This window comes from Amycolatopsis sp. NPDC051128, from assembly GCF_040682715.1.
Lineage (GTDB): Bacteria > Actinomycetota > Actinomycetes > Mycobacteriales > Pseudonocardiaceae > Amycolatopsis.
Window position 1 is genome coordinate 233,100 of sequence record NZ_JBFBBN010000001.1, and the last position, 115,343, is coordinate 348,442.

Consider the following 115,343-nt stretch of genomic DNA (forward strand, 5'->3'; position numbering starts at 1 on the left):
CGCCACCGGCCAATCCACCGCATCGACCGCATCCGACCGGGAACGCAACCAGCAGATCCGGGCGTGGGCCAACGCCAACGGCTACGAGGTATCCGAACGAGGACGCCTCTCCTCCGAGGTCATCACCGCCTACGAACAAGCCCAGATCACCGACGCCGAACAGCCCGCGAAGACTCCGCGCAAGCGCGGCCCGCGCAAGAAGGTCGCCGCCGCCCGGAAGTAGCCCACGATGACGGTCGATCACTGGGGAGAGATCACCGCAGTCATTCCGTCGGCGACGAGGGTGAGGGGCACTTCATCCTCGTCGCCGGCTTCTCCCCCGACCCGCCGGATCTCGACGTCCGGATACCAGCTTGGTCAAGACACTGTTGACCGGCTCGCGTCCTCTTCGACGCTCGTAACCAACTCCTACAGCAAGGACTCGGTCGAAAACGCGGTGAAGAGAGCAGTCTGCGTCGGACGCGCCGGACAGGTCACTCTCGCCGACGCCCAGGACGCGATGCTCAGCGACTGGACCACCGCCAAGACGGTCCTCGGCATCGGCTGAACATCCCCGCAGCCTGACGAGGGAGGCCGGTGGCGTCGTCACCGGGCCCCGAGGCAGGCATGAACCACGACTTCGAGCCGATCATGGGTTCGATAGCACGGTATCGTCTCGCCGGGAGACGGTGCGGCCGCAGGGGAACCGCGCTCACCCCGCCCCACCCAGGGTCACGCGAGTGCAGCGCTAGGGGAAGATGACCACGACTGGCCCGATGAGTCCGTTCCGGCCGGGCGGAACGTCGCGGCCACTGTCGAGCGCGACGTCGCCCGGGCCGCCCTCATGATGAGCCGCGCGAAGCGGTAACTTTCCCGCGCGACGATAGTCCGCTGAGAACTAAACACCGCTTGGACGAGGCATGGAGCACCAATGCGCCGCAGTGAGCACCTCATGATCAAAACCTGGCCGCGGCTCTACCGGCGCGCCGGCGCCGGGATGCTCGCGGCCGCGGTGCTGGCGACGACCGCGGCCTGCAACCTCGGCCACGCCGCACCCGGCGCTGGCTCTGCCTCGGCGACCACATCGGCAACCAGCGGCCTGGGGGCCGCGACGGCGGACGCGCCAGTACCTGCACCGGGAACCTGCAAGCTGGGCAGCCACAACGGGCAGCCCCTCCCGGACTCGAAGTGCACGCCCGGCACGACGAATCCGGCGGTGAGCCAGGCCAGCATCGCCGACACGATCTGCAGGTCCGGCTGGACCTCCATGATCCGGCCACCGACATCGGTGACCGGCAAGCTCAAGAAACAGCTCGACACCGCCTACGGCCTACCGACCACCACCGACGGCGAGTTGGACCACCTCGTGAGCCTGGAGCTCGGCGGCGCTCCCAGCGACCCGGCCAACCTCTGGGTCGAACCCGGCAAGATCCCCAACCCGAAAGACGCCGTGGAAAACAAACTCCACAGCGCCGTCTGCACCGGCCTGATCCCCCTCGCCACCGCCCAGAAAGCGATCGCGGGCAACTGGACCACCGCCTTCGACGACGCCGGGCTCCGAGTCGCTGGCGGCAAGGTCTGCCTGCGGGACGAACCGGCCAAATGCGCCACCAGCCGCCGCGGCGACGAGGACGGCAACTGACACGCCGATGAACCAGGTGGAGTCAGCGAGCCCAGGTCGGCGACGCGTCAGTTGAGCCAGTCCCTCTGGCGCTGCCAGATCGGCGCATCGCCCCGCAGGCCATCATCTTCAACGGCACGGCGGGCCCGGCCGGTTGCCGGCGCCGGACCGGTCGTGCTCCACCACGAGCTTGCCGTGGGTCGCGGTGCAGCGCTCGGCCCACCTGGTAGAGATCCTGGACATCGCCACCGGAACGGTCCTGCACCGCATCGGAACTGAGGACGAGACCACCGCCGTACCGGGCCGACCACACCTCGACTGAGATTCCGCCGACAGATCCACCACGGACGATCACAGCTACCGCACCCGAACGTCCGCCAATGTCGAGGTGCGGCTGACCCGACGAATCCGGGGATCCACCAAAGACTCGTGGTGTCGGACTTGGAGCGCCGGAAGGTGGCGGGTAGCGGTCAACCGGTGCTCCGATAGAGTCCGCTGTGGTGTGCGTACTCAACCACCTCGAATCGTTCGGCGCGCTCTTCGATCATGTCTCCACAACCCCGAGGTGACTCCGTGATCGAACGTATGATGCGAGCACGACTCGTTTGACATGCACGGTCTGGCTAGCGAGGGCCGGTGTGACGCGGTCGATGCCGGTCGCGTCAGCAATCTGCTGAAGGGTGAAACCGAGCGCGGCGCGCGCGTCCCGGACCCCGCTCAGCCACAGTGGGCTGCGCCGGGTCGCGCTGCTCAAGCGACTGGCTACCTTCGCGTTTCTGCGTCATCTGCTCGCCGAGGACTGACCACGCCCAGCCCACTGCCCGCGGGCGGTACAGCGTCAGCGGCAGGAACCCGGGCCCGGATTCGTTCGCCGCGACCAGGACCCCGAGTTCTGGGTGCGCCCTGGCCTCGACAAGGCCAAGTTGGATGAGGGAGTCCGCGGCGAGGCGGGCTCCCGGGACCGGGGAGGGACCCAGATGAGCCACGGCCAAGTGTCGCTGCAATTCGACATCGACGACGACGGCATCCGCAGCGTGCTCCGGGCATCCGGAGACTGGAAGAACCGCTTCGCCGCGGCCGAGTGCGACGGCCGACGCGAGCTGGCGCGTCAATTGCAGCGCCAGGTTCAGCAGCGTCTGGCCGATGTCGTGCGTGTCTTGGTCTTCAGCGGTGACCTATCCGCGGTGCCCGATCTCTGACCGCCGGCGAGAACGTTGATCGCGGCTGCCCGATCGCCACGCCACGTCGTCGTCCGCCGCGTCGAAGCCGTCGTCCGTCTCGTTGGCTCTGTCGTCCGGCGCGGTGGGCAGTGGGGTTGGGGTCGCGGCGCGGGTGCGGGCCGCGACCCGCGCATCGGCGGCCGTCGCAGCGGCGGTCCCGCGCCGGCGTGCAGTCTGCAGCTTCGAGTGGCCGTCGTTGCGGACCCCGGCGGGGCGCGTGCCGCAGCAGGGTCGAACACGGGGGCTCCGTCGACAGCCCGCGACCAACCGGCCGTCGCGCGGCGCAGGCCTCGCGCCGGTCGCGTGTAGCCCATACGCCAGGTCGGCTCAGTCGCCAGCTCCGCCTGGCTACCAGCCGAGCCGCGGCGGCGGCGGAACATCGCGCGTCCGGCGTGGACACCCCGAGGTAGTCCACGCCACCTGGCGCGCGCGGCAGGAGTGGCGCCCGGTGAAATCCGCCAACGGTGCAGGGCCCACGGTCGAGCGAGTAAGGCCCTGCTCCAAGGGAGCGTTCTGGACGCATTCGGGCGAGTCGGCGTCACCTTCGCTGAGCCAGGACAAGAGCCGTCCTGTCCCGGAAATCCTTGCACCGACCTGCCTCCTCTGACCTGCGTGGATTCAGTTCTGTTGAGAAGACCTCTGTCTATCGGTCTCAGTGAATGTGGCACCCGCGGAAGGCGCCGCCGGTGTCGGGTGGGTTGTCTGATCAGGTTTCGGACGCGGAGGTCATCCTCGGCTTCGGCGCGGGTGGCAATGTCGTAGTGGCTCTCCATCGATCGGTTCCGGCCGACCACGAGCGGCTACCGCCTCGCCGCCGCCGTCGGCGGCCGTGCTGACGGACGGCTTCGCGGCCGCGGCGCCGTGGCGGCGGACGAGGCGGTGGTGTCGGCGCTGGGCTAGGCGGATCTCCGTGAGCGGGCAGACGTTGACGGGGCCCGGGTTCTGGATCCAGCTGGAGGAGTCGTTGCGCGTCCGGATCCGTCGGTGAGGCTGAGGACACCCAGCTGCCCCAAAGTGGCGCCGAACGTGTGCGACCGAGCGCGTGACTGACCACGCCGTGACACAGATCTAACTCAGCTGGAAAATCGCGAACCCCGGCGACGCGAGCGGGTCGTTTCCAGCAGCGCGGCGCACCCGCCACGGCGCCGCGGCCGATCTTCTTCGTGCAGCGCGGCGCTCTGGTGTCGTCTACATGACGAGCACGAGCTTTCCGTGAACGCCACCGTTGACGATTCGCCGGTAGGCGTCGACCACGCGGTCGAGCCGGAAGCGTTCGTCGACGAGGGGCCGGATCGTGCCGGCCTCCACGAGCTTCACCACCTCGTCGAGCTCGCCGGGTTGCGGGTCGTTGCTGAACGGCAAGACTTGCTTGTCGAACTGCCCGCGGGCCTGGATGCCCAGCATGCTGCGCACCGGCCTCGCTGGGTCCATGGCCAGGGGCACCAACCGACCGCGCCGACGCAGCAGCGAGCGGACTGCCGAGAGCTGCGTGCCCACCAAGTCGAGCACGACGTCGAAGCCCTCCGAGCGACGCAGCTCGGACAGGTCGTGGCGCCTGTGGTCGAGCGCCTCATCCGCGCCGAGTCGCCGTACCCATTCCAGGCTCGCGGCACCGGCCAGGGCGGTCACGTGGGCGCCCCAGGCATGCCCGAGCTGCACGGCGATGCTGCCGACGCCCCCACTGCCGCCCGCGTCACCACCCTGCACCTCGACCAGGACTGGCCCTGGGCACAACACCTCGCCACCGCCTTCACCCGACTCCGCGCAGCCCCCTGGCCCGGCTGAAACCCGCCCCCTGTCCCAACGACCAAGGCCCCTCGGAACCCGCCCGCTGACGCGACAGCCGGCCACACCCCTGCCCACACCACGATTTCCCAGCCAAAACCCCGCTACAACAGGAACACCCACCGAACCCCACAGCCTCATGCAAGATCGAGGCTAACAGTCGACCCACGGCCCCCAGTCCGAGGACGCAGTCCATGTCTTGCACCACCAGCCGTTGTAAGTGCCCCAGACCACGATCGTTATCCAGGATGACGTCCAAGTGGCGCCGACGCTACTCCTGGCCACCCCACCCAGGTTGCGCCAATTACTCCACGTGTTGCTTCCCGGCGCCAGCTCGTAGCTATCGTAGACTGCCGAGTCGGTACCCACGACAAACCACTGGCGATGGCCGTCCGGCCACAAGACCGGGGTTGGCTGGTATTCACAAAGGTATTGACCCGGGTGGTTTCCGTCAGGGTCGATGGGGCAGGCGGATTCAACCGAAGCGGCTGAAGCAGCAGGGGCGACAAAGAGAGCCATCCCGAGCGCCGCGATGGCTATCAGGGCTTGCAGTACTGTTCGCATTTTTACCATGACACGTCCTGATGTTGTTGTGTTCGTTTGCTTGCGAGCGGGGACTACAGGCTGTCTGCGTCGACCTCCTCGCTGTGGTATCCGGCGGGGCGGTCCCCGATGACCACCTCGGCCTAGTTCCACTCCTGGCCCGCTTCCCTCTAACGGCCCGGGTAGGCGACTGTCAGACGCTCTGACGGTGGGTGGTGTCCCCGGCCCCTGTCTAGTCCGGTGAGGTTGTTCTGTGTCGATCGCTGGACTCCGAACATCATTGCCCGAACAATGGTCAGTGGGCGGGAGGGGAAGGCGTATGCCGAGGCGGGAGCGTCCGCTGGATCCGGACGGCGACGCGTTGTCGCAGTTCGCGCGAGGTCTGCGCGGGTTGCGGGAGAAGGCCGGCAGTCCGACGTACCGCGAGCTGGCGCGCCGCGCCCACTATGCGGCGGGCACGTTGTCCGACGCCGCGGGCGGCCGCAAGCTGCCGACACTCGCAGTGACACTCGCCTACGTACAGGCGTGCTGCGGGGACGTCGCAGAATGGGAAAAGGCCTGGCACGCCCTCGCCGCCGAACTGGCCGCCGAAACCACTCGGCCCGACGAGTGGGAATCGGTGGACGACGCACCGTATATCGGCTTGTGGGCTTTCCGGGTTGAGGACGCCTACCGATTCTTCGGCCGGGAACGAGTGCTCGACGAACTGGACAGTAAACTGACCCGTCTTCGGTTTATCGCGGTGTTCGGGCCGTCAGGGGTCGGCAAGTCGTCGCTGTTGCGGGCCGGTTTCGTGCCTCGCCGAGCGGATTCCGCGGTGGTGTTGTTCAGCCCGGGTGCACGGCCGTTCGAAGAATGCGCGCTTCAGCTCGCTCCGCTGCTCGGGAATGCGGCGGCTCAAATCCGGGATGCGCTGACGTCGGCGCCGGACAACTTGCGGTTGCTGCTCCGCCAGGCCGGACCCGACCGGGCCACGGTCGTGGTCGACCAGTTCGAGGAACTGTTCACCTTGTGCACCGACCCCGCAGAACGCACCGCCTTCCTCGACGCGCTGCTCACGGCTTCCGGCGTCGCGGAGGTCGTCATCGGCGTCCGCGCGGACTTCTACCCGCGGTGTGCCGAGCACCGCGGGCTGGCTGATGCCGTCTCCGAGAGCCAGCTGCTGCTGGGACCGATGACCGCCACCGAACTGCGGGACGCGATCGTCAAGCCCGCGACCCAGGCCGGGCTCAGCGTCGAAGGCGCCCTGGTAACCGAGCTGGTCGCCGAGGCCCACACCGAGCCCGGGGCGCTCCCGCTGCTGTCTCACGCGCTGCTGGAAACGTGGCGCAGACGCCGCGGAACAACGCTCGCCTTGTCGGGCTACCACGCCACCGGCGGTATCCGGGGCGCACTGGCCAAGACCGCCGAAGCCGAATACTCGTCGCTCGGCGAAGGCGAGCAGGCCATCGCGCAACAGCTCTTCCTCCGGCTGATCGAGCTCGGCGAGGACACCGGCGCCACCAAACGCCGGATCCGGCGCGACGAACTCGACCGCGATGATCCCCGCGTCGACGCCGTCCTCGACCGGCTGGCCGCGTCCCGGCTCATCACCCTGGACGCGGGCACCGTCGAACTGACCCACGAAGCACTGATCCACGCGTGGCCCCGGCTCTCCGAGTGGCTGAGCGAGAACCGCACCGGCCTTCGGGTCCACCGGCAGCTCACCGACGCGGCCAGGGCCTGGGAATCAATGGGCCGGGATGCCGGAACCCTCTACCGCGGCCTTCGGCTGCATGTCGCGCGGGACTGGGCGGCCGGCGACACTCTTCTGCTCAGCGAATCCGAGCGAGAGTTCCTCCGGGTCAGCGTCGCGGCGGAGGCGGCCGAGCAGGCGGCGGCGCGGCGGCGCACCCGCCGGCTGAAGCAGCTGGTGGCATTGCTGACCGCCTTGCTGCTCGTGGCGACCACCGCCACCGCCTATGCCGTCTACGCCCAGAACACCGCGACCAGTGAACGCAACATCGCGATTTCCCAGAAGGTCGCCAATCAGAGCGACGGACTACGCGGCGTCAACCCCGCGCTCGCCGCCCAGCTGAGCTTGGCCGCCTACAACTTGGCTTCCACCACCGAGGCCCGCGGCAGCCTGCTGAGCACCTTCGCCGCTCCCTACGCCACACAACTCACCAGTCACACCGACGGGGTCAACTGGGTGGCCTACCGGCCGGACGGGCACGTCGTGGCGACCGCGAGCGACGACCACACGGCCCGCCTGTGGGACGTCACAGACCCCCACCACCCCCGTGAGCTGGCCACCCTCCCCACGCAGGCAGAGGTGTACTCGGCAGGGTTCAGTCCGGCCGGGACCATGCTGGCTGTTGCCGGCGGCGACAACGCCACGCGGCTATGGGATGTCACCGACCCGGCACACCCGCTCGAGCTCGGTACGCTCACCGGCCACACCGACCGGGTCTACTCGGCGGTGTTCCGGCGCGACGGGCACACCGTGGCCACCGCAGGAGAAGATCACACGGTTCGGTTGTGGGACGTCACCGATCCACGACACCCGCGCCTGCTGAACACGCTGACCAGCCATACCCAACGGGTCTACCAGGCCGTATTCACCCCGGACGGGAACACCCTGGCCACCGCAAGCGGAGACAACACGACGCGGCTGTGGGATGTCACCGACCCGGTACACCCGCTCGAGCTCGGTACGCTCACCGGCCACACCGACCGGGTACGGTCGGTTGCGATCAGTCCCGACGGACACACCGTCGCGACCGCCGGCTACGACGGCACGACACGCCTGTGGGCCATCACCGATCCACGGCACCCACACCAGCTCGCCGCCTTGACCGGGCACACCGGCAAAGTCGCCTCGGCCGCGTTCAGTCCCGACGGACGCACCCTGGCCACCGCCGGCGAGGATCGCGCACTCCGGCTGTGGGACGTCACAGATCCGCAGCACCCGGCCCAGCCCACTGTTTTCCCCGGCCACACCGAACGGATCTGGTGCGCCGTGTTCAGCCCGGATGGGCGCACCGTGACCACCGCGGCCTGGGACCGCACCGTCCGGCTGTGGGACCTCGCCGATCCGAGCCACCCAGGACCGCCGACCGCTCTGTCCGGCCATGACGGCCCCGTCCATTCAGTGGCGTTCAGCCCGGATCGGCGGACCGCGGCAACCGCGAGCGGGGACGGCACCGCACGGCTGTGGGACCTCTCCGACGCGCAACATCCGCGCACGCTCGCCGCGCTGTCGCCTCGCGACCCGGTTACGCCGTCGGGCCACACCATGGCGGTGATGTCGGTGGCGTTCAGCCCGGATGGCCAGACGCTGGCGACCGCGCACGACGACTACACCGCGCGGCTGTGGGACATCGCCGATCTGGCACATCCCAGGGAACGGGCGACCCTCACCGGCCACACCGACACCGCCTACTCGGTGGCGTTCAGCCCGGACGGACACCTCCTCGCCGTTGCCGGCGCCGACCGCACCGTGCTGCTCTGGGACGTCACCACCCCTTCCCGTCCCCGCGAGATCACTGCGAATGTCGCCCACCTCGGGCCGGTCTATTCGCTGGCGTTCAGCCCGGACGGGCGCACCCTGGCCACGGCCAGCTGGGACAGCACCGTGGCCCTGTGGGACGTCGCCGCCCCCTCGCGCATCCACAAGGTCGCCACGCTCACCGGTCACAACGGTCCTGTGTGGTCGGTGGCGTTCAGCCCCGATCGGCGCACCCTGGGTACCGCAGGCGATGACCGCACCGCGCGGCTGTGGGACATCACCAACCTGCAGCACCCTCAGGAGCTGGCCACCCTCACCGGCCACACCGGCCACCTCTACGCGATCGCATTCAGCCCCGACGGGCAGACCGCGGCCACCGCCAGTGACGACCGCACCGCACGCCTGTGGTCCGTCGGGGAGCGTTCGCACCCCCGGGAAATCGCCGCGCTCACCGGCCACACCAACCGCGTCTGGTCCGTCGCGTTCAGCCCCGACGGACACACCGCCGCGACCGGCAGCGACGACAACATTGTCCAGCTCCGCGAAACCGACATCGCCCGCATCACGGCCCGCATCTGCGCGACCGTCGACCCCGTCCTGTCCCAAGCCGACTGGAACCGGTACCTCCCCGGCCTGGACTACCGACCACCCTGCCCGCGTTAGGGTCACTTTCCGTGCAGGGTGCTGATCACCAACCCGCGGACGGCGCGTAGAAGAATTCGCCGCGGATCAGGCACTGCGGCCGACCAAAGACTTTGCCGGAACCCTGCCCCACGGCAAACCAACTGCACCGGCAGCGCCAGCCCGGAAGTGGAGCCAGGCGGCCCAGGACTTCACTGCGGCGCCGGTCGCCCGCATCAAGCTCAACCACCGTGTGCCGCTGGGCTTCCACGGGAACTGGGTATCAGCCGCGGACCTCGACGCCGCCATCAAGCAATCCTGACGAAACGGACAGGGCAATGAAGTGACAGGAACGCCCACCCACCGGCGCCTCCTTTACAGAGTGGCCCTCGTCCGGTCACTGCACGGCCAGCGGCGGCGGCCCTGCGGGCTCATCGGATCGGGTGGTCGACCTCGTCGCGCGCACCGAGAAGCACCGCGGTGACCAGGTCATCGAGTTCGACCGGACCACCCGCCCGCGGCGGTTGGCTTCCGGCTGGGCGAGCGAGATCAGTGCCGCCGGGCAGCGGTTTCGGGCTGCGGCTGCGGTTGCCGGCCGCCGACACCCGCTGACTCAGGTCGTGCCGGCCCAGTACATCGGGTTGCTACGCTCGTCGGCTCCGCTCTCCGTCCTGACCGGTGTGAAGGACCGGGCAGTTGCCATGAGGAGGAGAACCAGCAAGGCCGGGGCGGCGTAGGCGAGGCGGAACTGTCCGGCGGAGCCGAGGACTCCGCTGACGGCTCCGCCCGCGATGACGCCGAAGTAGTTGAAGAGGTTCAGGCGGGCGAGGATCGCTTCGGCGGCGTCCGGCTGGAGGCGGCCCGCGGAGGCGAGGCACAACGGTGCGAACGCCGAGACGCCCAACCCGGTCAGGCCCGCGGCCGCGGCGGCGATCGGCCAGGTGGGCGCGAACGCGAGGCCCGCTGCCGCGGCGGCGGTGAGGACGGTGGCCCAGCAGACCACCGCGACCGGTCCGATCCGGCGGACCAGGCGATCGGCGCCGGCCCGCCCGAGCACCGTGCCCGCCTGGTAGGCGGCATAGGCCAGTGGAGCCGCGGCCAGTGACGCGGCCAGCGTCTCGTGGAGATAGGCGGCCGACCAGGTCGACACGCTGGAATCGATGACGTAGGCAACCAGCAGGACAATGCCGAAAGGGACCAGTCTGACCCAGATCCTCGTGCCCACCGCGGCGGATGCCCGGCCGGGCGTGGTGCCGGGCAGCCGGTGCGAGCGGATGCCCAGCGCCAGTACGACGACGACCGCGGCCTGGATCACCAGGGTGTCCGCGACGGGCCAGTTCAGCCGGCTGGTGCCGGCGGTCAGGAGTGCCGCGGCGACGCCGGCGCAGCTCCACACCGCGTAGAACGACGCGAAGATGCTGTGTCCGTAATGGCGCTCGACCGCCGCCGCCCGCGTGTTGGCGGAGACGTCGATGCCGCCGACCGACAGTCCGAAAAGGACGTACGCCGCGACGAGGACGGTCGTGTCCGGAGCCCAGGCGATGCCGAGCAGTGCGGCCGCCACGGCCAGGACGCAGCTCCGCATCGCGGCGACCGGCCCGAGGCGGCGGACGGCGGCCATGCCCAGCAAACTGCCCGCGCCGGCGGCGAGCGCGACGGCGAGGAGGATCGCGGTGGTGGCCAGGGCGGGCAGGCCGAAACGCTCTTCGACGGCCGGGATCGTGGTCGACACCGCCGCCACCGCGGTGCCCTGGGCCGCGAAGACGAGGGCGGTGACCCGGCGGGCTCCGGCCTTGTTCGGCGCTGGATCTTGACCGGGCAGAGTCATGGCGCGTCCTCGTTCTCGTGGTGCTGCAGGGGACTGAGCGGCAACCGTAAGAAGAGGGCCGGCGAGCGGGATGCCGGCGCTGTCGAAACTGACGGTGGTCCTGGCCATGGGGGAGCTCCCTGAGAAGGTGAGGTGCGGTGACGCACCCGGGCGGCGGGCTCGGGGCACGACTCCACCTTCGGTCAGGATTTCCGGGAGTGGCAGAGCAGGTTCCTGCCGGGGAAAGAACGTGCCCCCGCTCCGGTCAGGCGTTCTGCCAGCCGGTGCAGTACCAGTTGGGCGTCTTCTGGCAGACGCGGAAGATGGTGACCGGGTTGGCCGAAGTGCCCGGGGTCTTGGCGCTGCAGCCGGAGCTGCTGCCGTTGGGGTCGTACACGCCGCCACCGCCGCCGCTGCGGGTCCGCCACTCCGTGCGGAAGCCGTAGCCTTCGCTGAAGGTGTCGCAGGCGTACACGCGGGTGTGGCTGTTGGTCACGCCGCCGTAGCCGCAGCGGATCGCCCCTTGGTAGCTGCAGAAGTAGACCTCGGCGATGGCCGGGATGTCATCCGATCGGCCCAGCGCCGGCGGGGGTGTCCCGTGAGTGATCTACTGTGGACGGTGTGCTTCCTGGCCGTCCTCGGGCGCCTGGGTGAGGTCGCGGACAGCCATGATCGTGGCCACTCCCGCGCAAGCCAGCGTGACCCACGCTGCCGCCTCCGGCGCCATCCGGAACCGGCTGAGGATCCGGAAGAAACCCGCGAACGCGAAGCACGTGGTGACGCCGCCGGCGAGGAACCCGCAGACCGCGGCGACGGAGCTGGCCACCCCGAAGCCACCACGGGCTTCCTTGGCGACGGTGCGCAGCGAGGAACCGCAGACCATGGCCGTCCCGAGCACTTCCCCGAAGGCGATGATCCCGGTCAGCTTGAACAGGGTGGACGTGCCCGGGTCTTCGTACAGGGCGTTGAACGCCCAGAAGTCACCGAAAACCGCCCCGTAGACGGCGATGAGGCCGAGCCACGTGAGGACCCCGAAGGCCTTGTTCCAGTACTTCGACGGCGGCTTCTGCCCCGGCAGTCTTCCGTCCGGTCCCCGCCTGGTCCGGATGACGGCCATGACGTCGCCGGTGCGGATGCGGCCGCCGACCCCGGTGCCCTTGACCGTGGTCAGGTCGACGCCGAACTTCGCGGCCGTTTCCCGCACCCGGGGAGTGGCGTTCGGCTCCGCCTGGCGGTCGAGCAGGCGGAGCTGCCCGTCCTCCGGGGGCGCGGTCGCCGGGGCGGGGACGGCAGGCGTGCCGGTGTTCGCGGCGTTGCGGGCGAAGGGTGCCTCGTTGGCGGTGTCGCTGACGGCCTGGCCGGGCCCGGGCAGACCCTGTTCCCGCAGGCGCAGGGCCAGCTCCGGGAAGATGTCGGCCAAGGTCAGCCATGCGGGCTTGCCGGGCACACCGCGGCGCAGGACGTCGGCGAGAGCGCCGGTGAACGACGTCGGCGCGAGCGGGTCGTCGGCGGCCGGCGGGTGGTGGGAATCGCTGTTGCCGGTGGCGGCCGTGAGGATGTGCGTGCCCGCCACCCTCGCGCCGCCGGCGAACGTGGGGGCGCCGAGCGTGGTGGGGATGGCGCGCCCGGCCCCGCAGCAGTCGAGGATGGCGACCTTGACCCGTGCGGGGCTGGCGTTGAACGCGTCGCGCACCAGGTCGAACCGCAGCCCGGTCTCCTTCGGTGCGTCGGGCAGCGTGGTGGTGACGGTGAGGACGAGTTCGCCGTTCGCCGTGAGCTCGCCGTGGCCCACGTAGTACAGCAGCAGTGTGCCCGTGGTCCGCCGGGCGATGTCCCGGAGCCGGACCGCCAGCTCACCGGCCGACGCGGGATCGGCGATCGTCTCGATCCGCTCGGCCGGCCAGTCGCACATCGCCGGGTCCGTCAGCAACCGCCGCATGAGGGCCAGGCTGTTGGCGGCCGAGACCAGCCGGCCCGGTCCGGGATCCTGGTAGCCGGGATCCCGGTAGGCGGAGATCCCGACGACCACGGCGGACGACCGGCTGTGGTCAGGCCGCGTCCGGTCCGCGGCCACGATCTGGGTTCCCGTCGTCGCCTTCGACCGTCTCGCCGGGGCGCAGCAGCTCGGCGAGGAAGCGGCGGTTGTCCTCGGTCAGCCGCCCGACCTCCACCTCGACCTCTTCGACTTCGCCTCCCGTGCGGCCACGCCGGGTGATCTTGAGCCTGAGGTCGGGGCGCTCGGCCCGGCTCAGCCACTTGCCCAGCGACGCGGCCAGCACCGTGCCCGCCCCGCCGGCGCCCAGGACGACGGTGATCCAGTCCGGCGCGCCGAGGCTGGTGCCGCCCGGCGTGCCGGAGGTCCACCGCACCCGGCCCCGCAGCGCGCGCTCGTTGTCCAGCCAGTCCCACAACAGCGGGTACCCCTCGGCCGCGCCGTTCCCGCTCAGCCGCAGCTCAGCCTCCACCCCGCCCCCCTCGTCCGGTCGCCGCGACGCTCATCGTTTCAGGAATCGCCCTTTCTGTGAAGCGCGTGGCGCCGGCGTTCAGCTTCCGTGGAAGACCTGGCCGACGCGGAGGAGTCACGATCGCTGTTCAAGTACGCGGCGTGCCAGCTGATCGAGCGGCCGCCCCTGGGGTGGGTGGAGAAGAACGATCAGGACCTCGTCGAGCTGTTCCGGCTACTCGACGAGATCAATAGGGGCCGGCGCGTCATGACCTCGCCGTCGTTGCTGCGGTGCTACCCCGGCGCACCTAGCACCGGCAACCTGATGGACCCGATCCTGCGCCACCCCTACGACGCGCGGCTTTGGGATCTGTTGGCCACCACCCAGCTCGACTACGACGAGCTGGGCACCGCCGCCAGCATCGGCCGAAGTACCGTCCGCCGGCGCCTGGAGGAGTACCACGAGGCCATCCTCGACTTCGAGTCCTTTCTGGTCTACGAGCGGTCCACCTCCACCAACGAAGTCACCGCGGCGAAGCCCTTTGCGGCGGTGGAACGAGGATCCACGCCGGTTCGACGCGCCGTGGGGACTTTCGCCCGTGCCCACAGTGTCTTCTTCACCGCTGTCGAGCTCGCGGGACTCGTCGAGCGTCACCGCGCGCGTCAGCGTCGCCCGCGTCGCGGGCGACGCTGATCGAGGCCGCACGCCCAGAATCCGGCTGCGGAGCGCCACGCGTCAACGACCCCGCGTAGGTTGCTCAGCACTACCGGGCTGGGCGGAGGGCGTGAATGATGCGGTTCAAGCGACGAACCCTGATGCAGATCGCCGACCTGATCTGCGGGAACTTCCCGGCCGAGACGTCGTACTTCCGGTACCGGAGCAGTTCGTTCCTCACCGAGTTCTTCGCCGATGCCGACACCGACTACGAGCACGACGGCTCCACCCGGCAGCGGTGGGTGGCCGACACGCTGGAGAAGATCCTCGACGAGCCGCACACCGGCGCCGGCACCGTGCCCGCCAGCTTCGCGCGGGTGATCCAGGTGCTGATGGATCCCGCCGACGCCTTCAACGACGACAAGGACCGCTCAGGCGCGTTGCAGATGCTCAACGCCGCGCTGGCCCGCGAAGGCTTCGAGGCCTACTACGCCCCGGACCGGCGCTGCTACCTGCGCCATATCGCGACCAACACCACGACGGCCTTCGACCTCAACCCGCACCGGCCGTTCTCGGCGGCGGAAGTCGAACGTCGCGCGCAGCTGGCCGCCTACCTCGACACGGCCAGCGAAGACGACCTGATCGAGGAGATCCTGCTGCCGCTGTATCGCCAGCTCGGCTTCCACCGCGTCACCGCGGCCGGGCACAAGGACAAGGCACTCGAGTACGGCAAGGACGTCTGGATGAAGTTCACCCTGCCCACCCAGCACGTCCTGTACTTCGGGCTCCAGGCGAAGAAAGGCAAGCTGGACGCCGCCGGCGCCACCCGGACCAGCAACGCCAACATCGCCGAGATCTACAACCAGGTGCTCATGATGCTCGGCCACGAGATCTTCGACCCCGAGATCGGCAAGCGGGTCCTGGTCGACCACGCCTTCATCGTCGCCGGCGGCGAGATCACCAAGCAGGCCCGCGCCTGGCTCGGCAACAAGCTTGACGCCACGCAACGACGGTCGATCATCTTCATGGACCGCAACGACATCCTCGACCTGTTCGTCGTGACCAACCTCCCGTTGCCGGCTGCCGCGCTGCCGAAGACCGCCACGGCTCCGTGGCCGGACGAACCGCCGTTCTAGCCGAAGCTCGGGCTCACCCGGGCGGCTCGCAGCAGGTGCGGCATGATTGCTGCGCCCGAGACACGCTCGGGTATCTGGGTGGGTACCCGACCCGGCTGGCGTCGCGTTCGCAGTCGCCAGCCGGAGCCACCTGCGGCGACGCCAGCGGCGGTGAACCCGCCCGCAGAATCCGGCGCCGTCGCGGTGCCCCGGCGCGCGGTCGGCTGATCAGCCGACCGCACAGTACGACGCGGCGGCTACCTGGTCGCCGCACGTGCGGGCAGCCCGAGGAACAGGCTGCCCGCACAGCTCGCCGCGCTTCCTACGGCAGGTCGCCCACGGTGGTGGTCGGCGCCGGCGTCGCGCGGCCGACGATGCTGACCGGCCCGGCCGTCACGTCGGCGTTCAGCACCTTCAGCCCGACCACGACGCCGCCGAGCACGGTCACCACGACGACCACGATGATGACCAGCGCGCGGCCGGTGTTCGACCAGCTCGCCACGATCTGACCGAGCAGCCCGAACATGTCGCCGCGTCCCGGCTCACCGCCCCGGGATCCCGGGTTTCGGCGGGTGCTCACTTCAGCGCCACGCCGGGGTTGCGGCGCACCAGGTCTCGGAGCAGAACCTTGGCGATCGCGATCTGCTGGTGGCGGTGCCCCCACGCGGACAGCTCGGCGTCGCTCTCCACGCCGAAGGCCAGCAGCATGGCCCGGAGCTGGTCGAAGGTGGGCAACGTCTGCCCCTTGAGCAGCCGCCCGAGTGTGGAGCGGGACATCGCTGCCTTGACCGGATTCGGAACCCGGTGCTGCATCCGCCAGAGCAGGTCTCCGGGGCCGATGTCCCAGCGCAGCATCAAAATCCGCAGGTCCCACGCCAGGCTGGCGAGCATCTCGTCGGGGATCGTGGTGCCGCGCGGCGGCTCCGGGTTCTCCGCCACGAATACCGTCTTCGCGGCGGAGAACCAGATCTTGTGGACCTCCACGCTCGTGGCGCGGCCGCCGATCGCCGCGATCGACCGCGCGATCTTCAGGCTCGGCAGCGTGGTGCCGCTGAGCGCGTTCGACACCGCGCCGACCGAGTAGTCGCATGTCGCAGAAATCTGCTCCAGCGGCATGTCGCCGACGATCTCGCGCAACCACTGCTTGAGCTTGCCGATCTCCGGAACGCCGTCCGGAGGCAGGCTGGACTTGCGCCGCCCGGTGCGCGGGCGCGGCGGCGGCGCGCTCCTGCGCGTGGTTTTCACCATGGGGTTCTCCCGTCAGGCCTTGGATCACTTCGGCTACGCAGAGTGTTCGACCGAGGGGTGTCAGGCCCTCGAGCCGAACTCCCTGCGTAGCCCGGACTTGCCCAGGTTGGACCTGCGGATAGACGGAAGGCAACCCGCGCTACGTGCTTGCGAAGCGGCGTCGCCGAACCGAAATTTTTCGGCCATTTGGTCACCCTCCGCGTTTTCAGCGAACTGCTCAGTTGTGTCCGAAGGGGTCGCCGTTTCCACTGGTGGCCGAACTCGTTTTCGCGTTTTCGTCAAATTTCCCGGGACGAGGGTCGATCCGCCGATAGTCGTCTGGACCGCGAAGGTGAACCTCCCGTCAGGCCGACGAACCAGTGAGGACTCCGCGCGGCGCGAGGGGTGACCGTGTGCCAGCGGCCCCTCACCTCTGTGCCGCGGGTGCGTGATCGAGCTTGACTCGATCACGCACCTCCGGCGGCCGTCGCGATCGCGATGTTCATCCCCAGCCCGCAGGTTCTCGCGGTGTCGGCCGGGATCGGGCTGGTGCTGGGTGGGACGAACGCGCTGTCGCGGTCGTTGTTCAGCCAGATGATCCCGGCGGGCCAGGACACGCAGTGCTTCAACCTGATGCTGACCGTGCTCGTCGTCGAGACGGGGGCCGTCGGGCCCATCGTTCACCAACCGCTGCTGGTCCCGGTGCGCGCGCGGCGAACGCGAGGGCGTGGAGAGACCTCGCCGAAGAACGCCGGATTCGCCGGCAAGTGGGGCGATCAGGGCGTCCCAGTGGCCGTCGGGGTCGCGGCGGCGTCGGTCCTGCTGGTGTCCTTCGGCCCAGTACCGCAGGGGGTGGCGGCTGGTGGGCCAGATGGCGTCGGCGTCGTCGAAGGGATCGTGGTCTTCGCCTTCGCGGAGGCGGCGGATGATCTCGGTGTAGACGGTGTTCTCGGTGAACGGGTCGGCGGCGATGGCCTGCCAATGGGCTGAGGCCAGAACGCTGGCGATGGTGATGATGTCCGGATAGCACACCGCGTGAGCTGCGGGATCGCCGAGCGAAACCCGGGTCACACCAGGTCGGAGGCGGTGCAGGCGTCGCCATTGGCGCCGGCCAAGGAGGTCGTAGCCGTGCGCGCGGTCCCAGGCGTCGACGGCGACGTGCACGACGTAGCCGGTGACGTGGTCGCCGTGGCGCCGCAGCAGCCGATGGTGGCGACGCTGCGCCGCGACGACCTCCGGCAGGACGCTGATGTCGACCGAACCGGGGGTGCCGATCACCGCGGTGCTGCCGGGACTGAGCGAGCCGAGCCAGATGCCGTGGCGCAGACAGACGTGCTGATGCGGTCGCGGGTGGATCCGGACCGGGCCACCGGGATGGCGGTAGGTGCAGCGCGGGCAGGCCTGCAGCACCTGGTTGGGCACGAACCGGGCCTGCGGCGACTCGAGTTCCGGCAGCGCCTGGACCAGCTCGGCGACGTCGCGTCCGGTGAACGTGGCGAGGGCCGCAGCGGAGACGCCGTCGTCGCGGCCGGCGGTAACGGCGAGGTCGTCGGGGTGGAGGTGGTTGACCGCGGCGAGCCGGCGCAGGAACGACTCGAGGGTCTCCCGGTCGACCGGGGCCAGCGGGATCGGCAGGCGCCGCAGCGGTCCGCCGATGGCGTCGGTCACGCGGTCGCAGTCCGGGCGCGCGAGCACCTCTGCTTCGCCGCGGCCGCGGAGCCGGTTTCGGCGGCGTGGTCGAGCAGGATGGCCTCGAGGTGGGTTTTGGTGATCTTTTCGGTGCCGTCGAGGATGGCGTCGATGGCGGCGCCGCGGATGAGGTGGGAGAGGCTGCCGATCATGCCGTGGGTGCGTTGGTAGAGGTATTCGCCGTGGCGGGCCAGCGTGCCGGGGCGGTGCTGGTGCAGCCGCAGCGCCTGCTCGAGCGTGGCAACCAGTGCCCGCCAGGTCTCGCGTTGCGCCGGGGTGCCGTAGGCGAAGGACTTGGTGGGGATGGTGACGAACCGGGAGGCGATCTGTTCGCCGCGGGTGCCGGTGAACAGGTTCGCCCGGGCGAGGTTGATTCCGGCGTAGACGAACGTCGCAGGGATGCGTTCGGAGAAGTATTTGAGCTGGTCGGAGACCTCGGCGCCGACGCGGGTGGCCAGGTTGAGGTTGTGGATCTAGTCGACGAGCACGAGGTCGCAGTGGACGTCGCAGAGCACCGCGCAGACGGCGTTGGTGATGTCGGCGAGGTTGTGCCGGGCGGTGAAGGGCAGGCCGAGGAAGCGGGCGAACTCGACCGCGACCATCCGCGGCGTGGCCGCGGGTGGGACGGTGATGTAGACGACCGGGATCCGGTGCCCGCCGCCGGTGGGGTAGCGGAGCGCGACGTTGAGCTCGTGGGCGCGGCCGAGCTGGCCTACAACAGCTGTAGGGTCCCAAATTCTCCAGGAGGGTCTGCGCGCCGCGACCCCAGCATGACCCGCCAACGGCTGAAGATCCGGTAGGCCAGGCCGGCCATAGCGGCAGGGTCGAGTCATCGTTGTCCGGGCGCGAGGATGTTCCAGCGCTGGTTGGTCTGGCCGGGGCCGTAGTCGTCCCAGAGCTGGATGGGGGTGTGCGGGCAGCACAGCTGTTCGGCTTTGGCATCGAGCAGCCGGTGGAATGCCACGCTTTCGATGGTGTAGATGGTGAAACCGGGGTCGTGCCAGCGGATGTACCAGAGCTGGTTGGTTTGGCCGGGCCCGTAACAGTCCCACAGTTGGATGGGCGTGCCGTTGACTCCGCCCCACTCGGCGGTGGCGTCCAGGCAGCGGCTGCTCTCCAGGTTGACGATCTGGTACAGCTCGCCGACACCGTCGTAACCCTGATGGCGGATGGACCAGCGCTGGTTGCGGTAACTGTCGTCGTAGCAGGTCCACAGCTGCACCGGAGTGCCGTTGTCATGGATGTGTTCAGCTGCGGCGTCCAGGCAGCGGTGGTCGTTGGGATACCAGGTGACGATCGTGTTGCCGGCATAGGGTGTGGCCGATGCCGGCACGCAAACCAGCAGTGCGCTCGTCACAGCCGTGATCACCGATACCAGAGTCGCCAAGCCTTTTCTCATCGAACATGCTCCCCTCTCGTGCGGTCCTTCTGCGCTACTGATGTCGGCTGGATCTGCCGGCGGTGGGCGCCTGCCGAAGTCCCAGGTGTTGTCCGCCCACGTTGTTCTAGGAGTGAGCTGTCCGGCTACCAGCTCGGACACATTCGGCTGAAGAATTCGACAATGCCCAGCTCATGACGTGATGCTGGAGGGGTGTCCGACACCGTCGGACACCCCTCCAGCGAAGCCGAGGAGCCCACGTGGACGGGACAACCGACCCTCGCATCGACTTCGCCCGCCGGTTGCGGGCACTGCAGGAGACGATCGGCCTTTCACTACGACGGCTGGAGGTAGAGAGTGAACGAACGCCGCGCCGTCGTGGCGAGGGCACGATCCGGCTCAAACGCAGCACCATCGCGGGAATGACTAACCTGGAGCGTCCGGTCCGTCCGCAACTGCCGAATTTCGAGGTCTTCGTCGACACATGTTTACGGGTAGCGGCGGAAAAGGATATTTCGCTACCGCCAGAACTGGGTGACCGCGAAGCCTGGAACCAGGCCTATCGCGACCTCGGCGAGTACGTGGACCGATATCCACGCAAATCGATGACCCCACATCTCAACGGCGGCTCTCCTGCAGTCGAAGACGCCCCGCACCCGGCACCAGCGAACGCGAAACCTCTGCTGACCCGAAGACGCGTGCTGCTGGCAACCCCCGTCACACTCGTCGTGGCCGCGGCGGTCCTCAGTCCCTGGTGGCTGCGCGAGCAGCAGCCCTCGACACCCGACGACTCTTCCGACGACGGTGTCTACAGCCCCCTCGGACGTCTCCTCAGCGGTCCACTCGCCAAAGACGACCCCGTCTGGTCGGTCGCGGTCGGAGCGCTGAAGAGTGAGGCTCTCGCGATCGTCGGCCGGGCCGACGGCACCCTGCAACTGTGGAGCCCGGTCACGGGTAGGGCTCGCAGCAAGCCGCTCGCCGGCCACGACCAGCCGGTGTACTCGATCGCCCTCAACGGCGCCGTCGCGGTGACCGGCAGCGTCGACGGCACTCTGAGGCGCTGGGACCTCACCACCGACTCACCCACGAGCGTCCGGCTGGGCGACAAGCTGGACGCCGGAGTCAACAGCGTGGCGCTCGGCACGGTGGACGGCAGGCCGGTGGCGGTGTCCGCGGGCGACGACCGAACAGTCCGGGTCTGGCAGCTAACCACCCCCGAACTCACCGGCACGATCCTCGGCGAGAAACTCGACTCCGAGGTCAAGAGCATCGCCGTCGGGACCATCAACGGCGCGACGGTCGCCGTGTCCGGGAGCGCCGACGGCAGCATCCGTCTCTGGGACGTGACCGGCCGGTCCCCCGCCCGGCTGCTCGGTGCTCACCAGAGCACCGTCGGCACGGTCGCGATCGGCGCCACGCGAAACAGAGTCCTCGCCGTGACCGGCAGCGAGGACGGCTACATCCGACGTTGGGACCTGACCGCGACCCATCCCACCGGTACCGTCTTCGGCGACCGGATCTACAGCGCGGTCAAGACCGTTGCGATCGGCACAGTGAAGGGCACCACCGTGGCCATCGCGGGCAGTGACGACACCTCCATCCGACTCTGGGATCTGGCCACTGGCCACACCTACGGAAATGGTCTCACCGGCCCCAAGAAAGGAGCGGAGTCCATCGCGATCGGCAACGTGGGCGACGTCAGCGGCCGTGCTGTCGTCGTCTCCGGCCACTGGGACGGCACCATCTGGACCTGGAACCTATAAGCCCAGCCAGCCCCCGCCGCAAGCCATCCTGCTGTACCTATCTACTTGCCCCTGAAAAAGTGAGGGGCCTGGTCGGTGTGTTCAGCGCTGACTGGGCCGGTCTCATGGGAGTATTGGCTGCACCTGTTGCGCTGCAAGGGATACGTTGATGTTGCGGACTCGGAATGAGCAGCCGTCGTTGTGGGAGTCGGTGCTGCCGGAGGTGTGCTTACGGCTCCCGGCGGAGCTGGCGCGGGTGGACGAGTGGCTGGATGATGAGCGGTTCTTCGCCCCGTTCGTGCCGTACTTCAGTGCACGCAAGGGCCGCCCGAGCGTGCCGTTGGAGACCTACCTGCGGCTGATGTTCCTCAAGCACCGCTACCAGCTGGGCTATGAATCGCTGTGTGCGGAAGTGTCCGACTCGATCTCCTGGCGGCGGTTCTGCCGCCTGAACATCGATGATCCGCTGCCGCACCCGACGACTCTGATGAAGATCACCACTCAGTGCGGTGAGGCCGCGGTCGAGGCCCTGAACGAGGCAGTGCTGGCCAAAGCCAGCGCGGCGAAGCTGGTGAAGACGGGAAAAGTCCGCGCCGACACCACCGTGGTGCCGGCCAACGTCAACTACCCCACTGACACCGGGCTGCTGGCCCACGCGGCGAGCAGGATCGCGGGGTTGGTGCGGCGGATCAAGTCGGCTGGTGGCGCTACCCGGACCCGGTTCCGGGATCGCTCCCGTGCCGCGGGACGTCGGGTACGGGCCATCGCCTCGAAGCTTCGGCTGCGAGGCGCACAGGCCCGTGAGGAGGCCCAGGCCACCGTCCGGCGGATCACGGGCGAGCTGGCCGGCCTGGCCACACGCACCGCCCACGAGGCCGAGGCGGTGCTGCGCAACGCCCGCCGGGCGCTGCGCAAGGCCACAGGCCGCACCAAGGGGTGCCTGCGCCGCGCGATCGACGAACTGGCCATCTCTCTCGAGCGCACCGGGCGCATCGCGGCCCAGACCAGGATGCGGCTGGCGGGAGACATGCCCGACTCGGCCACCCGGCTGATCAGCCTGCACGACCCGGACGCCCGCCCGATCGCCAAGGGACGCTTGGGTAAACCGGTGGAGTTCGGCTACAAGGCCCAAGTCCTGGACAACGAGGACGGCGTGATACTCGACTACACCGTCGAGGAGGGCAACCCGGCCGACGCACCCCAGCTCGCGCCCGCGGTGCAACGCGTGCGGCGCCGCACCGGCGGCACACCCCGCGCGGTGACCGCCGATCGCGGCTACGGCCACGCCTCCGTCGAGAACGAACTGCACGACCTCGGCGTGAAAACCGTTGCCATCCCTCGCAAAGGCAAGCCCGGACCCGTCCGGCAACAACACGAACGCAAGCCGTCGTTCCGCAAGCTGGTCAAGTGGCGCACCGGCTGCGAAGGCCGCATCAGCCACCTCAAACACCGCTACGGATGGGACCGCACCCGCCTGGACGGCCGCGACCGCACCGCCATCTGGTGCGGCCACGGCATCCTCGCCCACAACCTCGTCAAAATCACCGCCCTGGCAGCAGCCCCCACCATCTAATCGGCGCCCCCACAAGGATGACCCGGCTCCGGACCAGGCACGAATCGGCGCCGAGGCCTCAAACCAGACTCACTTTTTCAGGGGCAAGTAGCTAGAACCTTTGGGTACCGCGCCGGTTTCGAAACGGTCGAGAAGGCCGGTGCCCCCGGCCCCGGGAATCGCGAAGCCGGGACTCACCGACTACGAGTGACGGAGGCGCGGCGCATCCTCCTGGCAACCGCGCAGTCCACGCACGCCGGAGCATGTTCGCCCGCCCCAACCCCGGCACCAAAGGCAGCTCGAGTCCGCCAGGCAATAGTCCGGAGTTACCGGTTTCGGGGGCTATCGCGCAATGGTTGCATGCTGACCCGCGGCAAGGTCAGGGTGGATGGGTCGCAATTGACCACAGTCAGGCTGGGGCCATTGACACGGGCCTCCACCAGAAGAAGGGTGTTGCTGGGTAGGTTTTGCAGTGTGGTTGGTTCGACGGTGTATTCGCGGACCCGCTCGGTGGTGGTACCTGTGCTCCGCTCGGTAGAGGAGCCAATGGTTACGGTTTCCGTCCACGACCACTGCCACCCCTGTTTGATAGAAACGCTCTCACCGGCCGCAGCGGAGTAGGACTTGTTGTCGCTGCCGCCGACGGTTCTCGTCTGCTGGCTGACGACAAATTTGTGTTCGTATCCGATGTACTCCGCGGCTACGGTGGCGTCTTCGTGATTACGGAGTCTCATGAACCCGACCGGTCCACGGTCAAGCATCTGACGCGCCGCGTCTTGCAGGCGGCGGAATATGAGGACCAGCCGGATGTCATGCTGGGCGCACTGATCCGACAGCCGGGTCAGGTGCTTGGCGGCCAATCCGTCTGCGCCGGCGATGACGAGTACGCGAATCTCGTCTGGCTGCTCGGTGATGCGGCGGATCAACCGCTGCAGGATCAGGTCGTGGAGCAGCTCTCCGGCCGCGTTGCCACCGTGGTCCTGGACCGCGATGACGTCGAGATTCCCTGCCTTGGGACGCCTGCCACGACCGCCCAGCTCTCGTAGCGGGTGCAGGTGCGCGTCCAACCGCCACAGGTCGGGAAGGATTCGGCGGCGGATCTCGTCGGCGAACAACTCATCGGCGATGGTGGTCCGCTCGGCCAGGGTCAGCTCGGGTGTCGGGCCCGGTTTTTCCATGAGAACTTGTACTGCGGCGGACAGACGGGTCACGGTCACATGGTCGTGCAGCGCTCTGCAGATCTCGGACAGGATCTGCTTGTCCGCCAATCGGTCAATTCGGGTCGGACCCGTTACGTCCGCGCGCATCGCCTCCACGAGCACTTCCACCAGGTCAGGGCCGCGGAGCCCGGCCAGGAGGTCACTGTCGGCCAAGTCCCGGGGGAACACCTGCGTCGTGCAAGGAATGGCTCGTCTGGAGGCCACCTCGACGAGTCCCTCACTGACGTCGGCCTGGGATAGGTCCACCACCGTGAGCGACTCGTGCGTGGCCAGCATGGAGGCACCGAATACCACCAGAAGCCGTTGCCATTCCGGGGTATCCCCGCCGATCAGGTCGAACCGGGTCGTGTGCGGCGGCGGCACTGTACCCCACTCGGCGACGTCCATCAGACGTCGTGCCTCGGAGTCTTCGAACTTCTTCCTTCGCTGCCGCCAAGCGGCCGTAGCCCGCTCGTGCGACCGCTGGAGACGCATGGGGTCGGCCCAGCGCCTGACGAGCAGGAAGTGCAGCAGTAACGGACCAGCCGTCACACAGAAAAACGCTGCACTGATCACTCCCGAAGGGAACACGTAAAAGTGCAACTGGCTGGTGAGGATCAAGAAGAAGCAGCCGGTGAAAAGCAGCGCCGCCGCTATCCGCCGGGGCAGTCGCGCTCGAGCCCTGTCGGCAGCCATTGCCGCCCGCGGTGAAACCGGACGGGGCTTGGGGTCGGGTTTGTGATAGGGCCGGAACAACTGGCGGCTGTCCCGGAAGGTCCACCCCAACCTCTCGCCGGGCAAGAACAGCAGATCAAGAGGTGATGAAGCGGTGATTCTACCAGATTCTTCGACCACGGTGACGCTCTCCTCCGGCCCGGTTGCGTGCCACTGACCGACGATCACACCGTGCACAGGCGCGTGACCGATGTGACCTGTACCATGTCCCTGCATGCCATGTCGAGGGCGGTGGATGCTTATGCACGGCAACGATATGTGTACGCGCGTGATCGTTTCCGTCCCGAGGACGGCAGCCAGACTGCGCGGGCTGGCATGATCGCAATCAAGGGGAGCTATCCGTCGCATGTGCTGGGCGAACTCGTCGCATGCCGAATCGACGAGTTGCAGCGCCCGCCAATCAGCGACGGCGAAGTGGCGGCGGATCTCGCACGCCGACAGCGCCTAGCGACTCTGATCGCGCTCTACCACGCAGGAACAGCCAGGCCAGGACCAGCACCGACGTTCGCGTTGGGGTGGCAGCGGCGCCACACCGACGGGCCTATCGATCTGTACGCGGGTGGGAATGCCTTGAGCGTCACGCGCCCGGACGGTCAGGCGGTCCTTACTGTGCCGGTCGGCGGCCGGGGCAGGCGGCTACCGGTGGGTGGTCTCGCCGCGGAGCTGCGGTCCACACCATGTTGGACGCGAATCGACGGCATCACTGACGGCCTGGTGGTCGAGGCAACTGCGACGCAGCAGCCGGACCGCCTGCATCCGTCATTGGAGGATTGTCTTCTGCGAGCGTGGCATGAGCCGTTCGCGTGGCTGCTGATGGCCGAGCCCATCCCACCCGATGTGGTCGCGACCGAAGCGGCCAGGATCGGCGAGCTGCAACGCGACGCGAGTACGCGCGGCTCACCTGGGTACGCCGTGCGGACTGCCCGGCTAGCCCATCGGCACCAGGAGCTTCATCAGGCTCAGTCAACCGGGCTATGGCACGTGTGGCTGATAGCTGGTGGGACCAGTCCAGCAGCGGCAGTCAGTGTGGCCGGGCTGCTCGCTGCGTCCGCCGATCTCAGCAGCCTGCCTTACGTGCTGGCGCCCACCGCTACCACCGGCGCACTGGACGAGATCCTCGACGCGAGGCTCGACGGTCCCGACCGGGCGTCGCCGTTCGCGGCGAGCTCAGCGCTGGTCGCGTCGTTGGGCCGGGGACCCAATGAGGAGATTCCCGGAGTCCGGCTCACCCTGCGGCCGCCGTTCGACGTCACCACCGAACCCGCCAGCGGCGCCCCAGGGCTGCGACTCGGGCGGCTGCTGGATCGCAACCGCGCCGAAGTCGACGACGTACACATTCCGCGTGACAGCCTCAACCGGCACATGCTGGTGGCCGGCGCCACCGGGTCCGGCAAGTCGCACACCCTTCGAGGCCTGCTGGAGCAGGCCTCCCAGGTGGGATTGCCATGGCTGGTCATCGAACCCGCGAAAGCCGAGTACCGGCTGATGGCCAGCCGACTCGGCCCCGGCTCAGTACTGGCCATCCGGCCCGGCGATCCCGACGCGATCCCGGCCGGCCTCAACCCCCTGGAACCGGCCGCCGGGTTCCCGCTGCAAACCCACGTCGACTTGGTCCGAGCCCTGTTCACCGGCGCGTTCCAGTCCGAGGAACCGTTCCCGCAGGTGCTGTCCGCCGCTCTGACCCGCTGCTACGACGACCTCGGCTGGGACCTGGCACTGGGGGAACCGAAAAACCCGGCCCTCACCCCCCGATACCCCACACTGACCGACCTGCAGCGCACAGCCGAACGCGTCGTCGCCGACATCGGATACGGCAGGGAAGTCACCGACAACGTCCTCGGCTTCATCCGAGTGCGGCTGGCCAGCCTCCGTCTCGGTACCACTGGCCGATTCTTCGAGGGCGGGCACCCAGTCGACTTCGCCGCGCTGCTGCAGCACAACGTCATCGTCGAAATCGAAGACGTCGGAGACGACCGCGACAAAGCATTCCTGATGGGGACCATGCTGATCAGGCTGATCGAGCACCTGCGCGTCCAGCAGCACCCCACGACCGGGCTGCGACACCTCACTGTCGTCGAAGAAGCCCACCGGCTGCTGCGACGCGCGGAACAACCCGGCCCCGCCGCTCAGGCCGTAGAACTGTTCGCCGGCCTGCTCGCCGAGATCCGCGCCTACGGCGAAGGACTCATCATCGCCGAACAGATCCCCAGCAAGCTGGTCCCCGACGTCATCAAGAACACCGCCGTCAAGATCGTCCACCGGCTGCCCGCCCTCGACGACCGCGACACCGTCGGCGCCACCATGAACCTCACCGAGCCCCAGTCCCGATACCTGGTCACCCTCCAGCCCGGCACCGGCGCGCTGTTCACCGACGGCATGGACTTCCCCCTGCTGGTACAGATACCGGACACCACCGCGCTCGAAGCCACCACAGCGGCAATCATCGCGGTCCCGACCACCGTGGTGGCGCGGCGTAGCACCACTTGCGGCCTCGATTGCGTCGACACGCCCTGCACTCTGCGCCAGGTGCGTGCCGCCCAGCGCATGCCCGAAACCGAACCCTGGCTACCCGCCTGGGCCGAGTTGTCCGTACTCGCCCACCTCACCGGCCAGCCCACGCCCTACCCACGCCAGCCCGCTCTCGACGTCCTCACACGACTACCCACCCGGCTGCGCGACTGTGCCATCTCCCACGCTGTCGACACCGCCGTGGCGACCCGATCGACCGCTATCGCCACCACACACAGCCCCGCACAACTCGCCGCCCATATCGCCAACACCATGCGCGCCTACCTGACAGGGCAACGGGTGTGCGCTGATGAAGAACCCGAATGGCTGGCCACGCCCTTCCGCTGGAACCTCGTCCATCACGAACTCGAAAAACTGTGCCACACCACCCCCGCCGCCGACCGGCACCCGCGCAGCAAAGAGTGGGCACAGACCTACCGACGCCCGATCCCAGGCGACACCGCCGACCAACAACGACAGACCGTGCGCGCCTGGTTCAACGACGACCTACGCGACACCGCGACGTGCGACGCCATTGCTTGGGGCCTTCAGACCCCAGCCTCCATCGAGACGGTGGTCGGCAGCCGACGCAACGCCCCCGACTGGCCTGACCGGCTCACCGAAACCTTCCAGACCTTCACCGAATGCAACTGGGCCCACCAATACCTGAAACCTGCCGACATCCCTGCCGATGGCAATCGCTGATGTCTAGTGAAAGTTTTGTACCCGACTTCGAAAAACTTGCCGAGGTCGCCAGCACAGCCGCCGAAGCGACAGGCGAGGTGACCAAGGCTGATACTGAAGTAGTCGGCAACGCCGTCGAGTCAGCCTCCCGAGAACCCGAAAACGCACACTCTGAAGCTCCCCCTGAGCACGCCGACAAGGTAGCCCAGCTAGGCAGGCAACTGGACATCCCCCAAATCGACGCCAGCACCATGCCCTCTGACACCACCCTCGGCACACAATCCCCCGCAGACCAGACCAACGAGCCCACAGACACGCAACCGCCTGACAACAGCCCCAACGATCACACCGCCGAACTATTCGAAAACCCCGCCGATGTCGCCAGCACAGTCGCCGAAACGACTGGCGAGGCGACCAAGACTGATACTGAAGTGGCCGGCAACGCCGTCGAGTCAGCCTCCCGAGAACCCGAAAACGCACACTCTGAAACTCCCCCTGAGCACGCCGACAAGGCGGCCCAGCTAGGCAGGCAACTGGACATCCCCCAAATCGACGCCAGCACCAAGCCCTCTGACACCACCCTCGGCACACAATCCCCCGCAGACCAGACCAACGAGCCCACAGACACGCAACCGCCTGACAACAGCCCCAACGATCACACCGCCGAACTAACCGACGCTCACAGCGACAGCCCCTCAGATCCAGCCACCGAAACGGTTGAAGTCGCGGACAGGTCACGCGCACCAGCGAAGGAAGACACGGATCCTGCCGCCGCGAAAGCTGTAGAGAAAGATAGATACAAACAGGGAATTTCGCTCGATGAGTTGGATCACGCCGCGGCCGACGAGCCGTTCACCAACAAACACGGCGACTGCTATCCGCCGGAGGCCGCTGACCTCGCCGAGCGCCTCCCGAAACGCGTCGTGCCGGATACCCAGATGCGAACTGTTGCGGTGGCGCGCTGGAACGGTCATGTCTTGCCGAACATCACCTCGGGCTACGATGCGTTGGCCAGCGACGCCGAGCGGCTACTCCGCGACCACGACTGCACGCCGAGTCAGGCCAGGTACCTCAAGTCCCACGCTGAGATCAAAGTCGCCGAACTGATGCTGCGCCGCGCGGACATGACCGACGTCGAGGTCGCAATCAACAACACGCCTTGCGGCATCGAAAAGCAGCAAGAGTACGAAGCCACCTGCGACAAGCTCCTCGCGCGAATCTTTCCTGATGACGGAGACCGCAGTTTGACGGTCTACGGCACCTACCAGGACAATCAACCGTACGAGAAGCGCTACGGAAGGGCCCAGCCATGACCCTCGCCCTCGACCTAGACAGGGCTCGCCGTGACAAGACTGCGACCCTCGCCCTCCTGCGCTCCGTACCAGACTGTCTCGAACTGCTGCGTTCGGGCTTCCATCACCACAGCGAGACGCACGCCCCCATCCCCACCTGTTGGGCGTTGTGGACCCGCGCCATCGACGACGGCCCCTGCCTCATGGTCGGCATTCACCGGGACAAGGGCACGCTGACCTGGTGGGCGGATGGAGGCAACGAAGAGTTCGTTCCCGCCAGCACGCAGCTCCGCGGCGACGTAGTCGAGTACTGGTTCGCCAGTGGAACGCTCGGCTACACCGAAGGCGAAGAACTCCCAGTGGAGTACGTCTATGCAGCACTCGGTGAATTCGTCGCCACCGGCCAACGCCCCAAGATCATCCAGTGGATACCCGCCGCGGACGTGCTCGACCTGCGCGACGTGTCGTCAACGTCTCGTGACCCGATTATCCAGGCATGGGAGGACGCGCTGCCGCCGGAAGGAACCTGACCACCAGGGGCCTGGGCGCACGACAATGGCCGTGTACCCGAGGTCCACGGAGCCAGATTCACGATGATGGAGACGATAGCCAGTTACCTGCTGAAACGCGCCATGACCGGCTGGTCCCGCTCAGCGAACCCGATTAGCCCCAGTTTCCTCTCCTACGCCGGAGTCGGCCTGCAGGCTGCGAACGTCGGTGACGTTCCCGGAGGCGCCTCCGCATGCTGGACGAGCGACCAGCCGGGGGCGGGTGCTACACGCGGATCAGCTCGCTCAGCTCGGACTGGAGGTTTCCGACCTGCCTTGCAACGCGCCCGGGTACTCCTGCTGACTGCCAACCGTGGACGTGAGCGCCCTGCGCTGCGGGCCCGGTCAACCGGAGAGTGAGTTCGACCTGTTGCGGTTGACTTCGCCATCATGAGACCTAGAATCGAACACCTGTTCCCCTGATGGCAGTGTGGCAGTGGCTATCAGCGGGAAGTGAACACGCTGTCTTCCCCACGGCGACCCGAGCGCGACAGGGTGGTACACCAGTGGGAACCCGGCACACAGCCGACCGGTCAACGGTCAGACGCGAACCGTCTCTCCAATTCAACAACCCGAGCGTGCCGTGGTCCGAGGTCGAGCGGATCGCCTCCGGGCGCGCGCCCGTCCTCGGCCACGGCAGCGACTCTCCAGCCTGGTCACGCAAGCGCGAGGGCTACACCGGCGCCCCGGCGGACTTGCGTGATCGTCGCAGCCGCGACGACGGCGGGGACCGGGTTCGCGCGCCGTATGCGGAGCTGCACGTCCACTCCAACTTCAGCTTCCTCGACGGCGCAAGCCACCCCGAGACCCTCGTCGAGGAGGCCGCGCGGCTGGAGCTCGACGCGCTGGTGCTGACCGACCACGACGGCATGTACGGCGCAGTTCGGTTCAACGACGCCGCCCGCGAGCTCGGCGTACGGGTGGGGTTCGGCGCCGAGCTCTCGCTCGACCTGCCTGCTCCGCAGGCTGGCGAGCCGGATCCGGCCGGGTCGCACCTGCTGGTCCTGGCGCGGCAGCAGGAGGGCTACCACCGCCTCTGCCGGGTCATCTCCCACGCCCAGATCGCCGGCGGCGAGAAAGGCCGACCCGTCTACGACCTGGAGGAGGTGGTCGACGAACTGGCCGGGCACGTCGTGGTCCTCACCGGCTGCCGCAAAGGCCCGGTCCGCCGTGCACTCGCCGAGCATGGCCCGGCCGCCGCGCGGGCCGAGCTGGAGCGGCTGGTCGACTGGTTCGGGCACTCCCACGTCGCCGTCGAGCTGATCAACCACCGCCGGCCCCTCGACGACGCGGCCAACGACCTGCTCGACGAGCTGGCCCGTGCGTTGCGGTTGCCGACGGTCGTGTCGAACAACGTCCACTACGCACGCCCGGAAGACGCGCCCGTCGCCGACGCTGTCGCCGCGGTCCGCGCTCGCCGGTCGGCTGAGGAGCTGGAGGGGTGGCGACCCCCGTCGGGGCAGACATTCCTGCGGTCCGGGATAGAGCAACGACGCCGCTTCGAGCGCCGCTACCCCGGCGCGGTCGGCCGGGCCGCGGTGCTCGGGGTGGAGGTGGCGTTCGACCTGCAGCTCGTGGCGCCGGATCTGCCGCCGTTCCCCGTACCAGCCGGGCACGACGAGATGTCGTTCCTGGCCGAGCTGACCTGGGCCGGCGCCGCCACCCGCTACGGCACCCGCACCGAGTCGCCGCAGGCGTACGCCCAGCTCGAGCACGAACTCGACGTGATCAAGCAGCTGGGCTTCCCCGGCTACTTCCTCGTCGTGTGGGACATCGTCCGGTTCTGCAAGGAGAACAACATCCTCTGCCAAGGCCGCGGGTCGGCGGCGAACTCGGCGGTCTGCTACGCGCTGGGGATCTGCCACGCGGACCCGGTGAGGTGGAACCTGCTGTTCGAGCGGTTCCTCGCGCCGGAGCGGGACGGGCCGCCGGACATTGACATCGACATCGAGTCCGGTCGCCGCGAGGAGGCCATCCAGTACGTCTACGACAAGCACGGCCGGTTCCACGCCGCGCAGGTCGCCAACGTCATCACCTACCGGGCGCCGTCGGCGGTGCGGGACGCGGCCAAGGCGCTCGGACACTCGCCAGGCCAGCAGGACGCCTACAGTAAACTGGTCGATCGGTGGGGTGGCGTCGCCGCGACGAAACAGCAGAGCTCCGGTGAGATCCCTGCCGATGTGCTCGAGCTGGCCGGCCGGATCGAGGACTTTCCGCGCCACCTCGGCATCCACTCCGGCGGCATGGTCATCTCCAAGCAGCCGGTGTCGGAGATCGTGCCGGTCGAGTGGGCGACCATGGCCGATCGGTCGATCTTGCAGTGGGACAAGGACGACTGCGCCACCGTCGGGCTGGTCAAGTTCGACCTGCTCGGCCTCGGCATGCTCTCGGCCCTGCACTACATGATCGACCTCGTCGCCGAGCACCACGACACCGTCGTGGACATCGGCAAGCTGGACCTGGCTGACCCCAAGGTCTACGACATGCTCTGCGAAGCCGACGCGGTCGGCGTGTTCCAGGTCGAGTCGCGCGCGCAGCTGGCGACGTTGCCGCGGTTGCGGCCGCGGAAGTTCTACGACCTGGTCGTCGAAGTCGCGCTGATCCGGCCCGGCCCGATCCAGGGCGGCTCGGTGCACCCCTACATCCGGCGCCGCCGCGGCGAGGAGGGAGTGGCAGCACGCCCACCCGCTGCTCGCCGGCAGCCTGGACCGCACCCTCGGCGTGCCCTTGTTCCAGGAGCAGGTGATGCAGATGGCCGTCGACGTCGCCAGCTTCAGCCCGGCCGAGGCCGATCAGCTGCGCCGCGCCATGGGCGCCAAGCACTCCAGCGCCAAGATGAAGGCGCTGATGGCGCGGTTCTTCGCCGGGTGCGAAGCCAACGGCCTCGACCGCGAGCTCGCCACCCGGATCTTCGAGCAGATCCACGCCTTCTCCGGGTACGGCTTCCCCGAAGCGCACTCGATGTCCTTCGCGCTGCTGGTGTACGCGTCGGCGTGGTTCAAGCGCTACTACCCGGCGGCGTTCTGCGCCGGGCTGCTGCGCGCCCAGCCGATGGGCTTCTACAGCCCGCAGTCCCTGGTCGCCGACGCCCGCCGCCACGGCGTCCACGTCCGCGAACCGGACATCAACACCAGCCTCGCCAACGCCACCCTCGAACCCGACCCCGAAGGCACCGGCGGCGTCGCGCTCCGGCTCGGCCTCGCAGGCATCCGCCACCTCGGCGACACGGTGGCCGAGGCGATCGTCGCCGAACGCGACGCGAACGGCCCCTACACGAGCATCGGCGACCTGACCGGCCGCGTCCAGCTGAAGAAGGACGCCGCCGAAGCCCTAGCCACCGCCGGGGCGTTCAGCAGGTTCGGCGGCGACCGGCGCCAGGACCTCTGGGCCGCCGGCACCGCCGCGGCAACCCGCGCCGGGCACCTCCCCGGCCTCGCCCCGGGCCTCGACGCACCCGCCCTGCCGGGCATGACACGGCTGGAGGTGACCGCCGCCGACCTGTGGTCCACCGGCGTCTCCCCAGACAGCCACCCCGTGCAGTACCTGCGCGAGCTGCTCACCGCGCGCGGGGCGATCACCGTCGCCGAGCTCATGCGAGCCGAGGCGGCACGCGGGTGTGGGTCGGCGGCGCGGTCACCCACCGGCAGCGCCCGGCCACCGCCGGCGGGATCACCTTCCTCAACCTCGAAGACGAGACCGGCATGGCCAACGTCCTCGTCTCGCCCGGGCTGTGGCAACGTCACCGGATCGTCGCCCGCGCCAGCACCGCCCTGCTCATTCGCGGCCAGGTTCAGGCGGCCGAAGGCATCGTCACCCTCGTCGCTGACCGGCTCGAGGCGCTTGACCTGTCGATGGCGACCGCGCCCTCGCGCGACTTCCGGTGACGGCCAGCCAGCCCGCCGTCGGTGTAGGGTCTCACGACTGATGTCGTAATCTCACGGACGATGTCGTACGGATGTCGTATGCGGCATCGCGGTGAGATTAGCGTCCGTTCTCAGCGGGGTCTTGCAGGCTTGAGAGCGGCCCGGGCTGCGCAGCGGATGGGCCAACGCTTATCGGTGGGTCGAAATCCGAGACATGCCATGGTCAGTTGTCGACTGGGGGTGCCGATTGCGACTCGATGTGTCCGTCTGCGGTGAGTCCGAATCGGGCCAGTCGATACGCGTCTTCGCTTCTACCCAGTTCAACTATGGCGGCGATCAGTCGACCATCCGCACCGGGAAGACCGTTGTCAACGAGCATGTGCAGAGTTGGGAGCATCCTTTTCGAATTGCCCCTTGACGGCCAAGATATCAACCAGTTTGTAAGCTGCGTTGATATCGTCGCTCTTGGCGCGCCGCTCCAGCTCGCTCACGTCAGAGGTACCAAAGATCTGGCTGATGAGGGCTTCTTGCGTGATCGGCGATTCGTGGGTGAGTTGTTGGCGGAGCCGGCGGCTGCCTTCGAGCCCCTTCAGCATGCGGGCCTCGCTGGCAGCGGACGGAATGTCGTAGTTGATTTTCGCTCGCGCTTGGTCGAGTCCCGCTTCGATCACGAGCAACCGGGATCCCATAACCGGATCGGTTTCAGCAAGTGTGCGGAAGATCGAGACTGCTTCGTCGAAGTTTCCCTGGTCGAAGAGCAGCCAGCCCAGCCGTTCTGCGAGGTAGCCGTCGCGCGGGGCGGCACGGCGCAGCAGTGGAATTGCATACATGTAGCGCATCCTTGTGTCTGCTGCGTGGCCGAGGCGTTCCAGATCACCGTGGTTGCTGAGGTGGGCGAGGCAGGCCTCCCAGAAGGTGGCCGGCGGGCAATGCTGAGCGCGCTCGGGCTCGGCGTGTTGCAAAAGGTAGGAGGCCAGCCGGTACCCGGCGGTAACACCCATCGTCATGCCATCGGCAACTGGAGCGAGCGGGGCGACGGCACCCAGCAGCAGGCGGCTGGTATACGCCATCGCTTGTTCGAACCAGTCGGTCGGGGCTTGGGCTCTTTCGACATCCGTGCAGTAGCCAGGCGCGGCCTCCTGCAGCAGGCGCGACGGCAAGGGCGAGTGCGTGCCCAGTCGCGCCGCGTCGACAGCGACGGTCAGCACTGCTCGGGTGTATGTGTCGGCGCTGTTCCACCGCTCGACCAGTTGGGGGCCACCGGCCAGAACTTGCGTGACGCCGGCATCAGGTGTGTCCTTGGCAACGCGGATGCGTGCGTCCTCGCCGGCGAGGTCCTTAGCCCGCTCTAGCTCAGCGCCGCTGAACGTGTCCGAGACATCGATGACGTGAGCAAGGCTGAGCAGTTGTCGATCGTTGGCATACAAGTCTGGCTGACCGGGGTTAGGTTGGGTGATGCGATCACCGTATTCGCGCCGCAACAGGGTGGCTACCAGCACCGTTCCCGCATTGATCAGGTCGCGGACTGTGCCTGCTGGTAGGCCGGTGGGGGCGATCGAGGTAGTACTGCAGCTCGTCGAGCCACAGGATGGTGCGCTGCGTCGGCGCCGCGGCGAACGCGCGGATCGCATCGGCGTTGGCCGGGTGCAGCAACCACCACTGGGGCAGCTCCTCGCGGACGGCTTCGAACAACATCCGGGACTTGCCGACCGACGAGCTGCCAACTAGAAGTACGAAGCCCCCGGGTCCGCCGGCAGCATTGATCGCAGTACACAGGTCTGGGTCCCTATCGCGCGGCACATACACGGGCATCTCACCGGCAGCGTCGTCGACGTGGATCGCGGTATGGACTCCGAGCAGCCGTGGCCGTGCCTGACGCACCCGTACCGCCCCGGCTGGGTGGCGCATATGAGCGGCAGCGACTCGTTCCCATGCATCCAGCCACGGTTGCCGCGCCTGCTCGGTGGCCAGGCCGCACACGCTCAGGAATATGATCGCCGTGTCTTTCGAGGGCATCGACTTGCCATTCAGCAGGTCACTCAGTGAGGTGATCTCACCAAGATCGGGCCAGCTTGGGTGGGATGGTGCCGGATCCGTGTGGCGGCAGGGGGATCTGGTGTGAAGACGGGCGTGGAGTCCCTGGTAGAAGAACGCTCGCCAAAGTGATCTTCACCCGAAGGACTCCACGTGATCGCCTATCGTGCCATGCTCGACGTGCCGCGCGCACTTGCCCACTACCTCAGCCGGCTGCTGAACGCTGAGCGTCGCGAGCGGGGCACCCGACGCCGCAGCCGCGCGTTGACCTGCTTCCGCCAAGCCGTGTTCGGGTTGCGCTGGTTCCGGGAGGACCGGGACGTGGCGGCGCTGGCGCGGGATTGCGGCATCTCCCGAGCGACCGGTTACCGCTACCTGGACGAGGTCATCGAAGTGCTCGCCGCCCAAGCCCCGGACCTGCACGAAGCGTTGCAGCGCGCCAACGACGACGGTCTGACCCACCTCGTCCTGGACGGCAAGCTGTTCTCCGCCGACAGGCTCGGGGAGAAGACCACCAGCGTCAAAGGCGAGCAGATCGACGCCTGGTACTCCGGCAAGCACCGCAAACAGGGCGGAAACGTCCAGGTACTGACCGAACCCGACGGATTCCCACTCTGGTGCTCCGAGGTCGAGCCAGGCTCGACCCACGACATCACCGCAGCCCGAGAGCATGTACTCGGCGCCCTGTACTGGGCCTACTCCCACCTCGACCTGCCCACCCTGGCCGACGGCGGCTACGCCGGCACCGGGATCGGCGTGCACACCCCGGTCAAACAACCCGCCGGCAACCAGGTACTGGATGCCGACAACCGCACCTACAACGCCCTGCTCCGCGGACTGCGCTGCCTCGGCGAACGCGCCTTCGCGCTCCTCCTCGGCCGCTGGCGAGCACTCCGCCACATCACCACCAGCCCCCGCAAGATCGGCACCATCGTCAACGCCGCACTCGTACTCACCCACTTCGAACACGGCCGACTGAACTGAAAGTTGCTGAGATCACTTCAGTGTTGAACGTGGCAATGTCGGCTGGCGCCCGGTGCGCAAGGACAGCTTCTTTGCCGCCGCAGTCAACTGCGCATACGAGCGACGGCCACGCAGCGCGTTGAAGCCTTCGGCCAGGTCGGCCAAGCTGCTGATCTCTGCCGGGTCGATGCTCATCACGTCGGCTCCTGCCTGTCCGGTGGCCATCCGCCGGACCTACCGGACAACCGTAGAAGGCCCCACCACCCTGGCGTCAGCCAGGTTGATCCAACGCTCGGTGGCAGGGACGGTCCAGCCGATTACTCCGGATGCATCCGAACCGCTGACCGGACCCCCACACAGGTTGATTCGCTCGACTGGTCCGTCAGGAGATCCGGCCGGCTCCTCCGGCCTCAAGTAATCACCGGGAGAAGACCATGAACGCTCGCCTCCGCGAGAAGAAGCCCAAGCTGCGCAAACTTACCCTCGCCGCGGTCGCCGGACTCGCATCCGGCGCTGCCCGGGCGGCCATCGGTTGGCTACTTGAACACTTCATGACCGGCCAGTAACCCCTGCGCCGATCCTCGTCCAAGCGTCCGCTCTGGGCCGGCGGCCCGGCTCGTCAGCCCAGGCGGCCTTCCTCACCAAGGACAGACCCAGCGCGAAGAAGATCGCCGTGACCTGTGGCACCAGCAGCAAGCACATCCGCAACGTCTTGAATGGCCACCCTCCACAGACTCATAGTCCCGCTCACCAACAGCCAAAGCTCAGACGAGCTCGCCAAGCCCTGGCTGAAGAAATGACACAGTCCTGAGACTGATCTTGGGTGACATCATCGTGAGACAACGGAGAATCCGCAGGTCGAACAAGATCGACATGTCACGCGCGGCGAGACCCTACAGTCGGCCGCTGTAGGGTCCCAAATTCGATGGCACTTTCCCAAAGATCTTGGCAGCGAGATCGCACTCGTGCCACAAAATTGGGATGATCATTCCTTGACACCGTTGGCCGTTCGAGTGGGACTCCGCGACGCGCCGTGGCTGCACGAGCAGTACGTGCGCGGCGGCCGCAGCTCGGAAGACCTTGGCGCCGAGCTGGGCGGTCGCTAACGACAAGGTCGTGCTGGACGACGACGATACCCGGCAAGCAGCCTCCGCCTCCGCATGTCGCGGTTGGAGTTGATGCAGCCTTGTGCGGACAGCTGACTTTAGGCGTTGTTGGTGCGCTGAGCGGACGAGTCCGGCGGTTCAAGACCGAGAGCTACTGCTTCATCGTGGCGGCCGAGACGGGCCAGATGCTGGCAAAGACTCGCCAGCTCGCTTCGATAACGCGCTTCATATTCCTGTGGATCTTTTTCGCTGCAGGCTCTCCACATCGACAGCGATTCACGTCTGGCTACGAGTGCCCCTTCGATGTCATCGAGATCCCGTCGATAGATCGCAAGCTCCTTCAAACGGTCGGCAAGGGCAGCGCGATACGGTTCCGGCTCTTTGTCGGCCAGCCGACGGTAGATCGCGACGGCCTCATCAACGACCTCCAGCGCGTCCCGATACCGCCCCACCCTCCGCATGCAAGCTCCGAAGTTGCTTAGACAGTCGGCAAGGGCGGTGCGATACGCTTCAGGCTCGACGTCGACCAGCCGACGGTAGATCGCGACGGCCTCATCAACGACCTCCAGCGCGTCCCGATACCGCCCCACCCCCTCCAGGCTGAGCCCGAGGTTGTTCAGAGAATTGGCAAGGTCGGGACGGTACCGTTCAGGCTCGATGTCGACCACCGTGCGGAAGATCGTAACGGCCTCATCGCCAGCTTTCACGGCTTCCCGACACCGCGCCATTGCCCGCAGACAAGCCCCATGGATACTCAGAGAGCTAGCAAGATCGGGACGGTACCGCTCAGGCTCGATGTCGACCAGTCGACGACGGATCGTCACGCTCTCATCAGTGGCCTGCAAAGCTTCCCGATACCGCCCCGCCTCCCGCAGATAGGCCCCAAGATTGTTCAGAGAGCTGGCAAGATCGGAGCGATGCCGTTCGGGCTCGACGTCAATCAGCCGACGGTAGATCGTGACGGCCTCTTCAGTGATCTCAACGGCTTCCCGATGCCGCCCCACCGCCCGCAGGCGACTCCCGAGGTTGACCAGACAGTCGGCAAGGTCGGAGCGGTATTGATCAGGCTCTTTGTCGGCCAGCCGACGGTAGATCGCGACGGCCTCATTACTGGCCTCCAGGGCTTCCCAATATCGCCCTACGTCATCCAGGTTCAACCCAAGGTTGTTCAGGGAGGTGGCGAACGGAGGCCGATACCGTTCAGGCTCTTTGTCGGCCAGCCGACGGTAGATCGCGACGGCCTCGTTACTGCCCCCCAGGGCTTCCCGATACCGCCGCGCCGCCCGCAAGCAAGCCCCCAGGCTGCTCAGCGAGCTGGCGAGCAGAGGGAGATACGGTTCAGGCTCGATGTCGACCAGCCGACGGCGGATCGCGACGGCCTCGCCAATGGCGTCCAGGGCTTCTCGATACCGCCCCACCTCCCACAGGTCGGTCCCGAGTATGTACAGAGACTTAGCGAGGCCAGGACGATACTGATCTGGCTCTTTCTCGACCTGTTCGCGGCGGTGGGTGACGAGTAGCTGGCCAAAGGCAATACGCAGGTGGGGAAACGTTGCCGGCGGGGTGAGCGCGAGGAGCCGTTCGCAGGCGCGGATGTCATCGACGACGTCGGTACTGATCAAATTGGCCAAAGCTCTATCAAGCAGGTGGCCGGTGACGCCGGTGGCCAGGATTATGGCAAGTGCTTCAGGGAGCTGGTTGATTTTGTGGGCGAGCAGGATGGTGAGCTGTTCGAGTGCATCATCGTAAGTGGTGGAGGCACGGGCTAGCACCGGCGCCGCGGTAAGAGCATCCTGATCACGCAGCAGCTGCGGGCGGCGGCTAAGGGTGTCAAGGACCAGGCGATCGGCGATGAGGTGAGGAACCAGGTCTGGCCGGTGGTCAGGCCCTAGGGGGTAACGTCGGTGCACCCAGCCGGCAACGGCGACACGGGACTCCTGCGCAGAGTCGTGAGCGAACTGAGGTAGCCGACGCAGGAGCGTCGCTGCCTCCTCAACATCAGCGGCAGGAGACAGCAGCAGCACCGTCAGGGCCTCGGCGAGGGTATCCACGTCACACCCCACAGGCAGCCGCGACAGGTCAGCGGCCCAGCCGCGTTGCTCCAGCGCGACCAGCTCGGTGAACAGCCCGGACGGCGGCTCGGTGCGGGTATTGATCCGCCCCAGCACCGCCAGCAGCGCACGCGCATGCAGCACCAGCGGCGTATCATCGTCCGACCCAACCGGACGATCCGACAAGTCCGGCGGAGAGACCTGCAGCGCGCGGGCGTAGGCCCGAACGGCCTCCCCATACCAGCGCTGCCGGTCACCGGCCTCACCAACGGGTTCCAGCGTCTCGATCCGCCTCAGATGCGGCAAAACCGTGTCGGACAGCACCGGCACTGCCGCAGCCGTACGGGCAAGCAACACCACACGGACCAGATCGGGGTGGCGTATCGCTCCACCGAGCAGAGCTTCCAGTACGGAAACGGAAACACGGTCGGCGTCGTCGACGATCACCAGCGTCGGGTCGTCGGCAGCGACGATCCGCTCGACGAGCCCCGCTCCATCACCCTGCAGGCGACCGGCCGCCCAGTCCTTGCCGAGCAGGAACTCCGCCACCGCCAAAGCCAGACGACTCTTGCCCACCCCAGCTGAGCCAACCACCACCCTCGCCACCTCAGCCCGCGGATCACGGTGTTCACACCACGCCACAAGCCGGTCATGAACGGCGCTCCGGCCCCACAACGGAGTCGGACTGAACGGAGCGGTCAGCCAATGCACCACACCCCGCGCTCCAGATACCCCGTCGCCCTGTCCGGTAGCCGTCTGGTCGGTCGAAAAGATGGGTGCGGGTGAGCGCAGAGGCCCCAGCATCGCGTCGCGCGCATCCCGCAGATCTTGCCGCTCACGCCCTGCTTGCCACACTGACAAGCCGACCTGGACCGCCACGAGCACGACCAAGGCCACGGTCAACGCCCACGAGAATTCGCCGGTGGCCAAATCGGTTACCACTCCGACTCCGGCGGCGATGACCACCGACACGAAGCCGTGCCACCATCGCGCTCCGCGCAACCGACTCATACACCACCTGTCGCTGGGCGGTCCGCTTGCGTAACACAACCACAGGAACTGACACCTCCAACAAGAAATGACACGTACACTGAGACTGGTCATGGTGGCATCGGGTTGAGACAGCCGAGGAACCACAGGCTATTCATCATCAACATGTCACGGTCAATGAGAACCTACAGTCGGCGGCCCACACTCCGGCGCCCGCGGCGAATTCGGTGACCTGGTACCCATCCGCCCTGCTGCCGGCAGCTCTGTGCAGTGCCTACGCGGGGAGTACCTGGCCCACTACGGCATGACCCGCACCTACAGCCATCGCTACCGGCTGCACGGCACACTTTGCTTGTGGACCCGGTTCGAGCGTGACCGTTGACCACGATGAAGGGCGGCGGGCACAGCCCCGGCACCGACAGCGGGCTACCAGTCCGCCCCGCAGGTACGCACATGAGGTGTCTGAACCGTAGGCACGACTTGCCGCGCGCGGGCAGACCATCAGCTACGACCACTCGGTGGCCCGCCACGGGCTCGTGCAGTCGGTCGCAGGACGTCGCAGCCTTAAGGGGCGCTTCCTTCCGGACTGGGAGGCGTCTCGTCAGGTGGCAGTGCGTCGTGAGCAGTCGGGTCAGAGGAGCGCACCTCTCGGATCGCCTCGTCGAGCCAAGCCGCAGTGCTTCGGAGCGCCTCGTTGAGCTTTGCGTCGCTGGTGAGGGTGGCGTCGCCGGTGAAGTTCGCCCCGCCAAACGGGGCGTAGTCTCTGAAGGTCGCCCCAACTGACCCGGGGTCGCGGGTGAAGGCCGCCCCGAAGAACCCGGCGTAGCTGTCGAAGGTCGCCCCGCCGAACTCGGCGTGGCCGGCGAAGGTCGCGTCGCCGAACCTGGCGTAGCGAGTGAAGGTCGGCGCCCACTTGCGCGTGTCTTCTCCGGCCGCGTACTTCCAGCCTCGCCATTCCGAAGGCACCTTTACGGCAATGACCAGTCGATTCCAGATCTGCACAAGGTCTCGGGAGCACGCTGGGCACGCCCACATCAACCCCGGCGTAGGGAAAAGGAACCACGCCAAGGAACATCCGGAGGGATCATGGGGATGAGATTTCGTACCGCACTGGGAGGAATCCCGCTCTTGTTGTTCGTGAGCCTGCTGCTGGCGCCGGCGCAGGCCACCGCAGCCGTTCCCGAGCACCACCAGCGGGTGGCCACCGCAAAGGCCGCCGCCATCCAGTGTTTCGCAGACGCAGACGACCCGGATGTCCTGACATCCACCAGCAGGAGCATCCACGCTGTCGGCCGGGTGACCGGGTGCACGTCGCGGCCGGACAGCTGCCGGCTGAGAGTCGACCTCGAACAGTACAACGGCGCTCTCGGTTACTGGACGACGGTCGCACACAAGGACAGCGGCTGGAAGGCGGGATGCAGGCGCGCCTGGTGGGGCGGTTACCCGTTTGTGGACACCGTCTACCACTGCACACATGACAACGACACACGGTGGGGCTACCGCACGGTCATCTACTTCGACATCGAGGACGACGGGGACATCGCTTCGGATCGTGCCCAGAGCATCAACAACAAGCTGTTCAGGTGCTTCTGAGCTGAGCGGTGGGCCAGAGCTTTCGAGCCTGGCCCACCGGCTTTCGTCAACGAAGCGGCCGCACCACGGGGATCCCGGTCGGCGGACGCGGCCAACCCGAGTGACCGACTCGGCGCGGTCAGCATTCCCCCAGTGTTTTGGCGAGCTGTTCGAGTTCGGTGGCTTTTGCGTCGTTGCCTAGTTGGATGAACAGTGCTCGTGCTTCGTTGAATGCTTCTCGCGCGGCTTTCCGGTCGACGCCGGAGTACGCATGGCCCAGGCTGGTCAGTGCTGCAGCATGAAAGGAGTGCCAGCCGCGGGACTGCCACAGGGCAACGGACTCTTCGAGGAGAGGGATGGCCGCGGCGGCATGGCCGGCCGCCAGTTCGATCTCTCCGAGGGTTTCGAGAGCTTCGGCCTGGTGGTGTGTCATCTTGTACTCGCGGCTGAGTCTCAGTGCGGTTTCCGCCGTTGTTCTCGCGTCAGGGTGGCCCCGTCGGGCGTGCAAGCCGGCGAGTGCGAGCAGGGTCAACACCTCGGTATAGGTGTCGCGGTACCGGCGGGAGATGGCCAGAGACTCTTTGAGCATGAGCTCGCTGGTATCGAAGTCACCTCGGTCCCGATGGGCGATTCCGGAGAACTGCAAAGCGGTCGCGACGCACCGGTCGTTGCCCAGGAGCCGGGCTCTCGCCAGAGCGCTGGTCGCGTGCCGGATACCGGCGTCGAGGTCACCGTGGTCGAAGTGGGCCACGGCGAGGGCCAGATGAGCACGCACCTCCCCTCCGAGGTGGCCTGATCGTTCGCCGAGGGCCAACGCGTCGGTCGCAGCCCGAACGGCTGACTCGTGGGCGCCGGTGGCGATCAGCGCCCAGGCACTCATGACCAGGGCGTCGGACTCTCCCGGTTCATGTCGCAGTTCAGTGAACATGTCGAGGAGCCGAGTCGCCTGGGTACGCAGCCCGGCCATGGCGTTGCCGTCATGATCGTTGCTGATCCACGTATTCACGTCCACCAGCCCGCGAAGCATGACGGCCTCGCCGAGCAGGTTGCCGGTCCGGCGGCAGAGTGCCATAACGTCGGTGTTGACGTTGACCCAGTCGGCGTACATGCCACGCAGGTCGAAGTACTTCTCCAGGCAACCAGCCAGGTCGAAAGCCAGATCGTCCAGGCCGAGGGCGCAGGCCTGCCGTATCGCCGACAGCATGGCCACGCGCTCCGCGTCGAACCAGTTTTCGGGATATCGCACGGGAGCCACGCGCGGAACCGCCGGTCGTGGCGTAGGACCGCTGATGGACGCGTAACAGGGTCCGGGAATTCGGGCGGCCATCCGCTCCGCGAGCACGAGCCAGCCACCCAGACCTCTGACCAGCGCCCGCGCGCGGTCCTCCTCCCTTTCCTCCGTGTGGGCACGCTCCAAGGCGAAAAGGCGAACGAGGTCGTGGCAGCGATAACGGTACTGGCCGACCGGATCGGTTTCGGAGATGGTGAGGAGTTGAGCATCCACCAGTGCCTCAGCGTATTCGGTCGCCTCGTCCATCGGGCATTCGAGCACTGTCGCCGCCAGCCAGGGTGGGAAGTCGGGTGTCTTGAAGAGTCCGTACATGCGAAGCAGGCGTCGCGGCTGCTCCGCGAGCCCCCGGTAGCTCAGGGCGATAGAAGCTCGCACGGCAAGATCACCAACGGTCAACCGGTCCAGGCGCCGGCGTTCGTCGCCGAGTATCGTGGCGAGATGCGCGAGCTGCCACGCCGGCCTGGCCGCCAGCCGTGCTCCCGCGATCCGGACTGCCAGCGGCAGGCAGCCACACAGTCGCACAATTTCGGCGGCTTCGTCGGTCTGCGCGTCGACACGTTCGCCGTCGGTGACCTTGGCGAGCAACTGGACCGCCTCCGGCACGGCGAACATCTCCAGGTTGATTTGCCGCGCCCCTTCAAGCCCTGTCAGTCGCACGCGGCTGGTGACCAGGACCGCGCAGGTGGGGACACCCGGCAGCAGAGGGCGGACTTGAGCCTCAGACGCCGCGTCGTCCAGCACGACAAGGACCCGGCGCCCTGCGAGCATTGTTCGGAAAAGCTCGCCGCGTTCGACCGGATGAGCGGGGATCACTCGGTCCGGCACGCCGAGCGCACGCAGGAACCTCGCCAGCACATCACCGGGCTCCAGCGGGGACTCCTGAGCCCCACGGAGGTTGATCCACAGTTGCCCATCGGGAAACGATGCCGTGATCAGGTGTGCGGCGTGCAGCGCGAGCGCGGTCTTGCCGACTCCACCCATACCCGTGATGGCGGCGATGGTCAGCGCCGTAGCGGGTGAACCGGCGGTCAGCTGCTCACGGAGGGCTGCCATCTCGGCCGGCCTCCCGGTAAAGTCGGGTACGTCGGGCGGCAGCAGGCCGGGGGCTGACCACGCCCGAGTCCAGGTCGCCGGGGTGTCCGTCGCTTCCGTTCGCTCGGGTGGGTCCGGTTCGGGCGGGGCGAGCACGGGGCTGTCTTCGAGAATCCACAGGTGCAGCCGGCGCAGTGCGGGGCCTGGATCCGAGCCCAGTTCCTCGGCCAGCAACATTCTCGTGCGGTCGTAGTGTTCCAACGCATGGGCCGCGCGGCCACACCGGTACAGCGCGAGCATGAATTGACCGGCCAGGCGCTCATTCATGGGATCGGCAGCAGCACGGGTGGCAAGTCTGGGCAGGATCTCGGCGTGCTGGCCACAGCGCAGACGTGCGTCATCCAGGTCCAGTTCCGCGGATTCCCGCTCCCGGAGCAACGTATCGCGCACGGTGTTGAACCAGGGGCTGTCGACGGTGGCGAACGGCTCTCCACGCCACAACGCCAGCGCCTTGGCGTACAGATCCACCGCGGCATGAGCCTCACTGGCAGAACGCGCCTGCGCCATCAGATGACGGAAGCGATGCAGGTCGACGGCGCCGGGGTCGACCAGTACCCGGTAGCCGGCGGACTGTCGCTGGATACGTACCGCAGCGGTGTCGGACTCGAGAGCGCCGCGCAGCCGGGAGAGATAGCTGTACAACGTGGAGTTCGCGCGTGACGGAGGCCGTTCTCCCCACACCCGATCGACCAGTTGCGCGACCGGTACCAAGCGTTCGGCGTCGACCAGCAACACGGCCAATACCTGCCGCTGCCGAGAGTGACCAAGATCGATTGACCGGTTCCCGGCGCGCGCCTCGATGGAACCGAGCAGGCCGAACTCCATCACAGCCCCCCTACGGCCGATTCAAGGTTTCCCCAAGGTCTTCTCTGCTCAGTTTGCCCAGCGATTCTCCACCACGCCACAGACAGATGGGAGTAATTCCCGGTGGGAAACGCAGAGCGAAATCCGGCTTCACGCGTTTGGTCGAACTCCCCGCGGCACCGCCGACGCCGGTCCAAGGTTTACCCACGGGCAGGCGTGGACGGTGATAGCCGGGTCAGTCCCGGCTGACCGTCACCATGCCGAACTGGGAGGTCACGTTGTCGACAAGACCGAGATTCACGTTTTTCACGGTGATGGCGCCGGTCCTGGTCGCCGCCACGCTGTGGGGTCCCGGGACGCAGGCGGTCGCCGAGCCCACCGCCGAGCCCGAGACAGCCGCGGCGCTACGGGAAGCGAAGAGCACGGGCACACCGGTCATCCTGCCGTCAAGGACCACCGAGACATCTGTCACGGCGGTAACCCCGCAGGGCCGGCTCTCCACCGAGATCACCACCGGACCGGCGCGGGTCCGCGACGGGAACGGCACGTGGAAGGACATCGATACGCGGCTGATCGAATCAGGCGGGTCGCTCCGGCCTATCGCGGCGACCGCGGACGTCCGGTTCTCCACCGGCGGTAGCGGCCCATTCGCGCAGCTGAGCCGGCCGGACGGAAAGTCACTGGCGTTGAGCTGGCCGGCACCGCTGCCTCGGCCGGTGATCGACGGTAACAAGGTTGTCTACCGTGGCGTGGTGGCATCCACCGGTGATCTGGTCGCCACCGCCCTGCCTACCGGTCTGCGGTTCGACGTCGTGCTGCGGGCCCGGCCTACCCGTTCGGTCGAGTTGAGGATCGCCGTCGTAGCAAAGGGTCTGGCTCTCCGGGCAGGCGGTGGCCGAATCCGGGCGACCGACGGCAGCACACTGGTCGCCACTTCGTCCGCGCCTGCCATGTGGGACGCGCACCGCGACGCCGGGACGGCTGACTCCACCTCCGCAATCCGCTCCCGCCGCACCGGCGACATCACGGGGAACATCGAGAACAGCGGCGAGAACACGGTGCTGGTGCTCAAGCCGGCCATGTCGTTCCTCAACGATCCGGCAACCGTGTACCCGGTCACGGTTGACCCGTCGGTGGTCCTGCCGCTGGCTGGTGACACCGACGTCAACAGCGCCTTCGACGGCAACAACGTCAGTGGCGAGTACTTGAAGGCCGGCACCGAGTCCGACGGGGAGAAGGCTCGTGCCTACCTGAAGTTCGACACCCGTGGCCTGCAGGCCCCGACCAAGGCCGAGCTGAGGCTCACCAACATCGACGCTCCTCGATGTGGTCCGGCGGTCGGTGCGGGCATCCAGGTTCGTCGCGTCACCGACTTCTGGGCCCCGGACACACAGACCTGGACACCCCAGCCGGCGAACACGACGGAGGACGCGGCGCTGAGCACCGAAGGATCACTTTTCGGCAGCTGCGGCAGTGAGCGGATGACCTGGGACATCACGGCGATCGTGGCCAAGTGGGCCGCGGGCACCGCGGGTAACCACGGCCTGGTTCTGCAGTCCCCGACGGAAACGGCGACGGCCAACTATCGGGTGTTCACCTCTGCCGAGAACACCGAGGGACTGGGGGACCCACCCACCCTCACCGTGACCACCGATATCCCGTTCACCCCCGGTGAAGGCGACGATCCCGCCGATCCCGGTCCCGCGCCCGCCGACCTGTGGCCAGGTCGTGTCGAGCCCGAAACCGGGGTGGGGGTAACCACTGGCACGGACCTCCGTGAGGACGGGTTGATCACCACTCGCAGCCACAGTGCCGGGCAACGCATCGACGTGACCCAGCCGAACGAGAACGTGCTCGGCCCGAATTGGCGCCTCGAACCACTGGGCGGAATGCTCGGAGACCGGTTGAAGGATTTCAGTGCCAATGGATACGTCCAGATCAACCTCACCAGCGGCACCGACTCCAACCGTTACCTCGCGGACCCGGCCACCCCAGGCCGCTTCGTCGCGGAAGACGGCAGCACCGTGGTGAAGAACCCCGACGGCACGTTCACCGAACACAGCAGCGCCGAGACCGGCACCACACGTACATGGACCGCGGCGGGCGACGACTACCTCGTCAGCGGCGTCCGTGATGCCGACGGTGGCACGACCGTCGTCACCTATGACGCCCAGGGCCGGGTGCGCGTCATCGCGTCCCCGACTGTCCCGCAGGACGCGTGTGTGCCGCCCGGCTCGCCGGCATGCGGTACCGCTACCTTCAACTACGCGACGACCACCACCGCGACGCGCACCCAGTTCGGTGATGTGGCCGGCCAGCTCAAGGACATCAGCTACGACCCAGCCGGCGACCCGGCCCCTACCACGGTTGTCGGGTACGCCTACGACGCCGCTGCCCGCCTGCGCCAGGTCAAGGACCTCCGGCAGGTCGACGGTGAACCGATCTCGACGAGTTCCTACTCCTATGACGCGGCAGGTAACATCACCCAGCTCACGACACCGGCGGACGGGACCTGGAACCTGACCTACTCAGCGCCGGGAAGAATGACGGGCGCCTCCAAGGCAGCGACGCTCATGGCGCTGCCGGCACACTGCAAGTACGCCTCCCAGTACCTGTGGGGAACCGACGGCTGCTGGGCGGGTCCCGTCCCGATGGAGTACGGCGGACCGAAACTACAGCCGCGGTGGAAGCGAACCCCTGGCAACAAGGCAGTCGTCGGCGTCAACAACGACAACTGCACGTCACCCACCGGAAGCCGGCCGAGCGGGTTCGACTTCAGGGTCGCGTGCGACATGCACGACTACGGCTACGGAATCATCTATCTGAAGACCAGAGAATGGGACAAGTCGAAGAAGTCCGCTGTGGACTCGGTGTTCTACACGACACTGCGCGACTACACCTGCAACGCGTACTCCAACGCATACATCCCGCGAGTCACCTGGACTCGTCGATCACTGTGCCGTGATTGGGCATGGAAATATTACCAGGGGGTCAAGTACGGCGGCGGCCACAGCATGCTCTACAAGGACCAGTACTGACCATATGCCGTGAACCGCCATCGAGTCCGCCGGATCCGGATCCGGCGGACTCACTCGTACGTAACGAGAAGTTTCTTCCGGACGACACGAGAACACCTCAACCGTCCGACCGCACCTGAGCCGACCACTCCAGCCGGTCGAGGACCATTCGGACGTCCGGCCGCCGGGCTGTTCGGCGAGCAGGAACGCCGCGGCGTCGTTGACGGCGACGGGCAGGACCTCGATGACCGCGGCCCCGTACAGCCGACCGTCGGCGAGCGCGGCGGTGTACTCGGTGGTGCGGCTGGTGAGCACGACTGTCAGACCTGCGGCGTCGCGGTCGATCGTCTGCAAAGGCCTGGCCCTGGATGGCTGGTGCCATCTCGTCCAGGCCGTCGAGCAACAGCGCGACCCGTCCGGTGCGGATCAGTGTCTTGGCGGTGTGAGGTCCGCCGTGTGCAGCCGCGGACAGGCCGGGTTAGTCGCGGCTCAGGGCTGCCACTGCCCAGTCCTCCAGCGAGGCGGCCTTTGGGTTCCAGCCGCCAAGGGTCAGCCATACCGGTACTGGCTCCTCGGAGCTGGGCGGCCGGTGGTGGAGGACGTCGATCAGTAGCAGCAGGATCGCCGCGGTCTTGCCCGCTCCCGGTTCGCCGAGCACCACGATCCGCCCTCTTGTGCTGTCGAGCCGGTTGTAGAGCTGCTGGCGGAGTTCGGTGACGACTCCGGTCGTGAGCAGCCAGCCCGTCGATGCGCCCAGCACGAGTGCGCCGGACACGACGGGTGGGTCGTATTGCAGTTCTGCTGCTGGCACAGCCACGTCGTTGCCCGCCCATGCCCAGCGCACCGATGCCGGTGACGGGGCGGTGACCCGCCGGTCGTGGGCCCGGCGCCGCCAGTTGCCGTCTTCGCTGGGGCGCGGTGGCTAACTGAGCAGCCTGCGTCAGCGCGGTCGACGCGGATGAATGGTGCTGACGTTGCGCAGTGCCGCGCACTCGCCGCGTAGTCTGCGAGCCTCGATGCTGAGCCGCTGGATCTCCGCGGTGGCCAGTGCGAGGTGTTCGCTCAGCTCGCGATTGCGCTGCCGTAGTCGCGCGTTCTGCTGCGCCAGACGGTCCGCACCGCGGACGGCAGCGCCATCAGCGGGGCGGAGGTCGTGGTGCGTTGTCGACGAGTCCTTCATCTGCGCGACGATCGCTGGGAAATGGCGGCGGAAGGTGGTGTTGGACAGACCGACCCGCTGCGCGAGCGCGAGGACGGTCGGCGCTCGGGTGGTCTCGGCGTCGGTGTGCAAGGCGGCCAGCGCGGCGCGGACATCCTCGACGGTGGGCAGGCCGGTGTGGCGCGTCATGAGGTCTCCGATGTGTGTCGTGCGAGGTATGCGGTGATGCGGTCGCGGCGCTCGGCCAGGCGGTGCCATAGCAGCGGCGGCACCGAGCTCGGTCGCTGCAGTTCGTGCGTCAGGTGTTCGGCCTCGCGTCGCAGCGCGGCAACGTTGGTCCTGGTGAGCGCGACGTTGGGGCAGTCGAGGGGGCGGCATGCAGACAGTTCGGGCGCCGCCGGCCGCGCCCGGTCGGCCAGGCACAATGCGGTGTTGGGGTTGAACACGCAGGTGACGTACTCCCCGGGATAGATCGCGGGGTCGTCGCGGTGCAGGATCCGCCGCAGGCGCGCCGGGTCGGTCACGACTGTCCCGACGAACGCCGAGGCGAGCCTGTCGAGGCGGCGCCCGGCCTCGGCGGCGGCCGGGCCAGCCAGGTCCGGGTGGTCGTGATCAGTGGCCAGATTCACCAGTACCTCACCGCGGGCGAGGGCCTGCTCGGCTTCGACCTCGGCGCGGAAACCGGAGTCAGAGGTGCCGGCGTAGCCCTCGAACATGTGGATGCTCAGGTGCCGGTACTGGATGGCACCGGCGATTGAGCCGCCCGGTCGCCGGGCGATGAACCAGGCCAGCGTGCGGCGGAACTGACCGGTGCGCAGCCGCACCGGCCGACCGTCGATCTCCGGGATGGCATCGCCGCGGTCGTGGGCCTGGCAGTAGCGGTTGACCCAGGCGACGAAGTCCCGCATCTGTTGGTTGGTGGTGGCGCCGCTCGGAACCTTCCCGCTCGCGGCACGCGCCTCGGGCGTGTGCGGCGCCGTGGTGACGTCGAGCGTGGCGAAGAGCAGGTCGTCGGACCGGCCGGGCTGCAGCTGCTCGAGGACCTCGACAGCGCGGGCCGCCGGTTCACCGACGATCCAGGTCGCGGGCGTGCCGCGCGGGTCGCGCTCGCCCTTGAAGGCCACACTCTGCACGCTCCACCGATACGCCATCCCGTCGGCGGTGCGATGCACACGCAGGCATCCCCGGCGCAGGTGCTTAATTACTGGTGGAGGGCACTTATTCCGACCGTGCGCTATTCCCCGCCGGAGACGAGGACCTGGCGGGCGCTGTCACCGCGGTCGTGGATGGCCCGCGCGAGTTCCTTCGCAAACGGCGCGCTTGGCTCGTATGACCCCGCTACGATGTGTCGAGCTTCTGATAGTCCTGGCAGAGGGCGAGGGGTGTGGACGCCAACGAGAGACGCGACAGCGCGAAGGACGTCGATCGGGCTGCTCCAGATACAGTTGAGCAGCAGGTGGACGCCGATGGCGGGTCGCAGGTCGATCAGGCTGGCAGGGACGTGCACATCCATGCTGCCGTGGATGGGCAGCCGATGGACGCTCCGAATGGCCGCGTTGAGGCTCGCCAGGTAGTCAACGCCTTTCGCGGCGAGGCCACGAACGTCGTCGAGGCAGGGACGATCTATGGCAACGTGACGTTCGGTTCCGGGTCTGGACTGGGCAGCGTGGGTGAGGGCAGTGCGGTGCCGGTACCGGCGCACCGTGTCGTGGCTCGTCCTGAGCTTTCCGGGCGTGTGATAAGGGCGCTGACCGATGAGAGCCAGGACGACATGCTCGCCGTGACGGGTTTGTGTGGCGCCGGGGGCTTCGGTAAGACCACGCTGGCGGCCGTGGTGGCAGGCGATCGTCATGTCCGGGACTGGTTTCGCGACGAGGTGTGGTGGGTGACGCTCGGCGAGCATGTTCGCGACATCGAGTTGGCAAGCAAGGTCAACGATCTGACGGCGAGGGTGTCGGGTGTCCGTACTGACTATCGGGATCCTGAACAAGCGGGTCAGCACCTGGGCGCGGTCCTGGAGGGAAGGCGTTGCTTGCTGATCGTCGATGACGTGTGGAACGAGGCGCAGTTGGCGCCATTCAACATTGGCGGGCTGTCGTGTCGGCGGTTGGTGACGACGCGAATATCCAGCGTGCTTCCCCAGAATGCGGTGTCGGTCATCGTCGATATCATGTCTCCTGGGCAGGCCCGCGCGGTTCTGAGCGAGGGCCTCGCGTCGACGGGCGGTGTTGATTGGCAACCGTTGTGGGCCCTGACCGGGGGGTGGCCGGTGCTTCTGGCCTTGGCCAACCGACAGGTGCAGACATACGCGCGACGGGGCCTGAAAGTCGCTGCCGCAGTGCAGCGTGTAGCAGAGCGGCTGGCCGCCAAAGGGCCTGCAGCGCTGGACCCCAAAAACCCTGCGCAGCGGCGTCTCGCGGTGACGGCGACCGTCGAGGTCAGCCTGGACCTGCTCGCCGAGCCCGATCCTTCGCGGCGGACCCGGTTTCTGGAACTGGCGGTGTTCACCGAGAAGAACATCATTTTCCAGCAGACGCTGGAAATCTACTGGGCCTACACAGGAGGCCTCGACGCTGACGAGGTCGAACAACTCTGCCTTGACCTGGCCGACATGTCCTTGGTGCAGGGGTACCAGCATGGGCAACGCCCGATGCTGTGGCTGCACGACGTCATGCGCGAGTACATCCGATTCCACACCGACGCCGACCTCGCTCGCTACCACCAGGACTTTCTGAAGTCCTACCGCCGACAGTTGGGCATAGCGGGCAGTGAATAAGGCACACTGGTGGGAACTGGCCAAGGACGAGCCGTACCTCTGGGATCAGCTCGCTTTCCACCTGTCTCGCGCCGGACTGACAGACGAGCTCAAGGATGTGATCTGCGACTTCCGCTGGATTACGGCGGCACTGCGCCACCGCGGCCCTGCGGTAGTGGAGAGCAACCTCGAATACGCCACCGACGCAATTGCCAGGTCACTACGCCAGGCCATCACGCAGAACGCCCACCTGCTCGGACCGCTTGCGCCAGACAACGCCATGTCCGTCACACTGCTATCCCGTCTGCGCAACTACCCCGAACTCGCCGACTACGTCACCACCGCCACAAAGACAATTCCACGGCCTTACTTAGCCCCGGCTAGCGCGTTCCCCGACTTTCCCCACCCAGCCGCGCTACGCGTCCTCGCCGGCCATCCCGTGGCGATCAGCCCCGACGGCACCACCCTGGCCATCTGGCGCGGTCGCACAGTACGACTTTGGAACCTCGATGGCTCTGTCCGCGCCGAGATCGAACTGCACACCGACCAAGTCCAGGTGCTGGCCGTTGGCCCAGGTGGAGCGCGGGTGGCAGCGGCGGGCGGGGACTTGGTGCGGGTGTGGAACGCTGACGGCACGCTGGAGACCGAGTTCGTCAACGGCATGGTTCTCGGGATGGCGATCGGCCCAGACGGCAGGCTCGTCCTCCGTTACTTCGAAAGCGGCGGGTGGCTGAACGACGGCGGGTCTAGCAGGGACAGTCAGCTCCGTAATCGTGACGGCACCCTTCAGGCATTCCTGCGCGATCACAACGGCGCGGTGGGCGGGTTGGCGGTGAGCCCAGACGGAACTTGGTTCGCCACCAGCGATGGCGACATGACGCAGCACGACGCCAAGGTCCGGTTGTGGAACGCGGACGGCTCGCCGCGCGCCCTGCTCAGCGGCCACTCCCGCCCGATCCGATGCGTCGCCATAAGCCGCGACGGCTCCCGGGTCGCGGCTGGCGCCGACGATGGAACCGTCCGGCTATGGCGTGCCGACGGCTCGCCGCGTGGAACTCTCGCCTGTCACACGATCCCGCTGCGGGCGGTGGGATTCGGCCCGGACCGCGACTGGCTCGCCGTTGGGGCTGAGGACGGCGCGGTCTCCGTCTGGGGCGCAGACGGCTCAAGACGCGGCGTCCGCACAGGCCACACGGCTGCGGTCGACCAGATCGCGATCAGCCCCGATGGCGTTTGGCTCACGGCAGCTGCCGAGGACGGCACAATCCGGTCATGGGCCATCGACAGCGTCCCCGCCCCCGCGCCCGCCGATCACCAAGGGCCGTTCAGAGACTTGGTGGTCGCCGAGAGCGGACAGTTTGCCGCCGTCAGCGCGGACAAGGCAGTGCAGCTCTGGGAAGCGGACGGCACACCGCGCGCCCGTCTGAGCGCGCCCGCCGACCGCGTCAACAGTCTGGCGATCAGCGCAGACGGGACATGGCTCGCCACTGGCGACCGGAATGGAACGCTTCGCCTATGGGACGCCGACGGTGGCCAGCACGCCACGATCGTGGGCTTCCCGGGAGCGTGCCGGGGTATGGCGATCAGCCCCGACGGAGCCTGGATCGCCACAACCGGCGGCGCGAGCGTCCTCACACTCGACGCCGGAGGCAAGGTGCGATTGTGGAACGCCGATGGGACACCCCGCGGCGCGCTCACAGCGGCACACGAGCCCTTGTCGCTGGTGATCAGCCCGACGGGAGCCTGGATCGCCGCACTCGGACGCTCGCGGTCGTCCGACGGTCGTGAAGGACGCCTGTACCTGTGGAACTCTGATGGGTCGCCGCGTAGCGACCACCCATCCACTGTGGAGTTCCCCCTGGGCATGCTGGTCAGCCCGGACGGAGCCTGGATCGTCGCCTACGACAACTACCACGTCCAGACCTGGCACGCCGACGGAACCACCAAGGGAACAGCGCGTCTTGGGGGGTTCGCGGCCGAGACGATGGCGATCAGCCCAGACAGCTGCCTGATCGCCCACAGCGGCGGCGACCACCGCGACCACCGGGTACGGCTGTGGCGGCCGAACCTCACCGAGGCCGCAGTCCTCGCCGGCCATATCGACAAGGTGTCCGGGCTGGCCTTCAGCCCGGACGGCCGCATGCTCGCCAGTTCCAGCGCAGATCGTACTGTCAGAATCTGGGACGTCGCCAGCCGAGAATGCCTGACCGCGTTGAGAACAGACTCGCCACTGAACAACCTCGTCTGGATCCCCGGCACATCGAAGATCGCCGTTGCCGGAGGACTCGGAATCTACATCCTCAGCCTTCAGCGGGGGGACCATCTTGCAGCGTCCGTCGATGTGCGCGAGAGCAATAAGTAAGCCCGTCGCCGTTGAGGATCTCCCGCCTCAACGAGGTGCTCCGCGGCGAACTGTGCTTCATGGAACGTCGTCATGGCCTCGCCTCCCCTTAAGCGGCTCAGCAGGTTGTTGGTGCCGACCTCAGTTCGCGTCTAACGGAACGTCCTCTAATGCCCGGCCTGAGCTATTGGTCCGGTTGTGGCTCGGCGGCTCGTGCGGCGAGGTAGTCGGTCCAGTCTCGGCGGGCGTAGGTGACCCAGCGGACTGCGGTGTTGACGTGGAGGCCGAGGAGGTCGGCCAGGATAGCTGCCGGGAGGTCGACGGCGAGGGCGGCGAGCGCGCCGTTGCGGGCGGGGCGGGCGTTGATGCCGTGCCGGTTGAGCAGGTTGGTGAGGCTGTGCCCGTCGATGGGTTGCCCGGGAACGCGGCCGGGGAACAGCCACCTGGGTGTGTTCGGGCCGTGGGGGATCATGAGCGGGGTCGACGGCCGGGATGCCAGGTCACGGAGCAGAGTGCCGAGTCGGGGCGGCAGCAGGATTGGGTGACGGCCCGCCGTCAGGTAGGTGTCGTCTCCCTTCTCGGTGAGCTGGTCCGCGGTGAGGTGCCGGATCCGCTGGGCTTGGAGTGCGAACAGGATGATGAGCGCTCCGGCTGCCCGAGCCTCGATGGGGAGGGTCTCGTCGGTCAGGCAGCGTTGGAGGAGTCGCCAGCGTTCGTCGTTGTCGAGGAGGTCGGCGGGTTCCTGGCGCGGGATAGAGGGAACGGTGAGCCGGCGGCTGAGCCCGCGATCGGCTGCCCAGCCAAGGAAGTAGCGGATTCTGTTGCGGCGCTGGGTGTTCTCCTCGTCGAGCCATCGGTCGAGGTCGTCCTGCTGGAGGTCTTCCAGGGTGGTTGCCTGGGCGTCGATCCAGGCCAGGAGGTCGAGGGCGACCAGGATCCGGCGGCGCAGGTCACGCCCGACAGTGGTGGGGAAACCGCGTTTGCCCGCCCGGCTTCGGGCTCGGCGCAGCAGGTGCCAGTGCAGGAAGGGGCGGACGAGGTTGGCGTGCTCGACCGGCTTGTCCGCCAAGTGGTGCTCCAACCAGGTCGGAACACGCTCGAGGTCCTCGTGTCGTTCGGGGAGCACCCCGGTCTGCACCAACATCTGCCGGAGATGCTGAAGAGCGGCACCGGGTGGCAACTCGTCCAGGAGGTCGTGACTGATCGGGCGGCCTTCAGCGACGAACGCGGCCAGCAGTTGGGCGTTCGGATGCGCGTGAACCCACTGGATGGCCTTGAACGGCGCATGAGTTCTGATGAGGCCGTCCGCGAGCGGCTGGAGTTGAGCCGGGATGGTCCCGTTTGGACCGGCGAGCAGGCCGTTGACCCTGCTGGTGAGGACACAGTGGGCGCAACGCCCGTGCCCGTAAGGGTTTCCTGACCGTCCGCACTGTCGGCAGCTGTAGTCGACGTCGTGCCCTGCGCAGGGACCGCAGAGCCCGGCTCCGCTGGCGTCCCGGGCGATGAGCGGGTGGGGCTCGTGACAGCGTGCGCACTCGGCCGGGGATCGGACGATGGCGGTGTAGCAGCTCTGACAGACCGGCCCGATCGGCCAGTAGGTCATGACGGGCTTGTCGCGCTCGCAACGTGAGCAGGTCACGCGGGGACGTTCGTCGCGGGCGTAGCAGGTGTGGCAGATCGGCTCGCCGGAGGTGATCCGTTGGCAAGGCCGTACCCGTCCGCAACGTGAGCAGGTCCGTTCCGGTCCTCGGTAGCAGCTGTCGCAGAGGTCGGGCTGATCGCCGTGAGCGTTGCGGGCGATCTTGCCGAGGCGACCGCAGCGGCCGCAGGTCCGTCGCGGCCGCCGATGCCGGGTGTAGCACAAGTGGCAGTAGGCGCCCTGCTCGTCGATGAGTGCTGCGGCAGCCGTCTTTCCGCAGGACACGCACGTGTGCATGGGTCGTTTCCAGCACGCCCGGCAGAGCGCGCGACCGTCGGGTAAGCGCATTGCTGGGCAGCAGAGCTTGCCGCACTCACCACACTCCTCGACGACCTCGGGATCGACGCGGTAGCAACGGTTGCAGATGCCGCCTTCGGGTCTCTTGGCCACGATCTTTGTCTCAGTGGCGCCGCAGCGTCCGCACGTGCCCTTTCGCTCACGCGCGTCGCAGGTCCCGCAGATCCGGCCCTCCGGTCGACCGTGTCGAAGGTCGAGGTGGATCTTTCCGCAGCGTGCGCAGCCGGGCCGGACGACGGGCTGCCCGGCGTCGTGCAGGACGTGGGTCAGGCGGATCAGCACCAGGGAGCAGCGGGGGTCCCCCGAGGTGAGGGCCTTGGGGTTCTTGGCCATATGCGCGGCCAGTTGCTCCAGGAACCGAGCCGGGCCCTGGCCCTTCATCGTGATTGGCACCACGACCTCCAGCACCGCCCTGGCTTCCTCGGCACTCAACTCTGGGAGGGCGCTGGTCACCTGGGCGGTCGCAGCTGTTATCGCGGTGTCCAGCCGTTCCGCCTGGCGGGCGAGCCGGGCCGCGGTGGAGGGCGCGGTCATAGCCCTTTAGGTTTCCGGATCGAGGTGCGGCGCACCGCCGGCGCCGGGGCCGTCGTCTCGCCGGCGGTCTTGCGGACCTCCGCGTTGACGGTCTCGACCTCGATGAGGTCGTTCGGGGTGCAGGCCAAGATGTCGCAGAGCGCGGCGAGGGTATCCATCGACAAGCGTTGCGGCGGTTGAGTGACCAGCCGGAACACTTGTTCGCGGGACAGGTGGATGCCTCGCTCGGCCAACGGAGGCCCCAGATCCGTGGTCTGGAACATGTCGCGGGCGGCCATGAGCTTGCGCAGGTTCCAGCGGATCCCCATCTTCTTGATCACGGCTTCTCCCAGAGTTCGGCATGGCGGGCGGTGAGCTTGCTCTTCAGCAGCCGGTTGCGGTACTCATCCGACACACCCGTGTAGATGGCCGTCGTCGCGGCGACCTTGTGGCCTGCCTGATCTTGCACGAATCTCTCGGGGTAATCGAACTCCACGAGGTGCGTGATCATCGAGTGGCGGAGGCTGTGCAGGTCGAGTTCCTCGGGCAACCCGGCAGCCTCGCGGGCGGCCTCGAACGCCTCGTTGGCGCCGCGCTTGGACAACCGGCCGCGCCGTTCGGTCACCCAGAACGCCGGGTGCTGACCGACGTCGAACCGCGGACGGACCTCGGTGACGTAGTGGTCAAGAACGTCGACGATCCAGTCCATCTCCGGGACAGTAAACACGGTGCGGCGCTTGGGCGGGCTGCCGTTCGACGACTTGCCGAACCTGACGAACAGCGCGCCGTACCGGCCGAAGCCCGGAGTTTTGGGATTGTGCCGAAGATCCGCCAGGTCCAGGCCGACCATCTCCTGGCGACGTAGGCCGAAGGCGTAGAAAGCCTTAAGCAGCGCGGAATCCCGCATCGCGGTCAACGCGCCCTTGCGGCCACGGGCACGTTTGTCATCCACCCGGGCGTCTGCCGCGTCGAACAGCGATTGGACCTCCTCATAGGTCAGCGGACGACGACCGGGCTGTCCCTCGAATTCGGCCACATGGGTAACCGAGTTCCCCTCGTGCAGGATTTGCGCCGGAACCCTGCCGAACTGCTCAAGGCAGGTGCCAAGCCATCCGTAACGGGCGTCGGTGATGAAATCCATGAACATCCGCAGACCGTTCTGGTACTGCCGCCCCGTCGAGACCGTGAAGTTCGGGTTCTTCGACCGAAGATGGTCGAAGAACGCCTCGACCTCGGCAGGCTCCCACTCCCACGGGTACTGATTGGTGAACTCGGCGAACCGGCGGACCAAAGACAACCGAGGCTTGATCGTCCCTTCCCACTTCAGAAACCGTGTCCGCTGCTGCCGGCTCCAGCCCTCCAACATGCCCTCAACACCGCCGGCGCCGGGTCAAGGTGCACGACGTTGCCCGCCAGCACCAAGTGCGCAGCACCCGGCAGATCAGCCGCTCGACCCACTGCAACCTCCGTTACATCAGATGCAACATTGTTGAGTCGAGGAGGTTCGAGCGCAAGAGGCCATGGCAAATCCGTCGATCAAGCGGCAAGCGTGTCTCCACGCGGCGCCCTGAGCTGCGGCTTTGTCAGTATTCGAGCGTGCTGAATGCTTCATCAGATGCAATTCTGCCCGTTTTTCCCCGGGGCGCATCCCGGTGAGGTAGGCGATCACGATGAAGCACGCGGTTCCCAAGTGCCGCATCAACTCCGCAGCCTCGTCGAAGTCCAGCGCGGTCCGCCAGGGGCGTCCGGCGATCCGGCCGGTCACCGGGATGTCCAAGGGACAGGGGCCCGGGTGCTGCCCCACCAGTTCCGTGAAGCGTTCGCGGCGGGACACGACTTCGAGCTGGCCCGGCGTCGCGCCGGTGGTGCCGCTGATGTAGGTGCGCGCCAGGCGGACCATGCCGTGCTGCGTGAAGCTGGGGACCGGGGCCTGCCCGGCGATCATCGGCTGGAGATAGGCGTCCAGGGCGTCCTTGCTGGCCGGTGTGGCGCGGTTGGTTTTGGCTGCTTCGCTCAGTCGCCGGGCTTCGGACCAGGCAGCGAGGATGTCGGTCGCGAGGTCGTCGACCACGCGCATCGCCCAGGTCAGCAGCGGTCCCATGGTCTGTTCCGCGAGGGCTTCGGTGGTGTTCTCCCCGCCGCCAGTGGTCGCCGCGGGCAGGTAGTCGTCGGCGCCCTCCTCGTCCCACGGGGGTCTTCCGACGCCGGCCGGATGGGCGCTGAGCTCGTCGAAGGCCCAGAGCCGCGTGAGCGCGACCAGGGCCATCTGGACGGTCGCCCGGCTGCTGTTGGTGGCCGCGAGATGCAGCCCGTAGTCGCGCAGGACGCCGACGCCGCAGTCCGCCAGGCTCGTCATGCCCTGGTTGTCCATCCAGGTCGCCAGCTGCATCCAGGCCATGACCGTGTCCCGCACTTTGTCGCTGCCGAGGCGAGCGCGCATCCGGCTGGACCGTTGTTTGAGGAACGTCGGCCGCAACGCGCCGTTGATCATGGTCCAGGCGACCAGTCGCAGTTCGCCCTGGAAGGCGGGTGGGCAGTGGCGCCAGTGCAGGGCCGCTCGGCTTTCGCTGGGGTTCTCCGTCAACGGCGCCAGCGACCAGATCGCGGCGTCGTAGCGGGAGTTCAGGTGCGCGTGGATGCCGACCGCCCGGCCTGCGGGGACGACCGGGCAATCCGGGGCGGGCAGGGGCAGCAGGTAGGGGTCGGTCTCGGCGGCGGTGCTGGTCACGTGGTGAGCTCTCCGGTCAGCAGGGCGTGGACAAGCTCGCGGTCGTTGCTGGTGACCTGGGTCAGCGCGCGTTCCCAGATCCCGTCGCCGAGCTGGCGTCGCAGGTCGTCCAGGCGGGCGTGGGGTTCGCCCCAGTCGGCGTCCCAACTGCCTGGTGGCATCACCGAACGCAGGTTGGTCAGCGCGTGGTGCAGGTGCGCGAGCCGGGCGTGGTGTCCGGGGTGGACCCGGGCGTTCTCGCAGCCCAGGCACCACAAGAACGACGGAGCGCCGCAGCCGCCGTCCGGGGACGGGTAGGGGCTTCCCGTGTAGTCGGAGCAGTCCGCGGTCGCGGTCTCCAGGTCCGCCGGATCGGGTTCGTCGCGCACCTGGGCAACCAGGACCCGCGCGCGTGCCCGGTCCGCGGCGTCCTCGGCGCCGGCGGCGATGACGTCGACCGCAGCGGCCTGGACTCGTTTGTCGACCAGCACGTAGTGCCGGTCGTGGGTGTCCTGGCTGTTCTGGCCGGGCTCGCGCCGGTCGAGGGCGTTGGTCGTCCGCCGGCCCCGCCGGAACGGCGAACCGTGAAACCCCGCGGCCTTGCCCCATTCCTTGCCGGCGTCGGAGTGGATGCCGAAGCAGAACGGACCGACCGGCGCGAGCCGGGCCTGGTCTTCGCGCACTTGGCCGACCCGCTTGGTTCGCCAGACCAGGAGCCGATCGGTGCCAGGGGCCAGGTCCTCGACGAACACCCGCGCGAACCGGGTGGCCGCCAGCGCCTGCGTGATCAGGCGTCCGCTCGAGGCGGCTCCGTCGTCGGTGACGTTGCGGGTCTCGTGGTGGCGTCCGGGGCCGCGGCGGTGTTTCTCCAACGGGATGCGGTAGGTCAGGCGGCCGTCCTCGCCCTGATCGGGCGTCGCGCGCGGGACCTCCAGCCGGTCGATCACCGACAGGTTCCAGCCGAACTCGGCCATCAGCAGCACGCCCAGCGCCGTCGCTTCCATCCGCGACAGGAACAACCGCTGCCAGGTCACCAGCGCCCTGGAACCGCCCAGCGCGTGGCGGTGCGCGTTGGTGAAGGTCCGGCCCCCGTTCTTGTCGAGATAGAAGGGAAGATCGCCGGTACGGGCGAGAAAGTCCAGCGCCTCGCCGATCGTGTGCTCCCGGCTGTCCCGGGCGAACTCGCCCGCGCGCCACTGCCGCAGGTGCCGCGCGTTCTCCTCGATCCGCAGCAGGGCGGCGCGGAACATCCGCCGGGCGGCCAGCGTGATCTGGTCGAAGTCGGCCTCGCTGTAGGACTGGACCGTGCTCTTCGCCCGCGCCGGACGACGAGCCAGCTCGTCAGCGACGGGGCCCTGTTGCAACCGCGCATCGCCCAGCAGCAGGCGCGCGACCTGGTGTTTGCCGGTGGCGTTGCCGGCCTCGGGGCTCGCTCGCCACTTCCTCACCAAGACGGCGGTGAGCTGATCGAGATCATCGAGAGGACGCGGCTGCCGGGCGAGGAACCCGGCGAAGATACTGATCTGCCTCCAATAGACCTCCGAGGTGACGTGGGCGGCCCATCGGTGCGGGACGCAGCGTGCCGCGAACAGCGCGGCCAGGGAACGCTGCAAAGGCTCGGCGGCCGGCAGCGCCGCGAAGTCGTAGCTCCGGATCCGGCCTTCCTGGTTGTGGTGGTGAACGACCAAGCCGTTCGCGGCCAGGATCTCGGGACGGGCATGATCGGCTGGGGGCAGGGACGCCCGGCGACCTCGCGGGCTCACCGGTCACCACCGGCCGCGGGCTCCATGCGGTCCTCGACGTCCTGGATGCCGACCGACTCGCGCGCGATCCGGGCGAACACCCCGTCCAGCTCGGGCAGCGGAGCCGCGATCGGCTCGGCCGCGCCGGACAGCATCGACCGCAGTTGCAGGTCCGCCACCGGAGCGAGGTAGCGCTCGACCGTCGTCTCCCGGGAGGCGTGGCCCAGCAGGTTCTGCACCATGAACCACGGATCGCCGTACAACTGCCGGAAATCACGGCGTTCCTCGGCGCTCAGCCCGTACTTCTGGTCCATCAACGTGTTGAGCACGACCAGCATGTAGAGCGCGAAGCTGTGCCGCGCGGAGTGCGGGGTCGCGTAGGGCGCGAACACCTGATGCGGGTCGAAACCCCGCCGATCCGGCGGGGTCAGCACCCGCTCGCAGCGGTCGTTGGCCGCGCGGAACACCCCTTCCCACGAGTGCGGCTGGAACGGCATTCCCCGCTCGTTGAGCCACAACCACAACGGCTCCGGCCCGCGCGGCCCCTCGGTGAACAGCAGCATCCGGTCGGCCACCGACAGCTCGTTCAGCTCGCACTCGCCCGCGGTGCCGTCCCGGTCCCGCCAGCGCACCACCGGATTCAGCCGGCGGGTCACCTCGGTGACCAGCCGAAGCCCCGGCAGCTGCTCGTAGAAGCCCTTCCGCTGTGCCCGGCGCACTGCCCACGCGCGCGAGGAATCCACGTAGGACTCGATGTCCCCGATCGCGTCGGCGGCGACGTAGAACGTCCGCGGCTTCTTCGACCGGGTCACCTTCGCCGCGATCTTGCCCCGGCAGTACCGGCCGCCTTCCAGCCGCCGTGCCGGGACCTCGAACGTCAACAGCGACCCGCCCTCCGACCGGCGCAGCCCCGAGCTGTTCAGCAGCCGCACGAACGCGACGTTGCGGTCCTCCAGTCGGCCGACCCAGTTCGGCTCCGGCACTCCTGCCCGGGTATGGCCGCGCAGCCCGACGTCGATCCAGCGCCGCCAGGTCCGCGGGGTCAGCCAGTGCACGTTGCTGCGCCGAGCGTCCTTCGCCTTGCCGGCCGCCACCGTCATCACCTCGCCGTTGCGGCCGACGACCTGCTTCATCGCCACCGGATTCCGCCGCACGACGTGCTCGCCGCGGGCCCAGATGTACAAGCAGGTGATGGCGGCGAGTTCCCGGTTCCACTTCGCGCCGCCGATCCGGTCGGAGTTGGTCTCGGCGAACCGGCGCCAGTGCTCGTAGTCCTCCAGATCCCTTGGCTCCGCATGCCGCCAGTCCCGGCCCCTGCTCGAGAGAAACGTCAGCAGCAGGCTGATGTCCGTCGCGTAGTTGCGCCGCGTCTCAGTGGTGTACCGACGAAATCTCACCGACTGCCCGAACGCGGTCAGCAGCCTGTCCACCTGGTAATCCGGCGACAGAAAGATCGGGTCGCCTGCCCGAACCCCCACCTCGGCCTCACGCCCCGGCAGGTCGTCCCACCCTTCCAGCAACCTCCGGCGTACACCGCCACGAACCGAACCTTGCGGAACCCAAAACACGCGCCAACCGGCCACTCGACCGCCCCTACTCGACCTGCATCAACATGATCATCTAATAGGGAATACGCCGTCATCGGCGCCGCATGGATGGACGCGCTGCTGTTCCTCCCGTCGGTCGCGGCGACCAGCAGCATCGACCCGGAGCAGGCGTGGACGTCGTTCCGGCCGGCGGCCGGGGCGGACCCGGACGCGGTGAACGCGGTGCTCGCCGCGGCGGCCGGGGACTTCCTGTACCAGTCGATGCTTCCGGGACCGCCGAACTTGCCGACGCTGCGGGCCCACCAGCACGAGAAGGGCACCGCCGCCCTGACGTGGCTGCGGTCCCGAATCAGCTGACGCCTGTGTAAGCCAACGCTCGCCGCGCGGCCCGGGCGGCGAAGTCCATCACCAGCACGTTGTGCCAGCGGTAGGAGTGCACCAGGGCACCGTGGGTGTCGCGGTGCAGCCGGGGATGGACGCCGACGGCTTGGGCCGCGGTAATGAGTCCGGTTTGTCGCCGCACTCGCCGTGTCTAGATGAGTGCGTGTCCCGTTCCGGCGGCTGACTGCCGCGTCACGAGCGACCGGATGCTCAAGGCTTCGTGTCTCGATTCCGACTGGCCGCTGACATCCGACTCTGTGCGCTTGCTGTTGATCATACTTCCGAGGCTCCGCAGCCTCAGTGTCCTGAAACCTGTTGCTGAGTGACCTCCTCGCGCAGCCGGGCAAGTTGAGCGGCTTCCCGTTCCCACCGCGCCCGCTCGGAACTGGACACGTCGGGCGGACCGAACAGCTCGTCGAACACGGCTTCGGTCATGTGGATCGGCCGACGACCCAGCTCGGGGTTCCAGAGCGGGTAGGGACGACCGCGCCCGAGCGCCTCCGCGGCCTCCGCCGGCCACGTCGCGTACTTGAACTCGAGCTGCTGACCAGCGAACGGGTGCGGCCTGCCCTCGGTGACGACCGGGTCGAAGAAGAACGTCGCCGACTTCAAGTTCGGGTCCGCCGCCTCGTCCTCGCTGATCACGCGCCACCGGTCATCGACATCGCCGACGGTCCGGAATCCACGCGCGACCTGCAACTCCGGGGTGTACCGCGGCTCCGCCGCGACAACCGGGCCGCCGGCCCGGTACTGCCGGTAGAGCACGTTGTGCGGCATGCCGATGGCCGGGCCGAGGCTGCGCCAGGCCGCACCCGCTTCCTGGCACTCCGTCATCGCCGAGCGCAAGCCCCACGCCAGGAAGTGCTGCGCCCTTGTGATGATCTCGGCACGTTTTTCCGGATCGGACTTCGCCTGCGCGAACTGCAGCAGTTCGATGACATTCCCCATGCACGTGTCGGTCGTCAACCTGGCTGACTGGGCGACCATGTCGACCCCTTTCGTCGAAGAACACGGCCACTACCAGCCTTGCTCCTTTGGAGGAGCATCACTTAGCGCGTGATACTTCAAAGGAGCAAGGGGTGTCGGTGCTCCGGAAACTCGCAGGCGTCGGACGGCGCCCCGATGTTCAATACTCGGCATGACTGACGATGCGGCTCGCGACCAGGTGGTCGAGCACCTTGCCGGAACGGTGGCTGCCGGAGCTGGAGCCCCGTTATGACCTCCACGCTGGACTTCCTCACGGAGGCGTACGAACGGCTGCGGGACACTTGGTTCGACCTGCTCCGGGACGAGGCCCGCGACGAGGCGGCGCCTTGGCTGACCTCGGGCGCCACGGACGCGGACCCCGACGAGGTCCACTACCTCCTGCATGTCGCCGAGATCGCCGCAGGCAGCGCGGCCAAGTCCGTGCTGCATCACCTGCGGCTGCTGGCGCTGGCATATCCCCCGGACGCCTTGACCGACGCCGGCCTCGATCCTGACGGGTGGCCCGGACTGTCGCCCTTCCCCGCTGCCCGGTCGCTGCTGGAAGCCGCAGCCTTGGCGAGCTGGTCGTTGGCACCGGACAAGACTGAGCGGCTTCGCCGCTGCGCTCAGTTCCAGATCTGGTCGGCGAACGAGGGCAGCAAGAGCGACCTCGGCCCCGCCCCGGGCGGCCCCGGCTCGGTCGACCTGGTTCGCAAGACCGTCGAAGCCGCCGGATTCGAAGTCCAGGAAGACCGTCGCAATGATCTCGGCGTGGTCTTGGACGGCCACGCGAAGAAGTTCCGCACCTCCGCCGTGATCTCCAGCAGCCTCGGCGATCCCGGCCGGCGGCTCTACCGGTGGTGGAGCGGGATCGCCCACCACGCCTCCTGGGCCGTCTCCCCGTGGACCACGCTGGACGTGCGCGACGACAACACCGGGATGTACCTCTCGACACCGAACTTCGAGGACAAGCATCTCGAACTTGCCGCGGACGTGGCCGCCGTCGTCCTCACCGCCGGGCGATCGCTGGGCACCTTCTACGGCCGGGACCTGCAAGGATTCGAGGCAACCTGTCAGCAGGTGGAAACCGCACTGCGCCAGATGATCCCGCTCACCAGGCAGGCGCTTGGCCGACCGGACGCCGACCCCACCCAGCGCTGACCGGCCCCGCCGCGCTGCTTGTCCCGGAGCTGGCCGAGGAGGCCGGCCGTTGCCGGTGCCAGCCTTGTTCAGCGCCGATCCGGTGGCGCGAAGTGCGAGGACTCAGGGTTGACTCCGGCAAGCCATCGGGTCAACGCCTTGGCTTCGTCCGGCTTACGGTCGAGGTTGCCCCCGGTCAAGTGCAGGGTGATGACGTCGCCGAGCTGTTCGTCGAAGCGGATCTCGCGTGCTGCGGCGAACACGCCGTAGCTGCGAATGTCTACGCTGGACATGCGTCCGGCGCGCCCGAAGGCCAGCGCTGGCTCGATGTCGTGGAAGAACACCCAGCTCTGCGGGATGGCTCCGGAGATTTCGACCGCGTATCCGTGGATGACGATGTGGGCGTCGCCGCTGCGGAGTCGGGGAAGCTTGTCGGCGCGGTGGATGTGGTGATAGTTCGGAACGACGCGGTCGGCGAAGCGGTCGCACGCCTCACACCTGCGGCTGGGGGTGGTTAGCAATGTGGCCTCCTGTCCTTCGTTACCTGATAGGGCGTTCGTGACCTGATCCGGCGGCTGGTGAGCACTGGCCGGAAAGACCATCTCAGCGGCGGCGGTAAGGCCGCGTCGGGGGTAGCGGGTCGATGCCGAGATAGTCGATACGTGCGCGGTGCTGGTCGCGGTCGCGGTGAGCGTGGGGATACCGCAGTTGCAGGTGCCGGGCAGGCGGGTTGTTGAGGTATGCGGCCCGCGGGCAGCCCCGGAGGTGGGGACAGATGTCGATCCAGGCGTTGCAGTCGCTGCAGAGCAGTCCTCGGATCAGCCCGGTGAACGGGTCGTGATCGACGATCACGCCCACCTGCAGTCCGCAGGCGTGGCATTGCGCGCCGGCCAGATCGATCAGTCGCTGCCGGATGCGGCCGATGCGGCTGTCGGGCGAGAGGGAGGGCGGCCAGTCGCTGCGCCCGCCGACGTAGGTGCAGCGCTGACTCGGCAGAACGGTTCCGGGAGCGACGCGCTCGGAATCGCATTGGACGGCCCACTCGACGACACGGTAGTGCCGGGGACCGCGTCGTACCGCGATCGGCGCCGTGGGCGGGGCGAACATGCGGTAGGTCGTGCCGTCGGTCCACCAGTCGTAGCGGCGCTGGTGGCGTACCGGTCCGTCGGCGTGGCGGGGCAACGCTCGACTTCCCCGCTCGGAGATACCTGAGCAGAGCACAAGGTCCCCTCGTAGGAGGTGGTAGCGGCCGTCATCGCCGAGAACCGCGGTCAGCTCGCCGGTACGCGCCTGCCAGTGCGGCCCGAAGCACGGGCTGCTCGCAGTGGTTCGGACGTAGTCGGCGACGCCCTCGTAATCCAAAGTGAGCGCGAACCGCCACAGCAACGCCTCGCGCCGAGCTTCCGGCCACTCCTGCAGGGGGTCACTCATTGAAGGCCGCAGCCGACCAGTTCGCCGGAGCCCTGCTTCCAGAGCTGTACTGGTCGACGAGGTCTTCGAGGAACGGGCCGAGCCCGGCCTGCTCGTCCTTGATCCACCCGATCGGTGCGCTGGTGTCGCAAATCGGTCCCGCCTCCGTCTTCACACGCCGGGATGGTGGGCGGCTTCGCCGACCGCGCCGCGGACGCCGACGCGGCTGGCCCGGTCGGGCTGCTGGAGCGCCGCGCGTAGCACCTGAGCTGCGACCCGTGTCGAGTCCAGCAGGCTCCGCCGGAGAGGTTCCCGCATGGTTCCGATCCCCAGACCGGAGGAGATCACCAGGTCGGTGAGCACTGCGCGCTGCCCATCGGTCACTCCGTCCGGGATCTCGCGGTACCGCAGTGCTTCCCTTGCGGCGTAGCCGTCTGCCGACCCGATCACCTCGCTGACCACCTCGGCGAGCACGCGGCTGGCCGCGTCGGAGTCGACGGTGTCGGCGAGCGTGGTCACCGTGAGCCCGAGTTGAGCGCGGAAGAAGGCGTAGCCGGGCATCGGCGGGCGCTCGACGAACCGCGTGATCATCGCGGCGACGTCCCCTCGCCTCGAGGCGCTGTCCGGGTTGGCGCACATCACCTTCAGGCAGGACGCGACCTGGAGTTCCCACGGCTGCTCCGGGGTACTTTCCGCCAGGGACGCCCGCGCCGCCGCCGGGTCTGCGTTCACGCAGTGGGCCACGATCGTGGCCTGGCGGCCCTCCATGAGGTGCAGGCCGATCCCCCGGTGAGCTTGGGCGTGGGCAACCGCGTCGTCCCACCGCCCGGCGAGTGCCAAGGCCCGGACGCCCTCCCCGATCAGGTGCAACCAGACCCATTCGCGCAGCTTGTGGACTTCGGTTCGAGTTCCGGCCAGGTCGGTCAGCGGCAGAGTGCGCCCATTGACGACCAGGTCGGTGCGGGCCTTGACGGCCTGGAACATCGCCTTGAGCAGACCTAGCGCCTGGTCGCCGTCGTGGGCGCGCAGCTGCAGCCGGGCGAGGTTGAGGACGGGTTCGAGCATGTGGCGGGCTTGCAGGACGGTGAGCGATCGATCCGCGACGCGGTAGAGGTCGATGTGTTGCCAGCACAGGTCGCGGGCCAGGTCCGGCTGGCCGCAGTCGCTGGCGATCAGTGCCGCCTTGTTCAGGACGCTCGCGCCGTCAGCCAATCCGTCAGCGTCGGCGTGTCCGGCGGCGTCGGCGATGTCGACGATCTCCTGGACCCGCTCGGGGAGCGAAGGGCAGGAGGGCCGGGGGCGGCCCAGCAGCGGAAAGCGGCGGACGGTGGCGGCCAGCGTGGTGGGGTTCATGGTCAGCTCGGGGGCAGTAGCGCCGTGGTCGCCGCGCGGGCGAGGATGCCTTGGCTGGTGGCCGAGAGACCGAACCGGTTCCAGTGGAAGATCACCACGTGGGTGAGGATCGCGCGGAGGCCGCGGTCGAGGTGTCCTTCCGCGGCGTCGTGACCGAGCTGCCGGCCGGCGGTGACGAACGCGGCGAGCCAGGGCGCGGCGTGGCCGACCGGCCCGCGGGGGGTGAACAGCGCGTTGTCGGCCAGGTCAGGGACCGAGAGGAGGACGCGCACGTTGTCGGCCAACGTGCTGATGCGCGCGGTGTCGGCGTCGGTGGGTGCGGGGCGCAGCCGGGCGACCCGGTCGAACACGTCGCCGCACTCGAACGCGTCGAGCCCGGCGGCGCGCATCAGTCCGCTCAGCAGCAGGATGGACAGTTCCCGGCGGCCGAGGCCGGGAGTGTCCTGGCGCAGGTAGTCGAGCACGCCAACGCTGTCGGCGCAGAACAGGTCATGGACGGTGTCCATGCCGGCCGGGCCGCCGAAGGCGGCGGTCTCCGGCTCGTACACCGTCGGCCACCAGCGCGCGATGACCCCGGCGCCGGTCAGCTCGTCGAGCACGCGGTCGACGGCCGCGATGTCCGCGCGCAGCAGCCGTAGCCGCCAGCAGGGATGTTTGCGCAGGAACCACCAGCCGGCCAGCGCCCCATCGGCGCGGAGCCGGTCCAGGGCGGGTCCGAGCGTCGTGACGCCGACCGTCTCGGCGGCCGACCAGTCGGCGAACTCGACACGCACCTGATACCAGGCGCCTTCAGCACGGCGTTCCAGCGCAGCGAGCCCGGCGGCCTGGTAGGTCCGCACGGCATCGTCGAGGTCGGCCAGGCCCAGGGCGTGGCGAGCCGCGACCGTGGCCGGGTCGGCACCGGCGAGCACCGCCAGCACCGCGGCGTTGAGACCGGTGGGCGCGGTCATCCGGGGCGTGGTGGTCAGGCGATCAGCAGGCATGCGTCCCATCCCGTGTGAGGCGGCGTGCTGCGCCGCGCGGTCTCCAGCGCCAGGTCCACCCCGGCGCGTCCGGTCAGTAACCCGCTCGCGTTCGCCTGGTCGCCGTCCTCGTCACCGCGCGACCACGCGAGCCGGTCGGCCAACGCCGGAAGCCGGCGGGCGAGCGCTGGGCCACGGGCGTCGAGACAGGTGCGGTAAGCGGTTTGGTACACCCCAGCGACGCCGTGGCACAGGCCCGGCTCGGTGATCCGGTCGAGCTGCGGGTCCGCCAGGCTCGCGGCCAGGGCGTCCTCGGCGGCGTCCTGACGGTGCACGTCATCGGTGGCCAGAGCAGCCAGTTGCTGGGCGCGGGCGATGCCGACCGTCCCGTAGCACCAGGAGGCCCGGCCAGAGCCGGGGTCGACGGGGCGGCCCGTGCGCAGCTCCTCACGGGTGATCCACTGCGGCCACCACGGCCCGTCCGGTCCGTCCTGGCGCCACCGGTCGAACCACTGCGTGAGCACAGCGATCGACTCGTACTGGCCGTCGACCACGCGCCCCTGCCGGGTGGCCAAAGCGAGGAAGGCCAGCAACCCGGCGACGCCGTGGGCCATGCCGAAGTTCGCGTGTCCGCCGGGAGTCGGCAGGATCTCGTCCGGGTCGTGCGCCACCCACCAGCCCGGCAGCTCGACACCATCCTCGTGGCGCGGCCGGGTCGCCACGGTGACCACGTACCGCAGAATCCCGGCCAGCTCGTCGCTGTCGGCGTGGTGACGCAGCAGCAGCGCCCCGATGCCGGTGAGCCCGTAGAACAGGTCGTACTCGGCGAAAGCGGCGGGCTCTCCGCGGTCGATCCGGGTACCGGCGGTGGCCAGCCGCCGCCGGGTCAGGCGCAGGACGTGCTCGTCCATCGTCTGGCTGGCCGCGCGGTAGCGGGGATGGCGGTCGGCGGCGGCGTGCAGCAGGAACGCGACCGCGGGCGCCCCGTAGTACAGGCCGGCATGGTCGGCGGCGTCGACCGGCCCCGCCACCACCCGACGAATATGGTCCTGCGCGGTGGCCCAGCTGCCGGAGCCGGTCCAGGCACGTTCGACGTGCAGCAGCGCGTCCCCCACCGCGCCCCGGGCCAGCGACTGGCCGGCCACCTCGTCGAGGGTCAGCGTCACCTCGCCGCCCTCCGGTCGCGGGTTCGTGGCGGGCGTCATTGGGCACCGGCCAGGGCGAGCAGGCGCAGCGCGACCGCGCGGGCGAGGCGGCCGGTCTCCTTCTCGAACGTCGGATCGACGCCGATGGCGCGGATGTGGTGCTCGTGCAGCAACGTGCGCAGCACTACGCCCGGCTCGCGACCCTGCAGGGCGAGGACACCGTGGTAGGCGTGCAGCGCGGTGTCGCGGGCACGCCACGCGGCGGCGACCGCGTCGCCGCCCGGTAGCGCGCGGACCGCGCGGTACTGCTGGTCCGGGTCGGCCACCGCGAGTGCGCAGTCGCGCAGCTCCCGGTCCAGCGGTCCGTGCTCCTGTTGCAGGCAGCCGAGCAGCGCCCGGTACCCGGTCTGGGAATCGGGCGCGAAGGACGCGGCCAGGTGCGCCATCGACGCCGCGGCCAGCGCCTGAGCCGGAACCCCGGACGTCTGCGCCGCGGCGAGCTGGGCGATGGCGGCCGTCGTGTCGGTGGCGAACACCTGTACGGCCGCGGTGAGCGCGGGGCCGTCGCCGTAGCGGGCGCGGTGCTGCGGCGCCGGGGCGAGGGTGAGCTGGCCGGGCAGCCCGCGGGAGTCCAGGTCGGCCGCGAACGCGGCCAGCCGGGCGGCGATCGGCCCGTACTGCTCGGGGCTGGTCAGGCGCAGGAACACGGCGAGGTGCTGATCGGTCTCGGGCCGGATCATGTCGCGGTGCCGCCGCACCCACCACGCCTCGACCGGCCCGCCCGGGTCACTTTGGTCGTGGGGTTCGGCGACGAACCGGGGCAGGTGCGCGGTGAGGATCTCGTCGAACCGCGCCGGGTTGCCCACCAGCTGCGCGTGCACCACGGCGGCGTCACCGGGCTGCAGGGCGGCACCGGGTGCGGCGGTGGCGGGCAGCGGCCGTGCGGGCGGGGAGATCGCGGTCATCGGGATCAGCAGCTCCGCCGGCCGCCCGATCCAGCCCTGTCCGTCGGGCGGGCCGCCCTCGTGCAGTTCGACCCGGTCAGTTCTGTCCAGGTGGGCGTGCAGCAGGGCGAGGTCGAGTTCCTGGTCGAGGTCCAGCGGCAGGCGCAGCTCCCCGTGGACGAGCACTATCCGTGCCGGTACCCGCCAGCGCTGCCGCCATGACCGCAACGCCTCCTGCCTGTCGTTGCTTTCGGGCCGGTCGGCGAGGTCGGTGCTGGAGAGGCGCCAGCGGGCGGCGGCCAGGACTGTGCACCGGTAGCGGATGCGCGGCACGTAGGGCAGGACACGGGCGGCGCCGTGATCGAAGCCGCGGAACACCGCGCTGCGGGCGTCGGCGACCTCGGCGAGGAACCGGGCCAGCGGCGGGCTCTGCGCGGCGGTGTCCAGGGCGTGCGGAATCCGCGGGATCACCCGCCGGCCGGTGGAGACCTGCACCAGGTACATCTGCTCGGCGTCGGCGGTGACCGCCAGGTCGTCCACTCCGACGATGGTGAGGTCCGGGCGCGTCGGATCGGGGTGCTCCGAGAGCGACACGACGGCGCCGAGCAGTGGCGGCACCCGCACCACGTTCTCGTTGTGGGGGCGGCGCGGCGGAAAGGACAACTGCACCGCTACCGTGTCCGGCCCGTCCTGGTCCGCCGGTCGTGCGGCGTAGGTCGTGGCCAGCCGGGTGTGGTCGGCCTCGTCGAGCAGGTTGGCGAACCGGCCGGCCATGCTGGTGTGTGCGGGCGGCGCGGCGGTGACCCGCAGCCGAAACTCGCCGCGGTCGATCGCCGCGGTCGAAGCGGCGTGCACCTCGGCGCCCAGTTCGATCCGCTCGGGCGGGACGACGTCGGCGTGCTCCCCGACGGTCAGCGCCTCGACGTCGGCGTCGGTCAGTTCGATCTCCGGCGCTCCGGACAGGGTGGCCTGCTGGATCAACGCCAGGAGGGCGGCGTCGCGGTCGGTCAGCACCCGCCACGCGGGCCGGGCGCGTGGCGCACCAAGGTAGCCGGCGGGATATCCGAGGCCGGAATCGGCGAGCAGGTCCCGCACCGGCACCAGCGCGCGGGGACCGTAGCGGGCGAGGAACCGGGCGTGATAATCCAGCCACGCTGCCGTCCCGAAGGGTTGCGTGCTGGTCCGCAGCAGCACGGTGGCCGCCCGCGCGGCCTCGTCGAGCACCCGCTCCGGGACGGTGATCGTCGCGTCGATGCGCACGTCGGTGGCCACCGTAGGGCTGGCTCCGGGAACCAGGGCGGTCATTCGGGTGGCGACCGCCGCCCGGATTTCCCTTGCCTGGTCAGGATTGCTGGTGTGGTTGTGCCGGGCCAGGTCGGCGCTGATCGCGTCGAACTCGCGCAGATCGGTGGCGACGTCGTCGAGGGTGTCCGCTCCGGCCGCGTGCAGGGCACCGGTCAGGTGGGACACCGCGTCGGCGCTGGTCATCGGCGGCCGCAGGCTCGTGATCAGCACACCGGCGTCGACCAGCCCGTGCAGCAGTGCGTCGATCTTGCCGGAGGACGCGGACGGGAACTCGGCCGTCATCTGCTCGGCGAGGGTGTCGAAGCGGATCGGCGAACCGGCCGCGGCCAGGACGAACCGCACCGGACGGGTCAGCCGCACCGAGGACTCCCGCAGCGGCCCTGGCGTGGCCGCGCCGACCTCGGCGCGGCGGTGCACGATCACGCGCCCATCGCGCACGAACCGCGCGTCGTCCACCACAACGGTCAGGCCAGGGCGCAGGTCCGGGCGCCGTTCGAGCCGGTCGATCAGCGTGGTCAGCCATTCGCCGTCCACCCGCGCCACGACCCGATGCCCCATGCCGACCTCGGCCGCCGCGGGGCCGACCCTGGCCGCAGCGACCCCGGCGAACAGGCCGAACGGCGTCGCCCGACGCTGCCAGCGCAGCATGTAGGTCGCCACAGAGACGACAGCGCGACGCAACTCCTTCGCCGTGCACGAGGCGGTCTCATCGCCCAGGATCTGGTCGAGGCGCTCGGCGAGAACGGGACTGGCCAGTGCCAGGGCGTCCCGGACCTCCGGGCGCGCCCACACTTTATCCAGCCATGCACGGCCTTGCTGTTCCACCGCGGTCGGGTCGGCTGGGTTCAGTTGTGTGGGTGGGTCGAGATCGCCGGGATCGGTGGTGACGCGGGCCAGGACAAGGCCGGTGTGCTCATAGCGCGGGGACACGGTCATGGCGATTCGCTCTCCTCACCCGGTCACGATCAAGAGCAACTTCTGCAGTCGGCGCCCGAGCCAGACTCGGGCGCCGACGGGAAGGGGTTGGATCAGAACGGGTCGTTGGAGAACGTGGTGCACGCGCTCGTGCTGCAGGTGCTGCCACACCCGTCGCTCGTGTCGCACATCATGATCACGAGCTTGGTGCTGGACTCCACCACGCGCATGTCCAGCTCGAACTCCGCGTCGTCGACCACGTCGACGGGTTCGACGGCCAGTGCTGCTGACATTCGGTTCGCTCCTCACTTCTCGGGGTTGTGCAGGGCTCCCTGGTCAGCGGCGGCTTACGCCTCCGGCAACCAGGAGATCGTGGCCACGCCGTGCGTCTTGACCAGCACGGCCGTGTCCTCGCCGAACTCGGGACGGGTGGAGCCGGTTGGCCAGTAGGTGAAGGCGGGTTCGCGGTCGCGGCCCTCGCGGTCCCATGCCTGGATCTGTTCGACCATCGCGGTGGCGGCGGCTTCGCCGTGTACTCCGTAGGCGCGCGCGCCGAACTCCGATCCGCCGCCTTCGGGAAGGGGGCGGACGGCCAGGTAGGCGAAGGAGTCGCCGTGCACGGCGCCGAAGGGGAACCAACTCTTGCGTTCGGCGGCCAGGTCGGTGCCCTCGTCCACGGCCAGCTTGCAGAAGCCGGGCAGGAACGCGGCGAACCACAGGTGCAGGTCGGCGAAGGACACGCCGTGCTTGATCGTGACGCCCGACCACACCTCGGTGCGCTCGGTCTTCAGGACCCCGTCCAGGAGGCTCATGTCCGCCGGAACGTCGCCTTCGAAGCGGAGCTTGACGTGGTGGCCGTTGCGGTCGGGCAGCAGGAAGACCCGTTCGTCGCGGGCGCCCTCGCCCTGCATCGGGACGAACCCGGCGACCTCGGCCGAGGTGCTGACCAGGTGGTCGCCCTCGCGGTGGAAGGCGATGGTGCGGGTGATGCCGTTCATCCGCAGCGGGACGACGATCGTGCCGTCGGTGGACAGGTGCTCCAGCCACGCCGGGGCGAGGTCCCAGGCCCCGACGGTCACCAGGATCGCGTCCACGGGAGCGTCGAGCGCCGGCAGCGGGTTCTCGGCGTCGGCCTGCACGACGGTGACCCCGTCGCCGTAGCCGGTCTGCTCCAGCAGTTCGCGGGCGCGGTCGGTCACCTGCGGGTCGATGTCCACGCTGACCACCCGGCCGTCCGGGCCGACGATCTCGGCCAGCAGTGCGGCGTTGAAGCCGCCGGACCCGATCTCGAGCACGCTCATGCCCGGACCGAGCCCGGCCTGCTCGATCATCCGGGCCTGGATGTAGGCCGCGCTGGTGGAGGAAATGACCACGCCGTCCGGGTCGCGTTTGATCGCCACCGAGTTGTCGACGGCGTAGGTGACGTCCAGCGGAGTGCCTTCGGCGACGAACAGGTGCCGCGGCACGGTGCGGAACGCCCGCTCCACCGCCGGGGAGGTGATCATCTTGTTGGCGAGCAGCGTGTCCACCAGGGCATCGCGGAACTCGGCGGCGCTGGCATCGTCATGTCGGAGTGTGTTCACTTGATTACCTTTTCAGAGGGGTCTGACAGTTTCGGGGTCCTGTGCGTCTCAGCGAGGCCGGGGCTCGCCGTGAGCGGTGGGACGGTGGACTTGGTCACGAAGCCTCCAGCGTCGCGACGGTCGACCGACCGGCGCCAGCCGCGTGCCTGCTGGTGCGGTGCTCGGGAGGGCCGGCGGCGGCGATCAGGTGCTGGTGGGCGATGGTCCAGACCGTGCAGGGATGGCGACGGTGCCGACGCCGTCCTGAACATTGCGGGCACCGGCCGCGTTCGTCCGGCTGATGCGCGGTCAGCAGGCTCCGCCACGCCCCGGTCAGGCGGGTGATCTCGGTGTCGGCGAGGGCGGCCCTGGACGGCTCGTCGCCATCGTGGGCGAGGCGGTCGAGATAGTCCAGCCGCGCGAACACAACGCTCCGGAGGGCTGAGCTCAGGACTTCATCCACGGTCGGTCTCCTCATCAGGGGCGTCGGACGGCCACGCATGCACCCCGGGCGATGCTGGATTCGCGCGCGGTGGCCACAAGCGGGGGTGCAATTCCAGCGGGACGAGGTCGCCGACCCGCATTCGCGCTGTGCGCACGCGCCGGGCCGCGTCGTGGAAGTCGTCGCAGGGCCAGAACCGTCCCGGGCAGGTCGAGCACACCGCCGGTGCACCGGGCTCGGGCAAGTGTCGGGTCAGGTCGTTAATCGCCTCGGCGGCACGCCCGGCCGGGCTGTCGGCCGCGACCATCACCCCCGCCATCGACCGGATATTCGCCCCCTCCATCGCGGTTCACTCCATTCCAGACGGCCCGGTAGGTGTCTGCAGGGCCGGAAGCCGGGGCCGTCCCAGCCGCGGATCGGTGACCAGGTTGTCGTAGGCGCGGCCCAGCTCACCCAGCTGCGCCGACGCGACCCGCACCTGCGGGTCGCTTGCGTCCACATGGGCGTCGGCCAGTAGCTGGCCGCGCACCCAGACCGTCACCATCCAGTTGATGAGCTGCACGAGCGACTCGGTGTGCAGTACGCCCGCACGACCCTCGGCGAGTTCGGTGGTGACCCAGCGGCCGATCCGGTCGATCAGCACCGCAGGCGGCGTCGCGGGCGTGCACGGTGCGCGCAGCCGCGGCGAACATCGGATCATCGGCCCGGGAGTCACAACGGTCGGCTGTCCGTCGAGACCGCGATGGCAACGAGCCGATCGAACAAGTACGGCTCGCCGCCGTCACTGATGTACTCGGCGATGTACATGGCCGGCCGCGCCCCCGAATGCGAGTCCAGCACGATCCGCACCGCCGACCCGCTGCGCGTATCGACAAGCAAGTCCTCAGTAGGCCCCTGACGGTGGACAATCAGCCTCCCCAGCGCCGCGGACAACACGTCGGCGATTCCGGACGTCACCAGCTGCGGAATATAAACCGCCGATTGAAGCGGCCTGTTCTGCACAGCACAGATTGCCTCGTCAACGACGTCGCCAATCGCCGACACCGGCACGGTGGTCATCATGGTCACTTCCGATCTGCTCATGGCGAACGCGTCCTGGATCCGGCTCGATCACCCGCTCTGGCGCCTGCTCGAACACCGGCAAAAACCCGGCGCCGACAACCGTGACCTATTCACGGGAAGCACCCTCCGCGTACGCAACCGGCAGTCACGTTGCGCGAGACTCGGGTGGTCCATCAGCTGGGTCTCGTCGTCACGTCCGGTCGCCTTGACCGTGCTTCGGTTCACGACATACAGCCTGTTCAGCGACCTGCCGAATGGGAACCTGAAAGGTGGCACCCTGTGGCCTCGCAGGGCCTGGCCGAGGCCTCCGCCTGCGCCGCCCATTGCCGCCGACTGCGCGTTCGTTCACACTGAGTTGCAGATGATGGCAGGGCGGGAGAGCTGATGGAGCGCTGGACAGCAACGAGCGCCGCCGCACTCTGCGCGGCAATGGGATGCACTCTCGGCGAGTTCGCGCAACACTTGGGGCTGTCTCACTCGACGGTCGCGAAATGGAATCGCACGACCAATCCGAGAACTCCCGGCAGGGAGGCGCAGGAACTGCTGTCGGTGGCGTTAGCGCAAGCGACGCCGACTGTCCGGGCACGTTTTCACCAGACCATGGGCGCTGTCCCGGACAGCATCGGGGGCGTCCCGTCGAAGCCGACGGACTTGCTGGTCGACGTCGACGACGCCGCCGCGCAGGCCGAGCAACTCGCGAACGACGTTGCGGCACTGGGCTCGGACGTGGAGCTGATCGAGCACCAATACGCCGAGCTGTCCCGCCTGGCGATCGCCTACGTTCACCAGCCATTGCCGGCCCTGTTCTCCGAGCTGCACCAAGCCCACAACACCCTCGCACGAGCCTTGCGAACACCCCATCGCCCCAGCCAAACCCAAGACCTGATGTTCCTGACCGGCGTGGCATCCCTCCTGCTTGCTCACGCAAGCCAGAACCTCGGCAACCCCGGCGCCGCGCTGAAACATCTGCGAGCCGCTGCCACCTTGGCCACCGCTGTGGACAGCGCCGCACTGCGCGCCTGGAGCTATGGCTCCTCCGCGCTGCTCCACGAATGGTCCCGGCGGCCGGATGCCGCCGTCAGAGACGCGCTCAAAGGACTGCAGTACAACGCCGGACCACAAACCCGCGTGCGGCTGCTCTCCATCGCCGCACGCTCCGCTGCCCGCTCACGGCAACCCGAATTGGCCCGTCAGCTGCTGGTCCAGCTTCACGAACCACCGGGTCGAGGGTTCGTCACGGCGGACGCGGTCGAGGGATTCGGCGGACTGCTGTCCTTCCCCGACACCAAACGGACCTACTATGCCGGTGGAGCACACGCCCTGCTCGGCGACTACCCCGAGGCACAGCAGCTCGCCGCGCACGCAATCGTCTCCTACGAACAGGGACCTCCGGAAGAGCATTCCTACGGCGACCTGGCGTTGGCCCGCATCGACCACGCGCGGGCCTGCCTCGGCCAAGACAACCTCACCGGGGCCACCACCTCGCTCGGACAGGTGCTCAGCCTGCCCGAGGACCGGCAGATCAAGCAGCTCGACGGCGCCCTCACGACGCTGCGCGACCATGCTCGGCAGCTGGGGCTGCAGCAGCACCGGGCCGCCGGCGCGTTGGCCGACCAGCTGACCGACCACCTCGCCCGGCAGCCCCGCGCTCTACCATCGGCACGTGCCTGACCTCGCCCGCGCAGCCGCGCTCGACCTCGCCTGCCGCCACGCCGGCCTCGATCCCACCGGCGCTGTTGCACTGCGCAACCACGCCAACGGCGTCTATCTGCTGCCCGCAGCCGGCGACACCGGCATCGTGGTGAAAGTCGCCGCACTGGCAGCTCGAGAACAGGCCAATCGGGCTGTGCGCCTGACCCAGTGGCTGACCGACCAGGGTTTCCCCTGCACGCGACCGGCTGAGGTGGACCAGTCGATCGAGGTCGCCGATTACGTGGCGACTTTCTGGGTGTTCTATGACCAAACCGACCGCGGCGTTCCCAGTGCAGGCCACCTCGGCTCGCTACTGCGGGTGCTTCATCAGCTTCCCGCCCCGCCAGTCAAGCTGCCGACCGCTGCGCCGCTGTCGTCGTTCGCGGAGGCCGTCGCCGCCGACTCCACCCTGCCAGACGACGACCGCCGCTGGCTCATCGGCGAACGCGACCGACTCCTTGACGACTTCCAAGGCCTAGCGTTCCCGCTGGGAGCCGGTTTGATTCACGGAGACGCCTACCCGGGTAACACGCTCTGGGACGACGACCGGGTGTTGCTCGGCGACTGGGATGAACCTGCTTGGGGGCCCCGCGAACTCGACCTCGCGAACACTATCCAGGGCGGCATCCGCTTCGGCCGCACACCCGCCGAACTGGACGCGTTCACGACGGCATACGGGTACGACCCCCGCGATTGGACCGGGATCGACACACTCGTTCGCATCCGCGATCTGCATACCCTCGGCAGCTTCCTACGCCGCGCCGGAAACGGAGACGCAGCCGCAGCCGCGGAACTTCAACGGCGTATGCAGTCGCTGCGATACAACGACCGCAGCTCCTGGATCGCTGCTTAGGCTCGGCCGGAACGCAACCCGCCACGTTCCAACTCAACACTTCGGGGACGACGCGAGTGACGCTTCGTCGATCGCGTCGCGCCACTGCGGGTACACCTCGTCCAGCGCGCCGGCCAGTTGCAGCCCGCTCGACCGCCGCGGGATTCCCTCGGCGCGGCCGTGACGGGGTCATCCGGCTCGAAGCTCCCCTGAGTTTCGTGCGTCGTGGACCTGTACGGCGGTTTCACGACGCACGCTGACGTGCCGCCTGCACGGGTCGTCGGCGTCTACAGTGAATGATCGTGACGGCCTCCGAGAAACCTCCGACGCCAGGACCGTGGGATCCGCCGGCGCCGCGGGAGCTGCCGGCGATGCGCGAAGCGCTGGCCGACTCGCTGCGCAACCCGTTCCAGGTGCAGGCGCTGGTCTACAACCTGGCCAACCAGCGCGGCACCGTGCCCGCCCGCAGCCGCGACCTGCCAGCCGAGGCCGCGCGGCTGCTGGCCCAGGAACGCACTCGGCTGGCCGGGGCGGAGCTGTTCTACGTCACCGAGGACATGACCAGACTGGCGCTCGCCGCGGCCGAGACCTTGCCGGTGCACAACCTGCACCCCGAAGACATCCCCGCCCAGACCGGGTTCGTGGTGTTCGCCGAGCCGATCGGCGCCTGCCTGCCCGAGACGCTGCCGGACACGCCCGCCGACGTCGCCGGCGTGGTCTCGATCGTCGCCGCGAGCTGGGGACCGCTCGGCGGCGACCCGGGGATGTGGATCACACTGTGGTCGGCCAGCGACCGCGCCGCGGAGATCCCGCTGCTCATGAAGTACCGAAACCTCTCGCGCACCTAGGCCGAGGGACCTCTACCGTCGCACCCGCGCGGAACTGAACTGGGACAACGAGCTGATGTACCGGTTCGGCGCCGCGGGCATCCGGGTCAAGGAGACCACCGCATCCGGCGTGATCATGCACGGCGAGGACTTCGACTAGACCGACGTCGGCTGGGCGCAGGTCGAGAACACCACGATCGCGTGGGGCCAGGTGCTGCGAGCGACGTGGCTGCTGATGGCCCAGCCCAGCGTCACCGCGGTCGAAAAGCTGCCGCTGCTGCGCACGCTGCGACGCCGCGCCGAACGCGAGGGCTACAACCCCAGCGCCGTGCGAGTGGTCCGCATCCGCGACCGCGCCGACGCCCGGACCGCGAACATGACACCGGCCGCAGCTTCCGGGTGCGCTGGCACTGGCGCAACCAGTGGTACCCCTTGCGAGGGGAGCACCGCCCCGTCTGGATCAACCCGCACGTCAAGGGACCACAGGACGCGCCATTGCGCACCGGCGACACCGTCCACGTCCTGGCTGCCGGCCCGGGCGTCGCCGAGGAATAGCACACGGTGTCGAGTCCGAGCCCGGGTCGGCGGGTGGGTTCGCGGTCCGGCTCGGTCTGGCCGGGATCCGTCACGCCCGCGCCGACCTCGCCGCGAAGTCCGGGCCGATGACCACGGCGGAGGTCGAGACGCTGGTGGTGGCGGTGGCGCCGACCCTGCAGCGCTACATCAGCCGCGAAATCGCCTGAACCATCCCGGTGGGGTCCGGCTCAGTCAGGGCTTCGTCGAAGGTGACGGTCCATGCGCAGGCGTTCAAGCATGGCCGGCAGGCCTTGGAAAGCCAGCCGTGACCGACTTCGGTGGTGGCGGCCGCGGTGCGCCGGTTGATCAGCAGGTGCGGGTTCGGCGTGACTGCCCAGGTCGCTCGGCGATAGGCGAGCCAGCTGCGCAGCCGGATGGCGTGTCCGCGAGCGGCGTGGATCGTGGCCAGCGCGAGGATCAGCGGATCGGCCGGTCGCACCGCGGCAGCGACCGTGCGCCACACCTCCTCGTCGGGCAGCGGTTGCAGGATCGCGCCAGCAGCGGCGCCGATCCGGATGCGGGAGCTGGGGTCACGAAAGACGACGCCTGCCATTTTCGCCATGCGGAACAGCGACCGCAGCGCGACTAACGTCGCCTGACGACTGTTCCCGGACAAGGGTTCCAGGGAGGCCAGCACGTCCTCGCGGGTAACCTCGCGCAGATGCCTCCTCTTCGCCTCCCATTTCTTGTCAAATTATCACAAATTTTCACCAGGGCTACGCCAGGTCAGTGACCTTCCTACCATTGACCCAAAATCAGACATATACTCCCCCTGGGGAGGGGTGAGAGATTGCGTTCATCGACGATCAGTCTGCCGCAAGTTCTAGCGCCAGCCTGCAATTCCAGCACATCCGATTGACGGCAATGAGTCGGCGTGGGCAAGTCATGATCAGCAATCATTATATTACCGCCCTCCTGTGAACAACCGGAGTACATTCGATCGAGAATCAATGATCAATTGGAGAGTCCGATTGCAAGACAAGCGACTTATTTGGAGACACACTTCAAAGGTTGCCCGATTTTCTCTGGCTTCCGCCTTGATCGCGGCAACACTGAGCATTATTTCCGAACCAGCCGCCGCCGCTGCGGGAAATCAGCAACCTGAAATACTTTCAACCATAACAGGCAAATTGCCTGCTCAGCTCGACACCTGCGCTCAGAAATCTCGCGAGATGCGCAACGCCGGCAAGCCAGAGACTTTTATGTGCACGCGCCCACCCAAGCTTGAGGCCTCGCAGAGTCCCGCCGCAAAGGCGGCGGCAGCAGCAGGACCAAGCAGTCGCATCTGCGAACTTATCGGCGACAACATGTTTGGGCAACTAAAGAAACGAGAGGAGTGCGTTAAGTCCAATCGAGGGCTCATTATTGTCGTAGGTGGCAAACCTGTCGGAGAATACGACTTTCACGTTACACTGTACTCGGCAACCAATAACACAGGCCTTCGGTCGACAATGAGCATTTACATTACCCCCTACGCTGCCACTGGCACGGCGGCAAGCAAGCAATGGCGAGCCAACGGGCGATCTTTCTGCGAGGGAGACTGCACAACACAGGGAAGTTTCGGATACACGCGCATGTCTCTAGGGCAAACCGTTCAAGGAGATTTCATCGTAGACTCCCTGCTGTCGCCCACAGGTGGGCCGCAAATTCGCGAGGGCGCGCCTTACGTAGACTACTTTATCGGAACAGTTGGCGAAGGGCCCGTCCAATTCAGCGACAGCCTGATCATCCCGATTCGCTGCGACAACGTCTTGAAGGGCAACATTGGACCCGGATGCGTCTTCCGCGGAAACGGTCTCTTGGTCTACCAGCCAGCCGAAGTACCCGAACTCGTGAACCATATTCAGCACGCCCAGAGTCTTGGAATCGCAGGCAACGCGACGACCGGTCCCCTGCACCGCGAAACCGATGATGCAAAAATCAGCCAGAATCGAAACAAGGCATGTCCGTCGAGCCTGCCAAGGCCTGAAGGCCAAGAGTGCGACGAATATGCCTTCGCAAGCACCAAAGAAGGCGCCGCAAGCGGCGGCCCCTACGACGCCGAGATGATCGACGGCGAGCAAAATCGGTTAGGTGGCACTCAACTGGCCTCGATGTACCTCCAGCAACGCATGCTCGACAATGACCACTTCTACGTTATATTCTACGAACTGTAGGTCAGCATACGAGCAGGGACAGCTTCCATGGCCACTCCAAGACAAGCCGCCGAGGCAAACGTCCACGTCAGCTATCACCAGTTGCAGATCGTCGAACGCGATGTCATCGATGACGGTGACGCACTTTCGTGGCGAAGCAACGGCCTCGTCGATGTACACCGGACCGGTCTCGCGACCGTCGCATGTGGTACGCACACAGGATACGTGTCGGTCAGAGTGGAACTGTACGACGATGAGCCATCCGTATCGGTCAGCGAATGGGACGACGTCGTGGAGGTCTCCCTCGCAGCGCCCCGTGGCCAACTTCGTATCGTTGGCTTGATGTCGGACGTCAGCGACGAGCTGCCTATGATAAGCCATCGTGGGCCGGGCGAATACCGGCTGCGAATACACGCTCGCGACAGAGACAAAGCCGCCTACCCAACGGTCGGCGACGAATTGTCGCGGCCGGCCGAGCTGTTGCTTGTGCAGTGCTGGCCGCAAGGTGAAGCTCCACAACGCGTACACAAGACCACAGATCGGTATGGAGCTGAGCTGCGGAAACTCGCAGATTAACGATAGTCGGACGGCTGGCGTGCTGGGCAACGCCCGGCCCGCCAGCCACCCGCCGCACCAACTAACGCGGTCTCATGCCATTCCCTTCAACCACGCCGCAAGATGAGCACGAAGCCTGCAGCTAGTGATCCACGATGACTAACGGGGTCTCGGCGAGGCGCCGCAGCGCGGACCGCGTGCCGATGGCCGCGATCAGGTCGTCACGACGGTCGGTGATGGTCCGTCGCTCGGCATCGCGGCGTGCCAGCGTGCAACGAACGTCCGGACGTCGCGCGGGGTCATCGGCTGCAGCGCAACCTCGGTGAACGCCTCCGCGTCCAGCCAGTCAGGCTCGACCGCTGCCGACCGGCTCGTGAGGACGTACCGGGCTCGCGGGAACGCACTGATCAGCTCGCCCAGCCACGCCCGGACCTCCGGCCGGCGTTCGGCGAGCAGTTCATCGATCCCGTCCACCAGCACAACGGCCTTACCGCTGCGCAGACGCTGCTGCACCCAGCCGGTCGGCATCTCATCGGCGATGTGCCGGCCGACCTCGTCGAGAAAGCGCTCCAGTGCGGGCAGTTGCGACCGGGTGAACAGTCGCAGCCGCAGCAGGAACAGATCCACATCCGCCCAACCATTGACGTTCTGCATCCGCACGCGGTCCGCACGGTCGTCCCAGCAGGCCGTGACCCGTACGCCGCCCCCGGCCTCGATGTCGAGGAACAGGTACTCGTCGAGGCGACGGTGCACTGTCCGGCGACCGTAGGTCACCTCTGGCAGCCCTGCAGCGACGATCGCGGCTGCATTCTGGTGCCTGATGCCGGGCACGAACACTGCCGGAACCAACTGCGCGGTCTGCAGCTCAGCCACCAACTCGTGAATACGGTCTTCACCGCGGAGAACCTGGGGCACGGTGTGCAGCAACTCGGACAGGGACGTCCTCGGCGCCGGAAAAGCCGCGGTCATCGATCGCTCCTTCGCAGATAGAGGGGCAGTGGCCCCGGACCGGTCCGGCGTCGGATCGGATTAACTTCTGGCCGAGGCGCGCCGACCGGTTGCCTCCTCGTGGGTTAGGGGCACCCCGACGGCCGGGACCACGTCGAACACGAGGCGAGACGGGACCGCGCCGCGGTAGGGACGTCCGACGTCACCTGGTGGAGCGGTACGACCGAACGTCGGTGTGCCATAAATGACCATGGAGCGATCTCGCCAGGTCCACCAGGGCACAAACCGGACCGATACTGACCCGACCTTGCCTTGGGCGGCGCCACCTGCGGGAATGTGGCGAACTCAGCGGGTCACCAGAGGGATGATCACGGCAGACGGCCGTTCGAAGTCACCAGCACCCGAAAGGAGGCCTCCCTCCCGCAAGAGTCGAACGCCCGCACGCTGAAACCTGACTCCCACGACGGTCAGCGTCCAGATCTCTAGGATCAAGCCATGAGCGCACGCAGCATCGACGTCACCGTCCGGTCGCTAGATGGCCTCAACCTCGTTGGCACGCTGGTCCAGCCGGTCGGCCAAAGCAACCACGCAGTCGTACTCGTGCACGGTGGTGGCGTCACTCGTCATGAGGCGGGCTTCTTCACCCGGTTGGCCGAGGGCGGCGTGGCGTCCCTTCGCTTCGATCTTCCCGGCCACGGCGAGAGCGAAGGCCGTCAAGAGGAGTTGTCCCTCGCCGGGGTCCTGAACGCGATCCGAGCGGCTCGGGCTCACATTTGTCAGGAGGCCGAGGTAGATGCTGCGTCGCTCGTCGCTGCCAGTTTCTCGGGTGGCCTGGCCGCCTACTACGCCGCTCGACGTCAGGCTGACGTCCAGCGGTTGGTTCTGTTCAATCCCTTGTTGGACTACAAGCAGCGATTCGTGGACCAAAAGGACTTCTGGCGAGATGACTTCCTGACCGAAGAGGCTGCTCGCGACTTGGCTGAGCAGGGCTTCTTGCCGCACTCGCCCACCTTCAAGCTGAGCCGGGCCTTACTCAACGAGGTGTTCTGGCTGGATGCCCGGCGTGCACTGGCCGACATCCAAGCACCCACGCTCGTCGTACACGGCACGAAAGACACCTTTATCCCAGTGGAGTCGTCCCGAGACGCGGATCGCTGCCTCACAGCACCTCATCTGTTGCTTGAGATCGAGGGTGCGCAGCATGGCTTTGCTGTGCACGATGACCCGACTTACGCCAATCCGCAGAGCCAGGTCTGGCAGGCCGAGGTCATCGCCGCAGTCCGCGACTGGTTGAGTTTCGGCTGACATCCTCCGCCGGGCTATCTGGCGACAACCTCGCCCAGCTGCACAACGGCTGGACGGTTGCCCCATGGGCGAAGGTACTCCAGTACGCGCACCAGCTCCTGTTTCGTGCGTCGGGAGCTGGTGTTGTCGGCTCGGTTTGATCGTGACCTCGAACAAGCCGTTCGGCAAAGCGCACATGTTCGCGCGAACCTGTGTCAGGTGATGCCGAAACATCACAGGTTCGGGCCGGGACCCGTGGCGGATGTCTGCTGTTGGTGCTGCGTATCTCACGGACCGAGGCATTCGACTTGCCCGCAGACGTGGGCTAGTTTGGCCAGTGTTTCCGCGTAGCGCTCCCTTCTTATCGCTTGCCGAGCACGCGTGCTCTTGCCGGGACCAGCGTATTGTTCAGTGCGGGTTTGCGGGAAATATTCCAAGCTAAGAACGTCCGATTCCAGGCATTCCTTGAGGGCGGGAAGTATTTCCTTTGCGGATTGGACACGGTGTACAGCTTTGACACCCTGCCCGAGCAGTTGATATACGACTGCAAGCCATATAAGTCTATGAAATTGTGCCAGCAAAGGAGGGATACCGTAGCACAGCCAGTATCGGCGCAGTCCTTTAGCGTGGCCGCCAGCGGTTACGGCGGTTTCGAGCAGTACCACCACTTGGCTGAGGTTCACCTCTTGCTCTCTCAGTGGAAGTGAGAACGCTTCCCGAAATAATCTTCCTGCGGTTTCTTCGCTCACCGCAGCGATTTCAAGGACTGCCTGGTCAGCGACCGACCCGTCGAGCAGCGCCTTACGGATGCCGTTGGCGGTTGTCGCGCCTTTGAGTAATGAGACCAACAGTTCGACGCCCATCGGCCCTGCTCCCTTCTGATCCTTTCAATGACTCCACTCGGGCTGGCATCAGGCTCGAACTGAGGCCAACCGACCTGCTTGTCCTCAACGTCACCGCCCGCCAGCGGTTTGTCCGGAGTGGCCCGTCCGGAGCGACCGGTAACACCCTGCAGCACCTGCTGCCCGGCAGGGAAGTTCGCCCCAGAGTACCGGTCGTGCACCGGCTCGTTCAGGCACACCGGTACGCCGCCGACGGCCTTAGCCCGGGTGCGGTCACTGTTCGCGAACACAAGCCTCCCGGCCGAGCAGGGTGCGGTCGGTTCCCGCAGAAAAACGCGATCGAAACTGGCGGACAGAACCATCAAAACGACCGCGGACCGGGTAACGGACCTGACCACAAAGATCAAGGCACTGCACACGTACGACCTGCCCGAAGTCGCGGCGACTCCCGATCGAAGGTGGCAGCGCCGAGCACTTGAACTGGCGGGTCGAGGAGACGCGGAGCTAGCTCGCCGCTCCTGCGACGAGCCGTTCGGTGAGCTGTTGGCGTCTCCCGACGGCCGCCTCATCCTCGGCGAGCCTGGCCAAGATCCACGCCTGCGCACCTTCAGCATGTGGCTCCACCGTTGTAAGGCGTGCGCCCGAACTCCCCGTAGAACGCCTCGCCGTCAACGAGCGCCCGGTGCGCCAACTCGACGCGCCTGGCCATGGACGGTCGCAACCGCAACTTTGCGGCGTCGATCTCAAGGAACTCGAAGCGACCCACCTCGTCGGCCGCCGGCCGGATCGCCTCGGTCTGCTCCGCGCTCAGACTGCCGCCGTCGAAGATGAGCTGGATACTGTCGCGCCACACGCCATGGGTCGGCATCCAGTCCACGAGCAACAGCCGACCGACCACGAGGTCAATGCCCAGCTCTTCGCGCACCTCGCGGTGGCAAGCGGCCAGCGGTGACTCGTCGTCCTCGGTCAGGCCGCCGGGGATCTCCAGGAACGGCTTGTACGTCGGCGAGATGAACAGTACCCGCCCGGCCTCGTCACGGATGAGTACGCCTGCGGCCACGTTCTTGCGGGGCAGCCGAGCCGCAATACCGGGGTTGAATTCAACCTCGGGTTCACTCTCATCGCGCAGATCGTGCGCGAACACCGCGCGCTCGCCGCAGTGGTTGGGCTGCTCGTCACTCAAGGTGCCTCGCTTGGTAGGAGCGCGGTCACCGTGTCGGTCAGCGCGCGGACCGGCTGCAGTTCCTGATGGCCACCCAAGCGAACCAGCAGGTCACGAACAATCCGGTGCGAGCGCTTCGACCCGGTGGCCGCCGCGGCTTCGGCCGCCATGCTGCCATAGTGGGCGCTCTGCTCCACGTCGTGCTCCAGCAGCGCCGCCCGGGCGAGCTGGCCTGCGGCGAACACCTGCCGCCTGACCTGCTGGCCAGCTCCACTCCACAGCGTCTGGAGGTAAGGTTCAGCCGCCTTGCGGTCGCCGAGATCAAGCCAGGCCGAGCTGGCGAAGCTGGCAAAGACCGACTCATCCCAGTGGGTCATCCAGTACGGCATTTCGGCAGCGGTGTGCCGCTCGTACGAGACTTCCGCTCGGCACAGAGCCTGGGTGCTGCCACGAGCGTCGCCGAGCGCGGCACTGGCCGTGGCTTCGAGCATGGCCGCCTCCGTCGAGACGACGGCCAGCGACTGAGACGGCGCGCTCCGTTCGGCTGCCTGGGCCAACGTCAGGGCTTGGTCAGGTCGGGCCAGGTACAACGCCTGGTGGCTCATCGTGCCCAGCACGAACGAGCCGTATGCCTGATTACCGGCTTCCTGGGCGAAGCGCAGGGCCTGGATGAAGTAGTGCTGAGCTCTGCGGTGGAGCTGGGCGTCGTAGGCCATGTAGCCGACGACCTCGCACAACACGGCGGTCGCCTCGAACAGCTCCCGGCGCACGGAGTCAGAGGCCGGACGGTGCAGGAGTGGCAACGCTCGGTCGGTCAGGTACTTTGCGGCCAGTCGCCGGCTGTAGTCCCCGCCGAACTGACGGTCCAGCTGGTCAAGGGATTTGGTGGTGACAATGATTTCATCGATATCGCGCTCGCGGGCGGGCTCGCCTGAGCGCGGCACGTCGTCGATGATCGCACCCGCACGCCAACCGCGAATGGCTTTCGCGGGTAGCTGGCCGGAGAAAGCTGCGACCTCGGGGTCATCAAACCCCTGCCCGTCGACTCCGGCCACGATCGCCAGCGTGGTCAGAGCATCGGTCAGGGACGGTTCGTACTGCGGCGCTGGCACCTTGACCGGCGGCTCAGGCAGCGATGCACGGTCCGTTGTCAGGGTGCCCGGCATGGTGGAGCGGGCGGCCGGAGCTGGCTTCGGTACCTCGCGGTCGGTGCCTTCGGCTAGGAGGTCCTCCAGCTCGTCTGGCGTGACGCCTAGCAGTTTGGCCAACTTCGGCCGCTTGTAAGGCAGCGGCTCGGTCCGCCCGCGCTCCCAGTGGCCCACCGTCGTGGGGTCGAGGTTGAGGGCGTGGGCCAACGACTCCTGGGTGAAGCACGCTTTCTTGCGGGCTCGAATGAAGCCGAATCGTCGTCCGCTCATAATCACCCCTCTGACTACACCCTGCGTTCGCCACATTACCGCAGGTCAGACCCGGCAATGCAAGGCCGGGGCAGATTCCCTCCGGTTCGTGCCCTGGTGGACCCGGCGGGACCGCTCCATGGTCGTCTACGGCACCCCGGCGGCCGATGGATCTTCCTCTCCCTTCCGAGGTCTCGGGCGAACTCCCGCACGCACTATCTCTTGTTCGCCCGCGCTATGTCCCGGTCGTCGGGGTGCCGGTCAACAACCGCGAGCAATGAACGAGGCGATCCGGTGTCCCATCCCGTCGTGCAATCCATGCGCCGATCTGCAGAATGCAGCCTTGAGCCACTTCAGATGTACGCGTTACTGCACGTCTACCTTGTCGTACATCGGCCGTCGACGAAGCACAGCGGCTGCGCGATGTGCAGCCAGCCCTGGCCGTGTGCCAAAGTGCGACAGGCTGCGCGCCTGCGGGACGGCCTCTGATGCCTACCGCAACATTGCTGAGCCCGGGTGACGACGCCACGAGCTGCCTGACCACTCCGCTGGCCTACGGCTACATGCGCGTTCCGGCCGGCCTGCCAGACCGCAAGGTGCGCGGCCTCGAGCAGGCAGTCATCCGGTATGCACACAGCCTGGGGCTGTATTTCGTCCGCTTCTTCTTCGAGTTCCACTGCGGCGCCCGCGACGGCTTCGAAGAACTGATCGCCGAACTGGTCCAGGCGGACGCCCGGCACGTGGTGGTGCCGAGTCTGCGGCACCTGGCCTTGAACACGCTGCTGCAGGACGCAATGTGCGAACGCCTGGCTCTGGACACAGGGGCGCAGGTGCACGCGATGCGCAGCCGGACTGCGGAGTAGCCACCCGATGGACCAGCAAGCAGCTGAACTAGTACGGGCGCTGGCCGGCGTGACCAAACATGTGCCGGAGATCAGTCACGAGCTCCTCACCGGCACCATGGCCTCCGAACGGGAGCGGGCCTTCGCCGGACTCCTGCTGGAGCTGGCGGACGTGCTGACGACCCATGTCGACAACCGGGAGAGACCAGCAGCCCCGCTGACACTGGCGGACCGAGTCAGCATCACCGGCCGACAGCTCATCGCAGTAGCCGTGCGCCTGCGCGCGAGCACAGCGACGTCAGACCAACTCCACGAGACGGCTGGTTTGCTGGTAGCGCTGGCTGAGGTGTTGCGGCTCTACGCCGACAAGCTCCCCTCGCCGCGTCCCGCAGAGATCACCGACCCTCCCGAGCCGCCAGATCGGTGAACGTCGGCGTACTGGTCGTGCTCGCCTGTCTGGCATTGCCGATGGTGTTGGTCGTTACGCAGATCCTCCGCGACGTCCAGCGCAACCGGCAGATACAGCGCAGCCCCAACAGCGTGGCGAGCATCCGGTATCGGGTAGCCCGCGAACACGCCGAGGCTGACGCCGCCAGCGCCCCGACGGAAGTCCTACCGGTCATCCAGCCGATCCCGGCCACAGAACCCACCGAACGCTTGCCGCCCGTGCTTCCACCACGCCCGTACGCCGGTCGGCCCGAGGCGCCGGCCCGTCGCCCACCGAAACCACCGGACCCGGAAGTCATGGCCCGTGTGCTGCACGGTCTGCGCAGCTTGCCTACGCAACCGTCCCGAGCGCCGACGTCGCAGTGGCCAACCCACGACCCGGACAGCACGCAGCCTCCGGTCTGAACAAGGAGGCCAGAACCACCTACACCCTCACTGACGTCACCACCGCGCCAACCCAACACTGACCACGTCTCACACGCCGGAAGAAGCCACAATGCGCTTGCCAATCCACTACCCACACCAAGGCACGAACACCGTCCAGACCCCGCGGCCATCGCCGTCGGCTTGGCGCTCCGCCCGCCCGCCACGTCGGGGTGCGTCAGCTGGCCACCAGCCTCGGCCTCCATGCCCAAGATCTGTCAAGCTGGGAACAGCGAAACGCATTCCGCCAGTCACCGTCGTAGCACGGCTTCTTGGTGCGCCAGCACTTATCTGGCCGATCGCGACACGCTCACCGCCTACCAATGCGCCACGCAAAGGCTGCGCCGCCATGCCATTGACCTGCAGGACGTCGAAGAAGCGCTGCAAGGCACGCTGGCCGGACCTACCGAGTTACCCGACGCAGCAGAGGCATCGTGACGCTGCAGTGCGGCTCCCCAGCCCTCCACGCTTACGACCATCGAGAAGGCGGTCGCTTCCTTCTCTTCCACGTCGAATCGTAGCCATCGATGTCGTCGAGACGCACGACGAGCACGGCTCTGGCCAACAGTCTTTCCAACTCCCAGAAAGGACCCATGGACCCCCAGGCTCCTGACGTCGACCCGCACGATATTTCCGCCGCGATCGCTTCGGCGGCAGGCCGAGCGCGCGCCGCCGCCCAAGCCGGCACCGTGCCACCAGCCTCCGCAGATCAGCTCGCTCAGCTGCTCGACACGATCGCCGCCAGCCTCGACACCGCGCCCACCCAGCCTCCAGAGATCACGCTGGACGATGCCGACGGGACGGCCGAACCGCCGAGCTGAGTATTTCTACTCACCGCGCCTGCGTATCCCCACCTGACCTGTTCTTCATCGACCTCCCGGGCGCCCCGACGCGTTGAAGCAACTCGCTGATGTCCCGTAGTGTGATTCGGCAACTACGGGGAGGGAACACATGGGATTCCGGACGGTGCCTGACGCGCTCCGAGCCGCCGGGCGAGCCATTGCCGACGCGCTTAGCCAGCTGCGCGGCGCCGACTGTGCCCAACCCGTCACCGGCCTAGCCGAAGCCCTCCCCGGCGGCCAAACGGCGCCTGCGGCATCCTCGTTTGGGGCGAGCTGGGGCATGACGTTCCGCGGCTGGTGCACCGAAGCCGAGCGTTACGGCAGCGACCTGAACCTGGCCGCGGATCGCTACGAAACCGGCGACCACGACGCCGCAACCGCGACCGCCGACGCCGGCCGTCTGCACGGGCCGCGCTGATGGTGGCCCTGTCCGACGTCAAACGGTGGAACACCGGACAACTCGACGAGATCTTCCGAACTGTGCAGCAGCGACTCCAGAGCCTCACCCATTCAGGTGACGATTTCGGCAAAGTGATGCCTGTCGAAGGCTGGTCCGGCCCGTCCGCCGACACCGCCGGCTCGGCCCACCACAGCCTCATGTCCAGGATCGACAAGATGGCGGCCGGGGCGAGCATAGTCGCCAAAGCGATCAGCCAGGCCGCCGACGCCATCACCGGCGTCCAGCACGCCATCACCGACGCCGAAGCCCTTGCGAGCAAATACGGCTATCGCATCGCCGAGGACGGCACCGTCACCGACACCTTCCCCGCCGGCCACGCCCCGCCGGACATGCATCCCGAGGACCGCGCCAGAATCCGCACTCAGATCGCCGACGCGGTCACCCAGGCGTTGCGCACCGCCGATGACATCGACGCCGACCTCGCTTCCGTCCTCAAACGTGCCCAGGAAGGCGACTTCGGCACCGGCGACGAAATCACCGTCACCGCCGCGGCCGCCGACGGCGCCCGCGACCCCGGCTTGACTTTGCCCGAGCCCCCACCCACCGCGACACCGTCCCAGACGGCCGCCTGGTGGAACTCGCTGTCCCCCGCCGGCCAGGCGATCCTGCTGCACGACCGGCCCGGCGCGCTCGGCGCCATGGACGGCCTCCCCGCCGACGTCCGAGACAAGGCCAACCGCGTCGTGTTCACCCAGCAGTACGACAACCTCAAACGGCAACGCGACGACTTGCAGCACCAGATGGACGACCTCAATCAAAGCGACCCCACCCAGCAGACCAAGTACTTCGACCTCGAGCGGCAACGCGACAGCCTCAGCGGCAAACTGACCGGGATGGACCAGATCAACGACCGCCTCACCAACCCCCTGCCCGGCCAGCCCCACGCCTACCTGCTCGGCATCAACCCCCAGAACTCCGGGCAGGCCATCATCGCGATCGGCAACCCCGACACCGCCGTCAACGTCGCCACCTACGTCCCCGGCACCACCGCCGGCATCAACGACGGCATGGCCACCGACATCAACCGCTCCGACGCCATGGTCCAAGCCGCCCAGCGCGCGGGGTCACCGTCGACCTCGGTCATCACCTGGGCAGGCTACGACGCCCCGCAAACCCTCGTCGACGCCGCCAGCCCCAGCTACGCCGACCATGCCGAATCCTCCCTCCGACGTTTCCAGGACGGCTTGGGCGTAACCCACCAGCCAGGCGAGGTGAACACAACGATCATCGGGCACAGCTACGGCACCACCGTCGTCGGACAGACCGCCCGAGACCTCGGGCTCCCGGCCGACAATCTCGTCATGGTCGCCAGCCCCGGCGTCGGCGTCCAACACGCCAACGATCTGCGCCTCGACGGCGTCCCGCCCGACCAAGTCGGCCAGCACCTCTACTCCACCAAGGCGCCCACCGATCCAATCCCGGCGCTGACCAACTTCGACAACCCCGCGGCCGACAAGATCGACCCTTTGGGACCCGATCCGACGACAGCATGGTTTGGCGGACAAACATTCCAGTCCGACTCAACCAACCCGCTGAGCTCGCACGGCGACTACTGGCTGCCCCGGTCCGATTCGCTCAGGTCAATGGGAAACGTCATCGCCGGAGGCCGACCGTGAGCAGCAGGATTCGGACAATTATCACGTGCGCCCTCGCAGTCGCTTCGGTGACGGTGCTGCTGTTCACGGTGTCGGCGTGCGGAGAGCAGGGAGACATGGAAAAAACCGCGTCACTCGTCGAGGTTCAGGCCACCGCGGACAAGATGGTCAAGGACGCAGCTAACGCTGTCTTCGCCAGCGGGTTCCACCTGACCGACCAAGGACCTCAGCCACTGCAGTGCAACGACTCCGCCGACAGACCCACCGGCAAAGTGCTGACGAGCGTGAACTACTGGGTCGACGGGATCGACCAGGCAGCCAACGCCATGTACTTCGACAAGCTGAAGACCTGGTTCACGGCCAACGGCTGGCACGTGGAGGCCGACAAACGCCCCCATGACCTCTTCCTCAACGCATCACGAGACGACTACCTCATGAGTCTCGAAGCATCCTCTGCGGGCCGCCTCAACATCGGAGCCAGCACACCGTGCGTGTGGCGAGACGGCATACCACCAGCCAGTCATTAGCACGACATTTACCCAGCCACCATGACTTCGGCCCAACCGAGGAGGTACGCCGGCCGGACCGACCCGCCCACGCACGGCACCCGGCGGGCGCCGCCGCGACGTTACGGGCACCGCGGAACCTGCGGTGTTCCACCACCACCGGGACCGGTGTGCTGCTCGACCTCCCACAGATCCCCGCGGACCCAGCCGTAGGTGCCACCGCGATAGGACCAACCCCACGCGTGCCCGTCGGATGCTCCGCGCGTGCACGACACCCAGAACCCGGCCCCGTAGCCGATCGTGCCCAACACCGGACCATCAACGGGCCGCGACCGAATGCGCGCACCGTTCGCGGTCGCGGTGACCGCGATCCAGCCCTGCGCCGTCGCGGCCGACATCGGCCGCGCGTGAGTCGAGGTCGGCTTGGACCACACGAGGATGCCATCGGGTGAGACCGCCGGTGCGTCCGCGTCGGCCTTGCCCTCGCCGAGTGCGCCCGCGTCCGGCTGGTCGGACGCCACATCGGCGGCAGGCGGGCCTTCGCCTGCGTTGGCCGGTACCGCCGCTGCCATCGTCGCGCTCGCGAGAGCACCGAAGGTCAGCAGTGACGCCGCGATCCGCTTCGCGCACAGAAGACTCGTTGTCATGAAAAGGGACTCCCGTCGACTCTGGCGCGTCGCGGCCGCCCAGAAGAAGAGCTCGTTCGAGCGCGAGGGCAGCGGCTCGTCAACGCACGCATGGAAACCGACGCTCAGTCCAGGCCGTCGCCTCCAGCCTGGAACGTCACCACCCGTCGAAAGCGGCTGGTACATCGGCGGTTGTTGAAGTTTTCGGCTCGGGAGAGGCGCCCTCCCCAGTGCCCCCTCCCGAGCCGGGAACCCGTTTGCCGCCGGGGGTTGAGAGCGGCCCGGGTCCCCAGAAGGGTCCACTGTGGTCGCTCCCTGTGGACCACAGTGGATCACCTTCTGAAACCAGAGTGCCTCAGAAACCAGTAATTCGCCACAAGTGTGGCGGATTTTCTGGTAATAACTTTGAGTGTCATCTTGTGCGCGAAACGCAGCACTCGACGACTACCTCCCCCACCGTGCGACCACGGCTGGGAGTGGCTGCAGCGCAGTGCAGCAGACCCGCGGGTCCGGGGCAAGCCCACAGTCCACGAGGGACACGACCGTCACCCTCCGGGCGGCTTGCCCCAGACCCGCGGGGCCCGCTGGTCAAGGCCGCGTCCACGGCCCACCCGGGCCGCAGGCACCGAGGAGGAATCCGTGTTGAAATACTTCGTCTCCACCCACCGCACCCAAGGCGCACGGGACAACGACTCCCACAGCATTCCGGGTACGGAATTGGTCGATCTTCCCGGCGAATGCCACGACGACCCGGACTCGCCCATCTGCGGCTGCGCCCGCAGCTTCGTCGGCATCACCAGCCGGCAGACCTCGACCACCGCCGAGGTCGTCGAAACCGACATGACAGCCGCGGAGTACGTCGGCCGTTTCCACGCCGGTCTCCTCGCACTCGGCTGGAAAGACAACGCCGACACGCGCAACGGTGTCATCGATGCTGCGGTGGAGTTGCTGCTGCTGGCCGCCATGTGGCCGGTGGGCACCGTCGTCGAACGCCGGGGCCGCGAGATCCGCGTGCGGAGCTTCCCCGACGAATCGTGATCGCCCGCCGCCTGTTCAGCAACTCGTACAAGGGAGTCTTCGTGTCCAGTTCCACCGACGCACGGCGTGCCCGCGCGTTTCTCCAGCACGCCACCGAACCCACCAACCCGATCCTCGCCCGTTACCTCGTCGAGGTCGGGCCCGTCGACGCCGCCCACCACGTCAGCGAACGCACCGCACCCGCCGACGTCCTCACCGAAACCCGCCTCGACGCCAACTGGATGCGCGCCGAGGCCGGCCTTCGCACCGCCGCGGAGCTCGGCGCCCGCTTCGTCATTCCGGAAGATGACGAGTGGCCGGCCGATGTCTTCGGTGGCCTCAGCACCCTGGCCGCCGACGACGGAACCCTCGGCGGGCCACCGCTGGGCCTGTGGATCCAGGGCGAGCCGCGGCTGGACAAGCTGGCGTCCACGCGGTCGGTCGCAATCGTCGGAGCACGGGCCGCTACCGAGTACGGCGAGCACCACGCCGCGGAATTCGCCTACACGCTGGCGTCTCGGAACGTCGCGGTGTGGAGCGGCGCCGCCTACGGCATCGACGGCGCCGCTCACCGCGGAGCACTGGCGACCGATCGCCCAGCCGGCACCGTCGCCGTGTTGCCGTGCGGGATCGACTGCGGCTACCCGGCCGGACACGTGGGTCTGCTCAAGCGGATCGCCACCTCCGGCGCGATCGTGTCCGAGTACCCGCCCGGCATGCCACCCGCGCGCCACCGGTTTCTTCAGCGCCACCGACTTCTCGCCGCGATCACCCGCGCAACGGTCGTGATCGAGGCCGGACAGCGCAGCGGCGCCCGCCACGCCGCGCGCCTCGCCGCCGAGCTCGGCCGACCCGTCCTCGCCATGCCGGGGCCGGTGTCCTCCGCCGTGTCAGCCGGGTGCCACCGGCTGATCCAAGACGGCACAGCCCGCCTGGTCACCTCCGCCGACGACGTCATCACGGTGATCGACGACCCCGAGGAGGTGGACACCGATCCGGAGGCGGCCGTCCCGGCGGAGGTGGCCAGCCGAAGCTAGCGCACGCCCCGACGGCGGCCCAGAACCCGCGCAGACCTGGTGACGCAGACGAGCGTCACCGGCCGCCGTCGGACGCGCGCTCGGGCGGTGGCGGCTCACACCTTCGTGAGCCGCCACCGCCTCCCACGGCCCACCCGCCGGGGAGGCCGATCCGAGGAGCGCCGACTATGACCGCGTACCTGACCCCGGGGGAACTGATGGGATCCCTGCCCGACACCTGCACCGACACCCTGCACGTCATCGCCCTGCCATCCCACGCACGTACCACCACCCGAGGGCGCCTCACCTCGCCAACCGGCGCGGCTTTCCCGGCAACCCGGGTGCGCGGCCTGACCACCCGCGAGATCGCCGAGTACGTACGGGCCGCCCTGCCAGCCGACCGTGACACCGACCTGGTCGTGGTCGTGATCGCCGAGAACCACTCCCGGAACTGGCTGCCGCTGCGCGCCGCGATCGCCGCGCTCGAGACCGACCTGCGCCCCGCCGGGCACACCGTCATCGGCCGCTACTGGGCCCCGCGCACCCGCCCCGGCGCCCCCTGGCGCGACTACCGCCGCCCCACCCACCTCGGCACCGTCATCGCCCCACGTGCCGATCTCGACTTTTCCGAAGCGGTCCAGCTCGCCGGGGACGCCCCGACACCGACCTGGGGCCTGCCCTTCGCCGAGCCCGGCGAAACTCTGCCGGCCCATGTCGGCCGATTCGCGCGCCGGATCCTGTCGACGCTGGTGCACCGCGGCGACGAGGCCAAGCGGCTCATCAACCACGCCACCATCCACGCCAGCCGCGGCGAGCTCGTGGACGACGTCGCGGCGTTCGCGGTGACGACCGCGCTGAACAACAACGCCGTCTACGGGGCCGCTGTTCCTGCTCCCGACCAAACTCGACCCGCAGCGAGTCGAGCAGCTGTGGATGGCCCTCTACCGCGGCAGTCCCGAACCCCGGACTCGTGCGCGCCTGGCCACCCTGATCGCTGCCAGCACCCTCAGCCGCCGCGCCGACCACAGCCTCACCGCCCGCGCCTTGGCCCACGCCCACGACGCCCTGGGCGCCACCGCCGTCGGCGTGCTGTTCCAGCAGCACGCTCGGGCCGACGTCGTCGAGCACGAATTGGACCTCATCGCCGCCCAGGTCTGCGCCACCCGCTGGTAGCCCACGTCCCCGACAACCAACTCGGCCGCGGCGTCCCGGGCATCGTTGCGCGCTCCGGGGCGCCACGGCCCCGCCTCTCACGGAGGTCATCTCGTGCACCACGTGATCCAATGGTCTGGTGGCATCGGGTCCTGGGCCGCCACCGAACTCGTCCGCCGCGAACACTCCGACGACCCGATCAACCTGCTCTTCTCAGACGTACTGATCGAGGACAGCGACCTCTACCGTTTCAACGCCGACGCCTCCGCGCGGCTCGGGATCCCGATTACCCGGGTCTGCGTCGGCCGGACCCCGTTCGAACTGTTCACGCAGCGCAGCTACCTCGGGAACGCCCGGATTGCCCCATGCTCGCAACTGCTGAAACAGTAGCCCTGTCGACGATGGCTGACCGAGCACACCGACCCGGCCAAGACCGTCCTCTACGTCGGACTCGAGCCCGGCGAGCAACGCCGGGCCCCCGCAGTCACCGCCCGGTGGCGCCCGTGGCGCGTCCAGTACCCGCTGATACAGCACCCGGCCTCACCAAGATCAATTTGCTAGCCTGGTGCCGCGATATCGGACTGGAAGCCGCCGCGCGGCTGTATCGCCTTGGGTCCAGCCACAACAATTTTACTGGACTACCGCGCTCTCTGCCTCAGCACAATTTCGGACGACGCATTGGAAGCGATCGTTTCACCCAGGGCGACCCGTGACGGACCCAGGTGCGTTTGCGCAGCCCACAGGTAAGGCATATTCGGATACCTGCTGCGCAGGTTCAACGTAGCCTGATGTAACGCAAAAGCCGGATCCGAATTACCGTCCTTTAATTTTCCGTAAAACAGTTTGGCGAATATTGGCGCCACTTGGTCGTCGATGGGCCACATCGTACCGATAACATGACGGTATCCACAAACCTGAAAGGCCGATGCAATATGGATTGCCTCATCTGCCAGCCTTGGGGCTGTATGCTGCGTAGAGCATCCTGAAAGAACGACCAACTGAGCACCATCGATGTGCAATTTGCAGATATCTCGCACCGAGAAGAGCCCGTCCCAAAGCGCAAGCCCACTATTTACAGGGTGGTCCACATCACTTATTGCATGACTGGCGAAGTGTGCATACGGCCGACTGGGCAGGGAATCTCGAAGGGCCGCTCTCGTCGCTTCCCTGCCCGACAAAATGGCAGCTTTAGGGAAGAGGTCTGATAGAAGGTGTATCTCCCTAGCTACGCCCGGCAGTTCGGCGAAATCTGGGGTAGAAGGCAGTCCGACAAGCAGAGGAGCCGTTTCGTCACCGAATTCCGGCAGACTTATCCTTGATTCCGCCAGGATAAGCGCACGTATTGTCGTTGTATATGACGATACAACTCTGTCAATCACAGCGGAAGGGGGATCAACTCCCTGCTGACTTTCACGTCCAGCCGCGTGAATTGGCAGCAAGGAAAGCAGTCCGGTCGGACACCAGAATATTCTCGGCCAAGAGTCGCCGTCATCTGGAGAGTCCGTATAACACAGATAGTTTAGCACCGGCTCCGCTAATGACTGCCACAGCCATTCGAGAGTATCCGAGATAGTCTGCTGGCGTGTAATTCTTTCCTCGAAAGCGCCGATGTGCGCATTCGGGTCGGTCGCGCCCAGGAATTCAGCAGCTCGCGTATTCACCGCGTCCACCGTCAGGTCGGGCAGTTCTAGCAAGTGCAGATCACCGCGATGTAGAATAAGTGCGTCGCAGCGGTAGCGGCTGACGTTAACCACAACTACCGGCTGATGCAGTCCGGCGCTGCGGATTTGGTCGATCGCTAGCGGTTGCAGAACCTGCGCCGCCTCAGGAACGCGCCGAGCATCTTCAATCAGTTCCTCGAGGCGCTCTGCGGCACGATGGCGAGAATCTGAAGCTTGTCCTTGGACAACTTGTGGTGGCCATTCGGATTGGCCGTCTACGTCCTCACCGAGAGTAGTCCAGTCAACGGATACCTCACGTACCTTTTCTTCGAACTCTATCGCCAGTTCGGGAGCTGCCATTCGCAGTGACTCGAAGTCTGGTCTCAGCTCAAGTATTCTGCTAAATAATACGCTGCGACCGCTTTCGAGGAGCTCTAACGCTTCGTCGACCCGACCGCGCATGAGTTGGACTGCGGCGGCATCGGAGGCCAACCCAAGAAAGTCAGCCAGCTGTCGCTCTCTATCAATGAGATCAATATTCCAAGAAGCTAGCTTCGGCAGCAGACGTACAGCGAGATTAAGCGAGGCGCTGCCTCGTTCAATCTCACCGCGGTCAATAGCCGCATGTCCGGCGCGTTGCGCCGCCTCGATCCGCGATCGAGTCGGTGCATTGCCAACTTTTGAGGCTTTCTCCCATGCGTCCAGCGCGTCTTCGAGCGCCGTAGGCTGGTGACGTGTTGCGGCAACTCCCCAGAGCGTCGTGCCCAGGATCGCAAGCGAACTCGCTTGCTCCGGTCGCCCTGGCTGGCTGGCCTCAACCGCAGCACGCAGGACTTGTACAGCTTCAGATAGCGCTCCACTGTCTCCAGTAACTTGCGCCCTCAGCCGCAAGGCATTACCAAGGGCCGCAAGGCTGATCGACTTATAAGTATGAGCCTCAGGAGCGGCAGTAACTGCGTCCCGGAGTACCGACACCGCTTCCGATAGAGACAGGCGGTCTCCGGTAAGCTCTATGCGCACCCTGAGGGAGTCGCCAAGTTTCGCCAAATATAGGGCCTTATCAGCGGAGTCGACGGAAGCAATCTGCAGCACCTCACGATAGAGCGCGATAGCCTCGTCGAGCGCACTAACATCACCAGAATTCTCGGCCTTTACTCGCAATGCCTCAGCAAGGCCAAATTGCGATTGAGCACGATGCTCTTGGACGCTTGATTGCGCCGAAGAACCTTTGGCTCGATGATATGCCTTGTTACGAGCAAATGCAATTCGGTCGGCAGTATTACGATTTCTCTGCTGCGGGACCGGCCTGGACTTGCTAACCAAAGCTGCTCGTACGTTTTCGTATACGGTTGCCATATTCAGGACGGGAGGCCCATCATCAACGCCGCTTTCGAGCACGTTGATTAGTTCGCCGGTAAATGCAGTGTATCTCTCTCCGGGCGGAGCCAAAGCTTTCTTCGTCTCCGCGGCGGCCGTAAATATGTAAGTGCCCTCTATCTCGGCCTCCTGCGCGAAGTCTTCGCCTCCGGCCAAGCCCCCGATCGCCCTGCCACTGTAACAGCAATCGAGTATAACAACTTTTCTTGTAGCCCTGCTTGCCAACACCGGGTCACGTATCCACTCGAACGGCAACACCGTATGTCGGGCGTTTATGCGTGAATTAACAACCGCCAACCCGAGTTCTAGTGTTTTAGACGCCGTCAATCCGTGACCAGCGTAGTAGAAGATCAACGTGTCCGTCGCGGCAGTAGCCGCGTCTTCGAGCATAGTAGCGGCTGATTCTGCACGATCGGGTTGCAACCAGACGGTACAGTTGGCTTCTGGCAGTCCCCAAATGGTCGGATCGGTCAATAACTGACGAAGCCGTTCGACGTTGTCTGCCACTGAAGGAATGTCCTCCAGGTGGTCGTAGTGATGAGTACCCAGAAGGACAGCACGTGACCGCGTCGGATCGGCTAACATGAATCAAGACTCCAGTCGGTTTTCCCTTATCGATGACATCTCCGCCAGGAGCTTTTTCGCTCGTTCTACAGTTTCAGGCTCATCGTTTTCTACTGTTATTTTAACCCCGTCAATCTCGATACAGACAGGCCTCGGTTTTGTTCGTGTTGAACGCCAATTCGCCACTGCAACCACCAGGCCAGCAATGTTGAACCCCGAGGAAACAACGAGGCTTATTAACTCAAGCTCACCCGCCATATCGCCAGAGACCGGTGCCGCTGCCACGGGAGTTACACTTGAACCTGACCGGATATCATGGTCATCCAACAACCATTCGTAAAGTGAGTGAAGCGACTCCTGGACATCGTCTTCGACGATGCTGAGCTTGATCTCCACCGTTGCCCCCTCGTCAATAAGGTCGACCTTAACCTATAATCGCATAGCTTACACGTCGTGTTACCGCGCATCCGTGGCAACTATATCGTGACAAAGTACCGAAACCTCATGCCTCTTGGTTAGTGACTACCGATAAGCAACGTCAATTTTGCCGAGGGCTGACGGTCGTGAACCTTTCCCCGACAACTTCCTCTGTGTTAACAACTCACGCAGAGAACAACGCAAGCGCTTAACTGAAACCGCGCGTCTTCAACCATCTCCCGGTGGCGATCCTGAAACGCCGCCACCACGGCCAGGCTCGACCGCTTCCGCTGCGTGACCTGGATACCGGCTCGGTGGCCGCATCGGCCCTCACCGAGCTGGACATCGGGTACGTCCTGCGCCTGCTCGGCCTCGGCGAGCGACCTGAAGATCGTCGACGCCGTCTCCAAGTGGGATCGCCTGCAACGGCGCGAGATTAGGTCGGGTGACGTCCCGGCCTTGTGCCCCGGTGGATCGGCGGTTCCGAGGTGTCGGGCGTCCGGCCATCGCGGTGTGACCGGGCCGAGGGAACCAGGCCCGCGCCGGCGGTGCACGACCACCAGTCCGCACCGCGGGGCTCGTTCCGCGGTTCGGGGCCTGTGCACCGCCGGCACTCGGCCTGGTGAGCCGTGGCCGTCCACCCGCGAGCCCGCCCCACCCATGGGCAACCGCTCGCACCGCGCCACACCGAAAGGCGATCGTTGTGTCGAAGGAAACCAGTAAGTGGCTCAACACCAACGTTCTCATCGGATTCACCGACAAACGCGGCCACGCCTGGCACTACCGCGCCGAAGACCAAGGCATCGAACCGAACCACTACCCCGGTCCGATCCCCATCACCGAGGTCAAACGACGCCTGTTCGACTGGACCGCCCAGCCGGCCCGGGTGTTCGTCGAAGACGGCTTCGGGCTCCGCCTCGCCGAGCACCACTTGGGCGTCACCGCCTCCGACACCGGCGACCTTCTCGCCATCCACACCGACGAATACGGCATCCACCAGTACGGCACCTGGCTGCTGGACAACGTCGCCGCCCTGCTTGACGACGGCCTGGCCATCGGCTCTGCCGGCCTGGTGCGCGAACGCAAGCAAGCTTGGGTCAGCGTCGAAGTTCCCGACAACATCGTCACGCCCGAAGGCGTGGAGTTCCGGCCCAACCTGCTGGCCTGCTCCAGCCACGACGCCAGCCTGAAAACCCGCTACAAGCGCGTCGCCACCAACGTCGTCTGCGACAACACCATGAACATCGGCCTGCGCGAAGACGGCCAGGACATTGCCATCGTCCACAAGCGCAACTGCACCCTTCAGCTGCTCACCGCCCGCGAAGCCCTACAGATCGTGCACACCGTCGCCGACGACTTCGCCGTCGAAGTCAGGAAACTGTGCCAGACCACCGTCACCGACCGCGCCTGGAAAGCGTTCCTCGACGCTCACACCCCGATCCCCGCCGAGCCGGGCCGGGCACGCACCAACGCCGCCAGCAAGCGATCCGCACTGACCCGGCTGTGGACCAGCGACAGCCGTGTCAGCCCGTGGAAGAACACCGGGTGGGGTGTCGTGCAGGCGGTCAACACCCACCTGCACCACGAAGCCGTCATCCGCGGCGCCACCCGCGCCGAACGGAACATGACCCGGGTGATGACCGGTGAGCTGGCCAAGCACGACCGCGCCGCCGCCGCGACCCTGCGCAAGGTCCTCGCCGCCGTCTGAGCACCCCGGTCCCGCCGTCGCTCGCTCTTTCTGCTCACGAGAGGACGAGTCGCCATGAGTACCAGCACCATCCTGCCAGTCGCGTGCGGCACCGGCGGCTGCACGAACACAGGGCACGGCATCTCCATCGCGGTGTCCCGTCCGAGCGTCTACCGCTGCCTCGCCTGCCTTGACGCCCTCGCCCCTCGTTGGGTCCCAGGAGTCACCGACACCCGCGTCTACGCCGACCGGAACACCGAACTTGGGCACCTCGACGCGTCGGCGCTGCGGGAGCAGGCCGCGCCGGCGCTGTCCGCGATCGGTGCGGCGCGGGATGCGCTCACAATGCTGGCCGACCTCGTCGGTCCGGCGCTGGCCCGCGACGCGGTCACCGCGATCGTCAACGCCAGAGACCGCATCATCGACTGGTCGGTCACCAACTGGTGGGCCGCCTACCGCTATCCGAACACCACCCCGCACCGCACCGGCCCGCGCGGCTTACCGGTTCGATCACGTCTGGCAGGTCCGCGTCGACGGCCACGCCCTCGGCGCGGTCGGTCGCATCGCCACCGGCTTGTTCGACCGCTACGAGTCTCGCAACCTCACTGGATCCGTCCTGCATCCTAACCTGCCCGATGACGAGCAGCCCAGCTACGACTCCGTTCACGCCGTCGCCGCCGACCTCATCGCATGGGCGGCCGATCGCGAATCTGCGACCGATGCCGTGGCTCCCGGCCACGCGTGACCTCGCGGGGCGGCGTGCGGCCTCGATCACGCGACCAGGGCCCGCGACACCGGTCAAGGCCCAGCCGGCGACGTCGACCGTGCCGCCCGCAGAACGGGGCCTTGACCGGTGCCACCGCGGCCCTGGATGTCCCGGGCCCGTCCACACACCGCCCGTCGGGCGAGGCCACCTGAATGAACCGGGAATCCCCGAGTTCGGCACGCCTTCCCCCAGGCGAGCCGAAGCCCGGTTCCGGGCTGGCCGGGTCAGCGCACGCGCCGCGCAGACCCGGCCAGCCCCCATCCCTCACAACCTGTGCTCGGAGGTCCGACCATGCCCCACCCAGCTGAACTGACCGCCACCGAACGGGAGGTTCGGCTCCCGCACGTTCCCCTGACACAAGCGATACCGCAGTCGTGTCTTCCGCCGCCGTGCGGACCACGGCGACGAGACGGCGCTGTGCACACTCCGACCGCCCGCCGCTCAGGCAGGCGGGAGCCCACTTGGGGAGAACGACGATGATCGACCCTACCGACCCGACGGTCGCACGGACTTACCTCGACGACCCCGATTTGGCGCTCGTCATCGACGACGCAGATGTCGGCGCGGACGCCAAGACTGTGATCGGCGAACTTCTCACCCGCAACCCAGCGGACGCCGCGTTGATCGTGTGGGGCGCGCGGATGTTGTCCGATGCCAGCGCCGGGAGCGCCGCGGAATGCCTCGCGAGGTCGATGACCTGGTACTACGGCTGACCCGACCGCACGTCAGTCAGGTAGCCTGAGTGTCACGGAACGGGATGATTCGATAACGGCGTACTGGATGCGGCATCAAGGCGGAGCGATGAGGGAGCTGGGCAGGCGGATGCGGGCGGCGCGCGAGGCCGCCGATGTCAGCCTGTCGTCCATGGCTGCACAGACCCACCCCGGTCGACACGCTCTACGGCTCGCCGCTGGAGCCGCTGCGGACCCTCCGGGGACGCCCGCGACGACCTGCCGGGCGAGGCCGAGCGGGACCGGGTCACAGCGCTGCTGGACCATCCGCGATCCGTCGACCAGACCGCGCTTGATACGCTCGCCGACGTCCTCGCTGTCGTACGCCGGATCGAAGACGACGCCGGCGCCGAGCACGTCATCCCGCTGGTCGATGCTCAGGACAGCTGGTCGAGCAGTTCGCCGAGGACGCACGATCCAGCGTCCGGCCCGTCGCGGTCGGGCTGCTGTCGGAGCTGGAGCAGTACCGCGGCTGGCTGGCCATCCCGGGCCGGCAGTGGACACCAGCCGGAGCGCGCCTCGACCGCGCGGCCGTCCTGGCACTGGAGGCCGACGACCCGCTGCGGCTGTCCACCGCGCTCTCGTTCTCGGCCTACTGAGCGATCCGGCGCCGCAACTTCCGTACCGCCGACGCGTTGTCCGACGCCGCTCAACGCGACACGCGCGTCCATCTCGGCTTGCGCACCTACGAGACCTTTCAGCGCGCCGAGATCCTCGCCCGCCTCCGCGAGCCCGCCGAAGCGCTGCGGCTGCTGTCGGCCACCGACAGCATGATCGAGCATCTACCGCCCGCTGACGAGCTCCCGCCCTCGGGCTACTGGTACACCGCACCGTTCTTCCTCGGCCAGCGCGCGTTCGTCCTCCGCGCCCTCGGCCATCACACCGCCGCCGGGCAGGCCGCCCGCGACTGCCTGGCCGAGATGCCGCCTGCCTGGACGTCGTCGGAGTGGGCGTCCCGCCGTCGCGAGCTCGCCGAGCTGACCTGAGCGCCGACCAACAATTCCCAATAGGACAGTCTGCCCGTGGGCTGCCGGCGTCTCGTCTCCGTCCCAAAGCGGGTGTACGGTGGAGACAACCAGGTCTTGGTGTGGCCTCCCCATGCATCGAGTGGCATGAGGACGGTGGTCACGATGACGCTGCTGCGGCAGAACCGCGAACTGAAACGGCTGGGAATCTGGAACTGGTCCCTGCCCGCCTTCGCCGGGAAACTACCGGACGGCCGTAACTACAACGCCTGCCCCTCGGCCGGGGTGTGCGCGCAAGCCTGTTATGCCCGCAACGGCACGTACCTCTTTCCTCAGGTGAAAGCACGGCATCAGGAAAACCTGCGCTGGACCTTGGACGACCTGCCCGGCTGGCAGCAAGCGATGCTGGATGAGTTGTCGCACAAGCGATTCATCGACGCGTGGGTGAGAATCCATGACAGCGGTGACTTCTACTCCCGCGCCTACCTCACGGCGTGGCTGGAGATCGTGCGCGCCCGGCAAAGCACTCGCTTCTACGCCTATACCAAGGAAGTGGCGGCGTTCCGGGAGCTGGTCGAGCCGAACCCGCCGCGGAACTTCTGGTGGGTCTACTCCTACGGCGGCACTCAGGACTCCACATTGGACCCGACCGTGGACCGCGTCGCCGACGTCTTCCCCGACGAACAGTCCATCACCACCGAGGGCTGGCACTCGCAAGAAGAGTCCGACCTGCTGGCCGTTCTCGGACCGACGCCTGTCGGGATCCCGGCGAACAACATCGCCCACTTCAAGGCCCGCCAAGCCGGCCGCCGGTGGAGCCGCTGGCAAGCCGGCGTCGACGCCGGCCGCGCCCGCCGAACCGGCGCCCCGTCAACCGCGCCGGCCGGCGATGAACGGTCGGGCACGTCCGGAGGCCCACGGTAGCGCTGCCCGGGGCCACGGCGGCCGCCTGATGCCCAGCGGGTGCGGGTGAGGCGGCGCGCCGCCGTGGTCCCGATCCGCGCTGTCGCCGGCTCCATGACCTGCCACCCGGGCGCCGGCCCGCCGCGATCGCGGCACCGGGCAACCGGATCTGCACAATTCGCGATCGAAAGGAAGACCAGGAGATGTCGAACGAGTTGGTGCCGTATCTGCGCGCGGTCGCGGAGGTGCTCGGCGAGCCGTGGCGTGCCGCCACCTCGCGACGCGTCGGCGAGGACGCCGCGCTCATCGGCCCGGACGGCGGGTGGATCAGCGTGACCATCTCCTCAGGCGCGGCGGGGGACCGCCTGGTCCTGGAGGCCTGGCTGGACTCCGAGCTCAGTCCTCATCAGCCCGCGGGAACGGTCCGGCCGTCGGTGACCGTGGCGCGTGCCCGGGCCGCCGACGCGGTCGGCAAAGACCTGGCCCGGCGTCTGATCCCGAACGTGGTCGAGCTGATCGACGCCGCCCGAGACCTCGCGCACCGGCGTGCGTGCGACGCCGCCGACCTCTCCGCCGCCCTGGCCGCGGTCGGCGCAGGCTTTGGCACTGCCCCGGCGGCAGGGGCGAACACCGTGTCGGTCGGCGCCTACGGTCAGCCGCTGTTCGCCACCGCGCAGGTGCTGCAGCCGTTCTGGCGCGGCCGCCAGCGCCGGGTCCGCTTCAACATCGACGCCAGCCTCGATCACGCCGTCGCTCTGGCCGCGCTCGTCGGTGAACGCGCCGCAGCCGAACGGACCGCGCCCGCCGGTTCTGGCGCTGACCACTGACCTTCTCCATCACCGTTCACTCAGGCGACATGCCCCGACACCGGTGGCTTCTCCGGCGCCGGTGTCCCTTTTTCCGTCTCGGAAGGACGATGTCATGGACGCTCTTACCCGTGTGGTCACCCTCGGCGACTCCCAGGCCCGGATCGTCGACATCCGCGCCGACCTCGGCGTCGGTGACGCCGAATTGCGCGTGCACGGACTGAACTCGACGGTCTCGCGAGAGACCCGCGACCGGGTACGCGCGGCCATCCGCAACAGCGGTCTGTCATGGCCGGACGGCGTCGTGCACCTCACCGCCTCCACCGCACACCCGCGCTCCGACGTCGATCTCGCCGCCGCGGCGGCGGCTCTGCTGGTCACCGGGGCCGTGCCGGTCCGACGGCTGACCGCGACCGCCCTGATCGGCGAACTCGGCCTCGACGGCACGGTCCGACCGGTCCCCGACCTGCGGTCGCGCGCGATCGCGGCCGCCGACACCGGGTTCACCCACCTGGTCGTGCCCGCCGCCAACGTCGCCGAGGCCAGCGACGTCCCCGGCCTCTCTATCATTCCCGTCGCATGCCTGGATGACCTGGTCAGCTGGCTGCGGGGCGGACCCACTCCTGCACTGCGGCCCCGATCGGGCGAAGAAGAGTCGTCTACCCCGCCTTGGGCTCGCGAAGCCTGGGCCCAGCTGGCGCCCACGGCGGTCCGGGCCGCCGCAGTCGCGGCCGCTGGCGGCCACCACACCCTGCACGTCGCCGCTCCCGGCACCCCGGTCCTCCTACTGCCGCGGTTGATCCGGACGCTGATGGCCGACCTCACTGACACCGCGGCGCTCGAGGTCAGCACGTGGCACTTCCTGGCCGGCGAACCCTTGCCTGACAACGCAGCGCCCACACGGCCACCCGGCGCTTCCCTGCACCCCGGCGACACGGTCGCCGCGGTAGCCGGATCCCTCAGCAGGCCGGGATTGCTGACACTCGCCCACCACGGCGTCCTGACCGTCGAGGACGTCCCCGAATTTTCCGCCCGTACCATCGAGGCGCTGCGTCCCGCGCTGGAGAACGGCACGATCGGCATCACCGCCGCGGCAGGTGCCGAATCCCGCCCGGCCGGGGCACGCATGGTGTTCACCGCCCGGGACTGCCTCTGCCGCTGCGTACGGACCGAGGACTGCCGCTGCACGCCGCAGCAGCGTGCGCGCTACCTCGCCCGGATCCCGCTGTGGTTGCTCGACCGCACCGACCTGTTCCTCCGGCAGGTCACTGTCGCCGAACCCGATCCGTCGCTGCCCTCACTGGAATCGCTGCGGGACACCGTCGCCCGAGCCCGGCAACGCGCGCACTACAGGTGGGGTGCCGCACCGGAACCCGGCGCCGAGATCAGCTACACCAAAGCCGTCGCCGACCTTCCCGCCACCGCAGTGCGGGAGCTGGACGACGCGATCCGAGCAGGCCGGATTTCGACCCGCACCGCTACCCAGTGCCTCCGGCTGGCCTGGACACGTGCCGACCTGGACGACCGGCGGCACCCGGACATCGCCGACATCTGGCTGACGCTCTCACACCGCACCGGAATGCTGGGCATGCTGCGGAATCCGGCTCCAAGGTAAGCCGAAGGCAGGAAATGAGAAGGAAAGCGAACTGCGGCATTGAGCGGCTTGCTGCGGGCAAAGAGTTGATAAAGGTGTTGCTGCGCTGAGAAAAGCGGGTGCGGGTGTTCCGTTCGGGCCGACGCACTCTAGCGGAGCCTGGCGTCGGCGAAAGCCCGACCGACCACGATCTCGGCTGCGGCCGTGGAGTCGGGGGCTGGCTTGCCGCCGACGCGGGCGGCTCCGCTCGGGCGAGTGCGTCCCGACCGGGACACCCGCACTCCGCTCATTCTCCACCGCGACGCGGTGATGGAGAACGCGGTGGTGCGGGGTTCGTGGCCAGTCACCGGCTCTTCTCCGGTGACCGGCCGGCCCGTGTGAAGGAGCCCCTTCGTGACCAGCACGATGGATCTGCCGACCCAGCGAGACACCGACGCCCCCATCACCACCGCACCGGACACCGAACTCACACCGTCCGATCTGGACACCGCGGTCACCGACCACACCACGTCCGTCGACGACACGTCGTCGACGACGGACGTCGAGGACACCCCGCTCAAGGAGCTGTCCGACGAGGAACGTGCGGCGCTGCACGCCCAGTGGGACACCGAGGTCGACACGATCATCTGGGTCGACCCGCACGAGGTGCTGCTCGCGGAGAACGTGCGCACCGACAACGCCGAGGCCGACGAGGACACGACGGCGAACTTCAAGACCCACGGCGTCAAGACCGCGGCCAACGGCTACCGCGACTACGACACCGGTGCCGTCGTGGTCACCGAAGGTCAGCGCCGGGTCCTCAACTCCCGCGAAGCCGGCTGCAAGCTGCCGGTCTGGATGAAGACCCCGCCGCCGGCCGACGAGCGCAAGGCCACCATCGAGCGGATCGTCAACCAGTTCATCGAGAACGACCCCGCCATCCGCAGGCCCCTGACGCTGGCCGACACCGCGCGCGGCCTGCAGCAGCTCGCCGCGTTCAACCTCAAGCCCGCCGGGATCGCCCGCAAGCTCGCGCTGGGCAAGCAGGGCAAGACCTACGTCGAGAACGTCCTGCAGGCCGGGCAGAGCGAACTGGCGCTCAAGGCCAGCGAACGCTACGACCTCGATCTGCTGCAGGCCGCGGTCATCGCCGAATTCGACGAAGCCGGCGACACCGATACGGCCAAGGAACTCATCCTCACCGCGCGTACGGCGCCGAACAACTTCGCCCAGCTCGCCGAGCGCAAGCGCACCGAACGCGCGGACAAGCAGCGGCTCGCGGCCCTGACCGAGGACCTCACCGAGGAACTGACCGCCGCGGGCGTCACGATCTTCGACGAGAGCCTGCCCGGGCACGACGGGGACGCGCGCTCGCTGGACCGGCTGCGTCCCACCCCCGAGGATGAGCCCCACACGGAGCTGACCGCGGAGGACCATGCGTCCTGCCCGGGACACGGCGCCTGGATCGAGACCGACCACCACGACGAGCAGGGCAACCAGATCCCGGTGGCCGTCTACGGCTGCGCCGACTTCGTCGCCCACGGTCACGCCCTCAGCTACGCCCCGGCCGGCCGCGCGGACTTCACCCCCGCGCCCACCAGCGTCGGCACATCCGTCGACCACGAATCGTCCGACGACGAGGACGCGGCCGAGCAGGCCGATGAGGTCGCGGTCGCGCGCGCCGCCCACGCCGCCGCCGAACTCGATCGCCGGAAGGCGGCGATCATCCGCAAGTGGGTGATCCAGAACAACAAGGACTGGGACGCCTCCGCAGCGCCGCGCCGGGAATGGCTGGCCGGGCTGGTGCGGCGCAGCACCGCGCCCAGGGGCGCGCAGCTGTTCCTCGCGTTGCAGAAGGCCCACGGCGGCTACGAGCTGCGACGCTCGTTCGAGCGCAACCACCCGCTGGCCATGAAGCTGTTCGGCCTGCCGGACGGGGCCACGCTCGCCGACCTGTCCGCCAAGGTCGCCAAGGCCCCCACCGCGGGGAAAGCCACCCTCTACGACCTGTTCCTCACCCTCTGCGCGATCGAGGCGGACCTCTCCCGCAACACCTGGCGCACCCCGTGGGGCTCCTCGCAGGCGTACATGGCCGCGATCATCGGCTGGGGCTACCCCGCCTCCGACGTCGAGCGGAAGGTGATCGACCCGGAAACCGAGCAGGAGGTCATCGCCGCGCAGCTCGGCGAACTCGCCACCGACGCCACGAGCGACGGCGGCACGACCGCCGAGGGTGACGAGGCCGACGGTGCCGAGACCCCCGGCGACGACGGCTCCGACCACACCAAGATCGAGGATCCCGCCGACGGCCCCACCGCTGGGGTCGACGACGGGAGCGCGGACGACCAGAGCGGTACGGCGACCGACCACACCGACGACGCCACCGATCAGGAGCCGGTCGAGCAGGACACCGAGGCCGAGGCGGAGCTGATCGGCGCCGCGAGCTAGCCGCCCGGACCGTCGCCGCACCCGGTTCGGCGCCAGGGGCGGGCTCGCGCGCTGCACTGCCGGGCCCGCCCCAGCTCCTGTCCACCCCGTCGTCCTCGCCTCCCGCCGGGCTCGCCGCCAGCCCCGCGCGTGAACGGAGTTCCTTCGATGCATCCGCACCTTCCTCCGGTCTTCGACAACGTCCACCGCACCAGCACCTACGCCGCCGGGCACCACCCCGTCTGGCCCTACGCCCCGCTGCCGCCCGGCCCGTGCTGGACACACGCCACCTGCCGGTGCGGCTGGGCCGAGATCGCCGAATCCCACAGCGACGCCCGCGCCCTGGCCCGCCACCACCGCCGCTACGCCGCCGAGCACCCCACCTACCTTCCCGGCAGCGCGCTGCGCATCGGTCGCCGCACCCACCAGGCCGACGCCACCGGCACCCACGTCTCCCTCGTCGGCGCCCGCCATGGCTGGGCCGTCGCCGACGGCATCGGCGACTCCCCGCTCGCCGCGCACGCCGCGGGCAGCGCGGCCGCGACCGCCGCCTACGTCGCCGCCGACCGCGGTGCCGTCGCCGGGCTGCTCGCCGCCGCCGGCACCCTCGCCGCCGTCCACGACGGCGACACCGTCATGGTCGTCGCCGCCCCACGCCCGCGCGAGCACGGTGGCGGATGGGACATCGCATGGGTCGGGGACTGCCGCGCCTACGAGTACGACCCCGACGCGGGCGTCCTCACCCAGCTCACCGTCGACCACACCGAAGGACAACACCTACGCGACAGCCTCGCCGCGCACTACCGCGGCCGGCCGCAGGACCTCGAGGAGCTGGCCGCCCGGCGGGACAACGTTGTCACCAGCTCCGTGGCCACCGCCGACCACGACTCGCTCGGCCACGTCACCACGACCGGGCCGCGTCGTCGGTTGCTGCTGGCCAGCGACGGCGTCCACAAACCCGTCCCGCACGCCTCCCTCGTCCGCGCATGCCGCACGTTCAGCGACCCAGCTGCGTGCGCGAACCGGCTGACACTCGCCGCCCGGTACGACGGCGGCACCGACAACGCCGCCGCCATGGTCATCGACCCCGTCCCGGCCCCGATCGCGGCCGAACTGGTGCCATGACCACCACGACTGCGCCGACGCCGGCGCTCGTCCCCGCCACCAACGGACTGCTGGCAGCCGCGTTGGGCGCCGCCGGGCGCGGGTGGCCAGTGTTTCCGCTCGCCCCGCGCAGCAAGCGGCCCGCCATTCCCGACTGGCAGCAGCGAGCCACCTCCGATCCCGACCGCATCCGCCGCTGGTGGCTCCGCCACCCGAGGCACAACGTGGGCGTCGCCTGCGGACCAGCAGGTCTGCTCGTGCTCGACCTCGACGCCGCCCCCGGACCCATCCCCATCCACTGGGCCCGCCGTGGCGTCACCCACGGCCGCGACGTGCTCGCCCTGGTGGCCCAGCAGTCCGGCGAACCCGACCCGGTGGACACGTTCACCGTCGCGACCCCCCGCGGCGGCGAACACCGCTACTTCGTCCGGCCGTCCGGCTCGCGGCTGCGCAGCACCGTCGGCGCCCGCGGCCGCGGGCTCGGCTGGCACGTCGACACCCGCGGCCCCGGCGCGCTCGTCGCCGCCCCGGGCTCCGTCGCCGTCGTCCACGGCGTGCCGGTGCCGTATGCCGTCACCTGGGATCTCCCGGTCGCCGTGCTGCCTGGCTGGCTCGTCACCGCCCTCACCCCACCGCCTGCACTTCCGCCGGCGGCGCATCCGCCACCACCGCCGCTGCCGGCGACCAGCCGCCGGGTCAGCGCCTACGTCCAGGCAGCCGTCGCCGCGGAGTGCCGCAATGTCGCCACTGCCACCGAAGGCCACCGCCACATCACCGTCTACGCCGCCGCCGCGGCCCTCGGCGAACTGCACGGCAACGGCTGGATCAGCGCCGCCGCGATCACCCACCACCTCACCGACGCCGCCCGCCACCACCTCGGCGTCGCCGACTTCGACGCCCGCGAACTGGCCACCACGATCCGCGACGGCATCGCCGCCGGCCACGAAAACCCCCGCATCCTCACCGACCGCCCGATACCCCGACCGCGACTCGACATCCGCTGAGGAGACCCGCCATGCCCGAAACCGCGTCATCGGATCCCGCCGCCAACCCCAGCACACAGGAGCTGGTCTGGCTCTGGCAGCGGCAACCGGACAGCACCGACTTGGAAAAGGCCCTCATTCTCGCCCACATGGTCCCGGCGGGCTGGCTGCCGTCGCTTCAGCACCGCTACGCCGAGGGCGATCGCGTCCGGTTCACCTACGACGGCAAATCGCTGCTCGGCACGGTCGTGCAGGACCAGGGCATGTACCTGGCCATCGCCGGCGAGCGCCCCGGCTCAGGGTTCACCATCCATAAAACCGACGTCCGCCCGCACGACGCCGAGCCCGCCGCACCGGTCGACCCGGTCATCGACACGGCGATCGATCCGCATCCCGACCCCGTCATCCGCCGCGAAGGCCACACAGCCACCGCGTACTGGAACCTCGGCCGGTCGACCGAGGACGGCTGGCTGCCCTGGGCCCGCCTGCACATCGCCTTCCAGCCCGACATCGGGTTCGTCGCCACCCTCTCCAGCATCGAAGAACGCGACCACGCCGGCGAACACCGCGAACGCCAACGGCCACTCGACCCGGTTGTCGTCCATCACCAGCCGACTCGCCGCCCCAGCCACCACGCCGTCCGCACCTGCCTGCGCGCCGCCATCGACATCGTGATCTCCGCCGCCGGGCAACGCCAACCGGTGGTCTGCGCCCACTTCGTCCCGACCCTGGCCGCCGCGCAGGAGGGGTAGCAGGCGGTCGACTGGTAGCCGGGACGCCGCGCGGCGCACCCGGTCACCAGAAAAGCACGGCGAGGCCCCGTTCACCACCGGCGGCCCCGCCCGCCGGTGACCGACCGTTCACGGAGGTGCACATGACGGAGCCGACCATCCACGTTCCCGAGGGGTACCGCCAAACCCACCTGCGCGGGCTGTGGGCTCTCGCCAGCTGCCGCGACTGCGGCGGCAACGGCGAATTCCTGGTCAGCGATTGCGACGATCCCATCGAGCCGTGGGATTGCGACGAGCCCAAACCGTGGTACCCGCAGCCCTGCGACTGTCTCTGGGCACCGCCGCCGCACGAGCTACGCGCGTTCGACGCGGCGCAGACTCGCCTGTGGCGTCACCGCGAGCGAATGCGCGAGGTCTTCGACGCGATCGGCCCGCGCCAGGTCGGCGGCACCTACTGGGACGGGTACTGGCATCGCCGGTACCTCGTCGAGACCGTCACCATCCGATTC

At 67.9% G+C, this 115,343-nt stretch carries 100 protein-coding genes and 4 pseudogenes (2 of these 104 cut by a window edge); 54 read left to right on the forward strand and 50 right to left on the reverse strand.

The window, feature by feature from the left end; genetic code table 11:
* The 4 genes from AB0M82_RS01045 to AB0M82_RS01060 form a co-directional block, all read left to right on the forward strand.
* Nucleotides 1-223: the 3' portion of an Lsr2 family protein gene (locus AB0M82_RS01045; protein WP_364716272.1), read on the forward strand. 191 nt of this gene lie to the left of the window's left edge; the window shows 223 of its 414 coding nt (coding positions 192-414); the start codon falls outside the window, past its left edge; it ends in the stop codon at nucleotides 221-223.
* 6 nt (nucleotides 224-229) lie between these two features.
* The gene (locus AB0M82_RS01050) at nucleotides 230-547 is read left to right on the forward strand and encodes a hypothetical protein (RefSeq protein WP_364716274.1); all 318 of its coding nucleotides are present in this window, start codon (nucleotides 230-232) and stop codon (nucleotides 545-547) included.
* A gap of 363 nt (nucleotides 548-910) precedes the next feature.
* Nucleotides 911-1,621, forward strand: coding sequence for a hypothetical protein (locus AB0M82_RS01055; protein ID WP_364716277.1), 711 nt, complete (start codon nucleotides 911-913; stop codon nucleotides 1,619-1,621).
* A gap of 956 nt (nucleotides 1,622-2,577) precedes the next feature.
* Entirely contained in the window at nucleotides 2,578-2,799 is a 222-nt protein-coding gene (locus tag AB0M82_RS01060; protein WP_364716279.1) for a hypothetical protein, read from the forward strand.
* A 1,209-nt stretch (nucleotides 2,800-4,008) separates the two neighbouring features.
* On the opposite strand, the gene AB0M82_RS01065 is transcribed toward AB0M82_RS01060, so the two are convergent.
* Complete coding sequence (locus AB0M82_RS01065) at nucleotides 4,009-4,746, reverse strand: zinc-binding dehydrogenase (protein WP_364716281.1); 738 nt, start codon at nucleotides 4,744-4,746, stop codon at nucleotides 4,009-4,011.
* A 721-nt stretch (nucleotides 4,747-5,467) separates the two neighbouring features.
* Between AB0M82_RS01065 and AB0M82_RS01070 the strand changes: the two genes are divergently transcribed.
* Both AB0M82_RS01070 and AB0M82_RS01075 read left to right on the forward strand, forming a co-directional pair.
* Entirely contained in the window at nucleotides 5,468-9,301 is a 3,834-nt protein-coding gene (locus tag AB0M82_RS01070; protein ID WP_364716283.1) for a hypothetical protein, read from the forward strand.
* A gap of 103 nt (nucleotides 9,302-9,404) precedes the next feature.
* Nucleotides 9,405-9,581, forward strand: a complete 177-nt coding sequence (locus AB0M82_RS01075; protein ID WP_364716708.1) for a carotenoid oxygenase family protein — start codon at nucleotides 9,405-9,407, stop codon at nucleotides 9,579-9,581.
* 291 nt (nucleotides 9,582-9,872) lie between these two features.
* Here the strand turns inward: AB0M82_RS01075 and AB0M82_RS01080 are convergent, their stop codons facing one another.
* The 4 genes from AB0M82_RS01080 to AB0M82_RS01095 form a co-directional block, all read right to left on the reverse strand.
* Nucleotides 9,873-11,087 carry an MFS transporter gene (locus tag AB0M82_RS01080; RefSeq protein ID WP_364716285.1) on the reverse strand — a complete coding sequence of 405 codons (1,215 nt, stop codon included), beginning with the start codon at nucleotides 11,085-11,087 and terminating at the stop codon, nucleotides 9,873-9,875.
* Nucleotides 11,088-11,331: 244 nt separating this feature from the next.
* The gene (locus tag AB0M82_RS01085) at nucleotides 11,332-11,562 is read right to left on the reverse strand and encodes a hypothetical protein (RefSeq protein WP_364716286.1); all 231 of its coding nucleotides are present in this window, start codon (nucleotides 11,560-11,562) and stop codon (nucleotides 11,332-11,334) included.
* A 111-nt stretch (nucleotides 11,563-11,673) separates the two neighbouring features.
* Nucleotides 11,674-13,140: an E3 binding domain-containing protein gene (locus tag AB0M82_RS01090; RefSeq protein WP_364716288.1), complete on the reverse strand. Its 1,467-nt coding sequence runs from the start codon at nucleotides 13,138-13,140 to the stop codon at nucleotides 11,674-11,676.
* Nucleotides 13,115-13,531, reverse strand: coding sequence for a hypothetical protein (locus AB0M82_RS01095; RefSeq protein ID WP_364716290.1), 417 nt, complete (start codon nucleotides 13,529-13,531; stop codon nucleotides 13,115-13,117). Before AB0M82_RS01095 ends, AB0M82_RS01090 begins: the two co-directional genes overlap by 26 nt.
* Nucleotides 13,532-13,618: 87 nt before the next feature.
* Between AB0M82_RS01095 and AB0M82_RS01100 the strand changes: the two genes are divergently transcribed.
* Together AB0M82_RS01100 and AB0M82_RS01105 are read left to right on the forward strand one after the other, a co-directional pair.
* Entirely contained in the window at nucleotides 13,619-14,203 is a 585-nt protein-coding gene (locus tag AB0M82_RS01100) for a hypothetical protein (protein WP_364716293.1), read from the forward strand.
* Between the two features lie 122 nt (nucleotides 14,204-14,325).
* Nucleotides 14,326-15,300 (forward strand): hypothetical protein, encoded by a 975-nt coding sequence (locus AB0M82_RS01105; protein ID WP_364716296.1) that lies wholly within the window; start codon nucleotides 14,326-14,328, stop codon nucleotides 15,298-15,300.
* Between the two features lie 301 nt (nucleotides 15,301-15,601).
* Here the strand turns inward: AB0M82_RS01105 and AB0M82_RS01110 are convergent, their stop codons facing one another.
* Nucleotides 15,602-15,859 (reverse strand): hypothetical protein, encoded by a 258-nt coding sequence (locus AB0M82_RS01110; protein WP_364716298.1) that lies wholly within the window; start codon nucleotides 15,857-15,859, stop codon nucleotides 15,602-15,604.
* On the reverse strand, nucleotides 15,856-16,527 hold the full coding sequence (locus AB0M82_RS01115; RefSeq protein WP_364716302.1) for a hypothetical protein: 672 nt from the start codon (nucleotides 16,525-16,527) through the stop codon (nucleotides 15,856-15,858). Before AB0M82_RS01115 ends, AB0M82_RS01110 begins: the two co-directional genes overlap by 4 nt.
* Nucleotides 16,528-17,031: 504 nt before the next feature.
* Between AB0M82_RS01115 and AB0M82_RS01120 the strand changes: the two are divergent.
* Nucleotides 17,032-17,139: pseudogene (locus tag AB0M82_RS01120) on the forward strand (MFS transporter); the annotation flags it as partial.
* A gap of 684 nt (nucleotides 17,140-17,823) precedes the next feature.
* On the opposite strand, the pseudogene AB0M82_RS01125 reads toward AB0M82_RS01120, so the two are convergent.
* The 4 genes and pseudogenes from AB0M82_RS01125 to AB0M82_RS01140 form a co-directional block, all read right to left on the reverse strand.
* Nucleotides 17,824-18,201, reverse strand: a pseudogene (locus tag AB0M82_RS01125) (hypothetical protein); the annotation flags it as partial.
* Nucleotides 18,171-18,347, reverse strand: coding sequence for a hypothetical protein (locus tag AB0M82_RS01130; protein WP_364716303.1), 177 nt, complete (start codon nucleotides 18,345-18,347; stop codon nucleotides 18,171-18,173). The pseudogene AB0M82_RS01125 and the gene AB0M82_RS01130, both read right to left, overlap by 31 nt.
* Nucleotides 18,348-18,668: 321 nt before the next feature.
* A complete protein-coding gene (locus AB0M82_RS01135) occupies nucleotides 18,669-18,977 on the reverse strand; it encodes a hypothetical protein (RefSeq protein WP_364716305.1) in 309 nt (102 codons plus the stop codon).
* 47 nt (nucleotides 18,978-19,024) lie between these two features.
* Complete coding sequence (locus tag AB0M82_RS01140; RefSeq protein WP_364716308.1) at nucleotides 19,025-19,564, reverse strand: RICIN domain-containing protein; 540 nt, start codon at nucleotides 19,562-19,564, stop codon at nucleotides 19,025-19,027.
* 269 nt (nucleotides 19,565-19,833) lie between these two features.
* Here AB0M82_RS01140 and AB0M82_RS01145 point away from each other — a divergent pair, with 269 nt between their 5' ends.
* Nucleotides 19,834-21,336 carry a WD40 repeat domain-containing protein gene (locus AB0M82_RS01145; RefSeq protein ID WP_364716310.1) on the forward strand — a complete coding sequence of 501 codons (1,503 nt, stop codon included), beginning with the start codon at nucleotides 19,834-19,836 and terminating at the stop codon, nucleotides 21,334-21,336.
* A 148-nt stretch (nucleotides 21,337-21,484) separates the two neighbouring features.
* The gene (locus tag AB0M82_RS01150) at nucleotides 21,485-22,888 is read left to right on the forward strand and encodes an ISNCY family transposase (protein WP_364716312.1); all 1,404 of its coding nucleotides are present in this window, start codon (nucleotides 21,485-21,487) and stop codon (nucleotides 22,886-22,888) included.
* Between the two features lie 305 nt (nucleotides 22,889-23,193).
* On the opposite strand, the gene AB0M82_RS01155 is transcribed toward AB0M82_RS01150, so the two are convergent.
* Nucleotides 23,194-24,921 carry a hypothetical protein gene (locus AB0M82_RS01155; RefSeq protein WP_364716314.1) on the reverse strand — a complete coding sequence of 576 codons (1,728 nt, stop codon included), beginning with the start codon at nucleotides 24,919-24,921 and terminating at the stop codon, nucleotides 23,194-23,196.
* Nucleotides 24,922-24,984: 63 nt separating this feature from the next.
* Between AB0M82_RS01155 and AB0M82_RS01160 the strand changes: the two genes are divergently transcribed.
* The 4 genes and pseudogenes from AB0M82_RS01160 (at nucleotide 24,985) to AB0M82_RS01175 (ending at nucleotide 33,717) form a co-directional block, all read left to right on the forward strand.
* The gene (locus AB0M82_RS01160) at nucleotides 24,985-28,014 is read left to right on the forward strand and encodes an ATP-binding protein (RefSeq protein WP_364716315.1); all 3,030 of its coding nucleotides are present in this window, start codon (nucleotides 24,985-24,987) and stop codon (nucleotides 28,012-28,014) included.
* Entirely contained in the window at nucleotides 28,014-29,306 is a 1,293-nt protein-coding gene (locus AB0M82_RS01165; RefSeq protein WP_364716317.1) for a DddA-like double-stranded DNA deaminase toxin, read from the forward strand. Before AB0M82_RS01160 ends, AB0M82_RS01165 begins: the two co-directional genes overlap by 1 nt.
* Nucleotides 29,303-29,815, forward strand: coding sequence for an Imm1 family immunity protein (locus AB0M82_RS01170; protein ID WP_364716318.1), 513 nt, complete (start codon nucleotides 29,303-29,305; stop codon nucleotides 29,813-29,815). Before AB0M82_RS01165 ends, AB0M82_RS01170 begins: the two co-directional genes overlap by 4 nt.
* A gap of 524 nt (nucleotides 29,816-30,339) precedes the next feature.
* Nucleotides 30,340-33,717, forward strand: a pseudogene (locus AB0M82_RS01175) (error-prone DNA polymerase).
* A 347-nt stretch (nucleotides 33,718-34,064) separates the two neighbouring features.
* Here the strand turns inward: AB0M82_RS01175 and AB0M82_RS01180 are convergent.
* Nucleotides 34,065-35,195: a hypothetical protein gene (locus AB0M82_RS01180; protein ID WP_364716320.1), complete on the reverse strand. Its 1,131-nt coding sequence runs from the start codon at nucleotides 35,193-35,195 to the stop codon at nucleotides 34,065-34,067.
* Nucleotides 35,158-35,712, reverse strand: a complete 555-nt coding sequence (locus tag AB0M82_RS01185; protein WP_364716322.1) for a hypothetical protein — start codon at nucleotides 35,710-35,712, stop codon at nucleotides 35,158-35,160. The genes AB0M82_RS01180 and AB0M82_RS01185 overlap by 38 nt, the downstream gene beginning before the upstream one ends.
* 171 nt (nucleotides 35,713-35,883) lie before the next feature.
* On the opposite strand from AB0M82_RS01185, the gene AB0M82_RS01190 reads away from it, so the two are divergent.
* Nucleotides 35,884-36,714, forward strand: a complete 831-nt coding sequence (locus AB0M82_RS01190; RefSeq protein ID WP_364716325.1) for a transposase family protein — start codon at nucleotides 35,884-35,886, stop codon at nucleotides 36,712-36,714.
* A gap of 12 nt (nucleotides 36,715-36,726) precedes the next feature.
* Here the strand turns inward: AB0M82_RS01190 and AB0M82_RS01195 are convergent, their stop codons facing one another.
* The 3 genes from AB0M82_RS01195 to AB0M82_RS01205 form a co-directional block, all read right to left on the reverse strand.
* Nucleotides 36,727-36,891, reverse strand: coding sequence for a hypothetical protein (locus AB0M82_RS01195; protein ID WP_364716327.1), 165 nt, complete (start codon nucleotides 36,889-36,891; stop codon nucleotides 36,727-36,729).
* A 1,006-nt stretch (nucleotides 36,892-37,897) separates the two neighbouring features.
* Nucleotides 37,898-40,822, reverse strand: coding sequence for a tetratricopeptide repeat protein (locus AB0M82_RS01200; protein ID WP_364716328.1), 2,925 nt, complete (start codon nucleotides 40,820-40,822; stop codon nucleotides 37,898-37,900).
* A gap of 582 nt (nucleotides 40,823-41,404) precedes the next feature.
* Entirely contained in the window at nucleotides 41,405-41,842 is a 438-nt protein-coding gene (locus AB0M82_RS01205; RefSeq protein WP_364716330.1) for a hypothetical protein, read from the reverse strand.
* A 135-nt stretch (nucleotides 41,843-41,977) separates the two neighbouring features.
* Between AB0M82_RS01205 and AB0M82_RS01210 the strand changes: the two genes are divergently transcribed.
* Nucleotides 41,978-42,433, forward strand: a complete 456-nt coding sequence (locus AB0M82_RS01210) for a hypothetical protein (protein WP_364716333.1) — start codon at nucleotides 41,978-41,980, stop codon at nucleotides 42,431-42,433.
* 118 nt (nucleotides 42,434-42,551) lie between these two features.
* On the opposite strand, the gene AB0M82_RS01215 is transcribed toward AB0M82_RS01210, so the two are convergent.
* Nucleotides 42,552-45,620: a BTAD domain-containing putative transcriptional regulator gene (locus AB0M82_RS01215; RefSeq protein WP_364716336.1), complete on the reverse strand. Its 3,069-nt coding sequence runs from the start codon at nucleotides 45,618-45,620 to the stop codon at nucleotides 42,552-42,554.
* 293 nt (nucleotides 45,621-45,913) lie between these two features.
* Here AB0M82_RS01215 and AB0M82_RS01220 point away from each other — a divergent pair, with 293 nt between their 5' ends.
* Nucleotides 45,914-48,637, forward strand: coding sequence for a phospholipase A2 (locus tag AB0M82_RS01220; protein ID WP_364716710.1), 2,724 nt, complete (start codon nucleotides 45,914-45,916; stop codon nucleotides 48,635-48,637).
* Nucleotides 48,638-49,094: 457 nt separating this feature from the next.
* Here the strand turns inward: AB0M82_RS01220 and AB0M82_RS01225 are convergent, their stop codons facing one another.
* The 3 genes from AB0M82_RS01225 to AB0M82_RS01235 form a co-directional block, all read right to left on the reverse strand.
* Nucleotides 49,095-49,427: a hypothetical protein gene (locus AB0M82_RS01225; protein ID WP_364716338.1), complete on the reverse strand. Its 333-nt coding sequence runs from the start codon at nucleotides 49,425-49,427 to the stop codon at nucleotides 49,095-49,097.
* Nucleotides 49,428-49,556: 129 nt separating this feature from the next.
* Nucleotides 49,557-49,964 (reverse strand): hypothetical protein, encoded by a 408-nt coding sequence (locus AB0M82_RS01230; RefSeq protein ID WP_364716341.1) that lies wholly within the window; start codon nucleotides 49,962-49,964, stop codon nucleotides 49,557-49,559.
* On the reverse strand, nucleotides 49,961-50,947 hold the full coding sequence (locus AB0M82_RS01235) for a hypothetical protein (RefSeq protein WP_364716344.1): 987 nt from the start codon (nucleotides 50,945-50,947) through the stop codon (nucleotides 49,961-49,963). The genes AB0M82_RS01230 and AB0M82_RS01235 overlap by 4 nt, the downstream gene beginning before the upstream one ends.
* Before the next feature lie 212 nt (nucleotides 50,948-51,159).
* On the opposite strand from AB0M82_RS01235, the gene AB0M82_RS01240 reads away from it, so the two are divergent.
* Both AB0M82_RS01240 and AB0M82_RS01245 read left to right on the forward strand, forming a co-directional pair.
* Nucleotides 51,160-52,551, forward strand: coding sequence for an NB-ARC domain-containing protein (locus AB0M82_RS01240; protein ID WP_364716347.1), 1,392 nt, complete (start codon nucleotides 51,160-51,162; stop codon nucleotides 52,549-52,551).
* Nucleotides 52,544-54,892, forward strand: coding sequence for a hypothetical protein (locus AB0M82_RS01245; RefSeq protein WP_364716350.1), 2,349 nt, complete (start codon nucleotides 52,544-52,546; stop codon nucleotides 54,890-54,892). The genes AB0M82_RS01240 and AB0M82_RS01245 overlap by 8 nt, the downstream gene beginning before the upstream one ends.
* Nucleotides 54,893-55,055: 163 nt before the next feature.
* On the opposite strand, the gene AB0M82_RS01250 is transcribed toward AB0M82_RS01245, so the two are convergent.
* The 6 genes from AB0M82_RS01250 to AB0M82_RS01275 all read right to left on the reverse strand — a co-directional run bounded on the left by AB0M82_RS01250 (nucleotide 55,056) and on the right by AB0M82_RS01275 (nucleotide 63,259).
* Nucleotides 55,056-57,401, reverse strand: coding sequence for a hypothetical protein (locus tag AB0M82_RS01250; protein ID WP_364716351.1), 2,346 nt, complete (start codon nucleotides 57,399-57,401; stop codon nucleotides 55,056-55,058).
* Nucleotides 57,398-57,721, reverse strand: a complete 324-nt coding sequence (locus tag AB0M82_RS01255; RefSeq protein ID WP_182836799.1) for a helix-turn-helix transcriptional regulator — start codon at nucleotides 57,719-57,721, stop codon at nucleotides 57,398-57,400. The genes AB0M82_RS01250 and AB0M82_RS01255 overlap by 4 nt, the downstream gene beginning before the upstream one ends.
* Nucleotides 57,718-58,746: a tyrosine-type recombinase/integrase gene (locus AB0M82_RS01260; RefSeq protein ID WP_364716353.1), complete on the reverse strand. Its 1,029-nt coding sequence runs from the start codon at nucleotides 58,744-58,746 to the stop codon at nucleotides 57,718-57,720. Before AB0M82_RS01260 ends, AB0M82_RS01255 begins: the two co-directional genes overlap by 4 nt.
* Before the next feature lie 108 nt (nucleotides 58,747-58,854).
* Nucleotides 58,855-60,108, reverse strand: a complete 1,254-nt coding sequence (locus AB0M82_RS01265) for a hypothetical protein (RefSeq protein ID WP_364716355.1) — start codon at nucleotides 60,106-60,108, stop codon at nucleotides 58,855-58,857.
* A complete protein-coding gene (locus AB0M82_RS01270) occupies nucleotides 60,105-61,850 on the reverse strand; it encodes a hypothetical protein (protein WP_364716358.1) in 1,746 nt (581 codons plus the stop codon). Before AB0M82_RS01270 ends, AB0M82_RS01265 begins: the two co-directional genes overlap by 4 nt.
* The gene (locus AB0M82_RS01275; protein WP_364716361.1) at nucleotides 61,847-63,259 is read right to left on the reverse strand and encodes a site-specific integrase; all 1,413 of its coding nucleotides are present in this window, start codon (nucleotides 63,257-63,259) and stop codon (nucleotides 61,847-61,849) included. The genes AB0M82_RS01270 and AB0M82_RS01275 overlap by 4 nt, the downstream gene beginning before the upstream one ends.
* Nucleotides 63,260-63,484: 225 nt before the next feature.
* Here AB0M82_RS01275 and AB0M82_RS01280 point away from each other — a divergent pair, with 225 nt between their 5' ends.
* The gene (locus AB0M82_RS01280) at nucleotides 63,485-63,733 is read left to right on the forward strand and encodes a hypothetical protein (protein ID WP_364716363.1); all 249 of its coding nucleotides are present in this window, start codon (nucleotides 63,485-63,487) and stop codon (nucleotides 63,731-63,733) included.
* Here AB0M82_RS01280 and AB0M82_RS01285 read toward each other — a convergent pair.
* A complete protein-coding gene (locus tag AB0M82_RS01285) occupies nucleotides 63,726-63,899 on the reverse strand; it encodes a hypothetical protein (protein ID WP_364716365.1) in 174 nt (57 codons plus the stop codon). The genes AB0M82_RS01280 and AB0M82_RS01285 overlap by 8 nt on opposite strands.
* Before the next feature lie 155 nt (nucleotides 63,900-64,054).
* A complete protein-coding gene (locus AB0M82_RS01290) occupies nucleotides 64,055-64,705 on the reverse strand; it encodes a hypothetical protein (RefSeq protein ID WP_364716367.1) in 651 nt (216 codons plus the stop codon).
* Between the two features lie 267 nt (nucleotides 64,706-64,972).
* Here AB0M82_RS01290 and AB0M82_RS01295 point away from each other — a divergent pair, with 267 nt between their 5' ends.
* Complete coding sequence (locus AB0M82_RS01295; RefSeq protein ID WP_364716368.1) at nucleotides 64,973-65,884, forward strand: hypothetical protein; 912 nt, start codon at nucleotides 64,973-64,975, stop codon at nucleotides 65,882-65,884.
* Nucleotides 65,885-65,952: 68 nt separating this feature from the next.
* On the opposite strand, the gene AB0M82_RS01300 is transcribed toward AB0M82_RS01295, so the two are convergent.
* The 12 genes from AB0M82_RS01300 to AB0M82_RS01355 form a co-directional block, all read right to left on the reverse strand.
* Nucleotides 65,953-66,465 (reverse strand): hypothetical protein, encoded by a 513-nt coding sequence (locus tag AB0M82_RS01300; RefSeq protein WP_364716371.1) that lies wholly within the window; start codon nucleotides 66,463-66,465, stop codon nucleotides 65,953-65,955.
* A gap of 1 nt (nucleotide 66,466) precedes the next feature.
* Nucleotides 66,467-67,294: an endonuclease domain-containing protein gene (locus AB0M82_RS01305; protein ID WP_364716373.1), complete on the reverse strand. Its 828-nt coding sequence runs from the start codon at nucleotides 67,292-67,294 to the stop codon at nucleotides 66,467-66,469.
* Entirely contained in the window at nucleotides 67,287-67,448 is a 162-nt protein-coding gene (locus AB0M82_RS01310) for a hypothetical protein (protein ID WP_364716376.1), read from the reverse strand. The genes AB0M82_RS01305 and AB0M82_RS01310 overlap by 8 nt, the downstream gene beginning before the upstream one ends.
* On the reverse strand, nucleotides 67,445-68,626 hold the full coding sequence (locus AB0M82_RS01315; protein WP_364716377.1) for a hypothetical protein: 1,182 nt from the start codon (nucleotides 68,624-68,626) through the stop codon (nucleotides 67,445-67,447). The genes AB0M82_RS01310 and AB0M82_RS01315 overlap by 4 nt, the downstream gene beginning before the upstream one ends.
* 2 nt (nucleotides 68,627-68,628) lie before the next feature.
* Complete coding sequence (locus AB0M82_RS01320) at nucleotides 68,629-69,609, reverse strand: thiopeptide-type bacteriocin biosynthesis protein (protein WP_364716380.1); 981 nt, start codon at nucleotides 69,607-69,609, stop codon at nucleotides 68,629-68,631.
* Nucleotides 69,591-70,793, reverse strand: coding sequence for a lanthionine synthetase C family protein (locus tag AB0M82_RS01325; RefSeq protein ID WP_364716383.1), 1,203 nt, complete (start codon nucleotides 70,791-70,793; stop codon nucleotides 69,591-69,593). Before AB0M82_RS01325 ends, AB0M82_RS01320 begins: the two co-directional genes overlap by 19 nt.
* Nucleotides 70,790-73,918: a lantibiotic dehydratase gene (locus AB0M82_RS01330; RefSeq protein ID WP_364716384.1), complete on the reverse strand. Its 3,129-nt coding sequence runs from the start codon at nucleotides 73,916-73,918 to the stop codon at nucleotides 70,790-70,792. Before AB0M82_RS01330 ends, AB0M82_RS01325 begins: the two co-directional genes overlap by 4 nt.
* A 92-nt stretch (nucleotides 73,919-74,010) precedes the next feature.
* Nucleotides 74,011-74,190, reverse strand: coding sequence for an FxLD family lanthipeptide (locus tag AB0M82_RS01335; protein WP_364716385.1), 180 nt, complete (start codon nucleotides 74,188-74,190; stop codon nucleotides 74,011-74,013).
* A gap of 54 nt (nucleotides 74,191-74,244) precedes the next feature.
* Nucleotides 74,245-75,480 (reverse strand): methyltransferase, FxLD system, encoded by a 1,236-nt coding sequence (gene fxlM, locus AB0M82_RS01340; RefSeq protein WP_364716387.1) that lies wholly within the window; start codon nucleotides 75,478-75,480, stop codon nucleotides 74,245-74,247.
* Nucleotides 75,481-75,574: 94 nt separating this feature from the next.
* On the reverse strand, nucleotides 75,575-75,922 hold the full coding sequence (locus AB0M82_RS01345) for a hypothetical protein (protein WP_364716389.1): 348 nt from the start codon (nucleotides 75,920-75,922) through the stop codon (nucleotides 75,575-75,577).
* Nucleotides 75,923-76,250: 328 nt separating this feature from the next.
* Nucleotides 76,251-76,601, reverse strand: coding sequence for a hypothetical protein (locus tag AB0M82_RS01350; RefSeq protein ID WP_364716390.1), 351 nt, complete (start codon nucleotides 76,599-76,601; stop codon nucleotides 76,251-76,253).
* Between the two features lie 11 nt (nucleotides 76,602-76,612).
* Entirely contained in the window at nucleotides 76,613-76,984 is a 372-nt protein-coding gene (locus AB0M82_RS01355; protein ID WP_364716392.1) for a hypothetical protein, read from the reverse strand.
* A gap of 363 nt (nucleotides 76,985-77,347) precedes the next feature.
* Here AB0M82_RS01355 and AB0M82_RS01360 point away from each other — a divergent pair, with 363 nt between their 5' ends.
* The 3 genes from AB0M82_RS01360 to AB0M82_RS01370 all read left to right on the forward strand — a co-directional run bounded on the left by AB0M82_RS01360 (nucleotide 77,348) and on the right by AB0M82_RS01370 (nucleotide 80,335).
* Nucleotides 77,348-78,634, forward strand: coding sequence for a hypothetical protein (locus AB0M82_RS01360; protein WP_364716398.1), 1,287 nt, complete (start codon nucleotides 77,348-77,350; stop codon nucleotides 78,632-78,634).
* On the forward strand, nucleotides 78,627-79,508 hold the full coding sequence (locus AB0M82_RS01365) for a phosphotransferase (RefSeq protein WP_364716400.1): 882 nt from the start codon (nucleotides 78,627-78,629) through the stop codon (nucleotides 79,506-79,508). Before AB0M82_RS01360 ends, AB0M82_RS01365 begins: the two co-directional genes overlap by 8 nt.
* A gap of 281 nt (nucleotides 79,509-79,789) precedes the next feature.
* Nucleotides 79,790-80,335 carry a hypothetical protein gene (locus AB0M82_RS01370; RefSeq protein WP_364716403.1) on the forward strand — a complete coding sequence of 182 codons (546 nt, stop codon included), beginning with the start codon at nucleotides 79,790-79,792 and terminating at the stop codon, nucleotides 80,333-80,335.
* 135 nt (nucleotides 80,336-80,470) lie between these two features.
* Here AB0M82_RS01370 and AB0M82_RS01375 read toward each other — a convergent pair whose 3' ends face one another.
* Complete coding sequence (locus AB0M82_RS01375; protein ID WP_364716406.1) at nucleotides 80,471-80,599, reverse strand: hypothetical protein; 129 nt, start codon at nucleotides 80,597-80,599, stop codon at nucleotides 80,471-80,473.
* 114 nt (nucleotides 80,600-80,713) lie between these two features.
* Between AB0M82_RS01375 and AB0M82_RS01380 the strand changes: the two genes are divergently transcribed.
* The gene (locus tag AB0M82_RS01380; protein WP_364716409.1) at nucleotides 80,714-80,869 is read left to right on the forward strand and encodes a hypothetical protein; all 156 of its coding nucleotides are present in this window, start codon (nucleotides 80,714-80,716) and stop codon (nucleotides 80,867-80,869) included.
* A 163-nt stretch (nucleotides 80,870-81,032) separates the two neighbouring features.
* On the opposite strand, the gene AB0M82_RS01385 is transcribed toward AB0M82_RS01380, so the two are convergent.
* On the reverse strand, nucleotides 81,033-81,527 hold the full coding sequence (locus AB0M82_RS01385; RefSeq protein WP_364716412.1) for a hypothetical protein: 495 nt from the start codon (nucleotides 81,525-81,527) through the stop codon (nucleotides 81,033-81,035).
* 400 nt (nucleotides 81,528-81,927) lie between these two features.
* Here AB0M82_RS01385 and AB0M82_RS01390 point away from each other — a divergent pair, with 400 nt between their 5' ends.
* Nucleotides 81,928-83,046, forward strand: coding sequence for a NucA/NucB deoxyribonuclease domain-containing protein (locus AB0M82_RS01390; protein ID WP_364716415.1), 1,119 nt, complete (start codon nucleotides 81,928-81,930; stop codon nucleotides 83,044-83,046).
* 27 nt (nucleotides 83,047-83,073) lie between these two features.
* Nucleotides 83,074-83,601, forward strand: a complete 528-nt coding sequence (locus AB0M82_RS01395; protein WP_364716416.1) for a hypothetical protein — start codon at nucleotides 83,074-83,076, stop codon at nucleotides 83,599-83,601.
* Between the two features lie 192 nt (nucleotides 83,602-83,793).
* Here the strand turns inward: AB0M82_RS01395 and AB0M82_RS01400 are convergent, their stop codons facing one another.
* On the reverse strand, nucleotides 83,794-84,549 hold the full coding sequence (locus AB0M82_RS01400; protein WP_364716419.1) for an NACHT domain-containing protein: 756 nt from the start codon (nucleotides 84,547-84,549) through the stop codon (nucleotides 83,794-83,796).
* 474 nt (nucleotides 84,550-85,023) lie between these two features.
* Here AB0M82_RS01400 and AB0M82_RS01405 point away from each other — a divergent pair, with 474 nt between their 5' ends.
* Nucleotides 85,024-85,833: an alpha/beta fold hydrolase gene (locus AB0M82_RS01405; RefSeq protein ID WP_364716422.1), complete on the forward strand. Its 810-nt coding sequence runs from the start codon at nucleotides 85,024-85,026 to the stop codon at nucleotides 85,831-85,833.
* 266 nt (nucleotides 85,834-86,099) lie between these two features.
* Here the strand turns inward: AB0M82_RS01405 and AB0M82_RS01410 are convergent, their stop codons facing one another.
* On the reverse strand, nucleotides 86,100-86,675 hold the full coding sequence (locus AB0M82_RS01410) for a hypothetical protein (RefSeq protein ID WP_364716423.1): 576 nt from the start codon (nucleotides 86,673-86,675) through the stop codon (nucleotides 86,100-86,102).
* Nucleotides 86,676-87,014: 339 nt separating this feature from the next.
* On the opposite strand from AB0M82_RS01410, the pseudogene cutA reads away from it, so the two are divergent.
* Nucleotides 87,015-87,162: pseudogene (gene cutA / locus AB0M82_RS01415) on the forward strand (divalent cation tolerance protein CutA); the annotation flags it as partial.
* Between the two features lie 99 nt (nucleotides 87,163-87,261).
* Here the strand turns inward: cutA and AB0M82_RS01420 are convergent.
* Both AB0M82_RS01420 and AB0M82_RS01425 read right to left on the reverse strand, forming a co-directional pair.
* Nucleotides 87,262-87,837, reverse strand: a complete 576-nt coding sequence (locus tag AB0M82_RS01420; protein WP_364716425.1) for an NUDIX hydrolase — start codon at nucleotides 87,835-87,837, stop codon at nucleotides 87,262-87,264.
* Complete coding sequence (locus AB0M82_RS01425) at nucleotides 87,834-89,234, reverse strand: helix-turn-helix transcriptional regulator (protein WP_364716428.1); 1,401 nt, start codon at nucleotides 89,232-89,234, stop codon at nucleotides 87,834-87,836. The genes AB0M82_RS01420 and AB0M82_RS01425 overlap by 4 nt, the downstream gene beginning before the upstream one ends.
* A gap of 467 nt (nucleotides 89,235-89,701) precedes the next feature.
* On the opposite strand from AB0M82_RS01425, the gene AB0M82_RS01430 reads away from it, so the two are divergent.
* The 7 genes from AB0M82_RS01430 to AB0M82_RS01460 all read left to right on the forward strand — a co-directional run bounded on the left by AB0M82_RS01430 (nucleotide 89,702) and on the right by AB0M82_RS01460 (nucleotide 94,349).
* Nucleotides 89,702-90,076, forward strand: coding sequence for a hypothetical protein (locus tag AB0M82_RS01430; protein ID WP_364716430.1), 375 nt, complete (start codon nucleotides 89,702-89,704; stop codon nucleotides 90,074-90,076).
* 7 nt (nucleotides 90,077-90,083) lie between these two features.
* Nucleotides 90,084-90,482, forward strand: coding sequence for a hypothetical protein (locus tag AB0M82_RS01435; RefSeq protein ID WP_364716432.1), 399 nt, complete (start codon nucleotides 90,084-90,086; stop codon nucleotides 90,480-90,482).
* A 647-nt stretch (nucleotides 90,483-91,129) separates the two neighbouring features.
* Nucleotides 91,130-91,363, forward strand: a complete 234-nt coding sequence (locus AB0M82_RS01440; protein ID WP_364716434.1) for a hypothetical protein — start codon at nucleotides 91,130-91,132, stop codon at nucleotides 91,361-91,363.
* Between the two features lie 155 nt (nucleotides 91,364-91,518).
* A complete protein-coding gene (locus tag AB0M82_RS01445; RefSeq protein WP_364716435.1) occupies nucleotides 91,519-91,746 on the forward strand; it encodes a hypothetical protein in 228 nt (75 codons plus the stop codon).
* 301 nt (nucleotides 91,747-92,047) lie between these two features.
* Nucleotides 92,048-92,185, forward strand: a complete 138-nt coding sequence (locus AB0M82_RS01450; protein ID WP_364716436.1) for a hypothetical protein — start codon at nucleotides 92,048-92,050, stop codon at nucleotides 92,183-92,185.
* A complete protein-coding gene (locus AB0M82_RS01455; protein ID WP_364716437.1) occupies nucleotides 92,185-93,843 on the forward strand; it encodes an alpha/beta hydrolase in 1,659 nt (552 codons plus the stop codon). The genes AB0M82_RS01450 and AB0M82_RS01455 overlap by 1 nt, the downstream gene beginning before the upstream one ends.
* 47 nt (nucleotides 93,844-93,890) lie before the next feature.
* Nucleotides 93,891-94,349, forward strand: a complete 459-nt coding sequence (locus tag AB0M82_RS01460; protein WP_364716440.1) for a hypothetical protein — start codon at nucleotides 93,891-93,893, stop codon at nucleotides 94,347-94,349.
* 101 nt (nucleotides 94,350-94,450) lie between these two features.
* Here the strand turns inward: AB0M82_RS01460 and AB0M82_RS01465 are convergent, their stop codons facing one another.
* The gene (locus tag AB0M82_RS01465) at nucleotides 94,451-94,975 is read right to left on the reverse strand and encodes a hypothetical protein (RefSeq protein WP_364716441.1); all 525 of its coding nucleotides are present in this window, start codon (nucleotides 94,973-94,975) and stop codon (nucleotides 94,451-94,453) included.
* Nucleotides 94,976-95,593: 618 nt separating this feature from the next.
* Here AB0M82_RS01465 and AB0M82_RS01470 point away from each other — a divergent pair.
* The 4 genes from AB0M82_RS01470 (at nucleotide 95,594) to AB0M82_RS01485 (ending at nucleotide 98,529) form a co-directional block, all read left to right on the forward strand.
* A complete protein-coding gene (locus tag AB0M82_RS01470; protein WP_364716442.1) occupies nucleotides 95,594-95,992 on the forward strand; it encodes a hypothetical protein in 399 nt (132 codons plus the stop codon).
* Nucleotides 95,993-96,033: 41 nt separating this feature from the next.
* Complete coding sequence (gene dprA, locus AB0M82_RS01475; RefSeq protein WP_364716445.1) at nucleotides 96,034-97,008, forward strand: DNA-processing protein DprA; 975 nt, start codon at nucleotides 96,034-96,036, stop codon at nucleotides 97,006-97,008.
* A 912-nt stretch (nucleotides 97,009-97,920) separates the two neighbouring features.
* Entirely contained in the window at nucleotides 97,921-98,160 is a 240-nt protein-coding gene (locus AB0M82_RS01480) for a hypothetical protein (protein WP_364716447.1), read from the forward strand.
* Between the two features lie 93 nt (nucleotides 98,161-98,253).
* A complete protein-coding gene (locus AB0M82_RS01485; protein ID WP_364716449.1) occupies nucleotides 98,254-98,529 on the forward strand; it encodes a hypothetical protein in 276 nt (91 codons plus the stop codon).
* Between the two features lie 248 nt (nucleotides 98,530-98,777).
* Here AB0M82_RS01485 and AB0M82_RS01490 read toward each other — a convergent pair whose 3' ends face one another.
* Nucleotides 98,778-101,762, reverse strand: a complete 2,985-nt coding sequence (locus AB0M82_RS01490; protein ID WP_364716451.1) for a CHAT domain-containing protein — start codon at nucleotides 101,760-101,762, stop codon at nucleotides 98,778-98,780.
* Between the two features lie 3 nt (nucleotides 101,763-101,765).
* Entirely contained in the window at nucleotides 101,766-102,137 is a 372-nt protein-coding gene (locus AB0M82_RS01495; RefSeq protein ID WP_364716453.1) for a hypothetical protein, read from the reverse strand.
* A gap of 263 nt (nucleotides 102,138-102,400) precedes the next feature.
* Between AB0M82_RS01495 and AB0M82_RS01500 the strand changes: the two genes are divergently transcribed.
* From AB0M82_RS01500 to AB0M82_RS01560, 13 genes are all read left to right on the forward strand, one after another.
* The gene (locus AB0M82_RS01500) at nucleotides 102,401-102,598 is read left to right on the forward strand and encodes a hypothetical protein (protein ID WP_364716455.1); all 198 of its coding nucleotides are present in this window, start codon (nucleotides 102,401-102,403) and stop codon (nucleotides 102,596-102,598) included.
* Nucleotides 102,599-102,861: 263 nt separating this feature from the next.
* Nucleotides 102,862-103,866 (forward strand): DUF932 domain-containing protein, encoded by a 1,005-nt coding sequence (locus tag AB0M82_RS01505; RefSeq protein ID WP_364716457.1) that lies wholly within the window; start codon nucleotides 102,862-102,864, stop codon nucleotides 103,864-103,866.
* A 54-nt stretch (nucleotides 103,867-103,920) separates the two neighbouring features.
* Nucleotides 103,921-104,472 carry a hypothetical protein gene (locus tag AB0M82_RS01510; protein WP_364716458.1) on the forward strand — a complete coding sequence of 184 codons (552 nt, stop codon included), beginning with the start codon at nucleotides 103,921-103,923 and terminating at the stop codon, nucleotides 104,470-104,472.
* Between the two features lie 615 nt (nucleotides 104,473-105,087).
* Complete coding sequence (locus AB0M82_RS01515; protein WP_364716461.1) at nucleotides 105,088-105,324, forward strand: hypothetical protein; 237 nt, start codon at nucleotides 105,088-105,090, stop codon at nucleotides 105,322-105,324.
* Nucleotides 105,325-105,977: 653 nt separating this feature from the next.
* Nucleotides 105,978-106,328 carry a hypothetical protein gene (locus tag AB0M82_RS01520; protein WP_364716462.1) on the forward strand — a complete coding sequence of 117 codons (351 nt, stop codon included), beginning with the start codon at nucleotides 105,978-105,980 and terminating at the stop codon, nucleotides 106,326-106,328.
* 144 nt (nucleotides 106,329-106,472) lie between these two features.
* Entirely contained in the window at nucleotides 106,473-107,231 is a 759-nt protein-coding gene (locus tag AB0M82_RS01525; protein WP_364716464.1) for a hypothetical protein, read from the forward strand.
* Between the two features lie 182 nt (nucleotides 107,232-107,413).
* Nucleotides 107,414-108,037 (forward strand): hypothetical protein, encoded by a 624-nt coding sequence (locus AB0M82_RS01530; RefSeq protein ID WP_364716466.1) that lies wholly within the window; start codon nucleotides 107,414-107,416, stop codon nucleotides 108,035-108,037.
* Nucleotides 108,038-108,131: 94 nt separating this feature from the next.
* Nucleotides 108,132-109,631, forward strand: a complete 1,500-nt coding sequence (locus AB0M82_RS01535; RefSeq protein WP_364716468.1) for an ATP-binding protein — start codon at nucleotides 108,132-108,134, stop codon at nucleotides 109,629-109,631.
* Nucleotides 109,632-110,003: 372 nt separating this feature from the next.
* The gene (locus AB0M82_RS01540) at nucleotides 110,004-112,037 is read left to right on the forward strand and encodes a hypothetical protein (protein ID WP_364716471.1); all 2,034 of its coding nucleotides are present in this window, start codon (nucleotides 110,004-110,006) and stop codon (nucleotides 112,035-112,037) included.
* 147 nt (nucleotides 112,038-112,184) lie between these two features.
* On the forward strand, nucleotides 112,185-113,141 hold the full coding sequence (locus AB0M82_RS01545; protein ID WP_364716473.1) for a hypothetical protein: 957 nt from the start codon (nucleotides 112,185-112,187) through the stop codon (nucleotides 113,139-113,141).
* A complete protein-coding gene (locus tag AB0M82_RS01550; RefSeq protein ID WP_364716474.1) occupies nucleotides 113,138-114,124 on the forward strand; it encodes a bifunctional DNA primase/polymerase in 987 nt (328 codons plus the stop codon). Before AB0M82_RS01545 ends, AB0M82_RS01550 begins: the two co-directional genes overlap by 4 nt.
* A gap of 11 nt (nucleotides 114,125-114,135) precedes the next feature.
* Nucleotides 114,136-114,855, forward strand: coding sequence for a hypothetical protein (locus AB0M82_RS01555; protein ID WP_364716476.1), 720 nt, complete (start codon nucleotides 114,136-114,138; stop codon nucleotides 114,853-114,855).
* A gap of 122 nt (nucleotides 114,856-114,977) precedes the next feature.
* Nucleotides 114,978-115,343, forward strand: the 5' portion of a protein-coding gene (locus AB0M82_RS01560) for a hypothetical protein (protein ID WP_364716478.1). Its footprint extends 240 nt past the window's final position; 366 of the gene's 606 nt are visible here — the first part of the coding sequence; the start codon lies at nucleotides 114,978-114,980; its stop codon lies off the right edge, out of view.

What these genes read in the sequence shown, in the direction of transcription:
- AB0M82_RS01300 (WP_364716371.1), bottom strand. Translation starts at nt 66,465, where the DNA reads ATGGTCTTTCCGGCCAGTGCTCACCAGCCGCCGGATCAGGTCACGAAC.
- AB0M82_RS01105 (WP_364716296.1), top strand. Translation starts at nt 14,326, where the DNA reads ATGCAGATCGCCGACCTGATCTGCGGGAACTTCCCGGCCGAGACGTCG.
- AB0M82_RS01055 (WP_364716277.1), top strand. Translation starts at nt 911, where the DNA reads ATGCGCCGCAGTGAGCACCTCATGATCAAAACCTGGCCGCGGCTCTAC.
- AB0M82_RS01065 (WP_364716281.1), bottom strand. Translation starts at nt 4,746, where the DNA reads ATGAGGCTGTGGGGTTCGGTGGGTGTTCCTGTTGTAGCGGGGTTTTGG.
- AB0M82_RS01290 (WP_364716367.1), bottom strand. Translation starts at nt 64,705, where the DNA reads ATGGGGAATGTCATCGAACTGCTGCAGTTCGCGCAGGCGAAGTCCGAT.
- AB0M82_RS01425 (WP_364716428.1), bottom strand. Translation starts at nt 89,234, where the DNA reads ATGAGCGGACGACGATTCGGCTTCATTCGAGCCCGCAAGAAAGCGTGC.
- AB0M82_RS01230 (WP_364716341.1), bottom strand. Translation starts at nt 49,964, where the DNA reads ATGACGCGCCACACCGGCCTGCCCACCGTCGAGGATGTCCGCGCCGCG.
- AB0M82_RS01445 (WP_364716435.1), top strand. Translation starts at nt 91,519, where the DNA reads ATGGACCCCCAGGCTCCTGACGTCGACCCGCACGATATTTCCGCCGCG.
- AB0M82_RS01215 (WP_364716336.1), bottom strand. Translation starts at nt 45,620, where the DNA reads ATGGAGTTCGGCCTGCTCGGTTCCATCGAGGCGCGCGCCGGGAACCGG.
- AB0M82_RS01325 (WP_364716383.1), bottom strand. Translation starts at nt 70,793, where the DNA reads ATGACGCCCGCCACGAACCCGCGACCGGAGGGCGGCGAGGTGACGCTG.
- AB0M82_RS01165 (WP_364716317.1), top strand. Translation starts at nt 28,014, where the DNA reads ATGTCTAGTGAAAGTTTTGTACCCGACTTCGAAAAACTTGCCGAGGTC.
- AB0M82_RS01250 (WP_364716351.1), bottom strand. Translation starts at nt 57,401, where the DNA reads ATGACCGCGCCCTCCACCGCGGCCCGGCTCGCCCGCCAGGCGGAACGG.
- AB0M82_RS01440 (WP_364716434.1), top strand. Translation starts at nt 91,130, where the DNA reads ATGCCCAAGATCTGTCAAGCTGGGAACAGCGAAACGCATTCCGCCAGT.
- AB0M82_RS01430 (WP_364716430.1), top strand. Translation starts at nt 89,702, where the DNA reads ATGCCTACCGCAACATTGCTGAGCCCGGGTGACGACGCCACGAGCTGC.
- AB0M82_RS01335 (WP_364716385.1), bottom strand. Translation starts at nt 74,190, where the DNA reads ATGTCAGCAGCACTGGCCGTCGAACCCGTCGACGTGGTCGACGACGCG.
- AB0M82_RS01280 (WP_364716363.1), top strand. Translation starts at nt 63,485, where the DNA reads ATGGACGCGCTGCTGTTCCTCCCGTCGGTCGCGGCGACCAGCAGCATC.
- AB0M82_RS01070 (WP_364716283.1), top strand. Translation starts at nt 5,468, where the DNA reads ATGCCGAGGCGGGAGCGTCCGCTGGATCCGGACGGCGACGCGTTGTCG.
- AB0M82_RS01220 (WP_364716710.1), top strand. Translation starts at nt 45,914, where the DNA reads ATGGCGCCGGTCCTGGTCGCCGCCACGCTGTGGGGTCCCGGGACGCAG.
- AB0M82_RS01405 (WP_364716422.1), top strand. Translation starts at nt 85,024, where the DNA reads ATGAGCGCACGCAGCATCGACGTCACCGTCCGGTCGCTAGATGGCCTC.
- AB0M82_RS01185 (WP_364716322.1), bottom strand. Translation starts at nt 35,712, where the DNA reads ATGCCCTCGAAAGACACGGCGATCATATTCCTGAGCGTGTGCGGCCTG.
- AB0M82_RS01305 (WP_364716373.1), bottom strand. Translation starts at nt 67,294, where the DNA reads ATGAGTGACCCCCTGCAGGAGTGGCCGGAAGCTCGGCGCGAGGCGTTG.
- AB0M82_RS01350 (WP_364716390.1), bottom strand. Translation starts at nt 76,601, where the DNA reads ATGATCCGATGTTCGCCGCGGCTGCGCGCACCGTGCACGCCCGCGACG.
- AB0M82_RS01545 (WP_364716473.1), top strand. Translation starts at nt 112,185, where the DNA reads ATGCATCCGCACCTTCCTCCGGTCTTCGACAACGTCCACCGCACCAGC.
- AB0M82_RS01150 (WP_364716312.1), top strand. Translation starts at nt 21,485, where the DNA reads ATGTTGCGGACTCGGAATGAGCAGCCGTCGTTGTGGGAGTCGGTGCTG.
- AB0M82_RS01465 (WP_364716441.1), bottom strand. Translation starts at nt 94,975, where the DNA reads ATGACAACGAGTCTTCTGTGCGCGAAGCGGATCGCGGCGTCACTGCTG.
- AB0M82_RS01315 (WP_364716377.1), bottom strand. Translation starts at nt 68,626, where the DNA reads ATGAACCCCACCACGCTGGCCGCCACCGTCCGCCGCTTTCCGCTGCTG.
- AB0M82_RS01050 (WP_364716274.1), top strand. Translation starts at nt 230, where the DNA reads ATGACGGTCGATCACTGGGGAGAGATCACCGCAGTCATTCCGTCGGCG.
- AB0M82_RS01395 (WP_364716416.1), top strand. Translation starts at nt 83,074, where the DNA reads ATGGCCACTCCAAGACAAGCCGCCGAGGCAAACGTCCACGTCAGCTAT.
- AB0M82_RS01555 (WP_364716476.1), top strand. Translation starts at nt 114,136, where the DNA reads ATGCCCGAAACCGCGTCATCGGATCCCGCCGCCAACCCCAGCACACAG.
- AB0M82_RS01330 (WP_364716384.1), bottom strand. Translation starts at nt 73,918, where the DNA reads ATGACCGTGTCCCCGCGCTATGAGCACACCGGCCTTGTCCTGGCCCGC.
- AB0M82_RS01295 (WP_364716368.1), top strand. Translation starts at nt 64,973, where the DNA reads ATGACCTCCACGCTGGACTTCCTCACGGAGGCGTACGAACGGCTGCGG.
- AB0M82_RS01130 (WP_364716303.1), bottom strand. Translation starts at nt 18,347, where the DNA reads ATGATCGGCAGCCTCTCCCACCTCATCCGCGGCGCCGCCATCGACGCC.
- AB0M82_RS01450 (WP_364716436.1), top strand. Translation starts at nt 92,048, where the DNA reads ATGACGTTCCGCGGCTGGTGCACCGAAGCCGAGCGTTACGGCAGCGAC.
- AB0M82_RS01170 (WP_364716318.1), top strand. Translation starts at nt 29,303, where the DNA reads ATGACCCTCGCCCTCGACCTAGACAGGGCTCGCCGTGACAAGACTGCG.
- AB0M82_RS01320 (WP_364716380.1), bottom strand. Translation starts at nt 69,609, where the DNA reads ATGCCTGCTGATCGCCTGACCACCACGCCCCGGATGACCGCGCCCACC.
- AB0M82_RS01490 (WP_364716451.1), bottom strand. Translation starts at nt 101,762, where the DNA reads ATGTTAGCCGATCCGACGCGGTCACGTGCTGTCCTTCTGGGTACTCAT.
- AB0M82_RS01060 (WP_364716279.1), top strand. Translation starts at nt 2,578, where the DNA reads ATGAGCCACGGCCAAGTGTCGCTGCAATTCGACATCGACGACGACGGC.
- AB0M82_RS01410 (WP_364716423.1), bottom strand. Translation starts at nt 86,675, where the DNA reads ATGGGCGTCGAACTGTTGGTCTCATTACTCAAAGGCGCGACAACCGCC.
- AB0M82_RS01455 (WP_364716437.1), top strand. Translation starts at nt 92,185, where the DNA reads ATGGTGGCCCTGTCCGACGTCAAACGGTGGAACACCGGACAACTCGAC.
- AB0M82_RS01525 (WP_364716464.1), top strand. Translation starts at nt 106,473, where the DNA reads ATGACGCTGCTGCGGCAGAACCGCGAACTGAAACGGCTGGGAATCTGG.
- AB0M82_RS01080 (WP_364716285.1), bottom strand. Translation starts at nt 11,087, where the DNA reads ATGACTCTGCCCGGTCAAGATCCAGCGCCGAACAAGGCCGGAGCCCGC.
- AB0M82_RS01530 (WP_364716466.1), top strand. Translation starts at nt 107,414, where the DNA reads ATGTCGAACGAGTTGGTGCCGTATCTGCGCGCGGTCGCGGAGGTGCTC.
- AB0M82_RS01435 (WP_364716432.1), top strand. Translation starts at nt 90,084, where the DNA reads ATGGACCAGCAAGCAGCTGAACTAGTACGGGCGCTGGCCGGCGTGACC.
- AB0M82_RS01400 (WP_364716419.1), bottom strand. Translation starts at nt 84,549, where the DNA reads ATGACCGCGGCTTTTCCGGCGCCGAGGACGTCCCTGTCCGAGTTGCTG.
- AB0M82_RS01360 (WP_364716398.1), top strand. Translation starts at nt 77,348, where the DNA reads ATGGAGCGCTGGACAGCAACGAGCGCCGCCGCACTCTGCGCGGCAATG.
- AB0M82_RS01480 (WP_364716447.1), top strand. Translation starts at nt 97,921, where the DNA reads ATGGCCCTCTACCGCGGCAGTCCCGAACCCCGGACTCGTGCGCGCCTG.
- AB0M82_RS01550 (WP_364716474.1), top strand. Translation starts at nt 113,138, where the DNA reads ATGACCACCACGACTGCGCCGACGCCGGCGCTCGTCCCCGCCACCAAC.
- AB0M82_RS01355 (WP_364716392.1), bottom strand. Translation starts at nt 76,984, where the DNA reads ATGAGCAGATCGGAAGTGACCATGATGACCACCGTGCCGGTGTCGGCG.
- AB0M82_RS01260 (WP_364716353.1), bottom strand. Translation starts at nt 58,746, where the DNA reads ATGTTGGAGGGCTGGAGCCGGCAGCAGCGGACACGGTTTCTGAAGTGG.
- AB0M82_RS01515 (WP_364716461.1), top strand. Translation starts at nt 105,088, where the DNA reads ATGATCGACCCTACCGACCCGACGGTCGCACGGACTTACCTCGACGAC.
- AB0M82_RS01535 (WP_364716468.1), top strand. Translation starts at nt 108,132, where the DNA reads ATGGACGCTCTTACCCGTGTGGTCACCCTCGGCGACTCCCAGGCCCGG.
- AB0M82_RS01115 (WP_364716302.1), bottom strand. Translation starts at nt 16,527, where the DNA reads ATGGTGAAAACCACGCGCAGGAGCGCGCCGCCGCCGCGCCCGCGCACC.
- AB0M82_RS01510 (WP_364716458.1), top strand. Translation starts at nt 103,921, where the DNA reads ATGAGTACCAGCACCATCCTGCCAGTCGCGTGCGGCACCGGCGGCTGC.